The 111,949-nt window shown below is 69.3% G+C and carries 109 protein-coding genes and 3 pseudogenes (2 of these 112 only partly in view); 75 read left to right on the top strand and 37 right to left on the bottom strand.

Annotation, left to right across the window (positions count from 1 at the left end; translation table 11 throughout):
• The 24 genes from AC3ENQ_RS03620 to map all read left to right on the top strand — a co-directional run.
• Positions 1 to 2,392, top strand: partial view of a DUF5979 domain-containing protein gene (locus tag AC3ENQ_RS03620; protein ID WP_431801822.1) — the 3' end only. Its footprint begins 8,189 nt before the window's first position; the window shows 2,392 of its 10,581 coding nt (coding positions 8,190–10,581); its start codon lies off the left edge, out of view; its stop codon occupies positions 2,390 to 2,392.
• Positions 2,393 to 2,839: 447 nt separating this feature from the next.
• Positions 2,840 to 3,148: a 30S ribosomal protein S10 gene (gene rpsJ, locus AC3ENQ_RS03625; protein WP_005050520.1), complete on the top strand. Its 309-nt coding sequence runs from the start codon at positions 2,840 to 2,842 to the stop codon at positions 3,146 to 3,148.
• A gap of 8 nt (positions 3,149 to 3,156) precedes the next feature.
• Positions 3,157 to 3,816 carry a 50S ribosomal protein L3 gene (gene rplC, locus AC3ENQ_RS03630; protein ID WP_431801828.1) on the top strand — a complete coding sequence of 220 codons (660 nt, stop codon included), beginning with the start codon at positions 3,157 to 3,159 and terminating at the stop codon, positions 3,814 to 3,816.
• A gap of 2 nt (positions 3,817 to 3,818) precedes the next feature.
• Positions 3,819 to 4,481, top strand: coding sequence for a 50S ribosomal protein L4 (gene rplD, locus AC3ENQ_RS03635; protein WP_431801830.1), 663 nt, complete (start codon positions 3,819 to 3,821; stop codon positions 4,479 to 4,481).
• On the top strand, positions 4,478 to 4,789 hold the full coding sequence (gene rplW / locus AC3ENQ_RS03640) for a 50S ribosomal protein L23 (RefSeq protein WP_431801832.1): 312 nt from the start codon (positions 4,478 to 4,480) through the stop codon (positions 4,787 to 4,789). Before rplD ends, rplW begins: the two co-directional genes overlap by 4 nt.
• Before the next feature lie 25 nt (positions 4,790 to 4,814).
• Positions 4,815 to 5,654, top strand: coding sequence for a 50S ribosomal protein L2 (gene rplB, locus AC3ENQ_RS03645; protein ID WP_431801834.1), 840 nt, complete (start codon positions 4,815 to 4,817; stop codon positions 5,652 to 5,654).
• A gap of 12 nt (positions 5,655 to 5,666) precedes the next feature.
• Positions 5,667 to 5,948, top strand: coding sequence for a 30S ribosomal protein S19 (gene rpsS / locus AC3ENQ_RS03650; RefSeq protein WP_288784074.1), 282 nt, complete (start codon positions 5,667 to 5,669; stop codon positions 5,946 to 5,948).
• A 38-nt stretch (positions 5,949 to 5,986) separates the two neighbouring features.
• Positions 5,987 to 6,388, top strand: coding sequence for a 50S ribosomal protein L22 (rplV, locus tag AC3ENQ_RS03655; protein ID WP_431801836.1), 402 nt, complete (start codon positions 5,987 to 5,989; stop codon positions 6,386 to 6,388).
• The gene (gene rpsC, locus AC3ENQ_RS03660; protein ID WP_431801838.1) at positions 6,388 to 7,146 is read left to right on the top strand and encodes a 30S ribosomal protein S3; all 759 of its coding nucleotides are present in this window, start codon (positions 6,388 to 6,390) and stop codon (positions 7,144 to 7,146) included. Before rplV ends, rpsC begins: the two co-directional genes overlap by 1 nt.
• On the top strand, positions 7,146 to 7,565 hold the full coding sequence (gene rplP / locus AC3ENQ_RS03665; RefSeq protein ID WP_018171451.1) for a 50S ribosomal protein L16: 420 nt from the start codon (positions 7,146 to 7,148) through the stop codon (positions 7,563 to 7,565). Before rpsC ends, rplP begins: the two co-directional genes overlap by 1 nt.
• Positions 7,565 to 7,879 (top strand): 50S ribosomal protein L29, encoded by a 315-nt coding sequence (gene rpmC, locus AC3ENQ_RS03670; RefSeq protein ID WP_431801841.1) that lies wholly within the window; start codon positions 7,565 to 7,567, stop codon positions 7,877 to 7,879. The genes rplP and rpmC overlap by 1 nt, the downstream gene beginning before the upstream one ends.
• Positions 7,879 to 8,259, top strand: coding sequence for a 30S ribosomal protein S17 (gene rpsQ / locus AC3ENQ_RS03675; RefSeq protein WP_431801842.1), 381 nt, complete (start codon positions 7,879 to 7,881; stop codon positions 8,257 to 8,259). Before rpmC ends, rpsQ begins: the two co-directional genes overlap by 1 nt.
• 34 nt (positions 8,260 to 8,293) lie before the next feature.
• Complete coding sequence (rplN, locus tag AC3ENQ_RS03680) at positions 8,294 to 8,662, top strand: 50S ribosomal protein L14 (RefSeq protein ID WP_431801844.1); 369 nt, start codon at positions 8,294 to 8,296, stop codon at positions 8,660 to 8,662.
• A gap of 5 nt (positions 8,663 to 8,667) precedes the next feature.
• Positions 8,668 to 9,027 carry a 50S ribosomal protein L24 gene (gene rplX, locus AC3ENQ_RS03685; RefSeq protein ID WP_431801846.1) on the top strand — a complete coding sequence of 120 codons (360 nt, stop codon included), beginning with the start codon at positions 8,668 to 8,670 and terminating at the stop codon, positions 9,025 to 9,027.
• Entirely contained in the window at positions 9,027 to 9,614 is a 588-nt protein-coding gene (gene rplE, locus AC3ENQ_RS03690) for a 50S ribosomal protein L5 (RefSeq protein WP_431801848.1), read from the top strand. The genes rplX and rplE overlap by 1 nt, the downstream gene beginning before the upstream one ends.
• Positions 9,615 to 9,680: 66 nt before the next feature.
• A complete protein-coding gene (gene rpsH / locus AC3ENQ_RS03695) occupies positions 9,681 to 10,079 on the top strand; it encodes a 30S ribosomal protein S8 (protein ID WP_292855999.1) in 399 nt (132 codons plus the stop codon).
• Positions 10,080 to 10,085: 6 nt separating this feature from the next.
• Positions 10,086 to 10,622 (top strand): 50S ribosomal protein L6, encoded by a 537-nt coding sequence (gene rplF / locus AC3ENQ_RS03700; RefSeq protein ID WP_431801850.1) that lies wholly within the window; start codon positions 10,086 to 10,088, stop codon positions 10,620 to 10,622.
• Positions 10,623 to 10,624: 2 nt separating this feature from the next.
• Entirely contained in the window at positions 10,625 to 10,984 is a 360-nt protein-coding gene (gene rplR / locus AC3ENQ_RS03705) for a 50S ribosomal protein L18 (protein WP_431801852.1), read from the top strand.
• Between the two features lie 32 nt (positions 10,985 to 11,016).
• The gene (rpsE, locus tag AC3ENQ_RS03710; protein WP_431801854.1) at positions 11,017 to 11,667 is read left to right on the top strand and encodes a 30S ribosomal protein S5; all 651 of its coding nucleotides are present in this window, start codon (positions 11,017 to 11,019) and stop codon (positions 11,665 to 11,667) included.
• Positions 11,667 to 11,852 (top strand): 50S ribosomal protein L30, encoded by a 186-nt coding sequence (gene rpmD, locus AC3ENQ_RS03715; RefSeq protein WP_023954062.1) that lies wholly within the window; start codon positions 11,667 to 11,669, stop codon positions 11,850 to 11,852. Before rpsE ends, rpmD begins: the two co-directional genes overlap by 1 nt.
• Positions 11,852 to 12,493 carry a 50S ribosomal protein L15 gene (gene rplO, locus AC3ENQ_RS03720; RefSeq protein WP_431801856.1) on the top strand — a complete coding sequence of 214 codons (642 nt, stop codon included), beginning with the start codon at positions 11,852 to 11,854 and terminating at the stop codon, positions 12,491 to 12,493. Before rpmD ends, rplO begins: the two co-directional genes overlap by 1 nt.
• Positions 12,494 to 12,625: 132 nt before the next feature.
• The gene (gene secY / locus AC3ENQ_RS03725) at positions 12,626 to 13,954 is read left to right on the top strand and encodes a preprotein translocase subunit SecY (RefSeq protein ID WP_431801858.1); all 1,329 of its coding nucleotides are present in this window, start codon (positions 12,626 to 12,628) and stop codon (positions 13,952 to 13,954) included.
• Complete coding sequence (locus AC3ENQ_RS03730; RefSeq protein ID WP_431801860.1) at positions 13,951 to 14,544, top strand: adenylate kinase; 594 nt, start codon at positions 13,951 to 13,953, stop codon at positions 14,542 to 14,544. The genes secY and AC3ENQ_RS03730 overlap by 4 nt, the downstream gene beginning before the upstream one ends.
• 56 nt (positions 14,545 to 14,600) lie before the next feature.
• Positions 14,601 to 15,398: a type I methionyl aminopeptidase gene (gene map / locus AC3ENQ_RS03735; protein WP_431802576.1), complete on the top strand. Its 798-nt coding sequence runs from the start codon at positions 14,601 to 14,603 to the stop codon at positions 15,396 to 15,398.
• A 111-nt stretch (positions 15,399 to 15,509) separates the two neighbouring features.
• Here the strand turns inward: map and AC3ENQ_RS03740 are convergent, their stop codons facing one another.
• Entirely contained in the window at positions 15,510 to 16,505 is a 996-nt protein-coding gene (locus tag AC3ENQ_RS03740) for a hypothetical protein (protein ID WP_431801862.1), read from the bottom strand.
• Between the two features lie 299 nt (positions 16,506 to 16,804).
• Between AC3ENQ_RS03740 and AC3ENQ_RS03745 the strand changes: the two genes are divergently transcribed.
• From AC3ENQ_RS03745 to AC3ENQ_RS03790, 10 genes and pseudogenes are all read left to right on the top strand, one after another.
• The gene (locus AC3ENQ_RS03745) at positions 16,805 to 17,491 is read left to right on the top strand and encodes a DsbA family protein (protein WP_431801864.1); all 687 of its coding nucleotides are present in this window, start codon (positions 16,805 to 16,807) and stop codon (positions 17,489 to 17,491) included.
• A gap of 188 nt (positions 17,492 to 17,679) precedes the next feature.
• A pseudogene (locus AC3ENQ_RS03750) lies at positions 17,680 to 17,769 on the top strand (hypothetical protein); the annotation flags it as partial.
• A gap of 42 nt (positions 17,770 to 17,811) precedes the next feature.
• On the top strand, positions 17,812 to 17,958 hold the full coding sequence (locus AC3ENQ_RS03755) for an LPXTG cell wall anchor domain-containing protein (RefSeq protein ID WP_431802578.1): 147 nt from the start codon (positions 17,812 to 17,814) through the stop codon (positions 17,956 to 17,958).
• Positions 17,959 to 18,150: 192 nt separating this feature from the next.
• Complete coding sequence (infA, locus tag AC3ENQ_RS03760; protein ID WP_005050493.1) at positions 18,151 to 18,372, top strand: translation initiation factor IF-1; 222 nt, start codon at positions 18,151 to 18,153, stop codon at positions 18,370 to 18,372.
• Between the two features lie 72 nt (positions 18,373 to 18,444).
• Positions 18,445 to 18,561, top strand: coding sequence for a 50S ribosomal protein L36 (gene rpmJ / locus AC3ENQ_RS03765; RefSeq protein WP_005050492.1), 117 nt, complete (start codon positions 18,445 to 18,447; stop codon positions 18,559 to 18,561).
• 151 nt (positions 18,562 to 18,712) lie between these two features.
• The gene (rpsM, locus tag AC3ENQ_RS03770; RefSeq protein ID WP_431801866.1) at positions 18,713 to 19,087 is read left to right on the top strand and encodes a 30S ribosomal protein S13; all 375 of its coding nucleotides are present in this window, start codon (positions 18,713 to 18,715) and stop codon (positions 19,085 to 19,087) included.
• 30 nt (positions 19,088 to 19,117) lie between these two features.
• Positions 19,118 to 19,516 (top strand): 30S ribosomal protein S11, encoded by a 399-nt coding sequence (rpsK, locus tag AC3ENQ_RS03775; protein WP_215486809.1) that lies wholly within the window; start codon positions 19,118 to 19,120, stop codon positions 19,514 to 19,516.
• A gap of 186 nt (positions 19,517 to 19,702) precedes the next feature.
• Entirely contained in the window at positions 19,703 to 20,692 is a 990-nt protein-coding gene (locus AC3ENQ_RS03780; RefSeq protein ID WP_431801869.1) for a DNA-directed RNA polymerase subunit alpha, read from the top strand.
• 46 nt (positions 20,693 to 20,738) lie between these two features.
• Entirely contained in the window at positions 20,739 to 21,302 is a 564-nt protein-coding gene (gene rplQ / locus AC3ENQ_RS03785; RefSeq protein WP_431801872.1) for a 50S ribosomal protein L17, read from the top strand.
• A 97-nt stretch (positions 21,303 to 21,399) separates the two neighbouring features.
• Positions 21,400 to 22,488, top strand: a complete 1,089-nt coding sequence (locus AC3ENQ_RS03790; RefSeq protein WP_431801874.1) for a GNAT family N-acetyltransferase — start codon at positions 21,400 to 21,402, stop codon at positions 22,486 to 22,488.
• 15 nt (positions 22,489 to 22,503) lie between these two features.
• Here the strand turns inward: AC3ENQ_RS03790 and AC3ENQ_RS03795 are convergent, their stop codons facing one another.
• Positions 22,504 to 24,480, bottom strand: coding sequence for an acyltransferase family protein (locus AC3ENQ_RS03795; protein WP_431801876.1), 1,977 nt, complete (start codon positions 24,478 to 24,480; stop codon positions 22,504 to 22,506).
• Positions 24,481 to 24,588: 108 nt separating this feature from the next.
• On the opposite strand from AC3ENQ_RS03795, the gene truA reads away from it, so the two are divergent.
• Positions 24,589 to 25,425 carry a tRNA pseudouridine(38-40) synthase TruA gene (gene truA, locus AC3ENQ_RS03800; protein ID WP_431801878.1) on the top strand — a complete coding sequence of 279 codons (837 nt, stop codon included), beginning with the start codon at positions 24,589 to 24,591 and terminating at the stop codon, positions 25,423 to 25,425.
• Between the two features lie 88 nt (positions 25,426 to 25,513).
• Positions 25,514 to 26,197 (top strand): endonuclease/exonuclease/phosphatase family protein, encoded by a 684-nt coding sequence (locus tag AC3ENQ_RS03805; protein WP_431801880.1) that lies wholly within the window; start codon positions 25,514 to 25,516, stop codon positions 26,195 to 26,197.
• 66 nt (positions 26,198 to 26,263) lie between these two features.
• Here the strand turns inward: AC3ENQ_RS03805 and AC3ENQ_RS03810 are convergent, their stop codons facing one another.
• Complete coding sequence (locus AC3ENQ_RS03810) at positions 26,264 to 27,022, bottom strand: response regulator transcription factor (protein ID WP_431801882.1); 759 nt, start codon at positions 27,020 to 27,022, stop codon at positions 26,264 to 26,266.
• Positions 27,023 to 27,215: 193 nt separating this feature from the next.
• On the opposite strand from AC3ENQ_RS03810, the gene AC3ENQ_RS03815 reads away from it, so the two are divergent.
• The gene (locus AC3ENQ_RS03815) at positions 27,216 to 27,809 is read left to right on the top strand and encodes a hypothetical protein (protein WP_431801884.1); all 594 of its coding nucleotides are present in this window, start codon (positions 27,216 to 27,218) and stop codon (positions 27,807 to 27,809) included.
• Between the two features lie 22 nt (positions 27,810 to 27,831).
• Here the strand turns inward: AC3ENQ_RS03815 and AC3ENQ_RS03820 are convergent, their stop codons facing one another.
• Both AC3ENQ_RS03820 and AC3ENQ_RS03825 read right to left on the bottom strand, forming a co-directional pair.
• Complete coding sequence (locus AC3ENQ_RS03820; RefSeq protein ID WP_431801888.1) at positions 27,832 to 28,917, bottom strand: diguanylate cyclase domain-containing protein; 1,086 nt, start codon at positions 28,915 to 28,917, stop codon at positions 27,832 to 27,834.
• A complete protein-coding gene (locus tag AC3ENQ_RS03825; protein WP_431801890.1) occupies positions 28,914 to 30,554 on the bottom strand; it encodes a sensor histidine kinase in 1,641 nt (546 codons plus the stop codon). The genes AC3ENQ_RS03820 and AC3ENQ_RS03825 overlap by 4 nt, the downstream gene beginning before the upstream one ends.
• Before the next feature lie 98 nt (positions 30,555 to 30,652).
• On the opposite strand from AC3ENQ_RS03825, the gene AC3ENQ_RS03830 reads away from it, so the two are divergent.
• Entirely contained in the window at positions 30,653 to 32,083 is a 1,431-nt protein-coding gene (locus AC3ENQ_RS03830) for a glycosyltransferase family 2 protein (RefSeq protein ID WP_431801892.1), read from the top strand.
• Between the two features lie 205 nt (positions 32,084 to 32,288).
• Here AC3ENQ_RS03830 and AC3ENQ_RS03835 read toward each other — a convergent pair whose 3' ends face one another.
• The 5 genes from AC3ENQ_RS03835 to AC3ENQ_RS03855 form a co-directional block, all read right to left on the bottom strand.
• On the bottom strand, positions 32,289 to 33,263 hold the full coding sequence (locus AC3ENQ_RS03835; RefSeq protein ID WP_431801894.1) for a hypothetical protein: 975 nt from the start codon (positions 33,261 to 33,263) through the stop codon (positions 32,289 to 32,291).
• A gap of 252 nt (positions 33,264 to 33,515) precedes the next feature.
• Positions 33,516 to 34,388 carry a response regulator gene (locus tag AC3ENQ_RS03840; RefSeq protein ID WP_431802580.1) on the bottom strand — a complete coding sequence of 291 codons (873 nt, stop codon included), beginning with the start codon at positions 34,386 to 34,388 and terminating at the stop codon, positions 33,516 to 33,518.
• Positions 34,389 to 34,481: 93 nt separating this feature from the next.
• Entirely contained in the window at positions 34,482 to 35,519 is a 1,038-nt protein-coding gene (locus AC3ENQ_RS03845; RefSeq protein ID WP_431801896.1) for a glycoside hydrolase family 6 protein, read from the bottom strand.
• Positions 35,520 to 35,564: 45 nt separating this feature from the next.
• Entirely contained in the window at positions 35,565 to 36,806 is a 1,242-nt protein-coding gene (locus tag AC3ENQ_RS03850; protein WP_431801898.1) for a CAP domain-containing protein, read from the bottom strand.
• A 104-nt stretch (positions 36,807 to 36,910) separates the two neighbouring features.
• Positions 36,911 to 37,555, bottom strand: a complete 645-nt coding sequence (locus AC3ENQ_RS03855) for a peptidase M23 (protein ID WP_431801900.1) — start codon at positions 37,553 to 37,555, stop codon at positions 36,911 to 36,913.
• Between the two features lie 421 nt (positions 37,556 to 37,976).
• Between AC3ENQ_RS03855 and AC3ENQ_RS03860 the strand changes: the two genes are divergently transcribed.
• Positions 37,977 to 38,102 carry a hypothetical protein gene (locus AC3ENQ_RS03860; protein ID WP_431801902.1) on the top strand — a complete coding sequence of 42 codons (126 nt, stop codon included), beginning with the start codon at positions 37,977 to 37,979 and terminating at the stop codon, positions 38,100 to 38,102.
• An 89-nt stretch (positions 38,103 to 38,191) separates the two neighbouring features.
• On the opposite strand, the gene AC3ENQ_RS03865 is transcribed toward AC3ENQ_RS03860, so the two are convergent.
• The 7 genes from AC3ENQ_RS03865 to AC3ENQ_RS03895 all read right to left on the bottom strand — a co-directional run bounded on the left by AC3ENQ_RS03865 (position 38,192) and on the right by AC3ENQ_RS03895 (position 47,954).
• Positions 38,192 to 40,123: a KAP family P-loop NTPase fold protein gene (locus tag AC3ENQ_RS03865; RefSeq protein ID WP_431801904.1), complete on the bottom strand. Its 1,932-nt coding sequence runs from the start codon at positions 40,121 to 40,123 to the stop codon at positions 38,192 to 38,194.
• Between the two features lie 444 nt (positions 40,124 to 40,567).
• Positions 40,568 to 41,872 carry a UDP-glucose dehydrogenase family protein gene (locus AC3ENQ_RS03870; protein ID WP_431801906.1) on the bottom strand — a complete coding sequence of 435 codons (1,305 nt, stop codon included), beginning with the start codon at positions 41,870 to 41,872 and terminating at the stop codon, positions 40,568 to 40,570.
• Positions 41,869 to 42,489 carry a 4'-phosphopantetheinyl transferase family protein gene (locus AC3ENQ_RS03875; protein ID WP_431801907.1) on the bottom strand — a complete coding sequence of 207 codons (621 nt, stop codon included), beginning with the start codon at positions 42,487 to 42,489 and terminating at the stop codon, positions 41,869 to 41,871. Before AC3ENQ_RS03875 ends, AC3ENQ_RS03870 begins: the two co-directional genes overlap by 4 nt.
• Positions 42,490 to 42,500: 11 nt before the next feature.
• A complete protein-coding gene (locus AC3ENQ_RS03880) occupies positions 42,501 to 42,752 on the bottom strand; it encodes an acyl carrier protein (protein ID WP_431801909.1) in 252 nt (83 codons plus the stop codon).
• Complete coding sequence (locus tag AC3ENQ_RS03885; protein WP_431801911.1) at positions 42,749 to 44,515, bottom strand: acyl-CoA dehydrogenase family protein; 1,767 nt, start codon at positions 44,513 to 44,515, stop codon at positions 42,749 to 42,751. The genes AC3ENQ_RS03880 and AC3ENQ_RS03885 overlap by 4 nt, the downstream gene beginning before the upstream one ends.
• Entirely contained in the window at positions 44,503 to 46,227 is a 1,725-nt protein-coding gene (locus AC3ENQ_RS03890; protein ID WP_431801913.1) for an acyl-CoA dehydrogenase family protein, read from the bottom strand. Before AC3ENQ_RS03890 ends, AC3ENQ_RS03885 begins: the two co-directional genes overlap by 13 nt.
• Complete coding sequence (locus tag AC3ENQ_RS03895) at positions 46,224 to 47,954, bottom strand: fatty acyl-AMP ligase (protein ID WP_431801915.1); 1,731 nt, start codon at positions 47,952 to 47,954, stop codon at positions 46,224 to 46,226. Before AC3ENQ_RS03895 ends, AC3ENQ_RS03890 begins: the two co-directional genes overlap by 4 nt.
• A gap of 368 nt (positions 47,955 to 48,322) precedes the next feature.
• Here AC3ENQ_RS03895 and AC3ENQ_RS03900 point away from each other — a divergent pair, with 368 nt between their 5' ends.
• From AC3ENQ_RS03900 to AC3ENQ_RS03915, 4 genes are all read left to right on the top strand, one after another.
• Positions 48,323 to 48,742, top strand: coding sequence for an acyltransferase (locus tag AC3ENQ_RS03900; protein WP_431801917.1), 420 nt, complete (start codon positions 48,323 to 48,325; stop codon positions 48,740 to 48,742).
• Between the two features lie 215 nt (positions 48,743 to 48,957).
• Positions 48,958 to 49,941, top strand: coding sequence for a glycosyltransferase family protein (locus AC3ENQ_RS03905; RefSeq protein WP_431802582.1), 984 nt, complete (start codon positions 48,958 to 48,960; stop codon positions 49,939 to 49,941).
• A 256-nt stretch (positions 49,942 to 50,197) separates the two neighbouring features.
• Positions 50,198 to 51,727 carry a sugar transferase gene (locus AC3ENQ_RS03910; protein WP_431801919.1) on the top strand — a complete coding sequence of 510 codons (1,530 nt, stop codon included), beginning with the start codon at positions 50,198 to 50,200 and terminating at the stop codon, positions 51,725 to 51,727.
• Positions 51,728 to 51,776: 49 nt separating this feature from the next.
• Positions 51,777 to 52,985, top strand: a complete 1,209-nt coding sequence (locus AC3ENQ_RS03915) for a glycosyltransferase (RefSeq protein WP_431801920.1) — start codon at positions 51,777 to 51,779, stop codon at positions 52,983 to 52,985.
• On the opposite strand, the gene AC3ENQ_RS03920 is transcribed toward AC3ENQ_RS03915, so the two are convergent.
• From AC3ENQ_RS03920 to AC3ENQ_RS03945, 6 genes are read right to left on the bottom strand one after another with little or no spacing between them, the layout of a single operon-like run.
• Entirely contained in the window at positions 52,913 to 53,905 is a 993-nt protein-coding gene (locus tag AC3ENQ_RS03920) for a glycosyltransferase family 2 protein (protein ID WP_431801922.1), read from the bottom strand. The two genes, AC3ENQ_RS03915 and AC3ENQ_RS03920, sit on opposite strands and share 73 nt — an antisense overlap.
• A gap of 17 nt (positions 53,906 to 53,922) precedes the next feature.
• Entirely contained in the window at positions 53,923 to 54,858 is a 936-nt protein-coding gene (locus tag AC3ENQ_RS03925; RefSeq protein WP_431801924.1) for a glycosyltransferase, read from the bottom strand.
• Positions 54,855 to 55,730, bottom strand: a complete 876-nt coding sequence (locus tag AC3ENQ_RS03930) for an SGNH/GDSL hydrolase family protein (RefSeq protein WP_431801926.1) — start codon at positions 55,728 to 55,730, stop codon at positions 54,855 to 54,857. The genes AC3ENQ_RS03925 and AC3ENQ_RS03930 overlap by 4 nt, the downstream gene beginning before the upstream one ends.
• A complete protein-coding gene (locus AC3ENQ_RS03935; protein ID WP_431801928.1) occupies positions 55,727 to 56,578 on the bottom strand; it encodes a glycosyltransferase family 2 protein in 852 nt (283 codons plus the stop codon). The genes AC3ENQ_RS03930 and AC3ENQ_RS03935 overlap by 4 nt, the downstream gene beginning before the upstream one ends.
• Entirely contained in the window at positions 56,575 to 58,152 is a 1,578-nt protein-coding gene (locus AC3ENQ_RS03940) for an O-antigen ligase family protein (RefSeq protein WP_431801930.1), read from the bottom strand. Before AC3ENQ_RS03940 ends, AC3ENQ_RS03935 begins: the two co-directional genes overlap by 4 nt.
• A 30-nt stretch (positions 58,153 to 58,182) precedes the next feature.
• Positions 58,183 to 59,073: a hypothetical protein gene (locus AC3ENQ_RS03945; RefSeq protein WP_431801932.1), complete on the bottom strand. Its 891-nt coding sequence runs from the start codon at positions 59,071 to 59,073 to the stop codon at positions 58,183 to 58,185.
• Positions 59,074 to 59,319: 246 nt separating this feature from the next.
• Between AC3ENQ_RS03945 and AC3ENQ_RS03950 the strand changes: the two genes are divergently transcribed.
• The 4 genes from AC3ENQ_RS03950 (at position 59,320) to AC3ENQ_RS03965 (ending at position 64,858) form a co-directional block, all read left to right on the top strand.
• Positions 59,320 to 60,543, top strand: a complete 1,224-nt coding sequence (locus AC3ENQ_RS03950) for a glycosyltransferase family 4 protein (RefSeq protein WP_431801933.1) — start codon at positions 59,320 to 59,322, stop codon at positions 60,541 to 60,543.
• Positions 60,540 to 62,801: a glycosyltransferase gene (locus tag AC3ENQ_RS03955; RefSeq protein WP_431801935.1), complete on the top strand. Its 2,262-nt coding sequence runs from the start codon at positions 60,540 to 60,542 to the stop codon at positions 62,799 to 62,801. Before AC3ENQ_RS03950 ends, AC3ENQ_RS03955 begins: the two co-directional genes overlap by 4 nt.
• Positions 62,801 to 63,325: an acyltransferase gene (locus tag AC3ENQ_RS03960; protein WP_431801937.1), complete on the top strand. Its 525-nt coding sequence runs from the start codon at positions 62,801 to 62,803 to the stop codon at positions 63,323 to 63,325. Before AC3ENQ_RS03955 ends, AC3ENQ_RS03960 begins: the two co-directional genes overlap by 1 nt.
• An 84-nt stretch (positions 63,326 to 63,409) precedes the next feature.
• Positions 63,410 to 64,858 carry a S8 family serine peptidase gene (locus AC3ENQ_RS03965; protein ID WP_431801939.1) on the top strand — a complete coding sequence of 483 codons (1,449 nt, stop codon included), beginning with the start codon at positions 63,410 to 63,412 and terminating at the stop codon, positions 64,856 to 64,858.
• 1 nt (position 64,859) lies between these two features.
• Here AC3ENQ_RS03965 and AC3ENQ_RS03970 read toward each other — a convergent pair whose 3' ends face one another.
• Positions 64,860 to 66,482 carry a lipopolysaccharide biosynthesis protein gene (locus AC3ENQ_RS03970; RefSeq protein WP_431801941.1) on the bottom strand — a complete coding sequence of 541 codons (1,623 nt, stop codon included), beginning with the start codon at positions 66,480 to 66,482 and terminating at the stop codon, positions 64,860 to 64,862.
• Positions 66,391 to 67,674, bottom strand: a complete 1,284-nt coding sequence (locus AC3ENQ_RS03975; RefSeq protein WP_431801943.1) for a hypothetical protein — start codon at positions 67,672 to 67,674, stop codon at positions 66,391 to 66,393. The genes AC3ENQ_RS03970 and AC3ENQ_RS03975 overlap by 92 nt, the downstream gene beginning before the upstream one ends.
• 649 nt (positions 67,675 to 68,323) lie before the next feature.
• On the opposite strand from AC3ENQ_RS03975, the gene rplM reads away from it, so the two are divergent.
• From rplM to glmM, 3 genes are read left to right on the top strand one after another with little or no spacing between them, the layout of a single operon-like run.
• Positions 68,324 to 68,770, top strand: coding sequence for a 50S ribosomal protein L13 (gene rplM / locus AC3ENQ_RS03980; protein WP_431801945.1), 447 nt, complete (start codon positions 68,324 to 68,326; stop codon positions 68,768 to 68,770).
• A 26-nt stretch (positions 68,771 to 68,796) separates the two neighbouring features.
• On the top strand, positions 68,797 to 69,273 hold the full coding sequence (gene rpsI, locus AC3ENQ_RS03985) for a 30S ribosomal protein S9 (protein WP_431801947.1): 477 nt from the start codon (positions 68,797 to 68,799) through the stop codon (positions 69,271 to 69,273).
• Positions 69,274 to 69,279: 6 nt separating this feature from the next.
• Positions 69,280 to 70,623 carry a phosphoglucosamine mutase gene (gene glmM, locus AC3ENQ_RS03990; RefSeq protein ID WP_431801949.1) on the top strand — a complete coding sequence of 448 codons (1,344 nt, stop codon included), beginning with the start codon at positions 69,280 to 69,282 and terminating at the stop codon, positions 70,621 to 70,623.
• A 173-nt stretch (positions 70,624 to 70,796) separates the two neighbouring features.
• Here glmM and AC3ENQ_RS03995 read toward each other — a convergent pair whose 3' ends face one another.
• On the bottom strand, positions 70,797 to 71,738 hold the full coding sequence (locus AC3ENQ_RS03995; RefSeq protein ID WP_431801951.1) for a Ppx/GppA phosphatase family protein: 942 nt from the start codon (positions 71,736 to 71,738) through the stop codon (positions 70,797 to 70,799).
• 233 nt (positions 71,739 to 71,971) lie between these two features.
• Here AC3ENQ_RS03995 and coaA point away from each other — a divergent pair, with 233 nt between their 5' ends.
• The 12 genes and pseudogenes from coaA (at position 71,972) to AC3ENQ_RS04055 (ending at position 82,206) form a co-directional block, all read left to right on the top strand.
• Positions 71,972 to 72,928 carry a type I pantothenate kinase gene (gene coaA / locus AC3ENQ_RS04000; RefSeq protein ID WP_431801953.1) on the top strand — a complete coding sequence of 319 codons (957 nt, stop codon included), beginning with the start codon at positions 71,972 to 71,974 and terminating at the stop codon, positions 72,926 to 72,928.
• 59 nt (positions 72,929 to 72,987) lie between these two features.
• Positions 72,988 to 74,838, top strand: a complete 1,851-nt coding sequence (gene glmS / locus AC3ENQ_RS04005; protein WP_431801954.1) for a glutamine--fructose-6-phosphate transaminase (isomerizing) — start codon at positions 72,988 to 72,990, stop codon at positions 74,836 to 74,838.
• 52 nt (positions 74,839 to 74,890) lie between these two features.
• Positions 74,891 to 75,250, top strand: coding sequence for an ArsR/SmtB family transcription factor (locus AC3ENQ_RS04010; RefSeq protein WP_431801956.1), 360 nt, complete (start codon positions 74,891 to 74,893; stop codon positions 75,248 to 75,250).
• Positions 75,247 to 75,738, top strand: coding sequence for an SRPBCC domain-containing protein (locus AC3ENQ_RS04015; protein ID WP_431801958.1), 492 nt, complete (start codon positions 75,247 to 75,249; stop codon positions 75,736 to 75,738). The genes AC3ENQ_RS04010 and AC3ENQ_RS04015 overlap by 4 nt, the downstream gene beginning before the upstream one ends.
• Positions 75,739 to 75,959: 221 nt before the next feature.
• Positions 75,960 to 76,313, top strand: a pseudogene (locus AC3ENQ_RS04020) (holo-ACP synthase); the annotation flags it as partial.
• Between the two features lie 158 nt (positions 76,314 to 76,471).
• Positions 76,472 to 77,587, top strand: coding sequence for an alanine racemase (alr, locus tag AC3ENQ_RS04025; RefSeq protein WP_431802584.1), 1,116 nt, complete (start codon positions 76,472 to 76,474; stop codon positions 77,585 to 77,587).
• Between the two features lie 130 nt (positions 77,588 to 77,717).
• On the top strand, positions 77,718 to 78,218 hold the full coding sequence (gene tsaE / locus AC3ENQ_RS04030; protein ID WP_431801960.1) for a tRNA (adenosine(37)-N6)-threonylcarbamoyltransferase complex ATPase subunit type 1 TsaE: 501 nt from the start codon (positions 77,718 to 77,720) through the stop codon (positions 78,216 to 78,218).
• Positions 78,219 to 78,364: 146 nt separating this feature from the next.
• Positions 78,365 to 79,195, top strand: coding sequence for an aldo/keto reductase (locus AC3ENQ_RS04035; protein ID WP_431801962.1), 831 nt, complete (start codon positions 78,365 to 78,367; stop codon positions 79,193 to 79,195).
• 99 nt (positions 79,196 to 79,294) lie between these two features.
• Positions 79,295 to 79,975, top strand: coding sequence for a tRNA (adenosine(37)-N6)-threonylcarbamoyltransferase complex dimerization subunit type 1 TsaB (gene tsaB / locus AC3ENQ_RS04040; protein ID WP_431801964.1), 681 nt, complete (start codon positions 79,295 to 79,297; stop codon positions 79,973 to 79,975).
• Complete coding sequence (gene rimI, locus AC3ENQ_RS04045) at positions 79,972 to 80,472, top strand: ribosomal protein S18-alanine N-acetyltransferase (protein WP_431801966.1); 501 nt, start codon at positions 79,972 to 79,974, stop codon at positions 80,470 to 80,472. The genes tsaB and rimI overlap by 4 nt, the downstream gene beginning before the upstream one ends.
• Before the next feature lie 139 nt (positions 80,473 to 80,611).
• Positions 80,612 to 81,727 carry a tRNA (adenosine(37)-N6)-threonylcarbamoyltransferase complex transferase subunit TsaD gene (gene tsaD, locus AC3ENQ_RS04050; protein ID WP_431801967.1) on the top strand — a complete coding sequence of 372 codons (1,116 nt, stop codon included), beginning with the start codon at positions 80,612 to 80,614 and terminating at the stop codon, positions 81,725 to 81,727.
• Positions 81,724 to 82,206 carry a hypothetical protein gene (locus tag AC3ENQ_RS04055; protein ID WP_431801969.1) on the top strand — a complete coding sequence of 161 codons (483 nt, stop codon included), beginning with the start codon at positions 81,724 to 81,726 and terminating at the stop codon, positions 82,204 to 82,206. Before tsaD ends, AC3ENQ_RS04055 begins: the two co-directional genes overlap by 4 nt.
• Positions 82,207 to 82,423: 217 nt before the next feature.
• Here AC3ENQ_RS04055 and AC3ENQ_RS04060 read toward each other — a convergent pair whose 3' ends face one another.
• Positions 82,424 to 83,629 (bottom strand): class I SAM-dependent methyltransferase, encoded by a 1,206-nt coding sequence (locus tag AC3ENQ_RS04060; protein ID WP_431801971.1) that lies wholly within the window; start codon positions 83,627 to 83,629, stop codon positions 82,424 to 82,426.
• A 251-nt stretch (positions 83,630 to 83,880) separates the two neighbouring features.
• Between AC3ENQ_RS04060 and groES the strand changes: the two genes are divergently transcribed.
• The 3 genes from groES (at position 83,881) to AC3ENQ_RS04075 (ending at position 86,736) form a co-directional block, all read left to right on the top strand.
• Positions 83,881 to 84,177, top strand: a complete 297-nt coding sequence (gene groES / locus AC3ENQ_RS04065) for a co-chaperone GroES (RefSeq protein WP_431801972.1) — start codon at positions 83,881 to 83,883, stop codon at positions 84,175 to 84,177.
• 188 nt (positions 84,178 to 84,365) lie between these two features.
• Positions 84,366 to 85,298 (top strand): EamA family transporter RarD, encoded by a 933-nt coding sequence (rarD, locus tag AC3ENQ_RS04070; RefSeq protein WP_431801974.1) that lies wholly within the window; start codon positions 84,366 to 84,368, stop codon positions 85,296 to 85,298.
• Between the two features lie 169 nt (positions 85,299 to 85,467).
• The gene (locus AC3ENQ_RS04075; RefSeq protein ID WP_431801976.1) at positions 85,468 to 86,736 is read left to right on the top strand and encodes an ABC transporter substrate-binding protein; all 1,269 of its coding nucleotides are present in this window, start codon (positions 85,468 to 85,470) and stop codon (positions 86,734 to 86,736) included.
• A 196-nt stretch (positions 86,737 to 86,932) separates the two neighbouring features.
• Here the strand turns inward: AC3ENQ_RS04075 and AC3ENQ_RS04080 are convergent, their stop codons facing one another.
• The 4 genes from AC3ENQ_RS04080 to AC3ENQ_RS04095 form a co-directional block, all read right to left on the bottom strand.
• A complete protein-coding gene (locus AC3ENQ_RS04080) occupies positions 86,933 to 87,736 on the bottom strand; it encodes an ABC transporter ATP-binding protein (RefSeq protein WP_431802586.1) in 804 nt (267 codons plus the stop codon).
• A gap of 20 nt (positions 87,737 to 87,756) precedes the next feature.
• A complete protein-coding gene (locus AC3ENQ_RS04085) occupies positions 87,757 to 88,632 on the bottom strand; it encodes an ABC transporter ATP-binding protein (protein ID WP_431802588.1) in 876 nt (291 codons plus the stop codon).
• Positions 88,633 to 88,747: 115 nt separating this feature from the next.
• Positions 88,748 to 89,737: a branched-chain amino acid ABC transporter permease gene (locus tag AC3ENQ_RS04090; RefSeq protein ID WP_431802590.1), complete on the bottom strand. Its 990-nt coding sequence runs from the start codon at positions 89,735 to 89,737 to the stop codon at positions 88,748 to 88,750.
• 5 nt (positions 89,738 to 89,742) lie between these two features.
• Positions 89,743 to 91,140, bottom strand: coding sequence for an ABC transporter permease subunit (locus AC3ENQ_RS04095; protein WP_431801978.1), 1,398 nt, complete (start codon positions 91,138 to 91,140; stop codon positions 89,743 to 89,745).
• 289 nt (positions 91,141 to 91,429) lie between these two features.
• On the opposite strand from AC3ENQ_RS04095, the gene guaB reads away from it, so the two are divergent.
• The 6 genes from guaB (at position 91,430) to guaA (ending at position 98,279) form a co-directional block, all read left to right on the top strand.
• A complete protein-coding gene (gene guaB / locus AC3ENQ_RS04100) occupies positions 91,430 to 92,932 on the top strand; it encodes an IMP dehydrogenase (protein WP_431801979.1) in 1,503 nt (500 codons plus the stop codon).
• Positions 92,933 to 93,162: 230 nt separating this feature from the next.
• A complete protein-coding gene (locus AC3ENQ_RS04105) occupies positions 93,163 to 94,014 on the top strand; it encodes an endonuclease domain-containing protein (RefSeq protein WP_431801980.1) in 852 nt (283 codons plus the stop codon).
• A gap of 121 nt (positions 94,015 to 94,135) precedes the next feature.
• Positions 94,136 to 95,254 (top strand): GuaB3 family IMP dehydrogenase-related protein, encoded by a 1,119-nt coding sequence (locus AC3ENQ_RS04110; RefSeq protein ID WP_431802592.1) that lies wholly within the window; start codon positions 94,136 to 94,138, stop codon positions 95,252 to 95,254.
• A 101-nt stretch (positions 95,255 to 95,355) separates the two neighbouring features.
• A complete protein-coding gene (locus AC3ENQ_RS04115) occupies positions 95,356 to 96,165 on the top strand; it encodes an SURF1 family protein (protein WP_431802594.1) in 810 nt (269 codons plus the stop codon).
• Positions 96,166 to 96,192: 27 nt separating this feature from the next.
• Positions 96,193 to 96,699, top strand: a complete 507-nt coding sequence (locus AC3ENQ_RS04120) for a DUF3817 domain-containing protein (protein ID WP_431801982.1) — start codon at positions 96,193 to 96,195, stop codon at positions 96,697 to 96,699.
• Positions 96,696 to 98,279 (top strand): glutamine-hydrolyzing GMP synthase, encoded by a 1,584-nt coding sequence (guaA, locus tag AC3ENQ_RS04125; RefSeq protein WP_431801984.1) that lies wholly within the window; start codon positions 96,696 to 96,698, stop codon positions 98,277 to 98,279. Before AC3ENQ_RS04120 ends, guaA begins: the two co-directional genes overlap by 4 nt.
• A gap of 67 nt (positions 98,280 to 98,346) precedes the next feature.
• Here guaA and AC3ENQ_RS04130 read toward each other — a convergent pair whose 3' ends face one another.
• The 6 genes and pseudogenes from AC3ENQ_RS04130 to AC3ENQ_RS04155 form a co-directional block, all read right to left on the bottom strand.
• On the bottom strand, positions 98,347 to 101,382 hold the full coding sequence (locus AC3ENQ_RS04130) for an alpha-mannosidase (RefSeq protein WP_431801985.1): 3,036 nt from the start codon (positions 101,380 to 101,382) through the stop codon (positions 98,347 to 98,349).
• 22 nt (positions 101,383 to 101,404) lie between these two features.
• Positions 101,405 to 102,298 (bottom strand): annotated as a pseudogene (locus tag AC3ENQ_RS04135) (carbohydrate ABC transporter permease).
• A gap of 1 nt (position 102,299) precedes the next feature.
• Positions 102,300 to 103,232 carry a carbohydrate ABC transporter permease gene (locus tag AC3ENQ_RS04140; RefSeq protein ID WP_431801987.1) on the bottom strand — a complete coding sequence of 311 codons (933 nt, stop codon included), beginning with the start codon at positions 103,230 to 103,232 and terminating at the stop codon, positions 102,300 to 102,302.
• Positions 103,233 to 103,239: 7 nt separating this feature from the next.
• Positions 103,240 to 104,391, bottom strand: coding sequence for an extracellular solute-binding protein (locus tag AC3ENQ_RS04145; protein WP_431802596.1), 1,152 nt, complete (start codon positions 104,389 to 104,391; stop codon positions 103,240 to 103,242).
• Positions 104,392 to 104,610: 219 nt separating this feature from the next.
• Positions 104,611 to 105,831, bottom strand: a complete 1,221-nt coding sequence (locus AC3ENQ_RS04150; RefSeq protein WP_431801988.1) for an ROK family transcriptional regulator — start codon at positions 105,829 to 105,831, stop codon at positions 104,611 to 104,613.
• Between the two features lie 93 nt (positions 105,832 to 105,924).
• Positions 105,925 to 106,827, bottom strand: a complete 903-nt coding sequence (locus AC3ENQ_RS04155) for a Bax inhibitor-1/YccA family protein (protein ID WP_431801989.1) — start codon at positions 106,825 to 106,827, stop codon at positions 105,925 to 105,927.
• A 170-nt stretch (positions 106,828 to 106,997) separates the two neighbouring features.
• On the opposite strand from AC3ENQ_RS04155, the gene AC3ENQ_RS04160 reads away from it, so the two are divergent.
• The 4 genes from AC3ENQ_RS04160 to AC3ENQ_RS04175 form a co-directional block, all read left to right on the top strand.
• Entirely contained in the window at positions 106,998 to 108,005 is a 1,008-nt protein-coding gene (locus AC3ENQ_RS04160) for a glycerophosphodiester phosphodiesterase family protein (RefSeq protein ID WP_431801990.1), read from the top strand.
• A gap of 132 nt (positions 108,006 to 108,137) precedes the next feature.
• A complete protein-coding gene (locus AC3ENQ_RS04165; RefSeq protein ID WP_431801991.1) occupies positions 108,138 to 109,070 on the top strand; it encodes an ABC transporter ATP-binding protein in 933 nt (310 codons plus the stop codon).
• Complete coding sequence (locus AC3ENQ_RS04170; RefSeq protein WP_431801993.1) at positions 109,067 to 110,155, top strand: ABC transporter permease; 1,089 nt, start codon at positions 109,067 to 109,069, stop codon at positions 110,153 to 110,155. The genes AC3ENQ_RS04165 and AC3ENQ_RS04170 overlap by 4 nt, the downstream gene beginning before the upstream one ends.
• Positions 110,156 to 110,356: 201 nt before the next feature.
• Positions 110,357 to 111,949 carry the 5' portion of a S8 family serine peptidase gene (locus AC3ENQ_RS04175; protein WP_488185846.1) on the top strand. The gene runs 1,485 nt beyond the window's last position, so 1,593 of the gene's 3,078 nt are visible here — the first part of the coding sequence; its start codon is at positions 110,357 to 110,359; its stop codon lies beyond the right edge, outside the window.

Consider the following 111,949-nt stretch of genomic DNA (forward strand, 5'->3'; position numbering starts at 1 on the left):
GGTCGCGAAGACCGTGACGAGCGTCACGCAGGATGCCGGAAGCGGCATCTGGACGATCACGTACGACGTCGTCGCATCCCTCGCGGCGAACGCCGAGAACCAGAAGGCGAAGTACGACCTGACCGACACGCTGGAGTTCGGTGACGGGATCACCGTGACCTCGGCATCCTTCTCCGGCCACAAGTCGGGAACGTTCACCGACGGGAGCGCAACGCTCGCGACGGGGGAGACGATCGCTCCGGCCACGAGCCACACCTACACGGTCACCGTGAAGGCGACGGTCTCGGCGGGGGCGATCGAAGAGGGCACGCTGAGCTGCCTGCGCGGCGAGGGCGGTCCCGAAGCCGGCGGCTTCCTGAACACGGCGCTGCTCACCTCCGGTGGGCGTGAGGCGAAGGCGTTCGATTGCGCCGAGCCGCAGGTGCCGACCGTCGTGAAGTCCGCGGCGACGACCACCGACAACCCCGACGGCTCGCAGCGTGTGAGCTACCTCGTGACGGTGACGGCACCCGCTCCGGTCGACGGCGACCCCGTGTCGAACCTCGGCTACAGCCTGACCGAAGACCCGCAGCCGCTGGCGTCGGGCCTGGAGCGCGTCGGTGACTGGCACGCCGAAGCGGTGAGCCCGTCCGATCTGACGATCGACGAGCCCACGTTCGACGGGACCGGCGAGTGGAAGCTCGTCAGCGGCGCTGAATTCACCGCGGACGAGCGAGAGGCCGGAACCGTCACCCACACCTACCGGGTGTGGGCCGACATCGAGGTCACCGAGCTGCCGAGCGAGTTCGAATCGTGCGGCGAGGGCGACACCGGCATCGCCGTCTGGAACCGTGTGGCGCTGACCATCGGCGACTACACGACCGATGACCGGGCGTGCGGATCGGTCGATTGGGACGAGGTGACGATCGAGAAGGATGCCGATCTCCCGGGCGACCAGACGACCGTCCAGCCGGGCGACACATTCGACTACGTCCTGACCGTGCGCAACAACGGCACGCGCGCCGCGACCGGCGTGCACGTCACCGACTCCGACATCAACGACCGCCTGGAGATCCAGGGGCTGACGGTGTCGGGCGGCGTGACCTGGACCGCACCCGGCTACACGGGCAACGACGTCGATCTCACCATCGCGTCGCTCGCCGTCGGCCAGTCGGTGGAGGTCCGGATCACGGTGGAGTTCCTGCCGGCGCCGACCACGGTGGAAGACATCGTCGGTGATGCCGCGGCGCCCACGCCCGCGGCGCCGATCGACGAGCTCACGAACACGGCCTGCGTCGATTCCGACCAGGACGGCACGCTCGACTGCGACGACAACACGATCACGACGCGCGATATCACCGCGACGGTGTACACGCGCTGCGTGGCCGATGCGCCGCTCCTGGGCTGGACGGTGCAGAAGTCGGCGTCGCTCGCCTCGCTGCCGATCGACTTCCTCTGGACGCCGAACAGCGGCACTCCGACGACGACGCCGGCGGACGTGTCGCTGCAGGCGCCGCCGTCGGTGACGACCTGGACGAACGAGATCCGCTGGCCGGGTTCGGCGTTCACGCCGTCGGGCATCTCGATCGACGACCCGGGATGGCGGCCGCTGCGCGCAGCCGACTACGCGCCCGGCGGAGGGTTCTTCCTGCCGGGGACGTCGACGGTGATGACGCCCGCGCAGCAGGCGGAGTACGTGTTCAACGGGTTGATCCTCGACCCGAGCGAACTCGACTTCGCGTGGCGCGGTGAGTCCACCGTGACGCTGTCGGTCAACCCGGAGCTCCAGTTCGAGGTGGCCTACCCGCCCGCGACGCCCGAGTGCATCGTGCCCCGCCACACCAAGGTGGAGATCGAGAAGACCGCGTCGACGCAGAAGGCGATGCCGGGCGATCCGTTCAGCTACACGATCGACGTCCGCAACGTCAGCGACGACAGCGCCGCCGACGGAGTCGTCGTGACCGACGCGATCCCCGCGACGATCAAGGTGACGAACGTCACCTGGGCCGGCAAGGGCGACGACAGCGTGTTCCCGAACTGGAAGACCTGTGCGGTGACGGGCCAGAGCTCCTCGGGCTACGGAGGCACCCTGACCTGTGAGCTGTTCGGTCCGCTGCAGGTGGCGGGGCGTGACGGTGACACCGCACCGCAGATCACCTTGGCCTCCGAGGTGAGCAAGACCGCACCGACAGGAGCGATCACCAACGTCGCGATCGTCGATTACCACACATTCGGAGACCCGACGGATGCGGGCCGGGACAGCGATGACGCCGTCATCCTCGTCTCGCTCCTGCCGGCGACCGGTGGCACGACGCCCATCTGGATCCTCTGGGGCGCCCTGGCGGCGATCGTGACGGGGACCGGTGCGGTGCTGGTGATCCGTCGCCGCCGACGCGAAGCGGGCACGCTGTAAGGCGCGCCTCAGGCGCGGGAGGGGCGGGGTTCCCCCAAGACCCGCCCCTCCCGCCCCCACGTCCGGGTGCGTGTGCGTTCGATCGCGTGCACAGGGCCTACACCCGCGCGACACGCCCGGGTTTGCGACACGCCCGGGCGACGCGTAGACTAGTCAGGTTCCACATTCCTGCGTGCGCAGATCCGACAAGGTCGCGCGTGGCGGGATCACTGCCAGGGCAGTGCATAGGCCGGCCGGAGTCCGAGAGGATCCGGCGAGAGCCTAGGCCGCGGGCAGCAGAACGACACAATCCGACGTCACCCGGTAACGGGGTCCGTGCGCGTGCGCGCGGGGTCGGGACTGACATCAGAACAGTGGTGCGCCTCGAGAGAGTAGTGCCCGGCGCCACAAGCGCCCCGTGCGTCCAATGCCCGCGAGGTATGACGCGAGAAAGAGAGTGAGCAGACAATGGCGGGACAGAAGATCCGCATTCGCCTGAAGTCGTACGACCACGAGGTCATCGACACGTCGGCACGCAAGATCGTCGACACCGTGACCCGTGCGGGCGCGACCGTCGTCGGCCCCGTGCCGCTTCCGACCGAGAAGAACGTCGTGTGCGTCATCCGGTCGCCCCACAAGTACAAGGACAGCCGCGAGCACTTCGAGATGCGCACCCACAAGCGTCTGATCGACATCATCGACCCGACCCCCAAGGCGGTCGACTCCCTGATGCGTCTCGACCTGCCGGCCGACGTCAACATCGAGATCAAGCTCTGAGGTTCGACATGGCTGACATCAACACCAAGGTTTCCAAGGGCCTGCTCGGCACCAAGCTCGGCATGACCCAGGTCTGGGACGAGAACGGCAAGCTCGTTCCCGTCACCGTCATCGAGGTCGCCCCCAACGTGGTGACCCAGGTTCGCACCCCCGAGCGCGACGGTTACAACGCCGTGCAGATCGGCTACGGCCAGATCGACCCGCGCAAGGTCAACAAGCCCCTCACGGCCCACTTCGAGGCCGCGGGCGTCACCCCTCGCCGCCACCTCACCGAGGTGCGCACGGCGGATGCCTCCGACTACTCACTCGGTCAGGAGCTCACCGTCGACGCCACCTTCGAGGCCGGCCAGCTGGTCGACGTCGTCGGCACCAGCAAGGGCAAGGGCACCGCGGGTGTCATGAAGCGCCACAACTTCAAGGGTGTCTCCGCTTCGCACGGTGCGCACCGCAACCACCGCAAGCCCGGTTCGATCGGCGCCTCGTCGACCCCGAGCCGCGTCTTCAAGGGCATGCGCATGGCCGGCCGTATGGGTGGCGAGCGCGTGACCGTCCTCAACCTCACGGTGCACGCCGTCGACGCCGAGAAGGGTCTGCTGCTCGTCAAGGGCGCCGTCCCCGGCGCGCGCGGCCGCATCGTCTACGTCCGCAACGCAGTGAAGGGTGCCTGATCATGGCTGACTCGACTCTCGCGCTCGACGTCGTGAACTCTGACGGCAAGAAGGCCGGCTCCGTCGAGCTGCCCGCCGCCGTGTTCGACGTCAAGACGAACATCCCCCTCATCCACCAGGTCGTCGTCGCGCAGCTCGCGGCGGCTCGCCAGGGCACCCACTCGACCAAGCGTCGCGGTGAGGTCTCCGGTGCCGGCCGCAAGCCCTTCAAGCAGAAGGGCACGGGTAACGCCCGCCAGGGCTCGATCCGCGCGCCGCACATGACCGGTGGTGGCATCGTCCACGGCCCGAAGCCGCGCGACTACTCGCAGCGCACCCCCAAGAAGATGATCGCCGCCGCGCTCCTCGGAGCGCTCAGCGACCGCGCCCGGGGTGGCCGCCTGCACATCGTCGACTCCTTCGGCATCGAGGGCGCCCCGTCGACGAAGGCCGCCGCGGCGGTCCTCGCGCAGCTCGCGCCCACCAAGAACGTCCTGGTCGTCATCGAGCGCGATGACGAGCTGACGGTCAAGAGCGTCCGCAACCTCGCGTACGTCCACGTCCTGACGTTCGACCAGCTCAACGCCTACGACGTGCTCGTCTCCGACGACATCGTCTTCACCAAGGCCGCCTACGACGCGTTCGTCACGTCGAAGGCCGGCGCGACCGAGGAGGTCTCGGCATGACCACCGCGAACGTCTCCCTGAACAAGGACCCGCGCGACATCATCCTGAAGCCCGTCGTCTCTGAGAAGAGCTACGGCCTGATCGACGAGGGCAAGTACACCTTCCTCGTGGACCCGCGCGCCTCGAAGACCGAGATCAAGCTCGCCATCGAGAAGATCTTCGGCGTCAAGGTCGCCTCGGTCAACACGCTCAACCGCGTCGGCAAGGCCCGTCGCACCCGCTTCGGCACCGGCAAGCGCAAGGACACCAAGCGCGCCATCGTCACGCTGAAGTCGGGCACCATCGACATCTTCACGGCCGTCGGCTGACAGCTGGGATAGAGGACAACACACCATGGCTATTCGCAAGTACAAGCCCACGACCCCGGGTCGCCGCGGTTCGTCGGTGGCCGACTTCGCCGAGATCACCCGGTCGACGCCCGAGAAGTCGCTGCTGCGCCCGCTGTCCAAGACCGGCGGTCGCAACAACCAGGGCCGCATCACGACCCGTCACATCGGTGGTGGCCACAAGCGCCAGTACCGCGTCATCGACTTCCGTCGCAATGACAAGGACGGCGTGAACGCCAAGGTCGCTCACATCGAGTACGACCCCAACCGCACCGCGCGCATCGCGCTCCTGCACTACTTCGACGGCGAGAAGCGCTACATCCTCGCGCCGAACAAGCTCCAGCAGGGCGACATCGTCGAGTCGGGTCCCTCGGCCGACATCAAGCCGGGCAACAACCTGCCGCTGAAGAACATCCCCACCGGTACCGTCATCCACGCCATCGAGCTCCGCCCCGGCGGCGGCGCGAAGATGGCCCGCTCGGCCGGCGCCGCGGTGCGCCTGGTCGCCAAGGACGGCCCGTACGCGCAGCTCCGTCTGCCCTCGGGTGAGATCCGCAACGTCGATGCGCGCTGCCGCGCGACCATCGGCGAGGTCGGCAACGCCGAGCAGTCGAACATCAACTGGGGCAAGGCCGGCCGCAAGCGTTGGAAGGGCGTCCGCCCGACCGTCCGCGGTGTCGCCATGAACCCGGTCGACCACCCGCACGGTGGTGGTGAGGGTAAGACCTCTGGTGGTCGTCACCCCGTCACTCCTTGGGGCCAGGCTGAGGGTCGCACCCGCCACGCCAACAAGGAAAGCGACAAGTACATCGTCCGTCGTCGCAACGCCGGCAAGAAGCGCAAGTAGGAGTAGAGGAAGATGCCTCGCAGCCTGAAGAAGGGCCCCTTCGTCGACGAGCACCTGCTCCGCAAGGTCGCCTCGCAGAACGAAGCCGGTACCAAGAACGTCATCAAGACCTGGTCGCGCCGTTCGATGATCATCCCGGCCATGCTGGGTCACACCATCGCCGTGCACGACGGACGCAAGCACATCCCCGTGTTCGTGTCCGAGACCATGGTCGGCCACAAGCTGGGCGAGTTCGCGCCCACCCGCACCTTCCGCGGCCACGAGAAGGACGACAAGAAGGGCCGCCGCCGCTGACGCGGTGGTGTTCCAGAGAGGACTAGAGGAGGAGAGACATGGTGGATTCCATCGCACGCGTCAAGCACATTCGCGTGACCCCTCAGAAGGCTCGTCGTGTCGTCGCGCTCATCAAGGGCAAGCAGGCTCAGGAGGCTCTTGCCATCCTGAAGTTCGCCCCGCAGAGCGCCAGCGAGCCGATCTACAAGCTCGTCGAGTCGGCGGTCGCCAACGCCCGTGTGAAGGCTGACCGCGACGGCGAGTACCTGGACGAGCAGGACCTGTACGTGCGCAACGCGTACGTCGACGAGGGCACGACGCTCAAGCGTTTCCAGCCCCGCGCCCAGGGCCGCGCGTTCCAGATCAAGAAGCGCACGAGCCACATCACCGTCGAGCTCGCGACCCCCGAGGTCGAGGGCGCTGCGGCATCCGGCACCAAGACCAAGAAGGCGAGCAAGTAATGGGACAGAAGGTCAACCCGTACGGCTTCCGCCTCGGCATCACCACCGACCACGTGTCGCGTTGGTTCTCCGACTCGACGAAGCCCGGACAGCGCTACGCCGACTACGTGGCCGAGGACATCAAGATCCGCAACCTGCTGAAGACGCAGCTCGACCGTGCCGGTGTCTCCAGCATCGAGATCGAGCGCACGCGTGACCGCGTCCGCGTCGACATCCACACCGCCCGCCCGGGCATCGTGATCGGTCGCCGCGGCGCTGAGGCCGAACGCATCCGCGCCGACCTCGAGAAGCTCACCGGCAAGCAGATCCAGCTGAACATCCTCGAGGTGAAGAACCCCGAGGCCGACGCTCAGCTCGTCGCGCAGGGCATCGCCGAGCAGCTCTCCGCACGCGTGGCGTTCCGCCGCGCGATGCGCAAGGGTCTGCAGGGCGCGCAGCGCGCCGGCGCCAAGGGCATCCGCATCCAGGTCTCCGGCCGCCTCGGCGGCGCAGAGATGAGCCGGTCGGAGTTCTACCGCGAAGGCCGTGTGCCCCTGCACACGCTCCGCGCGAACATCGACTACGGCTTCTACGAGGCGAAGACCACCTTCGGCCGCATCGGCGTGAAGGTCTGGATCTACAAGGGCGACCTCACCAACAAGGAGCTCGCGCGCGAGCAGGCCAACGCGCCCAAGCAGTCCCGCGGTCGCGACGACCGTGGCGACCGCCGTCGCGGCCCCCGCAGCGAGGCACCCGTCGCAGAAGGAGCATCGGCATAATGCTTATTCCCCGCAAGGTCAAGTACCGCAAGCAGCACCACCCCGGCCGTTCCGGCCAGGCGACCGGCGGCACGAAGGTCTCCTTCGGCGAGTTCGGCATCCAGGCGCTGACCCCCGCGTACGTGACGAACCGTCAGATCGAATCCGCTCGTATCGCGATGACCCGTCACATCAAGCGTGGTGGAAAGGTCTGGATCAACATCTACCCCGACCGTCCGCTCACGAAGAAGCCGGCCGAAACCCGCATGGGTTCCGGTAAGGGTTCCCCCGAGTGGTGGGTCGCCAACGTCAAGCCCGGCCGCGTCCTCTTCGAGGTCGCCGGTGTCAACGAGGAACTCGCCCGCGAGGCCCTCACCCGGGCAATCCACAAGCTGCCTCTCAAGGCACGCATCATCAAGCGCGAGGAGGGCGACGCGTAATGGCCGTCGGTACCAAGACGCTCGCACCCAGCGAGCTCGACACGTTCGAGGACCAGCGCCTCGTCGAGGAGCTGCGCAAGGCCAAGGAGGAGCTGTTCAACCTGCGCTTCCAGTCGGCCACCGGCCAGCTCGACAGCCACGGCCGCATCCGTGCGGTCAAGCGCGACATCGCGCGGCTCTACACCGTGATCCGTGAGCGCGAGCTCGGCATCCGTGCCACGCCCGCCCCCGTCGAGGTCGCGACCAAGGCGAAGAAGACGAAGGCCAAGAAGGCGGATGCCGCCGACGAGGCTGCGAAGGAAGAGGCCGAGTGATGGCTGAGACCACTGAGAAGAAGGCCCCGGCCAAGAAGCCGGCCGCGAAGAAGGCCCCCGAGGCCGTCGTCGAGGCACCCGTCGAGGCGGGTCACGAGCACTCCGCGCACGACGTGCGCGAAGAGGGCGCCCGTGGCTACCGCAAGTCGCGTCGCGGCTACGTCGTCAGCGACAAGATGGACAAGACCATCGTCGTCGAGGTCGAAGACCGCGTGAAGCACCCCCTCTACGGCAAGGTCATCCGCCGCACCTCGAAGGTGAAGGCCCACGACGAGCAGAACACCGCCGGCATCGGCGACCTGGTCGTCATCGACGAGACCCGTCCGCTCAGCGCCACCAAGCGCTGGCGCCTGGTCGAGATCCTCGAGAAGGCCAAGTAAGGCCTCGGCCTTCTTGGAACCCAAGGAGTAGGAAATGATTCAGACTGAGTCTCGCCTCAAGGTCGCCGACAACACCGGCGCCAAGGAGCTGCTCACGATCCGCGTGCTCGGTGGCTCGAACCGCCGTTACGCCGGTCTCGGCGACATCATCGTCGCGACCGTCAAGGACGCGATCCCCGGCGGCAACGTCAAGAAGGGCGACGTCGTCAAGGCGGTCGTCGTCCGCACCGTCAAGCAGACCCGTCGTCCCGACGGCTCGTACATCAAGTTCGACGAGAACGCCGCCGTCATCCTGAAGAGCGACGGGGAGCCCCGCGGCACCCGCATCTTCGGCCCGGTCGGTCGTGAGCTTCGCGACAAGAAGTTCATGAAGATCGTCTCGCTCGCACCGGAGGTGATCTGACCCTCATGGCCAAGATCAAGAAGGGTGACCTCGTTCAGGTCATCACTGGCAAGAAGCAGGACAAGGGCGGCGACCGCGGCAAGCAGGGCAAGGTTCTCGACGTTCTCGTCGACCAGAACCGCGTCATCGTCGAGGGCGTCAACTACGTCACCAAGCACACCCGCGTGGGCCAGTCCCAGCGCGGAACCAAGACGGGCGGCATCGAGACGATGGAAGCCCCGATCCACATCTCCAACGTCGCCCTCGTCGACCCCTCGAGCAAGAAGCCGACCAAGGTCGGTCACCGCGTCGAGGAGCAGACGAAGGACGGCGTGAAGCGCACCGTCCGCGTGCGCTACGCGAAGAAGAGCGGTAAGGACCTCTGATGAGCACCACCACTGCCGTGGAGGCTGGCAAGATCCAGCCCCGCCTGAAGCAGAAGTACCAGAGCGAGATCAAGAAGGCTCTGCAGGACGAGTTCGGCTACGAGAACGTCATGCAGATCCCCGGCCTCGTCAAGGTCGTCGTCAACACCGGTGTCGGTGAGGCTGCGCGCGACTCCAAGGTGATCGATGGTGCGGTCGACGACCTCACCAAGATCACCGGCCAGAAGCCGGTCGTCACCAAGGCCCGCAAGTCCATCGCGCAGTTCAAGCTGCGCGAGGGTCAGGCCATCGGCGCGCACGTCACCCTTCGCGGTGACCGCGCGTGGGAGTTCCTCGACCGTCTCGTGACGCTCGCCCTTCCCCGCATCCGTGACTTCCGCGGCCTCTCGCCCAAGCAGTTCGACGGCCACGGCAACTACACGTTCGGTCTCCAGGAGCAGTCCGTGTTCCACGAGATCAACCAGGACAAGATCGACCGCGTGCGCGGCTTCGACATCACGATCGTCACCACGGCGAAGACGGATGCCGAGGGCCGTTCGCTCCTGCGCCAGATCGGGTTCCCGTTCCAGGTGGACGAGACCAAGTAAGACCCCATCAAGAAGGTCGGCTGTCGTGTAACGGCATCCGAAACCGCTGAACAAAGGAAACAAGAAATGACGATGACAGACCCGGTCGCAGACATGCTGACCCGTCTGCGCAACGCGAATTCGGCGCACCACGACACCGTGTCGCTGCCGAGCTCGAAGCTCAAGACCAACATCGCCGAGATCCTCAAGCAGGAGGGCTACATCTCCTCCTGGGAGGTCTCGGACGCCCGCGTCGGCCAGACGCTCACCCTGACGCTGAAGTACGGCCCGAACCGCGAGCGGTCGATCGCCGGCATCAAGCGCGTCTCGAAGCCGGGTCTGCGTGTCTACGCGCGCTCGACCGAGATCCCCACCGTCCTCGGTGGCCTCGGCGTCGCGATCCTGTCCACCTCCTCCGGTCTTCTCACCGACCGTCAGGCCGAGCAGAAGGGCGTGGGTGGGGAAGTCCTCGCCTACGTGTGGTGATCTGACATGTCGCGTATCGGACGTCTCCCCATCACCATCCCCTCGGGCGTCACCGTGTCGGTCGACGGCCAGGACGTCGCCGTGAAGGGCCCCAAGGGCGAGCTTGCGCTCACCGTGGCCAAGCCCATCGAGGTGAAGGTCGAAGAGGGCCAGGTGCTCGTCTCCCGTCCCGACGACGAGCGCGAGTCGCGGTCGCTTCACGGCCTGACCCGCACGCTCATCAACAACAACATCATCGGCGTCACCGAGGGCTACACCAAGGGCCTCGAGGTCGTCGGCACCGGCTACCGCGTCGTGCAGAAGGGTGCGGCCGTCGAGTTCGCGCTCGGCTTCTCGCACCCGGTGCTCGTCGAGCCCCCGGCCGGCATCACGCTGACCGTCGAGGGCAACAACAAGGTCACCGTCGCCGGCATCTCGAAGCAGGCCGTCGGTGAGGCTGCGGCCAACATCCGCAAGATCCGCAAGCCCGAGCCGTACAAGGGCAAGGGTGTGCGCTACGCGGGCGAGGTCGTTCGCCGCAAGGCCGGAAAGGCTGGTAAGTAATCATGGCTGTGAAGTCGAAGTCCGACGCGCGTTCGCGCCGTCACGCCCGCCTTCGCAAGAAGATCGTCGGCACCGAGGCGCGTCCGCGCCTGGTCGTCACGCGCTCCGCCCGCCACGTCTTCGTCCAGCTGGTCGACGACGCGAAGGGTCACACCGTGGCCTCCGCCTCGACGCTCGAGAACGACCTGCGCACCTTCGACGGTGACAAGACCGCCAAGGCCCGCAAGGTCGGCGAGCTCGTCGCTGAGCGTGCGAAGGCCGCCGGCGTCTCCGACGTCGTGTTCGACCGCGGTGGCAACCGCTACGCGGGCCGAGTCGCTGCGATCGCCGAAGGCGCTCGCGAGGGAGGTCTGAACCTGTGAGCGACGCAACTACTCAGAATGTGGAGAACGAAGTGACCGCAGAGGCCACTGAGCAGACGGCGCCTGCCGAGCAGCGCGAGCGTGAGCCGCGTCGCGGCGGCCGCGAGCGCAGCCAGACCCGCGGCGACCGGGGTGCCCGTGACGCGGACAAGAGCCAGTTCCTGGAGCGCGTCGTCACGATCAACCGCGTGTCGAAGGTCGTCAAGGGCGGCCGCCGCTTCAGCTTCACGGCGCTCGTCGTCGTGGGCGACGGCAACGGTCTCGTCGGCGTCGGCTACGGCAAGGCGCGTGAGGTCCCCCTCGCCATCTCGAAGGGTGTCGAAGAGGCCAAGCGCAACTTCTTCCGCGTGCCGCGTGCCGGGTCCACCATCCCCCACCCCGTCCAGGGTGAGGCCGCGGCCGGTGTGGTGCTCCTGCGCCCCGCCGCCGCCGGTACCGGTGTTATCGCCGGTGGTCCCGTGCGCGCCGTGCTCGAGTGCGCCGGCATCCACGACGTGCTCTCCAAGTCGCTCGGCTCGTCGAACACGATCAACATCGTGCACGCGACGGTCGAGGCGCTCAAGCAGCTCGAAGAGCCCCGTGCGGTGGCCGCTCGTCGTGGTCTCGACTTCGACCAGGTGGCGCCCGCCCGTCTGATCCGCGCCGAGGCCGAGGCCGTCGCCGCTGCAAAGGGAGGTGCCTGATGGCTGCGCGCCTCAAGGTGACCCAGGTCAAGTCCAAGGTGAGCGAGAAGCAGAACCAGCGTGACACGCTGCGTTCGCTGGGTCTGAAGCGGATCGGCGATTCCGTCGTCCGTCCCGACGACGCGCAGACGCGCGGTTACGTCAAGACCGTCGCCCACCTCGTGAAGGTTGAGGAGATCGACTGATGGCCGAGAAGGCTGAGAAGGCGACCGAAGAGGTCGTCGAGAAGAAGGCGCCCGCCAAGAAGCCGGCTGCCAAGAAATCCGAGACGGCTGCCAAGGCTTCGGCTTCGGCATCCGCCGACAAGGCTGAGAAGGCCGAGAAGGCTCCTGCGAAGAAGCCTGCCGCGAAGAAGGCTCCCGCGAAGAAGGATGCCGAGGCCGCGCGCCCCGGCGTGCTGAAGGTCCACCACCTGCGTCCCGTCCCCGGCGCCAACACCGCGAAGACCCGTGTCGGTCGCGGTGAGGGCTCGAAGGGTAAGACGGCTGGCCGTGGTACCAAGGGAACCAAGGCCCGCTACCAGGTCAAGGTCGGCTTCGAGGGTGGGCAGATGCCCCTCCACATGCGTACGCCGAAGCTGCGCGGGTTCAAGAACCCGTTCCGCGTCGAGTACCAGGTGGTCAACCTCGACAAGCTCGCAGAGCTCTACCCGACCGGTGGCGACGTCACCGTCAGCGACCTCGTCGCCAAGGGTGCGGTCCGCAAGAACGAGAAGGTCAAGGTGCTCGGCACCGGCGACATCTCGGTCAAGCTGACCGTCGACGTCGACAAGGTCTCGGGTTCGGCCGAGCAGAAGATCGTCGCCGCCGGCGGCTCGATCAAGTAAGCAGTCCGCGACAGGGGTCGACCCGGCGTCTCGACGAGCTCGAGAACCGGTGTCGGCCCCTGTTGCCGTACTCTGGTAGACGGTGTGTCTGCTCCGGCCGCCGCACCTGTCAGCCCACTGGAGGAAATCCCCTTGTTCAGCGCCATCGCGCGGGTCTTCCGCACACCGGATCTTCGGCGGAAGATCGGCTTCACCCTGGCCATCATCGCGATCTACCGCTTCGGCGCGCACGTGCCCGCGCCGTTCGTGAGCTACCCGAACGTGCAGGACTGCCTGCGTCAGACCGGATCGGGCAGCGAGGGCCTCCTCTCGCTCGTCAACCTGTTCTCCGGCGGCGCGCTCCTGCAGCTGTCGATCTTCGCGCTGGGCGTCATGCCCTACATCACTGCGACGATCATCGTGCAGCTGTTGCGCGTCGTCATCCCGCACTTCGAGGCCCTGTACAAGGAGGGCCAGGCCGGACAGGCGAAGCTCACGCAGTACACCCGCTACCTCACGATCGCGCTGGCGCTCCTGCAGTCGACTACCCTCGTGACGGTCGCCCGCTCGGGCCAGCTCTTCGGCAACACGGGCATCGCCTCCTGCAACAACCTGCTGACCAACGACGCCTGGTGGGCGCAGCTGCTCACCGTCATCACGCTGACTGCCGGCACCGGCCTCATCATGTGGTTCGCCGAGCTCGTCACCGAGCGCGGCATCGGCAACGGCATGTCCATCCTCATCTTCACCTCCATCGCCGCGACCTTCCCGGCCGCGATGTGGGCGATCGCGCAGGCCCGCAGCTTCGAGGTCTTCCTCCTCGTCATCGCGGTCGGCATCGTCGTCGTCGCCCTCGTCGTCTTCGTCGAGCAGTCGCAGCGACGCATCCCCGTGCAGTACGCCAAGCGCATGGTCGGGCGGCGCACGCTCGGCGGCACCAACACGTACATCCCGATCAAGGTCAACATGGCCGGCGTCGTGCCCGTCATCTTCGCCTCGTCGCTGCTGTACATCCCGGCGCTCATCGCGCAGTTCAACCAGACGCCGGATGCCGACGGCAACATCCCCGGCTGGGTCACGTGGATCAACAACTACCTGACCAAGGGCGACCACCCGCTGTACATGCTCCTGTACTTCCTCCTCATCGTCGGGTTCACCTACTTCTACGTCGCGATCACCTTCAACCCGGTCGAGGTCGCCGACAACATGAAGAAGTACGGCGGGTTCATCCCCGGCATCCGTGCAGGCCGTCCCACGGCGGAGTACCTCGACTACGTGCTCACCCGCATCACCCTGCCGGGCGCGATCTACCTCGGTCTCATCGCGCTCCTGCCCCTCGTGGCGCTCGCGACGGTCGGGGCGAATCAGAACTTCCCGTTCGGCGGTGCGTCGATCCTCATCATCGTCGGTGTGGGTCTCGAGACCGTGAAGCAGATCGACGCGCAACTCCAGCAGCGTCACTACGAAGGGCTCCTGCGATGACCACTCCGCGTCTCCTCATCATCGGCCCGCAGGGCTCGGGCAAGGGCACCCAGGGCGAGCGGATCGCGAAGGCCTACGGCATCCCCGCCGTTTCCACCGGCGACGTCTTCCGCGCGAACGTCAAGGAGGGCACGCCCCTCGGGCTGCAGGTCAAGGCGATCATCGACGCCGGAGACCTCGTGCCCGACGCGCTGACCGGCGAGATCGTGCGCGACCGGCTCGCCCAGGACGACGCGGCCGCTGGGTTCCTGCTCGACGGATACCCGCGCAACATCGGTCAGGTCGGCGACCTCGACGCCTTCCTCGACGAGCGCGACGAGCCGCTCACGGCGGTCGTCGAGCTCTCGGTGCCGCGCGAAGAGTCCATCACCCGCATCGCCAAGCGCGCGAGCGAGCAGGGGCGCGCCGACGACAACGACGAGTCGATCGCGAAGCGCCTGGCGATCTACGAGTCCGAGACCGCGCCGGTCCTCGACGTGTACCGCGAGCGCGGCATCGTCGATGCGATCGACGGCGTCGGCACGCTCGACGAGGTCTTCGAGCGCATCATCGTCGCCCTCACCGCGCGCGGGATCGTTCCGGCCACCTGAGACGCTCCGCCGTGTTCCGTCGTTCGCTCTACAAGACACCTGCGCAGCTGCGCGGCATGCTCGAGCCCGGACGCATCACGGCCGACGCGCTCGCGGCGGTCCGCGCCCTCGTCGCGCCGGGTGTCACGACCGCCGAGCTGGATGCCGCGGCATCCGCCCTCATCACGGGGCGCGGCGCGGAGTCGAACTTCCAGCTCGTGCGCGGCTACCGTCACACGACGTGCATCTCGGTGAACGACGAGGTGGTGCACGGCATCCCCTCCGCGCGTCCGCTCGAACCGGGCGACATCGTCTCGATCGACTGCGGCGCGCAGTACCAGGGCTGGAACGGCGACTCGGCGATCACGATCGTGGTGCCGGATGCCGAGCGCCCTGACCTCGTCGCGGCGCGCACGCGGCTGTCGGAGGTGACGCGCGGCTCGCTCTGGGCCGGCATCGCGGCGCTGGCCTCGGCGTCGCGCGTGGGCGAGATCGGCGACGCTGTGCAGGGCTACATCGAGCGCGCGGGCGCGGCCGACGGGGTAGAGTACGGCATCCTGCGCGACTACGTCGGGCACGGCATCGGACGCAAGATGCACGAGGCTCCGACGGTGTTCAACTACCGCGTCGCCGACCTCGGTGCCGAGGTGCGGCCCGGGCTCTGCCTCGCGATCGAGCCGATGGTGACGTCGGGGTCGGAGGACACGCTCGTCGAGGACGACGACTGGACCGTCACGACCGTCGACGGCTCGGACGGCGCGCACTGGGAACACAGCGTCGCGGTGCACGAGGACGGCATCTGGGTGCTGACGGCGCTCGACGGCGGCGCCGCGGACCTCGCCCCCTTCGGCGTGGTACCCGCGCCCCTCGCGTAGAGCCTCGTGGCTGGGCCCCGGGTGTGCCCCCGCCCGCCGCGGCCCCGTGAGACGGCACGTTTCTGCTGATACGCCACGTCTTACGCGCCGTCTCAACAGGGTGATCCCGTCTCACGCGGTGACCGCGACGCGCGACAGCGCGCGCGGGTGGGAGCGGAGGGTCGCGAGCAGGGCGTGGTTCGGCGCGAAGACGGGGCGGAGTCCGGCTCCGCCGAGCGCGCGGCAGAGTGGATCGACGCGGAAGGCGTCGGCGGGTTCCCAACGACCGAACGGGTGACCGTTCCTGCGGAGCCGGTCCTCGCGTCGCTTCTCGTTCTGCAGGTGCTGGGCGGCGCGGACAGGGTCATCGAGCTCGTACTTGCCCCAACCATCCGCCTCGCACAGCGCGCGGTTGGAGCGGAACCCGAAGTCCGTGCGATCGAGGTGCCCCTCGTAGCGGAACTCGGGTTGCTGGACGGGTTCCTCGTATCCGCACCACTCAATGACCGCGCGGCTCACGCTCTCGGCCGGCGATTCGGCGAGTCCGTTCGCGCGCGCCAGCACCCAGCGCGCGCGGGTGCGGCCACGCCTCGACTGCAACTCGCTCGCGCGTTCGGCGAGGTCGTCGAGGCGCAGCGCGCCTCCCTGAGCGGGCGAGATGACGGCATCCGCCACTGTCAGGCCTTGCGCGGGCGGCAGTAGGCGCGCGAGATCGATCGCCGTGTCGAGTGCGGTCGTCGCGAGCGTGCCGTGGATCGTGGTCACCGTGCGCTCGTCGACACTGGCGTGCACGACGACGTCGCCGAACCGCGTCGTCTTCGTCGCGGACATATCGTAGACGTGGAGGTCACGCGTTTCGCCGAATAGTGGGATGCCGTGGACGACGGCGGCCGACTCGAGGCAGAGCACCGCGTCGGGTCTCGTTCGCAGGAGCGCGTGGACGCGCGTGGCGTATCGCTCCCAGGGAGCGAGAGTGCTCCACCGATGGCGCGATGCGTAGACGCCCCGGCGCACGCGGTGGAGGGTGCGGTCTTCCGCGGGACGGATGCCCGCGAGGGCGGCGTCGGACGACGTGATGAGTGGGACGGGTGCGTCGAGGACGGCGCGGTCGGAGAGGAGCAGCGGCATGGTCGAAGTGTGGGCGTCGCGCGCCCGCTCGTGGAGCGCGAACCCTCGATCTGTGGACGGTTCCCGATACTCGCGCCCTGTGGAGGAGCCGACGCGTGACCCCACCCGGCCTGCACCCGGCCCGTGAGACGGCACTTTCATGGTGACGCGGCGCGCGGCACGTGCCGCGTCGACGAGACGGTGCCGTCTCACGAGTGGGGGCGGGGCGCCGCCGCGACCGGCTCACGGAGAATGCATCGGGGGGAGTGCGCCAAGATAGAGAGGGTGCGGCGGATGCCGCGGCAAGAGAGGCACGGATCATGGCGCAGGCGACGGCGAGTAAGACCAACTGGTTCGCGATCTGGGTGAGTGTGGCCATCGTGGTCATCATCGCCCTCGTGATCGCGCTCGTGGTGTGGATGAACAGCGCCGCGAAGGACCCCGGCACCCCGCCGAGCGGCTCGGGCATCAACCAGGAGACGGGCGCTGTCGTCGTCGGCGACGGCGACCAGACCCTCGACCTCTATCTCGACTTCATGTGCCCGATCTGCAACCAGTTCGAGACGACCTACGGCGAAGAGATCCAGGACCTCGTGAACGACGGCACGATCACCCTCAACATCCACCCGATCGCGATCCTCGACCGCTACTCGCAGGGCACGAACTACTCGACCCGCTCGGCCAACGCGATGTACTGCGTCGTCGAGACCGACCCCGACGCGGCCGTGCCCTTCATGCAGGCGATGTTCACGAATCAGCCCGAAGAGAACTCCCCGGGACTCACCGATGCGCAGATCCTCGACATCGCGAAGGGCGTGGGAGTGACCGGCATCGATTCGTGCGTCGGCGACGGCACCTACTCCAAGTTCGTGGGGGCGATGACGGAGAAGACCCCGATCCAGCCGGGTTCGCAGGGCATCGGCACGCCGACGCTCGCGGTGAACGGCGAGGTCATCGCGAACAACACGATCCCCGCCGTGGGGCAGTTCAAGACGCTCTTCGACTGAGCGAACGGGTCAGCGACCCCTGTCGACCCCGCGCTTCACGGCTGGACTCACCTACACTGGTGCGTGGGGATGGTCAGACCACGGATGCCCCGACCGGGGTGAGCCGGAGGTGAGTGCGCCGGTGACCATCACGGCGGATTCCGCGCAGACGCCGCTGGAAGGTCGCGACGGGCGTGACCTCGGTTCCGATGACCGTGCCGGTCGGCAGCACCTGCGTGGTGTCCGAGGCGACTCCGTCGGCACCGACCGGGGGCGCATGGGGCACGCCGCAGATCTCTCCGGCATCCTTCACCGTGACCGCGGCGGGAACGACGATCGCGGTGACGGTCACCAACACCCTGCGCTCGGAGCTGCCCGCGACGGGCGGGTCGGTGCCGTGGTGGGCGATCGCCCTGGGCGGCGGGCTCGTGCTCGTCGGCGCGGTGTCGTTGATCGTCGCGTCGCGGCGACGCAAGACCGGCGCGTAGCCGTCCTCACCGGCAAACCGACCGCACACGTCGGTTTGCCGGTGAGGGACATATCACGTACACTGAATCTTTGGTGCCTTGCGCCTTCCTTGGCGTGTCGCCGCGAAGCATATCGCAACGGAGACAGCAAGCTCGCACCGAAACCCATCACCCACCGCAGACCGGCCGGTCTGCACAAGCGTCAGCGAGGCTATGGCTAAGAAAGACGGTGTCATCGAAATCGAGGGCGTCGTGTCCGAGGCGCTGCCCAACGCGATGTTCCGCGTCGAGCTCACCAACGGACACAAGGTTCTCGCAACGATCTCCGGAAAGATGCGGCAGAACTACATCCGCATCATCCCCGAGGACCGCGTCGTCGTGGAGCTTTCGCCCTACGACCTCACGCGCGGCCGCATCGTCTACCGCTACCGCTAGACCGGTCGAGAAGTAACGAGCGCCGGAATGCTTCGGCATCCGGCGACTCGAAGACAGCGAATCAGGAAAGTCATGAAGGTCAACCCCTCCGTCAAGCCCATCTGCGACCACTGCAAGGTCATCCGTCGTCACGGTCGCGTCATGGTCATCTGCAAGTCGAACCCGCGTCACAAGCAGCGCCAGGGCTGAATGGATGCCGCGAGCGCGCGGCGTCCCGGACAGCACCTACAACTCAATACACATCAGGCAGATCAGAACCCACGGACGTGGGGGACACCCCGGGTGGAGGCCCGGGCACCGATCCTGCTCCACACCTCCACCTACTCCCAGGAGAAACCGCATGGCACGTCTTGCCGGCGTTGACATCCCGCGCGACAAGCGCGTGGTGATCGCCCTCACGTACATCTACGGCATCGGCCGTACCCGCTCGGTCGAGATCCTTCAGGCCACCGAGATCGACGAGTCGATCCGCGTCAAGGACCTCACCGACGACCAGCTGGTCGCGCTCCGCGACTACATCGAAGGCAACTACAAGGTGGAGGGTGACCTGCGCCGCGAGGTCGCCGCCGATATCCGCCGCAAGGTCGAGATCGGCTCCTACGAGGGTCTGCGTCACCGCCGCGGCCTTCCCGTGCGCGGTCAGCGTACGAAGACCAACGCGCGTACCCGCAAGGGCCCCAAGCGCACCGTCGCCGGCAAGAAGAAGGCGCGCTAAGCGCCGCCCAGGGTTTAGGAGAACACCGCAATGGCACAGGCCAAGACCGCCGCGCGCAAGCCGCGCCGCAAGGAGAAGAAGAACATCGCGCTGGGCCACGCCCACATCAAGTCGACGTTCAACAACACGATCGTCTCGATCACCGACCCCTCGGGCGCCGTCATCAGCTGGGCATCGTCGGGCGGCGTGGGCTTCAAGGGCTCGCGCAAGTCGACCCCGTACGCGGCCGGGATGGCCGCCGAGTCGGCTGCCCGCCAGGCCGCCGAGCACGGCGTCAAGAAGGTCGACGTGTTCGTCAAGGGTCCGGGCTCCGGCCGCGAGACCGCGATCCGCTCGCTGCAGGCCGCCGGCCTCGAGGTCGGTTCGATCAACGACGTGACGCCGCAGGCCCACAACGGTTGCCGTCCGCCCAAGCGTCGCCGCGTCTGACCCTTTCGGGGCCGGGGCGTCGCTCCCGCTGATCTCCACGAACCGGCTCCGCGAGCCGGCACTCGATCACCGAGTGCGGAGAGATCTCCCGGAACGCGCGCCCCGGCATCCCTCGACTTTTACAACTCAAGACCTCATGCAATCGCACGTGTCATATAGCGGGCACGTGACGGAAAGGAACACATAGTGCTCATCGCACAGCGTCCCACTCTGACCGAGGAGAAGATCGGCGAGTTCCGCAGCCGGTTCGTGATCGAGCCGCTCGAGCCCGGCTTCGGTTACACCATCGGCAACGCGCTGCGTCGCAGCCTGCTCTCGTCGATCCCCGGTGCGGCCGTGACCAGCATCCGCATCGACGGCGTGCTGCACGAGTTCAGCACCATCCCCGGTGTGAAGGAGGATGTCACCGAGATCATCCTCAACATCAAGCAGCTCGTGGTCTCGTCGGAGCGCGACGAGCCCATCACGGCGTACCTGCGCAAGACGGGCGCCGGTGAGGTCACCGCCGCCGACATCTCCGCTCCCGCCGGTGTCGAGGTGCACAACCCTGAGCTCGTCATCGCGACGCTCAACGACTCGGCCAAGTTCGAGCTCGAGCTCACGATCGAGCGCGGCCGCGGCTACGTCTCGGCGACGCAGAACCGCAACGAGTACGCCGAGGCCGGACAGATCCCGATCGACTCGATCTACTCGCCCGTCCTGAAGGTCTCGTACCGCGTCGACGCCACCCGTGCCGGTGAGCGCACCGACTTCGACAAGCTCGTGCTGGACGTCGAGGCCAAGCCCTCGATCTCGCCCCGCGACGCCGTCGCGTCGGCCGGCCGCACCCTCACCGAGCTGTTCGGTCTCGCGCGCGAGCTGAACGTCGAGGCCGAGGGCATCGAGATCGGCCCCGCGCCGGTCGCCGAGGTGCTCACCAACGAGCTGTCGATGCCGATCGAGGACCTCGATCTGTCGGTGCGTTCGTACAACTGCCTGAAGCGCGAGGGCATCAACACGGTGTCCGAGCTCGTCGCCCTCTCGGAGACGCAGCTCATGAACATCCGCAACTTCGGTCAGAAGTCGGTCGACGAGGTGCGCGACAAGCTCGTCTCGCTCGGCCTGTCGCTGAAGGACTCGGTCCCCGGGTTCGACGGCGCGCACTTCTACGGCGGCTACGACGACGACACCATCTGATCGACGCCCGATCGATCGCTGACACTTTCCACCTGGAGTAACTGACATGCCCAAGCCCACCAAGGGTCCCCGCCTCGGAGGCGGTCCCGCCCACGAGCGCCTGCTGCTTGCGAACCTCGCCGCGGCCCTCTACACGCACGGCGCCATCACGACGACCGAGACGAAGGCCAAGCGCCTGCGTCCCCTCGCCGAGCGCCTCATCACCTTCGCCAAGCGCGGAGACCTCCACGCCCGTCGCCGGGTGCTGTCGGTCATCGGTGACAAGGAAGTCGTGCACGTCCTGTTCGCCGAGATCGCGCCGCAGCTGGCCGACCGTGAGGGCGGCTACACCCGCATCACGAAGATCGGCAACCGCAAGGGTGACAACGCGCCCATGGCCCGCATCGAGCTGGTCCTCGAGCCCGTGAACCCGAAGCCGAAGTCGGCGAAGAAGTCGGCCGCCGCGGCGCCCGTCGCCGCGGAGCCTGCGGAGGAGGTCGCCGTCGAGGAGACCCCCGCCGAGATCGAGGTCGAAGAGGCCGCCGCGGACGCCGGCGCCGAGTCGCAGGCCGAGGGCGAGGCCGCTGAGGCTGCCGCCGAGGAGGCCGTGGAGGCTCCCGCCGAGAAGTAAGCGCCCACGACGCTGTCACGAGGCCCGCACCCTGCACAGGGGGCGGGCCTCGTTTCGTGCCCGGACCGCTGGCGCGCCCTCGCGATAGTGTGGCTGGGTGAGTGAGCACACCCTGATCGAGCGGATCGACGCACTCCGGAGCGCGACCCCCACGAGTCCGCCCGCGCCTCCCGACATCACCGTGTGGCGGGCGCCGACCGAGGCTGACATCGACGGCATCCACGCGGTCGCGGCCGCGGCGGACGCGGTCGACCACCCCACCTGGATCACCCCGCGCGAGGACATCGCCGACACCTTCGACCTGCCGTTCATCGACCACTCCCGCGACTCGCTCGTGGCGGTGGATGCCGACGGCCGCATCGTCGGGTTCGCCTCCGCGTTCCTGCACCCTTCCCGCGCCGGGCAGCTCACCGTCAACCTCGGTGGGACGGTGCACCCGGACCACCGGCGCCGCGGCATCGGAACCGTGCTGCTCGCGTGGCAGCGCGCTCGCGCTCTGGAACACCTCGCCGCGGTCGTTCCGACGCTCGCGCCGGCGGAGTCGCTCGATCCCCCCGTCCAGGCGTGGACGGCCGACCTCAAGGTCTACGCCGAGGAGTCGAACGCCGATCAGCAGGCGATCGCGGCGCGCGCAGGGTTCCGGCCCGAGCGCTGGTTCACCACGATGGAGCGCGACATGACGCTTCCGGTACCCGAACTCTCCGCTCCTGAATTCGAGGCGCCCGCCGGTGTGAGCGTCGTGCCGTTCACACACGACCGCGACGACGACGCGCGCCTCGCACGCAACGACGCGTTCCGGGACCACTGGGGGAGCCTCCCCTCGCAGCCCGAGACCTGGCAGAAGTTCGTCGGCGGTCCGTTCTTCCGCCCCGACTTGTCCCGCCTCGCGGTGGATGCCGACGGGCAGATCGTCGGGTTCTGCCTGGCATCCGTCAACGAGGACGACTGGGCGGCGCTCGGGGCCAGCAACTCCTACATCGACCTCATCGGCGTCGTGCGGGCGCACCGCCGCCGGGGCATCGCGCCGCTCGTGATCGCGGGGACGCTGCGCGCGATCCGCGACGCGGGGCTCGAGCGCGCCGTGCTCGATGTCGACACGGCGAGCCCGACCGGCGCCAACACCCTGTACGAAGGCCTCGGCTTCCACGCAACATCGCAGGAGGTTGCTCTCGTCGAGCGGGTGTGACGCACGTGCGACCCGTCACCCGGCGGGGGTCAGCCCGCGTCCCGTCAGCCAGCGGATGAGTGCGACCTCGTGCGCCGCCTCGGAGCGCTGGCTCTCGACGGCATCGACCGCGTCCGCGATGGTCGCGGCGTAGACCTCTCCGCCGGCCTCGCCGGGGTGGATCTGGTCGCCCGCGAGCAGGTCGGCGTGAGGGGCGATCGCGCTCGACCAGTCCGCGACGACCGTGCGGGGGTGTGAGGCAGCGAAGCCCGCGAGCTCGGTGTTCACACCCGCGATCCAGTCGCGCGGGGCGAAGGCGTTCACGAGCACGAGCGTGCGGTCGGGGCCGATCGCGTCGCGGATCTGCTGCAGCGCTCCCGGGTCGACCGGTCCGTTCGTGCCGAGCCCCACGACCACGTAGTCGCGCAGCGCGCCGCCGGCGGCGAGGTCGGCGACGATGTCGTCGCCCGCCCACATCGAGCGTGACACGGCTGCATCGATCTGGATGCCGGGAAGCCGGTCGAGCAGCCCGCCGGCGGACGCGAGCATGACCGAGTCGCCGATCGCGGTCACCCGGTCGCCGGTGACGCTCGCGGGGGCCGGGGGCAGCGGTTCGCCGTCGGGGCCGACGGTCGGCGTGGGAGTCGGCACGGCGGTAGGCGCGGGATCCGGTGCGGCGGCATCCGGTGGAACAGGAGTAGGGGCGGCGGACGCCTCGCGGAGCGCGTCGACCCCCGCCTGCACGGATGCCTCGCTGGAGGTGACCTCCGGCGCTGCCGCGACGGCGGCGGTGGTGCCGCCGACGACGAGCGCACCGGCCGCGACGGCCGCGACCGCACCGAACCGTCGCGTGGGCGTCGAGGCGAGCCGGCCGCGAAGGGCCCGCAGCGCGCCGCCGAAGCCGAGTCGGCGCACGGGCTGCTCGATGAACCGGTACGACAGCGCGGACGCCACGAGCGTCACAAGGAGCGCCGCGACGGCGACGCGGACCGGGATCGCAGTGTCGATGAACGCGCCGGTCACGGCGCTCGAAAGGAGCACCACAACGGGCCAATGCCAGAGGTAGATGCCATACGAGCGCTCACCGACCCAGCGGAGCGGAGCGACGTCGAGGGCGCGCCCGAGCGGCGAGCCGAGCGCGCAGGCGATGACGACCGCTGTGAGGGCGGATGCCGCGAGCGGGACCGTCGGGTAGAGCGCCGCTCCTCCCTGCCACGATGCGACGGCGATGAGCGCGAGAAGGGCGACGATGCCGAGTCCGGCGACGAGGGCGGTGCGTGCGCGCGGCGTCGCTCGCGCTCCGGCATCCGACATCTGCCGCTCCGCGCGCGCCTGCCGCGCCGCCCGCTCCTGCCACGCCGCGAGCGCGAAGGCGAGCGCGACGCCGATGAGCAGTCCGAACGCGTGCGCGTCGGTGCCGTAGTAGGCGCGGGTCAGCCCCGCGCCCGCCACGAGCGACGCCCCCCAGAGCGCCGACCCGCCGGCAAGGGCGAGTGCGATCGCGACGCGGGCGACAGGGCGTCGCACGAGGAGAAGCGCGGGCAGCAGGAGGGGCCACAGCACGTAGAACTGCTCTTCGACGGCGAGGGACCAGAGGTTCCGGAAGAGCTCGGGTTCCGCCGCGCTGAAGTACGACGCGCCGCCGGCGATCGACACCCAGTTGTAGGAGAACGTCGCCGCGCCGAAGACTTGGCGGCCGACTCCGACGAGGACGTCGCCGCCGATGAGCCACGCCGCCGTGGCACTGACGGTCACGACCAGCGCGAGAGCGGGGAGGAGGCGGCGTGTGCGCCGTGTCCAGAACCCGCGCAGACCGATGCGCCCCGTCGCCGCGCGCTCGCGCAGCAGGAGCGAGGTGATGAGGAAGCCCGAGATCACGAAGAAGACGTCGACGCCGACGAAGCCGCTGTGCAGGAGCCAGGCGGGGAAGAGGTGGTAGACGACGACGAGGAGCACCGCGACGGCGCGCAGGCCGTCGAAGCCGGCGAAGCGGGGCGTGAGAGAGGAGGGCATGACGAAGAGACCGGGCGAGCGGGAGGGTGTGCGGGAACCATCCAGTCTACGGAAGTGTCGCCGGATGTGGAGTCGGAACGCGCGCCGGCGCGCGGATAGGCTGAGGGCGTGCGCCTGCGTCTCGACCTCGCCTACGACGGCACCGCGTTCCGGGGGTGGGCGCGGCAGCCGGGCCTCCGGACGGTGCAGGGGACGCTCGAGGCGGCGATCGCGCGTGTGCTCGGCGGCGACCCGCAACTCGTCGTCGCGGGGCGGACGGATGCCGGAGTACACGCCGCGGGGCAGGTCGCCCACCTCGACCTCACCGACGCGCAGCACGCGCGTCTCGCGAAGGGACGGAACCCCGCGCCCGAAGCGCTCGCCGCCCGCATCACCGGGGTGCTCGGGCCCTACCCCGACGTCGCCGTGCACCGCACCGCCGAAGCCGCGCCCGGGTTCGATGCGCGCTTCTCCGCCGTGTGGCGGCGCTACTCCTATCGCATCGCGGATCTCGAGACCCCGTACGACCCGCTCGAGCGTGCGCGGACGACGACCGTGAAGGCGCGCCTCGACGTCGCCGCGATGGATGCCGCAGCTCGTTCGCTCATCGGCCTGCACGACTTCGCGGCGTACTGCAAGGCGCGCGAGGAGGCGACGACGATCCGCACGCTGCTCGAATTCGGATGGTCGCGGGGCGCCGACGGCATCCTTCTGGCGAACGTGAAAGCCGACGCCTTCTGCCACAGCATGGTGCGCGCTCTCGTGGGCGCGTGCGCGGCCGTCGGTGAGGGGAAGATGACGGTCGCGGACGTCACGCGCATCCGCGACGGGGGCGTCCGCACGAGCGAGAGCAAGGTGCTCGCGGCGCGCGGGCTGACGCTCACCGAGGTCGGCTACCCGGCCGACGACCTGCTTGCGGCGCGCGCCGACCAGACCCGCGCGCGTCGGTCGCTCGACACCGACTGAACACCTTCTCGACGCCCGGCGAATCCATCGCAAACGTGGTGTCAAGACGGAGCGGATTCGCGGCCCGGCGCCCTATGCTGGCGACACGATGAAGGTCATCTCGTACAACCTCAACAAGCACAAGGCGTTCGGCGAGCTCGAGGAGCTCGTCGAGTCGACGGGCGCCGACATCCTGTGTCTGCAGGAGGCGGTCTCGGGGGAGCTCCCCGGCGACATCGCGGGGCTGCAGCTCGTCGACGCGACGGCGCGGAACCGGCTCGGCCTCGCGGTGTACCTGCGCCGCAATACCTTCACGGCGCTCGAGGTGCGCTCGCTGGCGCTCAAGAAGTCGCTCCACGACCGGGTGCTCAAGCCCGCCGAGGAGCGGATGCTCGCGGTGCGCCTGCGCGATATCGATCACGGGCGCGAGTTCATCGTCGCGAGTTTCCACGCGGCGCCGCTCACCGCGCTCAACTCCTTGCGGCGCAAGCAGATCTCGGCGGCCCTCGGCGAGCTCGCGAGTCTCGGCGACGACCTGCCGATCTTGATGGTGGGGGACTACAACTATCCGGTCTTCAAGGAGAATCTTGGCCAGAAGGTGCGTGAGGCGGGCTACGATCTGAGCCTCAGCGACGCGCGCACCTACACGCGGTACAAGTTCTTCCGCGGGCACTACGACTTCGCGACGAGCGTCGGCTTCGACATCGACACGATCACGACGCTCCCGCAGGGTAAGAGCGATCACCTGCCGATCCTGATCACCGCCGCGCCGAAGGCGGCGTCGCGGGTCTGAGCCGCGGGTCTGAGGGGTGCGCGGCAGACGGCATGGAGTCCAGCCGGGTGTGTCGTCGTGAAGAGGTCAGCCGCGCGAGGAATCCACGGGAAGGATGGCACGGTACCCAACCGCGCGCAACGTCTCGATGTAGCGGGGCTCGGTAGCGCTGTCGCCGAGCTTTCTCCGGAGGTTCGTCATGTGGGTCTCGATCGCTCGCTCGTCCGCTTCTGACACGCGGCCTGCCCGGCCCGGTGGCCGCAGGGCCGCCACGAGATCTGCCTTGCTCCGGACCTCAGGAGCCACCTCGACGAGGATCGCGAGCAGCTCGAACTCGGTGCGTGTGAGCACGACGGGGCGCTGCTCGATGGTGACGCTGTGGGTGGATCGGTTCACGAGCAGGCCAGAGGCGCCGACGAGAGGCGCAGACGTCGCGCTCGCCGCTTCCGACGAGGGTGGCGGATGCGCCTCGGACCGACGACGAAGCGCCGCCACGACTCTCGCCCGCAGTTCGCGGGGGCGGAAGGGCTTGGTGACGACGTCGTCCGCGCCGACGCTGAAACCGAGGATCGCGTCAGCCTCCTCGGTGAGCGCAGTGATGAGCAGAATATAGGTGTCGCTGTGTTCGCGAATGCGCCGTGCCGTTTCGAAACCGTCGATGCCGGGCATATTGACATCGAGTGTCGTGATCGTGGGACGGTGAGTGACGACGGCGTTCACCCCGTCGAGACCGTTGTCCACCGCGACGGCCGTGAATCCGGCGCTGGAGAACACCTGCACGAGCAGATCGCGGACGTCCGGGTCGTCGTCGATGACGACGGCGGTGGGGCCGGCGTTCTCGCTCATCTGGGCTCCTTTTCATGCATGCGAAGCTCATTGTGCCACGCCCGTGCGGGCCGGTCCGCGTGGCTCAACGCCCACTCAAGACCAGCTGTGCCGCCGCCGGGCGAGGATGACGCCACTGGTCTTTCCCGGGCGGGCCGTGGATAGGATGTGGGACTGCGCCCATGTGGCCGACAGTGACACGGAGGTGGGCGGGATGCGCACGCGATGGACACTCATCGGCCTCGGCGCGGTGGCGATCGCCCTGGCACTCAGCGCGTGCGACCCCGCGCCGTGGTCGGGAGGAGCGACGGACGAGCCGAGCCCGTCGTCGACATCGACCGCGATCCCGACGCCGGTCCCCAACGATTTGTCGTCGGGGTCGACGCAGCGCACGCTCACCGCCGGAGCGGTCACGGCGACCGTCGACTATTGGTCGGAGCTGTCGATGGAGAAGTGGACGGCAACGGCTCTGAAACCCGTCAAGCTCTCGCTCGTCACGAGCGTGACCCCGGCCGACGGGCAGAAGGTCTACCTGCAGAAGGCGACGATGACCGCCGTTCCGGCGAACTCTGCGGGCTCGTTCGACCCGCTCGCCCCGCAGGTCGACCAGGCGACGACCGCCCCCGGCTACCTCGTGCTCGACCCCTACAGCTATTCGCAGCAGTTCACGGTCGGCGCGGTGCCTGCGGACGCGACGTTCGTGACGCTGGAATTCACCTACGACTTCCTCGTGCAGACCACGCCGACCTCGACCGAGTACGCCAAGCAAACGGCGACCGACAGCCTCACCGTCGCGATCGCGCGCTGACGCCGCGGGCGCGATACCCGGCTCACGCCACGGCGCGCTCCCACCGGTCGCCGCCCGCCGCGGCAGCACGCTCGGCCGCCGAGCGCGCTGCGTCCAGCAGCGCGTCGAGGTCGTACCCGCACTCGGCGACACCGGCCCAACCGATGGATGCCGAGGTGACGGCCCGCACTGCGTCGTGGGGCTGGGCGACCGTCCGCAGGAGGGTGCGCACGCGTTCGCGGATGACGGTCGAGGGAAGGGCGAGGAGCACCGCGAAGGATGCCTGCCCGAGCCGTCCGATGTCGGCTTCGGTCGGGAAGGTCTCGGCGATATCGTCGCCCAGGCGTCCGACGATCGCGGTGAAGCCGGCGTCGCCCGTCGCGGCCCGCACGTCCGATGCGTCGTCGAGCTGGATGTGCACGAGCGCCCAGGAGCGCTCTCCGGCGCGCTCCGCGCGGCGGAGGCGGTCGGCGGCGACCTCCTGGAACGCGGAGCGGCGCGGCGACGTGCTGTCGTCGCGGGCGAGGAAGAGGAGCGTTACGAGCGCGCACACGACGTACGCGAGCATTCCCACCGAGTTGATCGTGCGCAGGAACAGCAACGACTCTTCGGGGTCGCCGGGGGCGACCAGCCCCGCGGCGACGCTCACGACACCCGCGATGACGACGAGGAGAGAGAAGGCCGCGAGCGGCATCGACGTGCTGCCCGCTCGTTCGGGGCGGCGCAGCAGCTCGACGATCGTCAGTCCGGCGAACACCGCGGTCAGACCGAACCCCAGTCGGAATCCCCAGATGTAGGCCTCGGTGCCGTTCAGCGCCACGAGCGCTCCGGAAGACGCGAAAGCGACGATCAGCGCGAGCCACGACAGCGAGGTCGCGCCGCGCAGTGCCCGCAAGCCCGACCAGATGAGGACCGGGGCGGCCAGAAGCACGCCGGTCGCGACGAGGATCAGGCGCGGGAAGCCCGACGCCGTCGCCACGAGCGTCCCGCCGCAGGCGAGCATCACGACGACGAACGTCAGCGACCAGAGTGCCGTCGCCCTGCTCGGACGGTAGAGGAACCCGAGTCCGATCATGCAGACCATCGCGACGGCGGCGACGATGACCTGGGCGAGCTGGATGTCGATCATGCCGGGCCTTCTCCTTCGTCGAGGGGGATGCGGATCGTCGCCGTCGTCCCCGCGCCCGGGTGACTCGTGAGCTCCAGGGTGCCTCCGTGCTCTTCGACGATCGTGCGCGAGATGCCCATGCCGAGCCCGGTGCCCGGCAACCCCGCGTCGCGCGCCGTCTCGGCGCGGAAGTAGTCGTCGAAGACGTGGGGCAGATCATGTGCGCCGATGCCGATGCCGGTGTCGGTCACGCGGATCACGGCATCCCCACCCACCGCCGCGACGGTCACCTCCACCGATCCGGACCGGGGCGTGTACTTGACGGCGTTGCTGACGAGGTTGTCGAACACCTGCCGCAAGCGGAAGGCGTCCGCGTCGATCGGCGCCTCGGGCCCTTCGCGGAGTTCGAGGGACACATCGCCCGCTGCCGCCGCGGGCAGGAACGATTCGACCGTCGCCGCCATGAGAGCCCGCGCGTCGAGGCGGCGGCGCGGGTCGAGGCCGGCCTCGCGGCCGCCCGCGCGCAGGACCTCCGAGATGAGCCGCTCCATGCGCGTGCCCGCCGCCTCGATGAGCTCGAGACGCTCGCGGCTGCGCGGGGGGAGGTCGTCTTCGAGGAGAAGATCGGTGTATCCGACGATCGCCGTGAGCGGGTTGGCGAGCTCGTGCGTGACCGTCGTGGCGAGAGTGCGGCGGGCGTTCTCCGCCTCGACGGCCTCGGTGATGTCGCGGATGACGAGAAGAGTCGTCTCCGATTCGGCCGGGCCGTGGACGAGCTCGCGAGTGGATGCCGACACGATGTGCCACCGGCCCTCGGCGTCGAACAGCCACAGTCGCTCGTCGGAGAACAGTTCGCCGCGTGCCGCGCGTGCCGCGGGGCGGTCGGCCTCGCGGAGTGCCGTGCCGCCGCGCTCGTCGTACTCCACCGAGGTGGGCGGGCGGGACGTGTCGCGCGGATCGATGCCGTAGAGCGCGAGATACGCCTCGTTGATGCCGAGCAGGCGCCCCTCGCGATCGACGCGGGCGACCGCCGAGTCGAGGCCGTTGAGCATCTGGTTGACCCGCCGCTCCTGCGCGCGCACGCGCTCGAGCGTCGCTTCGAGCCGATCGGCCTGTCGGCGCAGCAGGCGATTGAACGCGCGCGTGCGTCGGGCGCTGTTGTAGATCGTGATCGAGATGAACGTCAGCGAGAGGAGGACGACCAGGAAGCGCAGAGTGCTGGTCTCGTCGGCGGTGTGCGTCAAGGCATCCAGCACGACGACGGTTGCGACGAGGCTGAGGCCGGCCACGACCCACGGCACGCGGAAGTGGCTCGCCAGCCAGGCGAGGGGGAACACCCAGAGGAACCCGAATCTCAGTTCGCTACCCCAGGCGAGCAGGCCGATGGCGAGGATGTCGGCGAGCGGCAGCGTCGCGACCGCGCTGCGCCCCGCGCGGTGCCATGGGAGGACGAGCGTCATCATGGTGAGCGCGAGGATCATCACGATGCCGCCCGCGGTCGGTGCCGACGCGAGCACGGCGGGTGCGAGCAGGAGCACGGCGACCGCCACGACGACGACGACGACGGCGAGGGAGAGTTGCCACAGCCAGATCGAGCGCGTGCGCGCGTCGGCCCGGAAGGACACCTGGCGCACGGGCACGGTGTCGTCGGGGGCCATGGTGTAGAGCCTATCCGGGGGAGATCTTGCGGAAACCTTGCGCTCCTCTCCGACGTTCGGAGGGGGTTCGTTGCGGCGGCCCGGGGAGGGTGGAGGACATGACCCTCCCCGGTAGCGACATCGTGCTGGCATCCGACCATCACTTCCCCGACGACTTCGCGTCGGTGCTCGACGACACGTCGACGCATCGCTCGACGATCGGCTGCGTCATTCCCGCGTACAACGAGGAGGAGTCGATCGCCGGCGTCATCGAGGGTCTTCTGGGCCAGACGCGCGTGCCCGACGTCATCCACGTCGTCGTCAACAACACGACGGATGCCACGGTCAAGATCGCCTCGCGCTACGCCGGCCCTCACGAACTCGAGACCGAACTCGGGCCTCAGTTCACCGAGGTCTTCGTCCACGACATCGGGAACAACCCCGACAAGAAGGTCGGCGCGCTCAACTACGGGTACGCCCTCGTCGAGGGCTATGAGTATCTCCTCGGCGTCGACGGTGACACGGTCGCTGACCCGCGCGCGGTCGAGTACTTGGAGTCGGAGGCGGTCTCGGACACCCGCATAGGCGGGATCTCGGCCGTGTACACGATCGACGACAGGCCGATCAGGGGCGGCATCGCGAAGTTCCTGATCGCCGGGCAGCGCTCGCAGTTCGCGGCGTTCAACATGCAGAACCTGCTGCGCGGGCGGAACATGGCCGTCCTCGGCGGGCAGCTGTCGATCTTCGCGACGAAGGCGCTGCGCGACGTCATGCGCGAGAACCGTCAGTCGACGCCGTGGGTGAAAGACAGCGAGGTCGAGGATTCGCTGCTGTCGCTGCAGATCAAGAGCGCCGGCTACCTGACGAAGATCAACCCGCTCGCCCGCGCCTACGTCGGCGGCATGACGACGCTCCGCGGCCTCGACGCGCAGCAGGTGAAGTGGACCTATGGGGCCATCGAGCTGATGTGGCCGGGCCAGCGCGGCGACACGAAGGGGCAGCCCTTCCACCCGAACCTGCGTCTGCGGTGGCTCGAGAACTTCTCGATGCTGACGAACTTCTTCGTGCGCGTCGCGTTCCTGACGCTCCTCGCCGGGTCGCTGTCGATCGGCGCGTTCGTCTTCTCGGCGTGGTGGCTCCTTCCGCCGGTGGTCGCGGTGCTCCTCAACATCCGCATCGCGATGACGATGAAGGAGCGCGACGGGCGTGACATCGCGTTCGCGGCGCTCGTGGTTCCCGCCGAGTTGTACATGTGGGTGCGCATCAGCCACTTCCTGCGGTCGTGGACGCGGTTCCTCTCGCGCAAGAAGGTCGACAACTGGGCGCTGCAGGCCAAGGCCGAGAGCGGCGGCGGGCTCGGGCACTGGGTGCCGCTGGCCGTCGTGGTCGCGGTCGCGGCCGCGGTGACGGTCGTCTGGTGGATGCTGCCGGTGATGGTGCAGTCGACGATCCTGTGGGTTGGCTGGCCGATCGTCGGGGTGATCACCGTCATCCAGACCCTGTCGATGTTCCTCAAGCTCATCCGTCGCCAGCACGGATACAAGGTCTGACGCTTTCGGGGGGAAGCGTCAGTCCCGGCCGCTCCCGGCGTGGCGTATGCCCCGGGGGCGGCCGGATTCTTCGGGGTGGGTCGGCTGCGGCGCGGGCTCAGGGCCGGCTCGCGAATCACCGCCCGATGCGCGAGTCACCGCTCGATTCGCGCGCATCCGGCGGTGATTCGAGAAAGGGACGGTGATTCGCGAGCCAGCTGGGGGTTCAGCGGCGCGGGAGGATCTGGAAGGTTCGCAGGCGCCGCTCGAGGAGCGGAAGCGTCAGGTGCTCGGTCCCCCACCGCCCGAACTTTCGGTGCGTCGTCCCGCGGATCCAGTCCTCGCGCGTCTTCTCGTTGAGAATCGCCTCCTCGAGGGTGAGCGCGCCGCCGCGGATCTGCGGGTCGAGGTACTTCGAGGTCCCGTCGTATTCGCCCCAGGCATCCACCTCATCGAGTCCGAAGTCGACGAAGTACGGGCGTCCGTCCGGTCCGGCCACGGGCACTTGCAGCTGTGGCGGCGCGAATCCCAACTGGATCAGGAGCATGCGGCTCGCACTCTCGCCCGGGCTCTCGGAGCGGCCGTCGGCGAGATCGAGCACCCAGCGCGCGGTCTTGGCGCCCCGCGATCCGGGCCGGATCTTGCTCGCGATGATCAGCCGAAACTCTTCGGCGAGGGACGCGTTGTAGGTGCGCGTCCGGGGGTTCCACGCGACGGAGCGCAGTGCTGCGTCGGCGGCGGCGAGGCCGGCGACCGGGTCGAGATAACGCAGCAGGTCGGCCACCGTCCGCGCGAGCGAGGTGCAGAGGATGCCGGAGATGCGCACGGTGTCGGCATCCTTCACCCGCCATCGGTGATGGGCGACGTCGGGCGAATCGCGGAGCTGACCGTTGAACGTGGGCGCTGCCAGATGGACATGCGTGGGAGTGTGGCGCCACAGGGGCAACTGGTGGAGAACTGCGGCGGACGTGAGGACGGCGGCGGCGTCGGTGCGGGACCGTTCGGTCGCGGCGAGCACCGCGAGAAGGTGCCGGTCCTCGGCGAAGAGCCGGCTCCAGAATTCGGACGTGACGTAACGGCCGGTGGCGACGCGGACAGCTGAGCCGTCGGCGATGAGGCGATCGAGCGCGCGGGCGCGAACGCCGAGCGTCGCGAGCTGGGCGCGGTCGCGGAGCGCCGCGTAACCTTCGTCGGGTGTCATGGGGACAGGGTGCGCGTTGCGCCGCAGGCGTGGGGCGCGGATCGGGCGATCTGTGCACAGTTCGCACGTCGCGCCGATTGTGGAGGAATCGATGGGATGCGCCTCGGCTCCGCCCCTCTCGCTCGCGAATCACCGCCCAATGCGCCAGTCACCGCTCGATTCGCGCGAATCCGGAGGTGATTCGCGAAAGGAGCGGTGATTCGCGAGCCAGGGGCGGGGCGGGAGCCAGGGGTGGGTGCGGGGCGGGGCGCGTCAGAGCTCGGAGGTGAGGCGGTAGCCGACGCCGCGCACGGTCTCGATGTAGCGGGGGTTCGAGGGGTCGTCGCCGAGCTTGCGGCGGAGGTTGGTCATGTGCGCCTCGATCGCGCGCCTGTCGGCATCCCCCACGAAGTACGTCGTGACGTACGACTCGCCGCGCAGCACGAGCGCGAGGTCGGCCTTGCTGCGCACGCGGCGCTTGGACTCGAGCAGCGCCGCGAGCAGATCGAACTCGGTGCGGGTCAGGTCGAGCTCGCGATCACCGATCCGCGCGATGCGCGAGTCGGGTTCGAGCTCGAGGTCGCGGTGCGTGAGCCAGGTCTCGGGGTCGGATGCCGGCCGCACCGGCCCCGAGATGACCACGAGCTCGTCGGGGCCTCCGGCCTCTAGCGCCTGCGCCGCCGCAGCGGCGATGGCGTTCACCGTTACGGACTCGGGGGAGACGGACCGCGTCGGGAACGACGGCCCGACCTTGTCCTGCTGCGGGATCGCCCCGGTGCCCGTCCCGTACGCGCCGCCCGCGCCGCCACCCGCGCCGCCACCACTGACCCCGCGGGGCCGCCGCAGCATCGCCTCGATGCGGGCGCGCAGCTCGCGCGGGCGGAACGGCTTCGTGACGAAGTCGTCGGCGCCGGCCGAGAGGCCCATGACGACGTCGGCCTCGTCGATCTGGCCGGTGAGCATGATGATGTACGTGTCGCTGCGCGCCCGGATGCGCCGCGCCGCCTCGAACCCGTCGATGCCCGGGAGGTTCAGGTCGAGCGTCGTGATGAGGGGCTGGTAGGTCTCGACGGCGCGGACCCCGTCGATGCCGTTGCCGACCGAGATCGTCGAGAACCCCGCCGCTTCGAGCACGTCGGCGAGCATGTGCCGCACTTCGGGGTCGTCCTCGATGACAACCGCCGTCTTGGCGTTGCCGCTCTCCGTCACGTCGTCTCCCGTCCGCCCGTATGCGCCATGCTACCGACGCGCCTGATGCGTCAGCTCGATGGCGGCGGCGGGCCACCACTCTCCGGCGGCGGGTCCCCCGTTGCAGGGGCCGTCGCTCTCGCCGGGAGGTTTGATCCAGAGGTTCGTGTCGACGACGTCATCGCCGATGGTGCCGGATGCCTGCCCCACCAGCCGTCCGGGTGGGTTGCACCACTCGCCGTTCGATCCGGCGCCGTTCCGCGACGTGTCGATGAAGGCGTGCGCGGGCGCATCGAGGTTGCGGGCAACGGCATGGGCGTAGGAGACCTCGGCATCCGTCGCGTTGAAGTTCGAGACGTTGAGGCTGAACCCGCGGACCCCGCCCAGGCCGACCGCCGTGAGCAGGCGCGCCTGTTCGGCGGCGGGGTGCCAGTTCGAGTGTCCGCCGTCGAGGTAGATCCAGGTGTTCTCGCGCTGTAGCGCGGCGACGGCGGCGCGCAGCTGGGCGACCCGGTCGTCGAGATTGCCGCACTCGGTGGCGAGCGAGAGGCTGTCGGGCTCGAGGATCACGACCGCGCGCACCTCGGATGCCTGGACGAGCGCGCCGGCGATCTCGTCGATCCAGGTGGGATAGTCGGTGGGCGAGAGTCCGCCGGCGGAGTGGTTTCCACAGTCGCGTTCGGGCAGCCCGTAGACGACGAGGGCGAGGGTCGCGTCCTGGGTGCGCGCCTCTCCGGCGAGGGCCGTGACGCGCGCCGCGACGGCGCCGATCGGGTCGCGTTCGGGCGTCAGCCAGTACGCGGTGGGCTGGGCGGCGAGGAAGTCCGCGGCATCCTTCGCCTCGCCCGCGTCCGCGGTCGTGTCGGTGCCGGATGCCTGTGCCGCCGCCTGCGCCGCCGCCGATTCGGCGGCGACCACGAACCGGGTGCCCGGGCCGGGTGGTGTCGGTCCGAGCGCGCCGAACCACCCCGTCGCCGCGCCGACGCCCACCGTCGCCGCCACCGCGACGACGACCACCGCCGCGGTGGCGAAGAGCCAGGCGGCGCGTCGCCTTCGAGCGGGGCGGGTGGTGCGGCGGGTGCGCGTCACGCGAACGACTCTAGTTGCGGTGGTGTTGCGGTGGCGCCGATCGAGTTACGGCCAGAGGCGCACGGCCTCCATTCGCAGGGCGCGACCGGTGGTGCCGATCGTGATGTGCTCGCCGGGAGCGCTCGAGCGGCGTACTCCCTGCCAGCCGACGCTCTGCACGTGGGCTTCGGCCCAGATGGCGGCGCCCGGGCTCCACAGCTCGAGGGCCTCCATGCGGAGGGCGCGACCGGTGGTGCCGAGGGTGATCGATGTGCCGGTGCCGGAGGTGCAGGAGATGCTCATCCATCCGACGGTCTGGACATGGGCGCGTGCGCATATGACCAGATCCGTCCGCTGTGTGAGGGTGAGGGCTTCGAGGCGAAGACCGCGACCGGTGGTGCCGTACCCGTCCATCCATCCGATGCTCTGCACGTGTGCCTTCACCGCGAACGCGTCGGCAGGGTTGGCGGGAGTGGTCGGCGTGGGTGCGGGCTTCGGCGCCCCCGTCGGTGTTGCAACGGGTAGCGCGGTCGGCGTCACCGATGCCGACGCGGTGGATGCCGGCGAGACGCCGAAGGCGTTGGTCGAGGTCACGGTGAATGTGTACGCCGTACCCGGGGTCAGCCCGGCGACCTGGATCGATCGTGCGCTTCCCGAGGCTGTCGCTGTGATGCCGCCCGGGTTCGCCGTGACGGTGAAGCCGGTCAGCGTCTGCGTGCCGGTGTAGGTGAGCGTGCTCCAGCTGACGGTGGCGGATTCCTGCCCGGCGGCGGCCTTCACGCCTTGGGGTGCCGCGGCGGTGCCCGGCGTGCGGGTGTACGCGCCGAAGTTCTGTGTGTAATAGGGGCGACCGGCCGCGCTGCAGCCGATGCCGATGCCGATGTGCGTGTAGGCGGCGTTCAGGATGTTGGCGCGGTGACCGGAGCTGTTCATCCACGCGGTGGTCACGTTCGCGACCGTCTGTCCCGTCGCGACGTTCTCCGCGGCGCGCGACCAGCCGGGCGGGATCTCCGTCGAATAGTTCGGGTTGTGCGACATGGATGCCGCTTTCGCCTGCTTCTGCGACCACTTCGTTGCAACCGCGGACAGGGGAGGATTCTCGGTCAGGGGCGCTACGCCGGCCGCCGTGCGGGCGGCGTTGACGTCGGTGAGAATGCGCGCCTGCGCCTGAGCGAGGGTCAGCGACGTGCAGGAGGAGCCTGCGGGGGCGGCGGCTGCCGCGGACGAACTGATGCCGGACAGCAGCAGGACGCACGCGGTGATCGCCGTCCCGGCGACGCCGAAGCGCCGCCTGAAGCGGGTGGACATGTTGTGATCCTCCGGGGGGAAGGAATTGTGGGTGTGTCCTGATTACCAGGTTTCACACCCGCCACGCCAGACGCAGGCGCCATGTGATGCAGCCGTCTCCCGCCTCAGCCGGACGAGCCGACGTCCTCGCCGGTCAGCGACTCGAGCATCACGACCGCGTCTTCCCAGTAGCGGGCGTAATGGTCGGGGTTGCGATTGATCTGAGTCAGGTGGGCAACGGTGGTCGGCGCCCGTTGGTCGCGGTCGGGAACCCGGGCCGTCATCGCGCGATAGAAAAGGGTCGCCGCGGCGTAGGGGTCGAGCCGCTGGTCGCGGGTGCCCCAGGCATCCTGCTGCTGGAAGAGTCCGATGGATGTCGTGCGGGAGCCGTCGGGATTGGTGACGCCGCTCGTCTCCCAGTCGCCGTAGTCGATATTGCGCAGCGACGACTCGCCCATCGCGGTCATGACGGCGATGGCCTGGTCCCGCGGGGACAGCCCGAGGTCGCGGCCCGCGGCGATGATGAGGGCGGCGTTGGCGCGCTGCTGGTCGTCCCACTTCTCGATCGCGGGCGGGGCGGTGGTCGTTGCTATGTAGGCGTTGACGGCGATGAGTGTGACGGCGAGGATCGGCATGACCGCGATCGCGAGCGCGGCGGCGACGATGCGGCGTCGGCGCTGTCGCTGGCTCGGGCGGTGACGGGTGCGGGTGCGGGTGCCTGCGCGGGTGTGGGAGCGCGCGCGGGCGGAAGTGGATGCCGCGCGCGCCATGGAGGGAGTCTCGCATGGGCGCCTGGGAGTGGGCAGGGGATCGCTACCTCACGCGGGGAGTGTGTGTCGGCGTCGCGCACCGGGCCGTGGGGAGCGTTCTCTGTCGATCCATGTGGTGGGATGAACCACGCCGGCGCGTCGACTCCGGTGCCGCCGATGCGGACGCTCCACCCGTCGTCGTGAACGCGACGGGGCTCTACAGCGGGCGCTCCCACCGTCGCGTTCGGCGAGGGCGAGCTTCTGTGCTCGGTTGAACCCTCGCGACCTGCACAATCCTGATCGCCTCGCCCCGCTCGACCGGTGGCCGCCTGGATGAACACGGCGGGTGTGCGGAAGCCTTCTTCGCGAGCGAGTCTTTGCCGAGTTCGGCGTGCGATTGGCGGGCGATCTCGGCGGCAACAGGGGTGAACGCAGCCTCGACGTGGCGCTTCAGAGCGCCGAACGTGTGATGCACGGCGACGAGCTCGCCGGGCGTGAGCGGTTCGGGCGCATGCTCACCGCCGACATTCGCACGTGCCGCGAGGGCCTCGGCGATGCCGGCGAGTGAGTCGTTGTCCATTCTTCGTGAATAGAACAGAACTGCTACACTAGATGACTGTCCACGTCGATATGCGGGAACAAAAGAGGCAGTCCGGGTCACTTCGTCTGCGAGAGGTCATAGGCGAGAAGAAGCGATTTGACCATCTCATCGACGCCGGCCGCCGAAGAGATCTCCACCACGATCGGGTATCCGGTGGGCTTGTAGCGCACTCTCACCTTCCCCGATGATTCGCGGGCACTCTCGCTGAGCAAGTTGTAGTGGTCGTTCCATCTGCCGGCGGGGGCGGGTTGCGCGTCGGTGGAGATGCGTTGCGGGTCGCGCCGACCGTAGTTGGCGCGGACGTGTTTCGGGTGGTAGCTGAGGCTGGCGATCCGCGGGCGCGCTGCCGGGCCGAGGCTGGCAACGGCCACGGCGTCGTCTGCGGCATAAAGGACGATGTAGCGCAACGCAGGTTGAATCAGCCAGGCCAGCGGCTTGCCTTGCTCCGCGAGAGTCGCTTGCACCGTGGCCACGGTGCGTCGAACGATCTCCCCAACCGTCTTTCCGGCGGCGGTCTCGACCATGGCGTACATCTCATCGAGATCGCAGACGCGCAAAGCGTTCACCGATGACCCTCCTGCTGAACCATGGGCGTCGACGGCGGTCGCTTGCGTGAGGCGGACTGCCTCATTGAGCAATTCGAGGTCGGGTTCGTCCGTGCCTCCGAAGAAGTCTGAGAGCGACGCGAGCAGGCGAGTGACCACCGCCATCTCAGCCGCTTCGATCTCGTTCTGCTCGACGAGTCGTTCGAGTTCGCCGTGGACGGTCGTGTCAGCCTGGCTGAGGAGATTCTTGATCGGGTCGCCTTCGCCACGTCGCGTGGCCGGCGCATAGACGCTGGTCGCGATGAGTTCGTGCACCGCGGGGAATGCCGTTTGGATGCATATCATCGCAACCATCGCCCGTTGGAGCTCGAGCGAGAGCTCGGTGCGTGCCACCAAGCAGAGCAACTCGAAGGAGTTCGACATCCGCTTGATGGCACGCGGGTTAGTCCCAACGGCTGCCCGGACAAGCGAGACCAGGGAATCGGTCTTGTCGAGGTGGAGCTTGAAGTGGGCGGAGAGCATCTGGTGCACGTCATACGACGCGACCGGCATGGCGAAGGGGACTTGGATGATCTTGTCGAAGAACTGGCGCGCCTTGCGGGCCGGCATCTCACCGTATTTTTCGGTCGTACCGCGCACGACGACGTCGAGGTCGATCGCCAGGATGAACACGCAGTTCGGTACCTCGAAGAATAGCTTGAGGCTCTCGAGAATGTCGATCGCGCGACGCGGTTGCACGCGGTCGAGGTTGTCAATGACGATCACCACACGGTCGATTCTCTTGCTCTTGCAGAACTCATCGACGGTGGCGGCGAATTGCTCTCGCATCTTCTTCAGGTGCCCGACGACGTCGGAAGGACGATTTGCCTGGGCTTCGCGATAGGCGGACACTCCCGCTTTCGTCGCCCCCACGGCGGCGTCGGCCGCCGCTGACCATCCGGTGATCGTGCCAAGGAAGAGTGCTCCCTTGGCAACAGCATGTGCTCCGAACGCGACGAATGACTTGAGCAGTGCCTTGCCCTGCTCGGAGTCGCCGGCCAGAGGAACGATGATTTCTCGCGCGAGGGAGAAGATCAGCTCGTCACCGAGGTCGAACTGTGAGTAGAGCCAGGTGTCGAAGGTGATGACTTCGGTGCGCAGCGGCGGCGTTGATGTGCTCACAGACCCAGCGTCCTCGGCGGAACCACCCGCAGTCTCGTCGGGGTGTTCGAGGCGATGCTGGATGAAGTTCAGCGCGGTGGTCTTGCCGCTGCCCCAGTCTCCCTGCACCGCGATCGTCATCGGCGTGTGGCAGTCGCGGACGAAGGTGGCCAAGCCGTCGTAGTAGTGGCTTATGCCGAGTCGATCGAGGTCGCCGATCTCGGATTCGCTGCCCGGCCGTGCGGGGTCGAGGGCGATGTCGGTGTAGCCGATGAGGTTTCTGCCTGTGGTAACGGACGTCACAGGGGAACACTATCGATCAGGAGTTTGGAGCCGAGCAGCGCTACCTGCTTAGCGCGCGTCAGGAGATGATGAACCCCGGCGCCGGGCGTAGGGTGCGGTCAGCGACGCGGTGATGCGCACGGCGTCGACCCAGGCGGTCGCCTTAGCTGGGACAGGGCTGGTCGTCATGGCCGGCGTGCCCTAGGCGAAGAGGATGACGGGTGCCGCCCACGCGGATCCCTTCAGGACGATGCGGCAGCCGATGGGCGTGATGGCCGGCATGGAACTCCCCGAAGCGCGGCGCGCGTCTCGCGCGCGCGTGCGCGTGCGATGACGAGACTCCGGGCGGTCTCGTCGAGCCCGATCATGGGAGGCCGGCGAGCGGCGATGTGGCGCGGATGTCGGAACTCAGCCGATCTCGCATCGATCTTGTGCGGCGTCGACGCCCGCGCCGGCTATGACTGGTCACGGGCGCCCCATCCCGTAGTAGTCCCACCCGCCGTTGCGCCAGGCGGCCGCGTCGAGGCCGTTGCGCCCGTCGACGATGACGCGCCCGGGGGTGAGGGCCGAGGCGTGGTCTGGGCTGAGCTCGCGGCGGTATTCGTCCCACTCGGTGACGAGGACGACGGCATCCGCGTCACGGATAGCTTCGTCTCGAGATGCCTCGTAGGTGAGTTGCGGGTGGAGGCGCCGGGCGTTGTCGATGGCTTCGGGGTCGGTGACGACGACGTTCGCGCCGAGGCCGTGCAGGCGTACGGCGACATCGAGCGCGGGGGAGTCGCGGATGTCGTCGCTGTGCGGTTTGAACGCGGCTCCGAGGACGGCGATCTTCTTCTCGAACACCGATCCGCCGAGGCCTTCGATGACGAGTTGGACGGCGCGGTCGCGGCGGCGGAGGTTGATCTCGTCGACTTCGCGGAGGAACGCGACCGATTCGCCGCGACCGAGTTCCTCGGCGCGGGCCGAGAAAGCGCGGATGTCTTTGGGGAGGCACCCGCCGCCGAAGCCGATGCCGGCGCCGAGGAATCGGCGTCCGATGCGGACGTCGTGTCCGATCGCGTCGGCGAGTTGGGTGACGTCGGCGCCGGTGACTTCGGCGATCTCGGCCATCGCGTTGATGAAGCTGATCTTGGTGGCCAGGAACGCGTTCGCGGCGACCTTGACGAGCTCGGCGGTGGCGAGGTCGGTGACGAGGTACGGGGTGCCCTTCGCCACCGCCGGCGCGTACACCTCGCGGAGGATGTCGGCGGAGGTGTCATCGCCTGGCCCCACCCCGACGACGAGCCGGTCGGGGTCGACCGTGTCCTTCACGGCGAACCCTTCGCGCAGGAACTCCGGGTTCCACACGAGGGTCGCGCCGGTCGCCGCGACTCGGGGCGAAAGCTCGGCGGCGGTCCCCACGGGCACGGTGGACTTCCCCGCGACAACGTCGCCGGGAGACAAGTACGGCAGGAGCCCGCCGACCGCGGCGTTGACATAGGTGAGGTCGGCGGCGTACCCGTCCTTCTGCTGCGGCGTGCCGACACCGACGAAATGCACCTTCGCTCCGGATGCCTGGGACATGTCCGTCGTGAACGTCAGCCGACCAGACGCGAGACCTTCGGCGAGGATCTCGGGCAGGCCCGGCTCGTAGAAAGGGGCCTCGCCCCGCGAGAGCGCGTCGATCTTGCGCGCGTCGACGTCGATGCCGACGACCTCATGCCCGATCGAGGCCATCGCCGCCGCGTGCACAGCACCCAGATACCCGCAACCGATGACCGAGAGCTTCATGGCCGGCTTCCTCCTTCTGCCCAGACGACCGTGAGCGCGACGTCCGCGCACACCGATTCGGTGCTGACCCAAGCCGATCGGCGGTGGGCGGGAAGATCTGCGGAATCCACCGCACGCAGATCGAGCGAGAGGCCCCGTCCGCGCGACTTCACGTAGGCCTCCTTCACTGTCCACAGTCGCGTCAGCCACCGCCTGCGCTCCAACGGACGCATCGACGCCGCACGGGCGAGCTCTCCCGGTGTGCACATGCGGCGCTGCAGCGAGGGACTGTCGAAGACGGCATCCGTCCGTTCGATGTCGATCCCGACCTCGACACCCGACGCGACCGCGACCGCGACGTGCGCTCCGCAGTGCGTGATGGAGACGCTCCGCGACGAGTCCCGCAGCCGCGGTGGCCCGGTCTGGCCCTTGTGCTGGAACCCGTGCCACGCGTCGCCGAGCTCGTTGACGACGATGTCGCGGATCAGGGAGCGACTCTTCAGGTACTGCTCCCGCCGCGCGGCCGACATGTCGCGGCAGGCCGTAATGTCGTCACCGAGCAATTCGTCCGCGTCCTGGACCGACCACGCGCGCCGCCCGGAAAGCGAGCTCTGGCGCACGATGATGTGTCCGGGCACCGTGAGGCCCGTCACTTCGCCGCGAGGTCGGCGATGCCACCGGCGAGCTCACGAATCGTCGGATAGTCCCACACGATGGTCGGATCGACCTCGAGCCCGTACTCGTCTTCGATGTCGCCGCAGAGCGTCAACGCGTAGACGGAGTCAAGGCCGAGCTCGCTGAGCGGGGTGTCCACGGTGAAGGTGTCCGCCGCGACCTTCCCGTAGGCGACGACGCGCGAAGCCAGCCACCTCTCGATGTCCTCTGTGGCGATCGTGGTCATTTCGGGTCCTCCTGTGTCTCGGTTCGGTCGGTGTGAGGCCGGGGGGACGGCGCCGCGGCATCCTGAGCCAGCCGTACCGGATCGACGCCCATCGACGATGACGCGGCGACGCAACGCTCTCCGTGCGCGACCAGTCTGTCGATGATGGCATCGGGCAGCGGGTCGGGAGCGTTCTCCCGTCGGGAGAGTAGGCGCCGGAGGCATCCCTCCACGATCACAGGATCGGCGAGCGGCCCTCCTGTCGACCGGCACGCCGCCCACGTTCCTACGACGGCGCCGGCGGCGAGGCATTGGGTGATCGCGACGGCGATGTCGAAGACTTCGGGCGCCGCGTCGACGGTGAATGCGTCGGGAGGAAGCACCGACGTCAGAGCGCGCTGCGCGTCGAGATGTCGGGCGGCAGCCTCCACGAGAGGCACGAGAGCAGGTGCCTCGATGGAGAGAAGAGCGAGGATGTCGGGATCGGTCAGCGCCGCGCCGAGCGGGTCGGATGACCCGGCACCGAGACCCAGCGCGGCGAAATCGAGCGGTCCGAGTGCCTCGGTGTCGAACAGATCTCGACGCGTCTGCGCCGTCGACGACGACCGTCGCGACCACGCCGCGAGATGCGACACCATCGTCGACAGGCAGGCCATGCTCCCCGCATGTCCGATGGGCACGACCGCGATGTCGCGCAGGATCTTCTCGACGATGCCGAACGGATCCACGCGCGCGTAGAACGTCGAGCCGGCCAGGACCGAGAGGTTCTGCATCGCATCGTTGAGAAGCTGCGGCGTGAGGTACTTCGACGCGGCGGTGAGGAAGAAGCTCTCCCGCGGAGTGAGGTGGAGCCCACGCACCACCGCTCGGCTCAGCGCGTCGGCCGCGAGCGTGTCGGCCAGCGCATCGGCGAACAGCGATCGTGCATGCGGGATGTCGAGCACGCGGCCACCGTAGAGCGTACGCTCGCGTGCGTACCGGATCGATTCGTCCAGCGCCGCCTCGACGGACCCGACGGCGAGCGCCGGAATCACAGCGCGGGTGACTTGGAACGCCTTCAGCGTCGTTTCGAGCGCCGTCCCCTCGGCGCCGATCACGTGCGTGCTCGGGATGGGGAGCGCGTCGAACTGCGCCGCCCCGATCATGCACCCCCGCATCCCCGCCGTACGCACGCGGGCGGCTGTGTCCGCGTGCGGAAGCGATGCCGGCGTCTTGTTCCACATCAGGAGCGAGAACTGACGGGCCGCGGGCCCGTCGATGCGCGTGCGAGCCATGATGACCACCGACTGCGCGCGGTCGACGTTGTTGATCACGGATTTGGTGCCCGACACGGTCCAGCCGCCGGGAGCGGGGATGGCGCGGCACTCATTGTGCAGCAAGTCGTTACCGTGCGATATCTCATGGAACCCCACGGCGATGCGCTCGCCGCGCAACAGCCGCGCCGCCGTCGCCGCCTTCTGATCGTCGCTGCCCGCGACCCACACGGTGACGGCGGCCATCAAGGTGGTGAGACCGTATCCCAGCCCGACGGACGGATCGCGTCGGAAGACGGGTCGTAGGCGCGTGACGAGATCGTCCGTGGCGATCCAGCGTCCGCCCCATCGCGCGGGGGTGAACTCCGCGCCCGCGCCCCAGTCGGTGAGCACGGTCTCGGCGAACGCGTTGAGGCGTCGCGCGTCGTCGTCTTCGAGGATCGACGCGTAATCGAAGGGCCCCGGAACGTGTGGGTCTCCGAGGAGGAGCTCGAGGTCGGGTGTGGTCGCCCCGGGGGTCACGCCGACCACCCCCGCAGGAGGGAGACGACACCCGTCTCGTGCGCGGCGACGGCGGCGTCGAGAAGGGTATCGGTGGCGCCGCGCGAGAGCGGCTGCGCGCCGAGGCGCTGGGCGATCCGCTGGAGCACGCCGGAGAGCCATGCGCCGTCGGCGAAGTGATCCGCGACGACGTCGCGTCGGGCGAGATAGACCGCCATCGCGCACGCCCCGCCGAAGACGACAGCGAGTCGCTCGGCGACCCGGAACGCCCGCGGGTGAGGTTGCCCCTGGCGGGGGAGTGCCGCGGCATCCTCCACCATTGATCGGTAGGCGTCAGCGATCGTCTGCGCCGCCGCCGCCACCTCCGCTCCGCCCCGGCCCGTCACCGCCGCGACGAGCTCCGGCACCGCCCGGAGGAGTGAGGATCCGCGCCGGGTCACCAGCCGAAGCGACTGGGCCGGCAGTCCGCTCGTCCGCCAGGAGAGCGCGAGCGGAGCGAGGAGCGCCGCGAGGTCCGGGGGGTCCGCCGGCCGCAGCTGCCCCGGGAGCTCGTTGATGAGCACGTTGAGGTTGACGATCGAATTGCCGTCGAAGATGCCCACGACCCGGTTGTCGCGCGCCGCCTTCTGGAACGCGCCTGCTCCGGCGAACCCCACGAGCTGCGAGCGTGCCCCGAGGAAGGATGTCAGGTTCCGGAACATCGCGTCGACCGTGTCGGGGGCGAGAAACTTCACGAGGGCACTGACGATCGCCATCTCGTCGGGAGCGCTGTGGATGGTGCGGGCACCGACGAGCATCACGCACTCCGCGATGAGGGTGTCGGCAGCCGCCTCGGCGAGCGTGCGCCGCGCGGCGGGAAGGCCGATGAGGAGGCTGCCGTAGAGGCGGCGCGATCGGGCGAACGACAGCGCGATCGACAGCCCCTGGTCGGCAGCGCCGAGGGACAGCGCGGTCGTGAGCGGCCGCGTGAGCTGCAGGCTCTTCAGGACGAGCTCGAGCCCGTGGCCTTCCTGTCCCACGAGCCGTTCGGGTGCGGTCCTCGTCGCCGAGAAGCGGATGCCGCTGATGTCGGCTCCGCGAATGCCGTGTGTGGCGACCTTCGGCTCGTAGGAGAGCGTCCCGGGATCGACCTCGGCCTTGTCGAGGAAGACGAGAGACAGCGACCGCGGGCCGCCGGCATCGCTCGTGCGGGCCAGCACGGTCACGGCGCGACCCCGCGTCGCGTTGTTGATAGGCCACTTCGTGCCGTCGAGGAGGATCTCACGCGCCTCGACGCGGGCGGTCGTCGACGACTGCGACAGGTCGGACCCGCGTCCCTTCTCGGTCAGACCCCACGAGATGGGCTCTCCGCGCAGCGCGATGTCCGCAGTGGTCTCGGCGATCTCTCCGCCCGCCACCCACGAGCACACCGAGCCGAGGAAGGTCTTGCCGTGGGCGACGGCCGCGGTGACGTCCCGCCCGGCGAGGTGGCGGATCATGAGGACGGGGTCGAGGGTGTCGACGAGCCGGCCCCCGTGCTTCTCCGGGACGTACCATCGCTGCAGCCCCCATGCGTCGATCGCGGCGATCTCTTCGGTCGGGAAGGCGGATGCCTCGTCGAGGTCGATCGCGCGGACGGCATCCACCACACCACCGGCGAGGTCTCGCCGACCGAGGAACGCGTCGAAGGCGCGCGCCGCAGACAGTGGCGCGGTGTCGCGGCGCAGTGCGGGCGCGGCGTCGCGCGTCGCCGTGCCACTCATGCGTCGACCGTTCTCGGCACCTCGATGCCATCGGCATGCAGGACGGGCATGCGGTTCGCGGTCAGCAACGACCGCGTGAGCGAGCGCTGGACCTTGCCGCTCGTCGTTCGTGGGAGCGAGCCCTTCCGAATGAGCACGACGCCCGCGCCAGGCAGCCCGAACTCGTCGCGCACGCGGCGTCGGATCAGCGCGACGATCTCGGCAGCGTCGTCGGTGTCGCCGAGATCCGCTTCCACGACGATCGCCGCCTCTTGCGCGGTGTCGGGCAGTTCGAACGCCGCGGCGACGGCTCCTCGTGGGAACGCCGACGCGGCGAGTTGCTCGAGGTCCTGCGGGTAGATGTTGCGACCACGGATGATGATCAGATCCTTGAGTCGACCGGTGATCACAACCTCACCGTCGATCATCGTGCCGAGATCGCCCGTGCGGAAGAACGGGCGGTCGTCGCCCATCATCGTCGCTCCAAACTCTTCGAGCGTCGCGTCCGGGCGGTTCCAGTAGCCCTGCGCGACGCTGGCGCCGCGCACCCAGATCTCGCCGACCGCACCGATGCCGACCGGCACGCGCCGATCGGGATCGACCATCACGATCTCGGTGTCTCGTGCCGGCGCGCCGCAGAGGACGAGATCGACCGGCCTCTCCTCCTCGGTGGGAGGGCGCACCTCGCCGAGTTCGAGGCCGACGGCGGAGACGGTGACCGCAGTCGGCGGCGTGGCGGATCGGTGAGCGCTCACGAGGAGCGTGGTCTCGGCCATGCCGAAAGCGGGCACAAACGCTTCGCCTCTGAAACCTGCCGCGGAGAAGCGTTCGGTGAACTGGTCGAGCGTCGTGATCCGTACGGGCTCGGCGCCCGTGATCACCGTTTCGAGCGCGGAGAGATCGAGGTCGGTGATCTGTTCATCCGTCGCGAGCCGGGTACACAGAGCGAACGCGAAATCCGGGCCGACCGTATGCGTCGCGCGGTTGCGGCTCAACAGCGTCAACCACAGCAGAGGGCGCCGCAGGAACTGCGAGGGCGATGTCAGGATCAATTGCGCGCCGTGGTAGAGCGGCTGCAGGATCAGGCCGATGAGTCCCATGTCGTGGTAGTGCGGCAACCAGCCCACGCAGACGCTCGTGGCCGACATCTGCGAGACGTCGTGCATCGCGAGTTGGTTGGCGAGCAGGTTACCGTACGAGATCATCACGCCCTTGGGTGATCCCGTCGACCCTGACGTGTACTGGAGGATCGCGAGGTCGCTCTCGGCCCTCTCCGGCGGCTCCCACGCGTCGGGGTCACCGTCGGCGGGCCCGTCGACGATGATCAAGGGGATGCCCAGGGGGCCGCCGTCGTCCTCGACGCCGAGCGCGCGGAGCGCGCCGGCGTTGGCGAGGACCGCCGACGCCCCGCTGTCGTGGATGATCGCATCGAGACGAGTGAGCGCCGCCTCGGGACTGCGGGTCGCGGTGATCGGTGTGGGGGCCGCCGTGACACCGGCGTAGAGGCATGCGACGAGGGCGCGGATGAAAGGCAACCCGGGTTCGAAGGCGAGCACGGCGATGTCGCCGGGGCGAAGGCCCTCCGCGCGCCACGCCGCGGCTCGTGCGCGAGCGTCGGCGTCGAGGTCTGAGTACGAGAGTTGCTCGGCATCATCGGGCGACGTGTGGAACGTCACGCCCCGCCCCGCTGCCGATGCTGCAGCCCCGCGTAGCCGGGCGATGATCGCCGGCCCCTTGTCTGTGCTCACTGCCGTCCCCCTTCGCGGCACCGAATTCCCGGGCGGCGCAGCCACCCAAGCGGAAGTGCGTCCCCTTCGCCTTCCGTGGAATCAGGGTGGCGGATGCAGACGTCCAACCTGTTACGCGGGCGTAAACTCTGCCGCACTCGCGTGAGTTGGCCGGATCGGCGTAATAGCCTGCCCGAGAGGCAGCGGGGATACGGGTTGCCGGGGGTGTCGGGAATCGGGGGCTCGTGCACGTACTGGATGTCTTCATCGGTTTGCAGCGAGCGCGAGACTCTGTCTTTAGCAGGCTCGCCGCTTCGGCCTTCCACAGCTTCGGAGGGGGCTCGCGCATCCTGCTACCCACCCGCATCGCCGGCGCGGAGAAGATCGCGGTGGGCGAGAACGTGCTGATCGCCGCGGGCAGTTGGCTCATGGTTCCCTCTCGTGAATCGCCCGGACCGGTACTCGTGATCCACGATCGAGTGCGGATGCGCGGAACCTCGATCTCCGCCGTCCACAGCGTCGTGATCGAGGAAGCGGTGGGAATCGCGTCCGGGGTGTACATCTCCGATCACTCTCATTCCTTCTCGCGCACCGACGTCCCGATCCGCGATCAGGGGATGACGGCGCCGCGCGCGGTGCGCATCGGACGGGGCAGCTGGATCGGGCAGAACGCGGTCATTCTCCCGGGTGTGACGATCGGAGAGCAGTCGGTCATCGGGGCGAACTCGGTCGTCGCCGGTGACGTTCCCCCGCGCTCGGTCGCCGTGGGCGCTCCAGCCAGGGTCGTGCGAGAGCTGCCGGTCTCGTGAGCGCGGCGGACTCGCGTGCGGGCGATCGCACGGTCGCGCCCCCGACGCCGGGCGACGCCGACGACGTTGTCTTCACGTTCTCGTTCGAGACATACACCGATGCCGTACGTCGCGGGATGATGCGTCCTCCGGATCGCATCGCCGCCAGTCTCATAGCGAGCCCTCAGGTGCGGCGGTTGCTCATCGCCAACCCCTTTCGATGGGCGCCGCGCGTGATGGCCGGCCCGCTTCTCGATCGCGACGCCCGCTTTCCGTCGCTGACGGACCGCTGGCTCCTGTCGCCGATGCGACTGCGCCGTGTCGACCGTCCGGAGGTCGCGGCCGTCGAGTGCGACTACGCCGCGTACGACGGCGCCCTCGCCCGCGCGGTGGCGCGGCGTGGGCTGCGTGACCCGCTGGTGCTCACGACGAATCCTCTCGTGGCGGGGTACGCCGCGCTCGACTGGGCGCGAAGCGCGACCTATTTCGCGCGCGATGACTGGCTGAGCTCGCCTGGACGCGAAGAGTATTGGGATGCGTTCCGTGTGGCGTATGCGCGCATCGCAGTCTCGGGTCGTGCGGTCACCGCCGTGTCGCAGCAGATCATCGATCGCATCGCTCCGACGGGACCGCACGAGGTCGTGCCGAACGGTGTCGAGCCTGCAGAATGGTCAGGCGCACGGCCCGAGGCGCCGCGGTGGTTTGCGGACATCCCCGGTCCGCGCGCGGTCTACGTCGGCACGCTCGATTCGCGACTGGATGTTCCCGGAATCGTGGCCCTGGCGCGAGCGCGGCCGCAGTTGCAGATCGTCTTGCTCGGCCCCCTGCCGGATCGCTCGTATGTGGCGGATGCCGCGGCGCTCGCGAACGTGCACGTGCACCTGAGCGTCGGGCGCGCCGAGCTGGTCGCGACGCTCCGCAACGCGGAGCTCTGCCTGGTCGCGCATCGGCGGACGCCGCTGACGGAGGCTATGAGCCCCCTGAAGCTGTACGAGTACCTGGCGGCGGGGTGCCCGGTGCTATCGATCGATCTGCCTCCGGTGCGCGGGATCGACGATCGTGTCTATCTCGTCGACTCGGTGGCCGACTTCGTCGATGTCATCGACGAAGCACTCGAGCGCGGTCGAGCGACTGAGGACGAGCGGATGAGATTCGTCGATCAGAACTCCTGGGCCGCGCGGCACGAGACGATCTTCGCCATCGCTCGGCGCGCGGCGTAGTCGGCGTCTGCGGCGTCCGAGACACTGCCCTTCCCGCGCGTCCGAGTGGCTGTTCGGCCGCAGTGTTAACGGAGTGTCACGCGGCGCCGAAACTTGTGTAACGAACGTCTTGAAGGGGTGGAGCGAGCTCGCCGGAGCGGGCATGCTTGGACCCCAAGCACCACGCGATCTGTTAGTGATCGTGGAGCGAGCAGCTGGCTCTACGCGAGAGTGTCGGAGGCGTCCGGGGGGACGCTGAGAAGGCCTGGGGGGGCCGATGGCCGCGGAATCGACTATTGCAGCACCTGTTCGTTCGCTTGCCCTGCCGGCGGCGACGCTCACTCCGATCATCTCGGCGGGTGCCGAGATCGCGAGACAGCCGCGTCGCCTCGGCTGGCGGCGGCGCCTCGTCATCGGTCTCGTGGCGACGGACCTGGCCACCGTCGTGCTGGCCGTCGCGCTGGCCCAATTCTTGAGATTCGGCGAACCGGGAGGGTCGCGCACCGACCTCGCGTACCTTCTCCTCGGCGGCGGTGTTGTCCTTATCTGGATGGTCGCGCTGTCGGCGTTCCGCACCCGCGTGCATCGCAACATCGGCACTGGCATGGTCGAGTATCAACGGGTGCTGCAGGCGACGTTCGGTACTTTCGGTGTTCTTGCGATCGTCGCGTTCCTGCTGCAGGTCGACATCGCGCGCGGCTATCTCGCAGTGGCGCTGCCGGTGGGTCTCGTGATGCTCGTGGTCTCACGCGGCGTCTGGCGCACCTGCCTCCATTCGCTGCGTCGTCGTGGTCGGTGCATGACGGGGACGGTCATTGTGGGCTCGGAAGAGGACGTCCTTCGGGTCGTTCGCGACCTGCGGCGGAACTATCGGGTGGGGTACCGCGCGATCGCGGTGAGCATGCCCTCGCTTCCTCTGTCGAGCCCCGATCGCGGATCGGCCCCCGTCGATGGCTACGACCTCGCGTTCATCGAGCTCGCCAAGGTAGCGGAGGTCTCCAAGCGCAGTCGAGCGCGCGCGGTGATGGTGGCGGGCAGCCTGCCGGGTGGCAACGAGGCGATCCGGCGTCTGGGCTGGGAGTTCGAGAACTCCAATGTGGAGCTGATCCTGATGTCGCGTCTCACGGACGTCGCCGGCCCCCGCATTCATATGCGACCGATCAACGGGCTGCCAATGGTGCATGTCGATCTGCCGCGGTACTCGGGCACGGCGCACATCGCCAAGCGCGCGTTCGATGTTGCGCTCGGCACACTCGCCCTGGTGATCCTGTCGCCGCTCCTCATCGCGATCGCGGTCGCGATCCGCGCGAGTGACGGCGGGCCGGTGATCTTCCGTCAGGGGCGGGTCGGCGCGAACGGTTCGCGATTCGAGATGCTGAAGTTCCGGTCGATGGTGGTGGATGCCGAGGCGCGCCTGGCGGCGCTCCGCGACGCCGATCAGGGCAACGGCGTGCTGTTCAAGATGGCCGATGACCCGAGGATCACGCGTGCAGGGCGGTTCCTCCGCAAGTACTCGCTCGACGAGCTGCCGCAGTTGTGGAATGTCGTCCGCGGTGACATGAGCCTCGTCGGTCCGCGACCTCCGCTGCCGAGCGAGGTGGAGCAGTACGAGTCCCACGTCAGTCGGCGCTTGCTCACACGGCCCGGGGTCACGGGGCTCTGGCAGGTGAGCGGCCGCTCGAATCTGACGTGGGAGGAGAGCGTCAAGATCGACCTCTACTACGTCGAGAACTGGTCCCTCTCGGGCGACATCGTGATCCTCGCCAAGACAGTGCGGGCCGTCGTGAAGGGCGACGGAGCGTATTGAGGAACGCGCGCCGGGGGTGCGTACGTGCAGCACACGGATGGGGGCGGACATGACAGGTCTGATCGTGCAGGAGTGGATCGAACGGTCGGGTGGGGCTGAGCAGGTCCTCGACGCCCTGCGCATCGCGTTGCCCGACTCTCGGTTGTTCGCGCTGTGGTGCGACGACGATGAAAGGTTCGCCCCCGACACGGTGGCGGAGTCGTGGATGGCGAGGACGACGCTGCGTCGTCACAAAGCGCTCGCGTTGCCGCTCATGTCGTCGACCTGGAAGCGGGCGCGGGTGGATTTCGAGCCGGACTGGGTGCTCACGAGCACGTATGTCTTCGCCCACCACTGCCGATTCGGCGCCGTGGACGGCTCCACGCCCAAGTTCTCGTATGTGCACACGCCGGCCCGCTACCTGTGGGAGCCGTCGTTGGACGGTCGCGGAGCGGGGGCGCTGATGTCGGCCCCGCGTTCGGTGCTGCGCGCGGTCGACCGCGCAGCGGCGCGCGACGCGGGCGATCTCGCGGCGAACAGCGAGTTCGTCCGCCGGCGGATCATCCGCGCCTGGGAGCGGGACGCGCGGGTGATCTACCCTCCCGTGGATGCCGCGGGGATCGTCGAGGGCGGCGAGTGGCGCGACAGGCTCACGGAGCAGGAGCAGGACATTCTGGAGTCGTTGCCCGAGCGCGGCTTCCTCATGGCGGCCTCTCGTCTCGTGCCCTACAAGAGGCACGACGCGGTGATCGGAATGGGACGACGCATCGGTGTACCGGTCGTGCTGGCGGGCACCGGCCCCGAAGCGGCCAGGCTCCAGGCCCTCGCCGCGGAGTCGACGGTCCCGGTGCACATGCTCGGGTTCGTCTCGGATGCGATGATGCGAGCACTCTTCCAACGGGCGCTGGTGTTCGTGTTCCCTCCCGTGGAGGACTTCGGGATCATCCCGGTCGAGGCGATGGCGGCAGGATGCCCCGTGATCGTCAACCGGATCGGCGGCGCGGCCGAGTCGGTGCTCGACGGCGTGACGGGCTTCCACGTCGACATCGACGACCCTGTCGCTGTGGCGTCGGCGGTGGATCGTGCGGGGTCGCTCGATGCGGGCGACGCGCGTCGTCGGGCGCTCAGCTTCGATACGGCACGTTTCCTCGAGGACGTGAGTCGATGGATCCTCGGACCGGCTGAAGCGGGCCGGGCGGCCGCTGCTCAGGCCGGCGCGACGCTCACGTCGTCCGCCCGCGACGAGTCGCCGAAGATCGCGGCGCGGGCGGCGGGGTAGCCCGGTGCCCAGTCGCGGCGACCTCGCCAGACCGCGCCCCAGGGTCGGTGCCCCCGCAGCGTAGCCATCTCCAACGCCGCGCGTGCGGCGACACCGGTGTGCAGAAGTGCTCGCCCGACGGCGGCGCGGCGCGGCGACCAGGTCTTGTTGAGGTAGGTCACCTTGCCCGCCATGACCATCGCCCCCTTGGTCGTGCTCGTGGACGATCCGCCGACGGTGTGGACGATCGTCGCCGGCGGGTACACGATGCAGGTCATGCCATGGGCGCGCGCGCGCATGCTGAGTTCGGCATCCTCTCCGTAGAGGAAGAAGTCTTCGTCCATTCCGCCGATGGCCCGGAAATCGTTCAGGGCCATGAGAAGAAGGCATCCCGTGATGATCGGCACTTCGCGGATCGTGTCGCGTGGCCAGGTCCCGAGGGACTCCGGGTCGAAGAGGCGCGATTGCCGGAACAGTGTCGACAGCAGCAGGGCGAACGCGGTCAGCGACCACAGGCTCGGCGCGCCCCAGCACGATGACGGCTCGACGCCGCCGTCGGGCCGCACGGTGCGGCCTCCGAAGACCCCATACTGCGGGTTGGCGCGTGCGAAGCGCACGAGGGCGGGAAGGCTCCCCTCGAGCATGGTCGTGTCGGGATTGAGCAGCAGCACATAGTCGCCTCGCGCCCGCTCCACGCCGACGTTGACCGCTCGGGCGAACCCGAGATTCTCGCCCGCGTCGACGATGTCGATGACAGAGGGGTCGGGGAGTGTGCTGCGCAGATCCTCGAGACCTTCGACCGACCCGTCTTCGCTGCCGTTGTCGACGACGATGATCTGCGCTGACACGTCGCCCCGCTCGCGCAGGACCGACTTCACGGCGTCGACGGTCTGGTCGCGCGTGTTGTAGTTCACCATCACGATGCTGACATCGGTCGACATGGTCGGTGCGCGCTCCTTCAGAGAGTGACGGCGGCGAGGTCGGTGCTGCGCACGGCGCGGTGCCGGCGGGCGAGTTCGAGCGTCTCGCGCGAAAGTTCCTCGGGGTCGCAGACGATCGCGAGGCCGCGTTCGGCGAGGAAGTCGGCGAGGTCCCGCTGATGCGCATCGACGTGTTCGCCGTGCTCAACGGATCGAGGAGAGAGGATGGGGATCTTCCCGGCCTGCAGCGCAGCGAGTGCTGTTCCGGTGCCGGCGTGGCCGATGACGACGTCGGCGGCCACGAGCGCGTCGGCCAGGTCTGCGGACGGCACCGACTTCACGGTCTCGAACAGGAGGCCGGTCGGGTCGGTCGAGCCGATCTGCCACAGCACGTCGGCGTCTGAGGGAATGGCGGCCGCGGCGGCGTCGACCAGACGGCGGAACCCGAAGTCGCCGTTCCCGCCGACGGTCACGACGACGCGACAGATCTCACTGTCGGCGGCGGGTGCGTCTTCGGCGCGGAATCCGTCGAAGACCGACAGTGCATACGCCCAGCGGTCGTTCACGGCGTGCGGGTACTGCACGAACCGCCGCACCCACGGCACGCGCTCCATGATCTTGCCGGTCGTGGAGATGCCCGTCACGCGCGTCGCGCTCTCGATGTAGGTGAACGGGATGCGCCGGGGGGATGCCGGCAGCAGCGCGGACAGGGCGATCTGGGCACCGGTGCTGATGACGGCATGGATGTCGTGATCGCGGAGGATCCTAGAGGCGACGTGGGTGTCACGAAGCACGCCGGCATAGTCCCGCGGTGGTCGCGTGGGCACGTGGTAGACCCGTTCTCCGTCGAGAAGCGATCGGCTCTGCGCCGTGTCGTTGGTCAACCAGACGACGTCGTCGTCGACGATGCGCCCGGAGAGCATCTTCAATTGCGTGAGGTGGCCTCCGGAGATCGCCACGAGCAGAGTGGTCATGGTGCTGCCTCCTCGAGTGCGGTCCAGGCCATCTGAGCGATCGCCTTCTGACCGAGCGCGGACGGGTGGAAGTAGTCCACGGACGAGATCTCGTCGCGTTCGAACGGGTACGTGTAGAGCGCCCCGCCGTCGGTCGTGCACGAGAGCTCCGAAGTGCACACGTCGGCGATGACGCTGTTGAGCTCCTGATTGCGCATCGTCACGGCCGCGCGACGCTCCTCGGCGGCGGGGCTCATGTCGTTGGCATCGCCGAGGAGGTTGCGGCACGAGGGGCTCGAGTTCCACACGTCGCGCGCCTTCGGATCTTCGTGGCCGATCTCCCACAGCCGATGCAGGTCGGGGATGGAGAGCGCGAGGATCCGTGCATCGGGTGCGCCGTCGTGCACCCGGGCCACCAGCTCGCTGTACTCCGCACGGAATGTGTCGACCGGCGTCATCGAGTCGAGATCACCCTTGCACACGTCGTTGCCGCCGAGGAGCACGAGCACGAGGTCGGGCTGGGACCCGATGACTTCATCGACGCGGACGTCGAGCGCGTCTGCGACCGTCCCGCCGTCTTTGGCACGGTTGTTGACCTTCGGAGCGTCGCCGGTCACGGAGGCGACGCGCAGCGCGACGGAGGCGACCGACGGGTCGTCGCCCGACGCCCAAGACGCCGCGCCGCAGCGGCCCACCTCGCCGCAGGCGTTTACCCCGAGCGAGACGGAGTCGCCGAGCACGCCGATCACGTCGATGTCGTCGGCGCCGGCGCTCGGCATGCCCGACAGGTCGACGGAGGAGCGCGGCGCCGGTGCGGACGTGCACCCGCCGAGCGCTGCGGCGAGCACGATCGCGGTGGCGATCGTGACTCGCGGCGACGTGCGGAGGGTCATGCCGTTACCCGTGACGTCTCGTCGCGGTTCCACGCCTGGCGGTCCCCGCGTGCCATCGTGCGGGCGGCGATGATGTTCGGCGCCGTCCAGGTCACGCAGTAGACGAGGAAGGCCGGCCAAAGCCAGGGACGAGCGCCCACACGAAGCAGCAGTGACCCGCGACCCGCAGCGCGCGCGGGTGGTGCGGTGTGAAGCTCGGCGGCAAGCTCGCGGTTGCCGCGCGCGATGCGGACGGAACGGCGCAGGTGAGCGCGGATGCTTCTCGCGCTGCGGACGGTGAAGGCGTGGTCTTCGAGGGTCAGGCGTTCATCGGGAGAGAAGAGCTGCTGCACGAAGCGGTCATCGGCGATGACATCCGGCCAGTGCCCGAAGCGGGCGCGACCGTCCTGCGAGAGCGCGTAGACACCCGACCCGATGTGTCCCCGCAGCCGGTAGTCGGTGAGCTCCCACACCCGATAGTGCTGGCGCACAGCCCACGATGCCCGGCTCGTGTCGACGATCAGTCGCGGTGAGGCGACATCGACGCCGTCGCCGAGCAGCGCATCGCACAGCGCGAGCAGAGTGTCGACGTCGATCGACACATCGGCGTCGAGGTAGACGCGGGGAAACGCGACGGCGGTCGCGTCCCCGGCTTCGAGAGCGGCGATCTTCGATGCGGTCTCGATCTCCACGACCGTGACCCCGTTGTGCTGACGCGCCCGCGAAGCGGTGTCGTCACGGCATCCGTTCGCCACGACGACGACCTCGAGAAGTGCGCTGCGGACGTCGCCGGAGAGCACGTCGAGAAGGCGGTCGATGACGGCCCCCTCATCGTGTGCGGGGATGACGACCGATCCGCGGAGGGTCATGACGCTCCCGCTGTCGTCGGCGCCACGGTCGCCGTAGCTTCAACCGTGCGCGTGCTGGCCGTACGCCGGGGCGTCTCCGTGAGCACCCACCCGCCGACCGCGAGCAGCATCATGTGCATGAGGAACGACTGGAAGAAGCCGAACGCGTCGAAGAAGAACAGCGAGGCCGAATAGCCGGCGATCGCGACGGCGACCGCGACCGCGAGCATCGCGTGGCGCCGCTCGGCCGCGCGGCGGAGGGCGAAGAAGAGCAGCATGACGACCGGCGCCAGCATGAACACCGCGAACCCGGCGACTCCCAGTGCGCCGGCCTCCATCAGGACGCCGAGCACTTGGTTGTCGAGGATGAACGAGTTCGCATCGTCGCCGGTGACGATGCGACTGCCGAACCCCAGGCCGAAGAACGGATTCTGGGCGACTTCCGCCATGGCGGGTTCGAGGTCGGCGAGTCGGCCAGCGCCGCGCATGCCTGCCGAGGTGTACTGCGAGGCCACGAGCTCGTCGACGTTCAGGAACGACAAGAGCATCGAGTCGAGCTGCGCCGGCACGACCGCGCCTGCGAGGACGAGCAGGGGCACCGCCGCAACGAGAGAGGTGAGAGCGACGCGCGGGACGAAGATGAGCCCGAGCAGGAACATCACGCCGAGAACGACGACGGCGGTGCGTGAGATGGCTGCCACGATTCCGCCGAAGACGAGGATCGTGCCGACGGTGTAGACGATGCGCCGATTCATCGGGTTGCGCGGGTAGAGCGCGTATTTGGCGAGGTAGATCAGGATCGGGATGAACATGCACAGCAGCACCGCGAGGGCGATGGGATGCTGCGCCGAACCGTAGGCACGGTTGACGCCGGCCCGCGTCGCCTCGCCCCCGTCGCGCAGCATCATGAGCGGCAGGAACTCCGACAGACGCCAGAACACGTTCACCCGTGTCACGCGCTCGATGACGGCGAAGAACGCGACGATCATCGCGCACCACGACAGGAGCGTGAGGAAGGTGATCGTCGTGCGCTCGGAGGTGAGCAGTTGGCGCACCGTGAACCACACGCTCACGAGCGTGCCGAGCTGGACGAAGGCGGAAAGCGACGTGGTGGCGAGACCCGCCTCGACCAGTCGTGTCCCGTTCGCGATGAACGAAACGACCAGCGTCGCGACGAAGATGCCGAGGGGCCACCCGAAGGCCACCGGCCTCCAACGGCGCCGCGGGTTGACGAGGAAAGCGCCGGCCAGGCAGATGATCGCGATGAAGATCATGACGCGGTAGGGCTCGAGCGCGAAGCCGATGTTGATCGGCAACGCGTAGCGCCGCGCCGGGATGAACATGATGCTGACCGCGAGCAGGAAGAGGAGAGCGGGCCAGGTGAAGAGGATGCGGCGGCTGAGGAACACCGCCGAGAGCCCCAGGAGCAGTGCACCCGGAATGAGCGGAGGCAGGAAGATGACCGCGACGAGGACGAGGGCGGCGAGGAGGAGAGCGGCGGCGATGATCCAGCCGCGTCGTGGCGGCGCGGGTTGTCCGCCGTTCTTCGTCGTCGCGCGCTCGTCCCGACGCGGGACGGTGGCGTCGATGGTCATGTCCGTGGCCTGGTCGGCTCGACCGGGGCTTCAGTTCTCGTCGTGGGTACCGGCGGTGACGAGTTCTCCGCGCTCGCGCCGCGTCGACCGGGTGCGCTCGCCACCGGGCTCTTCGTCGGTCGCGGCGTCGTCCGTCGGTACGTCCTCGACGGCGTCGATCGACGTGCCGGTGGTGTCGGTTTCGCCTGCCGCACCGGCGGTGTCGTCGGCAGCCCGTCGCTTGCGGGCGCCCGAACGGATCCCCGCGACGACGAATGCCAGGACGACGAAGGCGAGGAAGACGCCGAAAAAGGTCACGACGACCGGGATGGCGGGGTTCGAGCCGTCGCCTTCGACCGCCTTGCCCTCGGCGAGCGGCTCGACCGAGGTTCGCTGGTTCTCCGCGATCTGCTGCGAGTCCTGTTGCTCGACGAGGTAGGACTGGAACGCGGTCGCGGCGGCGCGAGAGATCTCCTCCGCGCGTTCGGGCGTTGCGGCGATGCCGACGGCCTCGAGCACCGGGAGCTCGTAACGACCCGGGAACCGCTCGTCACCGGCGGGCTGCGTGGTCCGGCGGAGCGCGGTGATCGACTCGGTGTCCTCGTCGAGAGGCCCGACGGACGCCTCGACCTCGCTGCGGATCTCGTCGCCGGTGATCATGTAGGCGTAGAGCAGTGCCGACTGGGCGAGGTCGGCGTTCACCGGTGGTGTGCCGCCTTCGGGGACGGTCTCCGCCTGGGTCTCCGATTGATACATCGACTGGGTCGGACTGGTGACGAGCATCGTCGTCGCGGCCGAGTAGGTCTTCGCAGTGCGAGAGACCACCTGCCCGTCTTGGATCTGGAAGCCGGCGAAGAACGCAGCCGCCGCGGCGACGACGGCGCCGAAGAGGAGCAGCCACTTGTAGGCCCAGAGAGTCTGAAGGTACTTCGGTGTTTCCATGGTGCAGTTCCCCTTGCTGCTCGATCCGCGATGAATCACGCGGACTCTGCCCACACACCGTCGGGCGGATGAACGGCGCTCCATCCCCCGATGAAGAACCGTCTGAACATCGTCGCGTCGCAGTATTAACGGCGCATCCTTCGAATGTTGCGCTCGTGTAAAGAGTCGGCGACATTCGCGGCATCCGGTTGTGTCGTCTCACGCGCGACCCGCACAGTGGTGACCAGAGTCAACAGGGAGCAGCCCATGACCGTCATTCCTTCTGGGGAGGGGGGTGAGAGTCTGACTATCGCGTACAGCTTCCCGCACGTCTTGGGGGCACCCGGCATCGGGTGGACGGCGTGGAACCAGATCACGGAGCTCATCGCCGGCGGGCACCGCGTGCACGTCATCGCGGCGAGCACGGCGCGCCCCGTCCCGGGGGCGGCGTCGGTGACGACGACGCTCACCGTGCGCGGTCGCCGCATTCCTCATCGTGTCTTCGGTCGAGATCGTGCGCTCGCTCTGCACGACGCGCGTACCGCGCGGTGGCTCACGCGTCGCGCCGTGCGCGAGTCCGTCGATGTCGTCCACGCGTGGCCGCTCGCCGCCGAGCGGACGTTCGCGGCGGCGCACCGTGCCGGGCTGGCCGCCGTGCGCGAAGTGCCCAACACGCATACGGCCCACGCGTACGATGTTGTGGCTCGCGAGTACGCCGCGCTCGGGATGGAGATGCCCGAAAGCGACAGTCACACGGCGAACGGCCGTCGGCTGCGCCGGGAAGAGCGCGAGTGGGCGAGCGCGACCGGGCTACTCGTGCCGTCCGAAGCCGTCGCCGACACGTTCCGTGCGCGGGGGTTCGACGATGCCCGGCTGCTGCGCCACCGCTACGGGTCAAATGCCGCACCGCACCGGCGGGAAGATGCGGAGCGACCTTTCACCGTCGTCTTCCTGGGTCGCGTCCAGCCGCGCAAGGGACTTCATCACGCGCTGCGGGCCTGGCAGGCGTCATCGGCCAGTAGGCACGGGCGCCTGCTCGTCTACGGGCGCATGGATGGGCGCTACCGTGACGCACTGGGGTCGCTTCTCGATCTGCCGGGGGTCGAGGTGCGCGGAAGCACCGACGACTCGATGCAGGTTCTCGCCGAGGCCGACGCGTTGGTGCTGCCCTCAGTGGAAGAGGGTAGTGCGCTCGTGACCTACGAGGCACAGGTCGCCGGGTGCATCCCACTGGTGTCGACCGCCGCGGGCGCGGTCATCAGCGAGGGTCGTACCGGTTTGTCACACGAGGCGGGCGACGTCGCCACGCTCACCGCGCACCTCGACCTCCTCGCGGGCGACCCGGCTTTGCGTGCTCGAATGCGGGCGGCTGTGCTGGATGCCGCGAGCGAGCTCACCTGGGCGGCCGCCGCGCGCGAACTCGTCCACGCGTACCGGCTCGCGATCGCCCGTTCGGGTGCGGCGGCGGCTCGGTGTGAGGATGGGCCGTGATCCGCGGTGAGGACGTGACATTGATCGTCTGCACGCGCGAGAGGCCTGAGATGCTGCGCGATGCGCTCGCCTCGTTCTTGGAGCATTCTCCCGAAGGGCTGGAGATTCTGGTCGTCGATTCTGCATCGACGACGTCGAAGACGCTGGAGGTCGCCGACGAGGCGGGTGTCCGGGCGGTGCGCACCGACATCAAGGGCCTCTCGATCGCTCGCAACGTCGGGCTCGCGACGGCTCGCCGGCCGATCGTGGTCTACAGCGACGATGATTGTCGTGCGCTCCCGGGCTGGCTCGATGCGGCCCTGGCGCACTTCGACGACGAGCGGGTCGCCGCGGTGACGGGTGCCATGCTCCACGAGGCGTCGGACACCGCAGCGCGACAGGTGCGTTCGCCCAAGCGCTACACGAAAACCCTCGAGGGGCTCGACGCCGGTCACGGAGCGGTCATGGCGTTTCGTCGCGATGTGGTCGAGGGGCTCGGCGGCTTCGATCCGGTGATGGGGGCGGGACGATACCTGGCCGGGGCGGAGGACCTTGACATCTTCTGCCGCATTCTCGACGACGGAAGGGCGATCGTCTACGACGCCGAGTTCGCGATCGACCATGCCCACACGCGTGAAGACGACGCGTACACGGTCCTGCACCGCGGTTACGGCCTGGGGCTGGGAGCGTTGGCCGACAAGTGGCTGCGACTTCGGCCCACGGTGGGTCTGATGATGTCGGCCGTCATCGTGAAGCGGACCGTCGTACGGGCGGTGCGCAACCGGAGCAACGTGCGTCGTCGCGACGCCGACCTCGCTCTGCTGGGGGGTTTCTGGTCGGGACTCTTCGCCACTGCGGGAATGCGCCGCGCAGGGCGGGTCTTCGTCGACGCTCGGCCGCCGCAGCCCATCACGCTCGACTCGCCCCCGCCTTCCGCCGAGATCGTGGACGATCCCATCAGGGGAGGTCTCGCGGCGTCGGCGAAGGCGGAGCTGATCAGCTCGCTCGACGAGAAGTACCTCGTCAACGACGTGGTCTTCGCAGCGATGTGCGCTGCGGGGACGATGATCGTCGACGGGGCGTCGCTGCGCGGTGCGGACGGCGGGCTGGATCGAACAGCGATCCGTCGTCTGTTCGAGGGCGCGAGCTGGTTCGCGCCCGCGCTCCGTCAGCGGCTCGTGTCGACGCCGCTGGGGGTGACGACGCCGGCGTGGGTGCCGGTGTCACATCTCGACATGAGCCGTCATGTGCGTTTCGCGGACGGCATCGTCGCCGACGATCCCGAACTGGTCGATGCGCTGACGGGACGTTCCTCGCCTCCCCTCGACCGTTCGCGACCGCTCTGGGACGCGGAGTTCGTGGAGCTCGACTCGGGGCGTGTCGCGATCGTCTTCCGGTACCACCACGTCGTCGGCGATGCGTTGTTCGGCTTGCGGATCGGCGACGTGCTCGCCGGCCCCACTCCCCTGGGGGAGCCGCTGGTTCCCGGGCCCGAGGAGCTCCGCGTGCTGGGAGTGCCGCCGCGCGGAGGCATCCATGTGCTGTGGCTCGCCTTCGCGTCGTGGCGGGCGCTGCACCCCTCGCTCCCGGAGATGGGGGCGGCGTACTGGCGGAAGTCCTTCCGCATGCGGCTCCGGCGGTGGGCGGGACGCGCGATCCGGCCGGTGAAGAACGCCCGTATCCGTCGATCCGACGCGGTCGCGCGTGCGATGACGGGGCGCTCGTCGCAGTATGCGGTGGTCGACTTCGCCGCCGCGACAAAACGCGCGTTCCGCCTCGGTGGCACGGTGAACGATCTCACCGTCGCGGCGACACTGCACGGGGTGGCGGCGCAGCGCGTCGGGCCGACGACGGTGTCGCTGCTCGTGCCGATCTCGCGACGGCGAGCCGGCGACACGACGACCCGCAACGACATCAGCGTCGTCAAGGTCACGGTCCCCGCCGACGCTTCGCTGGAAGAAATGGTGCCGCTCGTGAGGGTGCAGGTGCAGGAGGCGGTGGATGCCGGGGGGTCGATCGTGGTGGGCGAGGCGGATTGGGTCGGATACGCGACGTACGTGACGTGGGGGCGCGATCAGCGCTTCGTCGGCACAGCCTCCGTCGAAACAGTGACGGGATGGCCCGCGGGTGACCCGAAGGATGAGGTCGCGGTGCTTGCGTGCTCGTATCGCCGAGACCTCGTGGTGAGCGTGACGGTGGGCGAGGGTCTGGATCGGCGCCTGCTGATGTCGTCGATCGTCGACGCGTTCGCGGGGCAGCCGATTCTGAGGGATGCCTGATGGGCGCTGTCGGTGTGCTCCGGAGCATCCTCGATCCGAGGACCGTGCTGCACGGCATCCGGCTGGCGCACTTCTCGTTCTATTCGTTTGTGGGACAGGTTCCGCGGCTGACACGGGGTGCGAACGTCTCGATGGCGCCGAACGTGTCGTTCCGCAATGCGGATCGCATCAGTATCGGCGCGGGCACGCATATCGGCGAGTTCAGCGTGATCTGGGCGGGCAACTCCACCGGTCGAGTGATCATCGGCGACCACTGCCTGTTCGCGCCGCATGTGACGCTGACGGCGTCGAACTACGGCATCGTCCGGTCGGCAACGCCGATCATGGATCAGCCGAAGGTCGAGCGCGACATCGTTATCGGTGACGGGGCATGGCTGGGGGCGAATGTTGTCGTGCTGGCGGGAGTGACCGTGGGCGAGGGGGCGGTGATCGCCGCGGGGGCGGTGGTCACGAAGGACGTACCGGCGTTCGCGATCGCGGGCGGTGTGCCTGCGCGGGTGATCGGGGAGAGACCCGAGCAGTAGTCATGCGGTGTGCGCGGGGGCGCGCAACGCGGAAGTGTCCGTCGGGGGTCGACGGCGAAGTACACCATCTCTGAGGGGACGTTTATGGGTGTGAAGGTTCGGCGACGTCAGATCGCCGGTATGGTCGCGTGCACTGCGGTGGTCGCGATGTTTTTGGGGGCAGGTGCCGCGTCGGCGGCCACGCAACCGCAGCAGCTGATCGCTCCGGTGCGCACGGTGGAGGCTGACCTTCCTCCCTCGTCGGTGCTGCAAGCGGGGGCATGGGGCGGGCCCGCCGTCGCGATCATCGACTCGGGCGTGAGCCTGCACGATGATCTCAACGTCGCCGGTCAGGTCAACTGCACCGCGTCGGGCGACGGGCAGGATCCGAACGGCCACGGCACGGCGGTCGCCGGGCAGATGGCCGCGATCAACGACGACAACGGGATCGTGGGCATCGCGCCCGGGGCGCCGATCTACTCGATCCGCGTGTTCGACGCCAAGCTCAACGGCAGCGTCTCGAACATCTCGTGCGCGTTGCAGTGGGTGCTCGACAATCACGCCCGGTACGACATCAAGGTCGTGAACATGAGCATGCAGTACGAGCAGGCCGATGACGGCAACTGCGGCATCTCCAACAACGACGTGGTGCACCAAAAGATCTGCGCGATCGTCGCGCGGGGCGTGACGGTCGTCGCGGCCGCGGGCAACTCGCGCACCGACATGGCCGGCTTCGCGCCGGGAACATACGACGAGGTGCTGTCGGCGACGAACTTCGCCGACTTCGACGGTGCTCCCGGCGGGCGCGGGTCGCCGACATGCTCGGAGTCGGGGATGCCTGCGGACGACAGCTACAACCCGCGCAGTAACTACGCGGTCTCCGCGGCCGACATCGCCCACACGGTGGCGGCGCCAGGCACCTGTCCGGTCACGACGAAGAAGGGCAATCGCTATGGTCTGGTGGCTTCGGGCACGAGCCTGTCGGCGGCGGTGACGAGCGGAGTCGTGTTGCAGTGCTACCGGGTGGGAACGTGCGCGGGCAAGACGCCGGCGGAGGTGATCGCGATCATCCGCGATCAGGCCGAGTCGGCGGCGCAGTTGCGTGGCAAGACGTTTGCTGGTGACCCGACGCGGCCCGTCGCAGGACGGTTCTATGGCTACGGGGTGTCGACGGTACCCACGACTCCAACTCCCACGCCCACGCCGACTCTCACGCCCACGCCGACTCCGACTCCGACTCTCACGCCGACGCCGTTACCCACCCCGGACACCGTGCCGCCGTCGGTCTCCTTCGTGAACCTCGTCGACGGTCAGAAGGTCTCGGGAAGCATGGTCGTGCGGGTGGTCGCGACCGACGACGTCGGAGTGAAGGGTGTGACGCTGTGGTCGGGAACGGCGAAGCTCGCGACGATGAAGCTCTCGGGCTCCGAGTGGACGGCGACGCTCAACTCGCGCTCGTTCGCCAACGGCGTCTATCCGATCGAGGCTCGGGCGACGGACGCGGCCGGTAACACCGGTCGCAGCACGATCGTGAACGTGACGGTCGCCAACTGAGTCAGTCGACGTCGCTGCCGACGCGGGGCCCGGGGACGATCTCCGGGCCCTTCGTCGGTGGTTTGCGCATCTGACGCACGAAGCCGAAGATCGTCTGGAAGTCGCGGCGGTAGGCGGGGATGAGCAGCAGCGGCAGGATCGTGGCCGCGCCGGCGGCGCCGCCGATGAGCAACTCGAGGATGTCGGGCAGTCCGCTCCAGAACCGGGTCGCGGCAAAGGCGGCCCCGAACGCGAGGAGCGCGAAGACGAACGGTCGCAACACCGGGTAGATGATGTCGCTCGGGCGCACGAACGTGCCCCGGATGGCGAACGCGAAACCGGGGATCAGCAGTAGTGCCGAGAGCACGCCGTAGACGAGCGCAAGGCCGTAGATGCCGTTCCACTGGACGCCGATGAAGAAGCCGACCACGACGAGCGGGCGGGCGACGAGGTCGTAGACGAGCTGCTGGTGCGACCGGCCCATGGTGATGAACAGCCAGCCACGGACCTTCCCGATTCCCTGGGCGATACCCGCGATCGACAGGATGCTGAAGATCACGGCGGCCTGGTCCCACCCCTTGCCGAGGAGGAGGGCGAACAGCGGCTGAGCGACGGTCGCGAGGATCGCGTAGGTGGGGAGAGTCAGGTATCCGATGACTAGGAGTGCGCCGCGGATGTATCGGCGGTACCGATCTGCGTCGTCTTGCAGTTTACTCAGCACCGGCAGGGCGACACGGCCGATGGGTCCGTTGAGTTGCTGAAGCGGCATGAGGAACATCGCATAGGCGCGGGAGTACTGACCCAGGGTGGCGGCGCCGAGCTGCTGGCCGACGATGACGGTGTCCGCGTTGCGCTCGATGTAATTGAGGAGTTCGGCGCCGAAGATGCTCCCGCCCCGCCCGACGAGGGGCAGGACCTCGCGGTCGATGCGGGGCCACCCCGGCCGGGGGTGTACAGCGGCCCAGAGCATGACGAATCGGACGACGAGGCCGGTGCCGACCATCGCGATGAGCGCCCAGTATCCCCAACCGAGCAGGCCCGCGACGATCGCGACGACGACGCTGACCACCATCGATACGACATCGACGCGGGCGAGGAGACCGAAGCGGAGCTCTCGTGTCGCGCGGGCCTGGAGGGGCATGGTGAGACCGTTGACGATGAGGCTCGGCGCGATGACGAGGGTGATCAGCACGAGGCGGGGTTCGTCGTACATCGCCGCGATGAGCGGGGCGCAGGCGGCGAGGATGCCGCCGAGGGCGATGCCGAGCGCCAAGGCCAGCCAGAACAGACTCCGCCAGGCGCGTTCGCTGATCTCACGCGCTTGGATGATCGCCCCGGTGAGGCCGAAGTCGCGGACGAGATCGAGGATGCCGGAGATCGCGGTGACCATCGCCACGAGGCCGAAGTCATCGGGGGTGAGCAGGCGCCCGAGCAGCATGATCGCCGCCATCTGAATGATGGTCTTCGACCACATGCCGCCCATAGTGACGGCGATGCCCCGCGAGGCGCGGTGCGCGAGGCTGGGAGGTGAAGTCTGGTGTTCCGTGGTCACGTCATTTCCAGATCGCGGCGAGGTACGCATCCGTGGGTGTGGGCGTGAGCCGGTCGAACTCCGCCGCCGCCCAACGCGACATTGCGGGATCATAGATCCACCCGTCGCCGGTGGTCGTGTTCCGTTCGAGCGCCCCAGAGCTCGACACGCGGGTGTTCGTGACTTGTCCCCATTCTGAGCGGTAGAGCGAGCCGAACAGGTACGAGTCGGTCGCGAAGAGCTGGCCCGGCTCACCGACGCCGTTGATCGCCTGGTCCATCGTCGGTGTCTGAGCGCCGTCGGGAACGGGGTAGCGGGCACGGATCGCGGTGGCCTGCGAGGTGATGATGCTGTGGTCGATGGTGAGGAAGGGCGTGCCGGTGTTCGGGTCGTCGTCGCGTGCGCCGCCGATCTGGAGGGCGCAGTTGAGGGATCCGAAGAACGTGGTGTCGCGGATGGTGAGCCCGCGGTACCAGCCGGTGCCGTACATCTGGAGGGTGTCGACGTGGTCGGTCGCGCCGTCGGGCCGGAAGACGGGGGCGGAGTAGCACCCCTCCCAGATGCAGTCGATGATGGTGCTTCCTCGGCCTGCCGCATAGCCGAGGGGATCAGAGATGTCGGCTTTGGCGTCGGACATGACGATCTCATAGGCACCGCACTCGCGCACCTCGGATTCGTAGGACGCGGCCATGCGCAGGCCCTTGGCCATCTTGGATTGTGCCCAGGCTGTGCGCGAGCAGTTGGTGAGGAGGATGTCGTCGCCGTCGATGCGCGCGAAGGTGACGCCTGTGACGTCGCGCAGGCGTGCCGGTCCGTCGATGGTCACCGTTCCCCAGCCGTCGCGAGGGGAGACGAGGATGTTGCGTGTCGCGTTCGTCGGCCCGACCTTTTCCAGGACGGCGGGCGAGCCCGACGACGAGCCGCGGCCAGAGAGCGTTCCGGGCTTGATCCGGATGTGCACGCCGGAATCGGCTTGCGCCGCGTTGACGGCGGCGATTGCGCGCTGAATCTGGGTCCAATCGCAGGCGACGTCAACGGTACGCACCGAGCGATCGCCGATCCAGCGCGTGTGTGCGGGCCAGTGCGTGCCGTTGGGCCCGTAGGACGCGACGCGCGCCCTCGTCGTCGATGCCGCGGTGCCCGTCGAGACTGGGGCTGGGGTTCGTGGCTCGGTGGTCGGCGGCGGGGCGCCCCTGGTTGGGGTGGGGGAACAGAACGTGAGGATGCTGGCGGGTGCGACCACGGCGGCGAGGGAAAGGAAATTGCGACGAGTGGTGACCGCGGAGGTGATGCGTTTGTCGGTCATGGCTGCTCCCTTCGGGGCCTGCCCTTTCAGGATGCCGCGCACGAGTGGCTCTCATGCCCTTTTCCGGCTGAATGCAACACACTGTTCACAGGGTGGCAATAACCGGCCGCAGGGCGGCGTCAGCCGGAAATCGCGGCGTGGCGCGTCGCAAACCTCTTCGGAGATCGCGGCGATGTCGCGTCGCTCCTCGTTTCTTGACGCGGCCGGTGTCTGATTCGGGATAGTGTGAAGATATCGCGCTACCCGAGCGTGATGTCCGAGCGTCGTCCCCGATCACCCCCCTGGTCACCCGGCGCTCGATGACCCCCGGTCGTGTCCCCACACGCCGGCTCGGTGCCCGCCGACCCCCCGCGTGCGGGCACCTGCCGAGGGGCCGAACCCGATTCGGCCCCTCGGTCTTCTTCCTCCGCCGCGACGCTGCGGACGGTGGCGCGGATGCCGGACGGTTTGGCCGAGGCATCCGACTGCGGTAGGCTTGCTCTTTGGTGTGCGGCTCTGCTGATCCGGCACCACGAACGTGAGCCCTCCACTGGCGTGTTCGCGTGATATCGATACACCGCCGACGGCGGCACTCGATCACCGATACCGCGAACCACCCCGGAGTGGGATTCACGAACCTCTCCGTTCGATTCAAGAAAGCAGCACTACTGTGACGCGCACCTACACCCCCAAGGCCGGTGAAGTGACCCGTGAGTGGGTCGTCATCGACGCGACCGACGTCGTCCTCGGACGCCTCGCCTCGCACGCCGCCCGCATCCTCCGCGGCAAGAACAAGCCCACCTTCGCGAACCACATCGACACCGGTGACTTCGTGATCGTCATCAACGCCGAGAAGGTGGCCCTCACGGGCCAGAAGCTCCAGAAGAAGATGGCCTACCGCCACTCGGGCTACCCGGGCGGCCTCACGGCGACCTCCTACGCCGAGCTCCTCGAGAAGAACCCGGTCCGCGCCGTCGAGAAGGCGATCCGCGGCATGCTCCCCAAGAACAGCCTGGGTCGCCAGCAGCTGTCGAAGCTGAAGGTCTACGTCGGTGCCGAGCACCCGCACGCTGCCCAGCAGCCCACCCCCTACACCTTCGACCAGGTCGCCCAGTAAGCGCCGCCGACCACAAGGAAACGAACATGGCTGACCCCATCGACCAGGCTCCCGAGTCCTACACCACCGAGAGCGCGCCCGTCGAAGCCGCCGCGACGCCCCGCGCCGTGCTGTCCGTCCCCGGCTCCGCCGTCGGTCGCCGTAAGCAGGCCATCGCCCGCGTGCGTCTCGTCCCCGGCACCGGCACCATCACCGTCAACGGTCGTGAGTTCGAGGACTACTTCCCGAACAAGCTGCACCAGCAGCTCATCACCGACCCCTTCACCCTCCTCGAGCTCACCGGCGCGTACGACGTGATCGTCCGCATCTCCGGCGGTGGCCCCTCGGGCCAGGCCGGCGCGCTGCGCCTCGGCATCGCCCGTGCGCTCAACGAGATCGACGCCGAGAACAACCGCCCGGCGCTCAAGAAGGCCGGCTTCCTCTCGCGTGACGCGCGCGTCATCGAGCGCAAGAAGGCCGGTCTCAAGAAGGCCCGCAAGGCTCCGCAGTACTCGAAGCGCTAAAGCTTCATGGCGCTGTTCGGAACGGACGGTGTGCGGGGCCTCGCAAACGGCCCCCTCACCGCCGATCTGGCGCTCTCCCTGGCCCAGGCGACTGCCGTCGTCCTGGGCCAGGGGCGTATCGCCGAAGCACGCAAAGCCGCCGGCAAGCGGCTCACCGCCGTCGTTGCGCGCGATCCGCGTGTCTCGGGCGAGTTCCTCACCGCCGCCGTCGCGGCAGGTCTGGCATCCTCCGGCGTCGACGTGATGGATGCCGGTGTCATTCCCACGCCCGCTGCGGCGTTCCTGATCTCCGACATCGACGCCGACTTCGGCGTCATGATCTCGGCATCCCACAACCCCGCCCCCGACAACGGCATCAAGATCTTCGCGCGCGGCGGGGTGAAGCTGCCCGACGTCGTCGAGGAGCGCATCGAAGCGGCCCTCGCCTGGCCGAAGCTGCAGCCGACCGGCGCCGAGGTGGGACGCATCCGCCGGTTCTCGGATGCCGAAGACCGCTACGCGATCCACCTGCTCGCCTCCCTCCCGCATCGCCTCGACGGCCTGCACGTCGTGCTCGACTGTGCCCACGGTGCCGCGTCGGGCGTCTCCCCGCAGACGTTCAGCGATGCGGGCGCCAAGGTCACGGTCATCGGGGCCGATCCCGACGGCATCAACATCAACGACGGCGTGGGCTCGACCCACCTCGACAAGCTCGCCGCGGAGGTCGTGCGCACCGGTGCCGACGTCGGCATCGCGCACGACGGCGACGCCGATCGCTGCCTCGCGGTCGACGCGAACGGCGCCGTCGTTGACGGTGACCAGATCATGGCGATCCTCGCGGTCGCGATGAAGGAGCGCGGAGCGCTCCGCAGCGACACGCTGGTCGCGACCGTGATGAGCAACCTGGGGCTGCACCGCGCGATGGCCGCGCAGGGCATCGCGATCGAGACGACGTCGGTCGGCGACCGCTACGTGCTGGAGCGCATGAACGAGGGCCGGTTCTCGCTCGGCGGCGAGCAGAGCGGCCACGTGATCATGAGCGAGTTCGCGACCACGGGTGACGGTGTGCTCACGGGCCTGCACCTGGTCGCCGAGATGGCCCGCACCGGCAAGACGCTCGCCGAACTGGCATCCGTCATGACCGTCTTCCCGCAGGTGCTCGTCAACGTCCGCGGTGTGGAACGCTCGCGCGCCGGCGACCCCGACGTGGTCGCGGCCGTGGAGGTGGCCTCCGCCGCGCTGGGCGACACCGGGCGCGTGCTGCTGCGCCCCTCGGGCACCGAGCAGATGGTGCGCGTCATGGTCGAGGCCGAATCGTCCGAGACCGCCGAGCGCATCGCCGGCGAACTCGCCGACGTCGTGCGCGGCTGACCGCGGGAGGGGCTGCGCGGCGGGGGGCGGTTGCGCGACCTGCGGCGCGGCTTCCGCTCGCGAATCACCGCCGCTTTCGCGAATCACCGGTGGTTGCGCGCTAATCCGGCGGTGACTCGCGCATCGAGCGGTGATTCGCGAGCCTGAGGGCGGGCGGCGGCGGCGCGAGCGGGTCAGGCGGGTTCGGACCAGCTCAGCGACTCGATGTAGCGCAGCAGCACGCCTTCGCGCAGCGCCCAGGGGCTCACCTCGAGCTCGTCGATGTCGAGCGCCGTCATCGCGGTGTGCAAGACGACGGCGGCCGCGACGATCTGGAAGGTTCGGTCCGCCGTGATGCCCGGCAGTTCCTGACGGGCGGATGCCGGAAGGCGCGCGAGCCGGGGAATCCACGAGCCGAGCGCGGCGCGGGGGAGGAGCATCCGCTCGCTTCCCGACCACCCGGGCACGGGGTACCCCGCGAGTTTCGCGAGCGACCGGATCGCCTTCGACGATCCGACGACATGGTTCGGTCGCGGTTGATCGGCCATGAGGGCGACGACGGGAGCCAGGGTCGCGCGCGCATGCTCGCGGAGCACCTCTACGGCATCCTCGCCCGGCGGATCGTCCGGCAGGAACTCGATCGTGGTGCGTCCCGCCCCGAGCGGCACGGATGCCGCGACGTCGGGCAGCTCGTCGGAACCCGCCGCGATCTCGAGCGACCCGCCGCCGATGTCGAAGAGGAGGATCTGCCCCGCCGACCAGCCGAACCAGCGCCGGACCGCGAGGAACGTGAATCGCGCCTCCGTCTCGCCGCCGAGCACCTGGAGGTCCTGGCCGAGGGCTTCCTCGATGCGGGCGATGACCTCGGGCCCGTTCGTCGCCTCGCGGACGGCGCTCGTCGCCGTCGCGAGGAGCTCGACGACGTTCTCGGACTGGGCGACCTCGCGCGCTTCGCGCACGGCATCCACGAGCGCGCGGATGCCGGCCTCGCTGATCGCCCCATCGGGCTCGAGGTAGCGCATGAGGCGCAGCACGGTGCGCTGGCTCGTCGTCGCGAGCGGGCGACCGCCCGGGTGGACATCGGCGACGAGCAGGTGCACGGTGTTGGAACCGATGTCGAGGACCCCGAGGCGCATGGAGCCAGGCTATCTAGCGGCCTCGGCATCCATGCGCGCGCTTCTCCCTGCTGCTCCCTCCTCTCATCCGTCCGGCTCGCGAATCACCGCCGCTTTCGCGAATCACCACCGGATGCACGCGAATCCACCGGTGACTCGCGATTCTGACGGTGATTCGCGGGCCAGAGGCGGGCCAGGGGCGAGTCAGGGGTGCGGGGGAGAGGGCGGGGCGGGAGACGGATAGACTCGGCGCGATGTCCACCGATGAACAGGCCGAGCCGGCAACCGACATCGCCTCGCTGTACCGCGAGGTCGATCGCGCGGAGTGGGCCGCCCTCGCCCCGGGTGTGCCGAACCCGCTCACCGAGACCGAGGTCGTGCAGCTGCGCGGCATCGGAGACCGCCTCGACCTCACCGAGGTGCGCGAGGTCTACGTGCCGCTCAGCCGGCTGCTGTCGGCGTACGCCGAGAACACGAAGCGGCTCGGCGCCGAGGTCTCGGCGTTCCTGCGCGAACCCGACACGACCACGCCGTTCGTCGTCGGCGTCGCGGGATCGGTCGCCGTCGGCAAGTCGACGGTCGCGCGCCTGCTACGCGAGCTCATGAGCCGCTGGCCGGGCACGCCCCGCGTCGAACTCGTCACGACCGACGGCTTCCTCTACCCGAACGCCGAACTCGAGCGCCGCGGCCTCATGGGGCGCAAGGGCTTCCCCGAGTCGTACGACCGTCGCGCGCTCGTCCGCTTCCTCACCGACGTCAAGTCCGGTGCCGACGAGGTGCGCGCCCCGTTCTACTCGCACGTGCGCTACGACATCGTCCCCGACGCGCACGTCACCGTCCGCCGCCCCGACGTCGTCATCGTCGAGGGCCTCAACGTGCTCTCCCCGCCCCCCACACCCAACGACCTCGCGGTGAGCGACTTCTTCGACTTCTCGATATACGTGGATGCCGATGAGAACGACATCCAGCAGTGGTTCGTCTCGCGCTTCCTCGCCCTCCGCGAAGGCGCGTTCACCAACCCGAGCTCGTTCTTCAACGTGTTCGCGTCGCTCTCCGACGACGAGGCGATCGCAATGGCGACGGGAATCTGGAACGAGATCAACCTCCCGAACCTCCGCGAGAACGTCGAGCCGACCAAGCATCGCGCCACCCTCGTGCTGAAGAAGGCCGCCGACCACGCGGTGGAGACGGTGCTCCTGCGGAAGCTCTGACCGGTGCGCGCGCGGTTTGTCAGGATGCCGCGCAAATCCGCGACATTACCCTTGAGCACATGTGTGGAATCGTCGGATACGTGGGCCCGCGTGACAGCCAGGCCATCCTCCTCTCGGGGCTCGCCCGGCTCGAGTACCGGGGCTACGACTCCGCCGGCATCGCGGTGATCGACGCCGAGGGCGACCTCGACATGCGCAAGCGCGCCGGCAAGCTCCAGGTGCTGCGCGACGATCTGTCGGCCCACCCGATGCCCGACGGCACCACGGGCATCGGCCACACCCGCTGGGCGACGCACGGCGGACCGACGGATGCCAACGCGCACCCGCACCTCGCCGACGAAGACAAGCTCGCCGTCATCCACAACGGCATCATCGAGAACTTCGCCGAGCTCAAGGCCGAGCTCCTCTCCCTCGGCTACACCTTCCGCTCCGAGACCGACACCGAGGTCGCCGCCGTCCTCCTGGGGCACGAGTACCAGGCATCCCGCGATCTCGTCGCGGCCTTCCGCTCGGTCGTGTCGCGCCTCGAGGGGGCCTTCACGCTCCTCGCGATGCACCAGGACGAGCCGGGTCTCGTCGTGGGCGCGCGCCGCAACTCGCCCCTCGTGATCGGGCTCGGCGAGGGCGAGAACTTCCTCGGATCCGACGTCGCGGCCTTCGTCGAGCACACCCGCAGCGCCCTCGCGATCGGGCAGGACGAGATCGTCGCGATCACCCCCGCCGGTGTCACGGTCACCGACTTCGCCGGCGCCCCGGTCGAGGTCGAGCCTTTCGAGGTCGTGTGGGACGCGTCGGCGGCCGAGAAGGGCGGCTGGTCGTCGTTCATGGCGAAGGAGGTCTCCGAAGAGCCCGAGGCCGTCGCCAACACGATCCGCGGCCGGGTGCAGGACGGCCAGGTCGTGATCCCGGAGCTCGACGGATTCGACGACCTGCTCACCGGCATCCGCCGCATCATCGTCATCGCCTGCGGAACCGCCGCCTACGCCGGGCAGACCGGCGCGTACGCGATCGAGCAGTGGACCCGCGTGCCGGTGTCGGTCGAGCTCGCGCACGAGTTCCGCTACCGCGACCCCGTGCTCGATGACGGCACGCTCGTCGTGTCGATCTCGCAGTCCGGCGAGACGATGGACACGCTCATGGCGGTCAAGTACGCGCGCGAGCGGGGCGCGAAGACGCTGTCGATCTGCAACACGCAGGGCGCGACGATCCCCCGCGAATCGGATGCCGTCATCTACACGCACGCCGGCCCCGAGGTCGCCGTCGCCTCGACGAAGGCGTTCGTCGCGCAGATCACGGCGCTCTACCTGCTGGCGCTGCACGTCGGGCGTGTCCGCGGGGTGCTGGATGCCGTGGAGGCGGCCGACCACGTCCGTGAGCTCGAGGCGGTGCCGGCGAAGATCCAGCGGATCCTCGATGAGGAGCAGACCCACATCGAGCAGTTCTCGCGGTGGATGGCCGACACCCAGTCGGTGCTCTTCCTCGGACGTCACGTCGGGTATCCGATCGCGCTCGAGGGGGCGCTGAAGCTCAAGGAGATCTCCTACATCCACGCCGAGGGCTTCGCCGCCGGCGAGCTCAAGCACGGCCCGATCGCGCTCATCGAGCCGGGGCAACCGGTGTTCGTGCTCGTGCCCTCGCCGCGCGCGTCGGCCGAGCTGCACAAGAAGGTCGTCTCGAACATCCAGGAGATCCGCGCGCGCGGCGCCCGCGTCATCGCCGTCGCCGAAGAGGGGGATGCCGCGGTCATGCCGTTCGCCGACGAGCTGCTGCGCATCCCGCTCGCCGGCCCCTTCTTCGAGCCGCTGCTCGCCGTCGTGCCGCTGCACATCTTCGCGATGGGCCTCGCGACGGCGAAGGGCCTCGACGTCGACCAGCCCCGCAACCTCGCGAAGTCCGTCACGGTCGAGTGATCGCGCGAGGCCGGGCCTTGACCACATAAGTCGTGGCTTATATAGTCTCGTTATGCATGAGTTCGAGGTCCTGGCGGATGCCGTGAGGCGCAAGCTCCTCGCGGTGCTCGCGGTCGGCGAGCAGCCCGCGGGAACGCTCGTCGACATCGCGCGGAGCGAGTTCGGGATCTCGCAGCCCGCGGTGTCGCAGCATCTGCGCGTGCTGCGCGACAACGGGTTCGCGACCGCCCGCGCCGAGGGCGCGCGCCGCGTCTACGCGCTCGACCCGGCGGGGCTCGACGCCGCCGAGGCGGAGCTCTCGCGGTTGCGCGACCCGCTCGGCCAGCGCCTCGACGCTCTGCACACCGAGATCGCGCGCGGCCGGCGGGCGGCGCGCACGGGCGAAACGGCGACCACCGAGGAGGCATCATGAACGCGACCATCGAGAAGTCCGGCGACCGCTACCGGCTCGTCTACGACGAGGTCTACGCCACCGACGCGGACGACCTCTGGCAGGCGATCACCGATCGCGCGCGGCTCGCGCGCTGGATGGCCGACTATTCCGGCGACCTCCGCCTCGGCGGGTCGTGGGAGGTCGCGAGCGACGACGATCCGGGCACGTCATGGGGCCGTGGCACGGTGACGGCCTGCGACGCGCCGCGCTCTTTCACGACGACCTGGCACGCGACCGGCGAGGACGAGACCGAACTCGTCGTGCGCCTCGAACCGGCCGAGGGCGGCACGCGGCTCGTGCTCGAACACTCCGGCATCCAGTCGATCTTCTACGGTGCCGGCTGGCAGACGTACCTCGAGCGACTCGCCGACGACCTCGCCGGCCGCGCCGTCGGGGGAGAGGATGCCTGGCAGGCGCGCTTCACCGAGCTGTCCCCCGCCTGGTCCGAGCGCTTCACCGCACTCTGACCCACCGCCCCTCCCGCTCTCTTTCTCTGCCTGCCCGCCCGCCCCCCGCTCTGGCCGCGAGAGTGCATCTCCGCCTCGACACTGCGGTCAGTGGCCGCTGTCTCGCCCCGCAGATGCAGTCTCGCGGTCGAGGATGGGTGGGGCCGAGGAGGGGGGGGCACGGGGGTGGGGTGGGTAGGCTGGCGGAGGCGGACGAGGAGCTCGATCAAGAGGGGGATGCCGTGATCATCGGAATCGGCGTCGACCTCGTCGACATCCCGCGTTTCGAGCGCGCGCTCGCGCGCACCCCGCGCCTCGCCGAGCGGCTGTTCGCCCCCGCCGAGCGCACTTTCAAACCCCACTCGCTCGCCGCACGCTACGCCGCGAAAGAGGCGCTCATCAAGGCGCTCGGCGGCTCGGACGGCGTCCACTGGACCGACATCGAAGTCGCCTCCGAGCCGAGCGGGCGCCCCGTCTTCGCGCTGAGCGGCGAGACCGCGGCAACCGTCGACGGGCGCGGCATACGGGCGTTACACCTCTCGCTCAGTCACGACGCGGGACTTGCGACGGCGTACGTCGTCGCGGAAGGGCCAGCGGGTGCGGCGGCCGCGGGCGAAGGGCCCGGCAGCGGCGCCGCGGCCGCAGGCGAAGGGCCCGGCGGCGCCGCGGGCGCAGGCGAAGGGCCCGGCGGCGCCGCGACGGAAGGGGCCACCGCCGCAGGCGAGCGGCCGGCGGGAGCCGCCACGTGAGCCGGATGCCGGAGGGCGTCCTCCGCGAAGCCGCCATCGACACCTCGGCCATCACCGCGAACGTGCGGCAACTTCGCCGACTCACCGACTCCGAGATCATCGCCGTCGTCAAGGCCGAGGGCTACGGCCACGGCGCCGTGCGCTCCGCCGCGGCGGCGCTCGCGGGAGGCGCGTCCCGCGTCGGGGTCGCCGACATCGCCGAAGCCCTCCACCTGCGCCGCGGCGGCATCGACGCGCCGATCCTCGCGTGGCTGCACGCGCCCGGCGCCTCGTTCGCCGAGGCGGCGGCGCAGCGGCTCGAGCTCGGCATCTCGAGCTTCGACCAGCTGCAGGCTGCGGCATCCGTCGCCGCGCCGGGGCGCCCCGTCGTCGTACACCTGAAGGTCGATACGGGGCTCGGACGCAACGGCATCGCGCCCGCCGACTACGGCATCGTGTTCGCCGAGGCCGCGCGGCTCGAGCGCATCGGCAAGATCGAGGTCGTCGGCCTCTTCAGCCACCTCTCCAACACGAGCGCCGACGACGACCGCGTCGCGCTCTCGCGCTTCACCGTCGCGACGGCGGCCGCCGCGGCGCAGGGCCTCGCCCCGCGGGTGCGCCACATCGCGGCATCCCACGCCGCCCTCTCCCTCCCCGAGTCGCGCCTCGGCTGCGTGCGCCTGGGCATCTCGATCTACGGGCTCTCACCGTTCCAGGACCGCACGTCGGCCGACATGGGCCTGCGCCCCGCGATGACCCTGCACGCGCCCGTCGCGGCCGTCCGACGCGTGCCGGCGGGGCAGGGCGTGTCGTACGGCTACACGCATCGGACGGCTGCCGAATCGACACTCGCGCTCATCCCGATCGGCTACGCCGACGGGGTTCCGCGGAACGCGTCGGGCGCCGGCGCCGTTCGCATCGGCGCGCGCACCTACCCGGTCGCGGGGCGCATCGCGATGGACCAGTTCGTCCTCGACGTCGGCGATGACCCGGTGTCTGTCGGCGACGAGGCGGTGCTCTTCGGCGACCCGACGATCGGCGACCCGCCGGTGGAGGCGTGGGCGGACGCCGCCGGCACCATCAACTACGAGATCGTCACGCGCATCGGCCCGCGCGTGCCGCGGCGGGAGGTGCGCGGATGAGTGACCTTCTCCGGGCGGTGCGTTCGGTTCGCAGGACATTCAGGTCGGCTGCGGCCGCCGACCCGCGGAATTCTAGGGCGCGCCGTGGTCGGCTGTGCGATTTCTCCTGCGAACCGAACGGCGCGCGGCGGTGAGCGGCCTCGACGCCTTTCTCGGCGACCGCGAGATCACGTCGCCCGCCGAGATGGAAGCCCTCGGTCGCCAGTTCGGCGAGGCGCTGCGGGCGGGCGACCTGGTCGTCCTGACGGGGGCGCTCGGCGCCGGCAAGACGACGCTGACGCGGGGGATCGCCGAGGCGCTCGACGTCCGCGGCCGCATCCAGAGCCCGACGTTCGTCATCGCCCGCACCCACCCGTCGCTCGGCGACGGGCCGGCCCTCGTGCACGTGGATGCCTACCGCCTCGGCACCGACGGCGAGCTCGACGACCTCGACATCGACTTCGCCCACTCGATCGTCGTCGCCGAGTGGGCGGCGCCGTTCGCCGCCGCCGTCGCCGACCACTGGTGGGAAGTCGAGATCGACAGAGAGTGGAACGGCCGCGGCGTCGACAGCGCCTGCGGCACGTTCGGACACGGCGAAGATCTCGACGCCGAGACGCCGCGGCTCGTGCGGGTGAGCCGCCGTCCCTGAGGCGCCGACCCTGAGCCGCCGACCCTGAGCCGCCGTCCCTGAGCCGCCGTCCCTGAGCCGCCGTCCCTGAGGCGCCGACCCGAAACGCCCCACGTTCCGAGGGTCGCGCCGGCCCACGGCATCCGCCGACGTGACAGGCTGGAGACATGACGGTTCCGCAGATCACTCTCAACGACGGCCACACCATCCCGCAGCTCGGCTACGGCGTCTTCAAGGTCGACCCCGAGGAGACCGAGCGTCTCGTCTCGCTCGCCCTCGAGACCGGCTACCGGCACATCGACACCGCCGCGGTCTACGGCAACGAGGAGGGCGTGGGCCGCGCGATCGCGTCGAGCGGCATCCCGCGCGACGAGCTCTTCATCACGACGAAGCTCTGGAACAGCGAGCAGGGATCCGCGCGTGCGCGCGCCGCCATCGAGACGAGCCTCGAGAAGCTCGGCCTCGACCGCGTCGACCTGTACCTCATCCACTGGCCGCGCCCCGACCTCGACCTCTACGTCGAGACCTGGCGGCAGCTCGAGACCTTCCGCGACGAGGGCCTCGCGACCTCCATCGGCGTCTCCAACTTCCACCGCCCGCACCTCGAGCGGCTTCTCGCCGAGACCGAGACGGTCCCCGCGGTCGACCAGGTCGAGCTCCACCCCGCGTTCGCGCAAACGGAGCTCCGCACGTATCTCGATGACCACGGCATCCGCACCGAGGCGTGGGGTCCGCTCGGTCAGGGAAAGTACGACCTCTTCGGCGAGCCGGCGGTCTCAGACGCCGCGGCGGCGCACGGCGTCACGCCCGCGCAGGTCGTGATCCGCTGGCACCTCGACCACGGCACGATCCTCTTCCCGAAGTCGTCGACGCCCGAGCGCATCGCGCAGAACTTCGACGTCTTCGGCTTCGACCTCACCGCCGACGAGGTCGCCGCGATCGACGCGCTCGACCGCGGCCAGCGCGTGGGCTCCGACCCCGACACCGCGACCTTCTGACGCGCGGGGCAGGGCGTCGGCCGAGGGCGCGTGTATGACCGCGTGCCCGGCCGGCGCCCGCCCAGCCCGCACCCGGAACGGCCCGGTACCCTGGAGGGTGTGATCCTCGGCATCGACACCTCGCTCGGCACGGCCGTCGCCGTCGTCGAGAGCGACGGGGTCGTGCGGGCCGAGGCATCCAGCGACAACCCTCTCGCCCACGCCGAGGTCATCGGTACGCTCCTGCAGAACGTGCTGGCGGATGCCGCGCACGGCGCGATCGGGCAGACGGGCGCCCCCGAGCCCGTGAGGTTGACACATGTCGCTTCCGGCATGGGTCCCGGACCGTTCACCGGACTGCGGGTCGGCATCGCCGCGGCGCGCGCCTTCGCCCTCGGGCGCGGGCTTCCCGTCGTCGCGGTGCCGAGCCACGACGCGGCGGCGCTCGCCGTCTTCCTCGGGGAGGCGCTCGCCGACCCGTTCGCCGACGTGCCTCGCTTCGCGATCGTGACCGATGCGCGCCGCCGCGAGTTCGCCTACTCGGTCTACGACGGCATCGACGACGACGGCATCCCGGTGCGTGTGGCCGGCCCCGCTCTGACGCCGCGTGACACGATCGACGACGTCCTCGAAGGGCTGGGCGCGGCGCGCCGCGACACCCACGCGATCTCCGCCGCGATGCTCGCCACCCTCGCCGGCCGCGCCGTCGCCGCCGGCCGTGTCCTGTCCGGGTCCGAGCCGCTCTACCTCCGCGCGCCCGACGTGACGCTCCCGGGCGCCGGCAAGCGGGTGAGCGCATGAGCACGCTCCGCTCCGCCACCGCCGCCGACCTCGACGCCATCATGGCGATCGAGCGGGCGTCGTTCGCGTCGGATGCCTGGAGCGACGCCGTGATGGCCGCCGAGCTCGCCTCGCCGCACAACCACTACCTCGTCGCCGAGCGTGCCGGGCGCATCGAAGGCTACGCCGGCCTGCGCGCCCCGGCAGGAGCGAACGACGGCGACATCCAGACCATCGCGCTGGCGGCATCCGCGCGCGGCCGCGGCACGGGACGCGCGATCCTCGAGGCGCTGATCGAACTGGCATCCGTGCGGGGGGTCCGGAACGTCTTCCTCGACGTCCGCGACGACAACACGGTCGCGCAGCGGCTGTACGCGTCGGAGGGATTCCGCGAGATCGGCCGCCGCGCCAACTACTACCCCTCCGACGGTGTCGATGCGATCGTCATGCAGCTCGACGTGCGCGCGTGGTCCGCCGCGCGCGCCGTCGACCCGGCCGATGCGGGGGCGTGCACATGAGCGGAACGGGCAGGGCGATCATGCGCGAAAAGCAGGGCGGACCGCGCATGGGGTCGCCCGTGGGACGTGTAACGGCCGTTTCGCCCTGCTTTTGTGACGTGTTCGTCAGTTGTGACGTGTGCGTCGAGAGAGGCCCGTCATGATGGACGCCGAACCCCTCGTCCTCGGGATCGAGACGAGCTGCGACGAGACCGGCATCGGGATCGTCCGCGGCCGGACGCTCCTGTCGAACACGATCGCAAGCTCGATGGACGAGCACGCGCGCTACGGCGGCGTCGTCCCCGAGGTCGCCGCCCGCGCGCACCTCGAGGCGCTGCAGCCCGCGATCGGGGCCGCCGTCGCCGAGGCCGGCATCACCCTCGACGACCTCGACGCCGTCGCCGTGACGAGCGGACCGGGCCTCGCCGGAGCCCTCATGGTCGGCGTCGGCGCCGCGAAGGCGCTCGCCGTCAGCCTCGGCAAGCCGCTCTACGCCGTCAACCACCTCGTCGGCCACATCGCCGCCGACATCCTCACCGGCGACGAGGTCGAGTACCCGACGATCGCACTGCTCGTGAGCGGTGGGCACACGTCGCTGCTGCTCGTGCGCGACCTCGTCTCCGACGTCGAACTGCTCGGCGAGACCCTCGACGACGCCGCCGGCGAGGCCTTCGACAAGATCGCCCGCATCCTCGGGCTCCCCTACCCCGGCGGCCCCGAGATCGACCGCGCCGCGGCGACCGGCGACCCGAACGCGATCCGCTTCCCGCGTGGCCTCTCCCGCGCCTCCGACATGGCCGAGCACCGGTACGACTTCTCGTTCTCGGGGCTCAAGACCGCCGTCGCGCGCTGGGTCGAGCAAGCCGCGGAGACCGGCGCGCCGGTCGACACCGCCGATGTCGCGGCGTCGTTCCGCGAGGCCGTCGTCGACGTGCTCGTCACGAAGGCGCTGGATGCCTGCGACCGCTACGGCATCCCGCGGCTGCTCCTCGGCGGCGGCGTCATCGCGAACCGGCGCCTGCGCGAGGTCGCCCTCGAGCGCGCCGCGGCCGCGGGCGTCGCGGTGCGGATCCCGCCGCTCAGCCTCTGCACCGACAACGGCGCCATGATCGCCGCGCTCGCCGCGCAACTCATCGCGAGCGGGCATCGCCCGTCGACACTCGAGTTCGGCGCCGACTCGACGCTCCCCGTGACCGAGATCCAGGTCGCCGAAGCGGACGACGACGCAGCGGGGCCCGCGCTCGCCGACGCACGTCTCGCCGGACGGATGCCGTGACCGACCCGACCGGCCGCGCGCCGGCATCCGGAGAGCCGGCATCGGAGGCGGGTGCCACGCCCTCCGACACCCCGTCGACGGACGCGCCGTCGCCGGATGTCGTGAACGCGGCGTCCTCCACCCTCCCCGGCGAGCACCGCGGCGGATTCCAGCGCGAGCTCACCGAGCCGGTGCCGATCACCGCGACGAGCCACCTCGAACCCGAGCCCGACGTCCGGTGGGCGCCCGTTCCCGAGGTGCTGCCCCACAGCGCCGGGTGGGCGCTGACCTTCGGCATCCTGGGCCTGATCGTGTCGTTCCTCGTCGGGTGGGGGTTCCTCATCGGGCTCGTGGGCGCCGGGCTCGCGGTCGCCGCGCTGCGGCGGCCGTGGGAGTCGCGCCCCGTCGCAATCTGGGCCCTGTGCCTGAGCCTTCTGTCGGTGATCTACAGCGCCGGATGGCTGAGGTGGGCCTCGACGCAGGGCCCGCTCTTCGGCTGACGCGCGCCGGCGCGGGATCCGCCCTCTGCGGGTGCGGCCGTGACATAACTCAGGCAGATCGGTCGATCTGAGCCCCGGACGCTCGCCGGTGTGCCGTTCTGCCTGAGTTGTGCGATGCGGGCGACGGCAAGCGGCCGGGGCTCGACGCCCCGTGCGCGCGCCCGGGCCCCAGCCGCGGCCGCGCCGCGCCCCGCCGCGCCTGCGCCCCGCGGCCGAGTCAGACCCGATCGGTGAGGAGCGTCAGCCGCGCGGCACCGACCCGCGTGATGATGAGGGTCGCCGAGGCGTCGCCGCGCAGCTTCAGCCGCGTGCGCAGGGTGGCGGGGTCGACGTCGACGCCGCGCTTCTTGATCTCGAGCGTCCCGATCCCGCGCTCGCGCAACGCGCGCCCGAGCGCTTTGACGTCGTTCGGCAGGCTCTCGCGCACCCGGAAGCTCTGCACGAAGGGCGCGAACTCGCCCGTCGCCGCGGCGTCGGACGTGAGGTACGCGATCTTCGGGTCGAGCATGCCGGCGTTGAGCCCGCGGGCGACCTCGCCGATGAGGCGCGCGCGGATGACGGCACCTTCGGGCTCGTGCACGTACGCGCCGAGGTCGCGGACCGCAGCGTCGTCGGCGTCGCCGGATGCCGTGAGCTCGGCCGCCGACACGCCGCGCACGACGAGCGCGCTGCGCCGGACGCCGGGGCGTGCGAGCGGGCCCGTCCAGACGACGAGTTCGATCGTCGAACCGTCCACCGAGATCCACTGCGCCTCGACGGGATGGGAGTCGGAGCCCGCGGGAAGCAGGCTGCGGTCGAAGGCCGGCCCGAGCTTGATGCCCGCCGGCATCCGCTCAGCCAGTCCGAACACCCAGTCGAGGCTCGGCGTCCAGGCATCCGCGCCGACGCGGGTGGTCTCGGTGTGGCCGGCCGTGCGGCGCGCGGGATCGAGCCAGACCGCGTCGATGCCGTCGAGGTCGACCTCTTCGGCGCGCGTGTGGCGCACGGTTGCGCCGAACGGGGCGAGGTTGTACGCGGCGATCGCCGCGGTGATCTCGTCGGCGTCGACCGCGAGCACGTCGAGACCGATCCCCGCGAAGGCGAGGGAGTCGCCGCCGATTCCCGAGCCCAGGTCGGCGACGCGCGTCACCCCGGCGTCGCGGAACCGGCCCGCGTGGCGGGCGCCGATCTCGAGCCGCGTCGCCTGCTCGAGCCCGGCCCGGGTGAACAGCATCCGGTCGGCGAAGGGTCCGAACTTCGCGCGGGCGCGGGTGCGGAGCCGCGCCTGCCCGACCGCTGCGGACACGAGATCGGGTGCGAGGCCTGCCGCGCGCAGCCGCGACACCGCCGCCGCGACATCGTCCGTCGAGTCGAGCGGGCCGAGCTCATCGACCAGGCGCAGTCCCTCGGGGGTGAGCAGGGCGGTGAGCTCGGCGAGGTCCATCCGCCCAGCCTAGGCGCGGGTGCGCTCCGCGCCGCGAGGGAGCTTCGCCTGTCGTACGTCGCGAGCGGGCAGCGGACGCCGCGCACCCGGATCGTGTCACGTCGCGACGCGTCGCCACTCCGCATGGCTGGCACTCGCGTTGCACGAGTGCCAGCCGCGCTCTAGACTTGCCATTAGCACTCCGCCCCTGCGGGTGCTAATCAGTCTTTTCCGTGACCACGGCAGTACGCCGCACCAGAAAGAGGTGAACCGTGTCGGTTTCCATCAAGCCGCTCGAGGACCGCATCGTCATCAAGCAGGTCGAGGCCGAGCAGAAGACCGCCAGCGGTCTCGTCATCCCCGACACCGCCAAGGAGAAGCCGCAGGAGGGTGAAGTCATCGCCGTCGGCCCCGGCCGCGTCGACGACAACGGCAACCGCGTGCCGCTCGACGTCGCCGTCGGCGACCGCGTCCTCTACTCGAAGTACGGCGGCACCGAGGTCAAGTTCGGCGCCGACGAGTACCTCGTGCTCTCGGCTCGCGACGTCCTGGCGGTCGTCGTCCGCTGACGTCCCGTCTCAGAAGGCCCCCGGCTCGTTCCGGGGGCTTTCTGCATTCCCCGGCATCCTTCACCCTTCCCCCGTTCGGCGGGGAGGAGGTGCGAGAAAGGGGAGGTGGCAGGAACTGCGCGCACGTCGGCAGGATGCCGCGGACTCGACGCGCCGGACGGTGTCAGGAGCGTCCTAGGGTTGGACCCATGACACCCGAGGAGTCGGCCCGCGAAGAGACGCTGGGCGGCGTGTACGCGTTCGCCGCGTACTTCCTCTGGGGCTTCATGCCTCTCTACTTCATCCTGCTGGCCCCGACCGGCCCCTGGGAGGTCGTCGCCTGGCGCATCCTGTTCTCGCTGATCTTCTGCGCGCTCCTGCTCACCGTCACGCGCACCTGGCGAAAGCTCGTCGCGATCCTCCGCGACAAGCGGCTCGTGTTCTGGACGATCATCGCCGGCCTGCTGATCTACGTGAACTGGCAGGTGTTCCTCATCGGCATCCTCACCGGCCACGTCATCGAGGGGAGCCTCGGGTACTTCATCAACCCGATCGTGACGGTGCTGCTCGGAGTGCTCGTCCTCGGTGAGCGCCTGCGCCGCGCGCAGTGGGTCGCCATGGCGATCGCGGCGGTCGCCATCATCGTCATCATCGTCGCGTACGGCGCGTTCCCCTGGATCGCCCTCACCCTCGCGGCATCCTTCGGCACATACGGGCTCGTGAAGAAGCAGATCGGCCCGCGGGTGGATGCCATCAGCGGACTCACCCTCGAATCCCTCTGGCTCGCGCCCATCGCGATCGGCCAGCTCGTGGTCGTCGCAGAGACGTCTGGAATCACCTTCGGGAACGCCGGCGCCGGACACGCCGTGCTCCTCACCCTCGCCGGCGCGGTCACCGCGATCCCGCTGCTGCTGTTCGCCGCGGGCGCCCGGCGCGCTCCGCTGACGGTGATCGGGATGCTGCAGTTCGTCGCCCCGATCATGCAGTTCCTCACCGGGTGGTGGCTGCTCGGCGAGCCGATGCCGCTCGAGCGGTGGATCGGCTTCGGCCTCGTGTGGGTCGCGCTCGTGATCCTGACGATCGACTCGCTCCGGCACTCGCGCCGTGGCCGGGGGACGCGCCAGCCCGCCCAGATCGTCTGACCTCCGCGCCGGCGCGCACCCCTCACCGTCGCGCTCGTTATCGCACCGTGATCGTCCTGTTTCACACCGTTAACGCATCGCAACATTGGCGAGATCACCCTCGGGCTAGGTTTGACCCACTGGGGAGGCGCCCGTAGTCCCCCCGTGTTCACTCACAGCAAGGAGCAACATGAGCGTCTTCACGCGTTCAGGTGCTGGCAAGCTCGTCGGCGCGATCGCCGTCACCGCCGCCAGCGCCCTCCTCCTCGCCGGCTGCGCCGGCGGCGGAGGTTCGGCCGAACCCTCCGAGAGCAGCGCTCCCGCAGAGGACCTGACCCTCAAGATCGGCAGCGTGCTGCCCCAGACCGGCAGCCTGGCCTTCCTCGGCCCGCCCGAAGAGGCCGGCGTCCTGCTCGCCGTCAACGAGGTCAACGAGGCCGCCAAGGGTGGACTCACGATCGACTTCACGCCCGGCGACTCGGGCGACGCCGACAACAAGGCCTTCGAGACGACGGTTCCGAAGCTGCAGAACGCGGGCGTCTCCGCGATGATCGGTGCCGCCGCCTCCGGCGTCACCAAGCTCTTCCTCGACTCCAACGTCGCGGCGGGCATCATCACGTTCTCACCGGCCAACACGTCGCCCGACTTCACCGACTGGGACGACGACGGCCTCTACTGGCGCACGGCCCCGAGTGACCTGCTCCAGGGTGAGGTGCTCGGCAACCTGATCGCCGAGGACGGCCACAAGAACATCGGCATCATCTACCAGAACGACGCCTACGGCACGGGCCTGTTCGGCGTGGTCAAGGAGGTCTTCGAGAGCTCCGGCGGAAAGGTCGTCGCCGAGGCGTCCTACAACGACGGCGACAGCTCGTTCGACGCCCAGGTCGCCACGATCGCGGCGGCCCAGCCCGACGCCGTCGTCCTGATCACCTTCGACCAGTTCGCCACCATCGCGCCGCTGCTGGTGAACGCGGGTCAGTCGGCGGAGAACTTCTACCTCGTCGACGGAAACCTCAAGCAGTGGGGCACCGACGTGTCCGTCTCGCTCGAGGGCGCGAAGGGCACGACGCCCGGACCGGTGCTCGAGGACGACTTCAAGGACCGCCTCAACGCGGCGTGGACCGCGGACGGCAACACCGAGCTCGAGGACTACTCGTACTCGGCCGAGTCGTACGACGCGGTCATCCTGCTCGCGCTGGCGTCGCTCACCGCCGGCTCGACCGAAGGCCCCGAGATCGCCAGCAAGCTGCAGGAAGTCTCCGGCGGCTCGGGCGAGGGTGAGAAGTGCACCTCGTACGCCGAGTGCGCCGACATCATCCTCGGCGGCGGCGTGGCCGACTACGACGGCTACTCCGGCCCGATCACGTTCGACGAGAACGGCGACCCGACCGAGGCGTCGATCGGTATCTTCCAGTACGGTGCCGACAACACGCACACCCGCATCGAGACCCGCTGACGCGCGTCTTGTGCACGAAGGGCCCCGGAGAGATCCGGGGCCCTTCCCCTTTGCCCGCTCGCGCCTGCCGCGCACGCCCGACACGCAGAATCGTCCCGCGCGCGCTTTCCGCTCGCGCCGCACACGCAGAACCGGACACGCAGAACCGGACACGCAGAAGGGGGGATGCCTCGGCATCCCCCCTTCTGTCTTCCCGTCAGGACGTCGTCGTGTCGGGGTCGAGCTCTTCCTTGCCCATGTCCTGGATGCCGATGTCCTCGGCGCCCAGGGTGCCCAGGTACAGGCCGATGACCTGCGGGTCGTTGAGCAGCTCGCGGCCGGTGCCCTCGTAGGCGTCGCGGCCCTGGTCGAGGACGTAGCCGCGGTCGCAGATCTGCAGGCAGCGGCGCGCGTTCTGCTCGACCATGATGGTCGTCACGCCCGCCTTGTTGATGTCGGAGACGCGGATGAACGCGTCGTCCTGGCGGACGGGGGACAGGCCGGCGGAGGGCTCGTCGAGAAGCAGCACCGACGGGTCCATCATGAGCGCGCGGCTCATCGCGACCATCTGGCGCTCGCCGCCCGAGAGCGACCCCGCGCGCTGCTTGAGGCGCTTGCCGAGCTCCGCGAAGATCCCGGTGACGAACTCCAGCCGCTCGGCGTAGATCTTGGGGTTCTGGTAGAGCCCCATCTGCAGGTTCTCCTCGATCGACAGCGACGGGAACACGTTGTTGGTCTGCGGGACGAACGCGACGCCGCGGTGCACGAGCTTGTCGGCCTTGAGGCCCACGATCGACTCGCCGCCCAGCGTGATGTCGCCCCCGCGCACCTTGACGAGGCCGAAGATCGACTTGAGCAGCGTCGACTTGCCCGCGCCGTTCGGACCGATGATCCCGATCAGCTCGCCCTTGCGGGCGACGAGGTTCGCACCGTTGATGATGTTGATGCCGGGCAGGTACCCCGCCGTGAGGTCCCTGACCTCGACGACGATGTCGTCGGAGGTCGCGGTCTCCGCCGGCATCCCTGCGCTCTGCGCGACGCTCATTTGTTCTCCTCCTCGGCCTCGGCGACGCCGGCGGCCTCTTCCTCGCGGATGTCCTCGAGCAGCTCCTGCGCCGACTCGTCGAGCTCGCCCGGAACGCGGCCGGTCACGACGCCGAGGTCGACGTCCTGGTGGGTGCCGAGGTAGGCGTCGATGACCGCCTGGTCCTCCATGACGGTGTCGGGCGGCCCTTCGGCGACGACCTTGCCCTCGGCCATGACGACGACCCAGTCGGCGATGTGGCGCACCATGTGCATGTCGTGCTCGACGAACAGGACCGTCACGCCGAGGTCCTTGAGGTCGAGGATGTGGTCGAGCAGCGACTGCGTGAGGGCCGGGTTGACGCCGGCCATCGGCTCGTCGAGCATGACGAGGTTGGGGTCGCTCATGAGCGCGCGGGCCATCTCGAGGAGCTTCCGCTGCCCGCCCGAGAGCGAGGCGGCGAAGTCGGATGCCTTGCTGTCGAGCTTGAACCTCTTCAGCAGGCCGTGCGCCTTCTCCTCGTTCTCCTTCTCCTGGCCGCGCCAGATCGTCGGGAAGAACGCGGGCCAGAACTTCTCGCCCTTCTGCTTCGGGGCGCCCAGCTTCATGTTCTCGAGCACGGTCAGAAGCGACAGCGCCTTCGTCAGCTGGAACGTGCGCACCTGACCCATCCGCGCCACTTTGAAGGCGGGGATGCCGGCGAGGTTCTTGCCGTCGTACGACCACGACCCGGAGTTCGGCTTGTCGAACCCGCAGAGCAGGTTGAACAGCGTCGTCTTGCCGGCGCCGTTCGGGCCGATGAGCGCCGTGATGGCGTTCCGCGGGATCTCGAGGTGCTCGACGTCGACGGCGGTGAGGCCGCCGAAGCGCCGCGTGACGCCGTCGATGACCATGATCGGGTCGGTCTTGGCGACACCCGGGGCGGCGGGACCCTTCGCGAGTCCCGTCGCCTTGGGGCGCTTCACCGAGCCGGTGACGGGGGCGGGCTCAGCGGCCGCCGCGCTCTGCTCACTTGACAAAGGTCATCTCCCTCTTGTCGCCGAGAATGCCCTGCGGGCGGTAGATCACGAGGAGCATGAGCGACACGCCCACGAGGATGTAGCGCAGGGTTCCGGCCTGGATGTCGGTCATCGGCAGCCATCCCGCCCTCGCCATCTCCGGGAGGAGGTTGCCGAGAAGGGCCATCACCATCCAGAAGATCACCGAGCCGAGGGTCGGCCCGAGGATGGTCGAGGCGCCGCCGAGGAGCAGGATCGTCCAGAGGAAGAACGTCAGCGCCGTCGTGTAGCTCGAGGGGATCACCGCCGAGGGCAGCACGTAGACGATGCCGCCGAGGGCGCCGATGACACCACCGAGGATGAGCGCCTGCATCTTGTAGGCGAAGACGTTCTTGCCGAGCGAGCGCACGGCATCCTCGTCTTCACGGATGCCCTTCAGCACGCGGCCCCAGGGGCTCCGCATGAGCGCCCACACGACGAAGATCGACACCGCGAGCAGGATCAGGCCGAACACGACGACCCACAGCTGCTGCGCCGTGAACTGCCACGGGCCCCAGCCGTACCGCTCGCCGCGCGGGAGCACGGGGAACGGGTTCGCCGACTGGAAGTCGCCGTTGTAGTTGCCGAGGCCGTCGGCCGAGTTCGTCCATCTGTCGAAGACCTGCGTGGTGAACAGCAGTCGCACGATCTCGGCCGCCGCGATCGTCACGATCGCGAGGTAGTCGGCCCGCAGACGCAGGGTCGGAATGCCGAGGATGAAGGCGAAGATCGCCGCCAGCACGAGGCCGACCATCATCGCCAGCCACCACGGGAGGCCGAACGTGAGGATCGAGATCGCGTAGCCGTAGGCACCGAGGGCCATGAAGCCCGCCATGCCGAAGTTGAGCAGGCCCGCGTAGCCGAAGTGCACGGCGAGGCCGGTGGCCGCCAGCGCATAGGCGATGGTGACCGGGCTCAGCAGGTAGCTGAGCGTGTTCGAGAGGATGGCGCCCCAATCCATGGCGGTCACCCGAGCCTTTCTTTACGACCGAGCAGACCTTGAGGTCTGATCAGGAGGATCAGGATCAGCACGACGAGCGCTCCCGCGTACTTGAGGTCCGAGGGGATCCACAGCGTGGAGGTCTCGACGACGATGCCGACGATGAGCGAGCCGAGCAGCGCCCCGAACGCCGTGCCGAGGCCGCCGAGCGTGATCGCCGCGAAGATCAGCAGCAGCATCTGGGTGCCCATGTCCCACCGGACGCCCGGGCGGAAGTACGCCCACAGGATGCCGGAGACCGCCGCCAGCACGCCGGCGAGGACCCAGACGATCCGGATGACGCGGTCGACGTTGATGCCCGACGCCGACGCGAGCTGCGGGTTGTCGGAGATCGCCCGCGTCGCCTTGCCGATCCGGGTGCGCAGGAGGAAGAACGCGACCGCGAGGATGATGACGATGCTCACGCCCATGCTGATCAGGTCGATGTACGAGAGCTGGATCGGGCCGATCTGGATCGGGGCGGGGCTCGCGCCGGGCAACTGGTAGGTCTTGCCGCCGATGAAGAACTGGTAGGTGTAGCGCAACGCGAGCGAGAGTCCGATGCTGACGATCATTAGCTGGACGACCCCCAACCCCCGCCTTCGCAGAGGGCGCCACAGCGCGGCATCCATCACGAGTCCGAGCACACCGCCCGCGCCGATCGCGATGATGATCGCCGCCCACAGCGGGAGCATCCACGCCGACGTCGCGACGAGGGTGACGAGCGCCCCCCACGTCACCATCTCGCCGTGCGCGAAGTTCGACAGGCCGGTCGTGCCGTAGATGAGCGCCGCGCCCATCGCCGCGAGGGCGAGCAGGAGTCCGAAGTTCAGGCCGTTGACGAGGCGCACCGCGAGCTGGTCGGCGAACGACTGCGTCACGCGTTCGCCTTCGCCGAGGAAGAGGTTCACGATCTTCGTCTTGGTGAGACCGAACTCCACCTCGAACGACCCGGTCGTGCCCTGCACGGGCTGCAGGCCCTCGGGCAGCTGCGCCGGGTCGACGATGACGCCGTCGGGGAGGGTGTCCTCGTCGATCGTCAGCGTGTACGTGTCCTTGTCGGGCACGTAAAGGCGCCACTTGCCTTCGGTGTCGGTGACGGTCTCGGCATCGAAGCCGCCGCCCTCGACGGAGACGGTCACATCGGCGACCGGCTTGTCGTCGAAGGTGATCACGCCGCCGAAGTAGTAGTCGGTGGGCTCCTGGTCGCCGCCGGGGGTGTCGGGTGCGGCCGCGGGAACGGCGGGGGCCTCCGGGGCGGCGGGTTCTGCGGCGGACGCGGCCCCCGGACTGCTCAGCAGCAGCGTGGCGGCGGCGAGGAACGCCGCCAGGGCCAGCACGATCCACCTCAGTGGAGTCCGCGCAGTGACGGTCGTGGGTCTCAAGAGATCCTCCAGTCCGGCGCACCGGTCGGGTGATGCGGTCGGGGATGCGGGTCGCATCGGCATTGATCAACGACGGTACGAGCGTAATGTGTCGGGCGTGTTTCCGCCTTCCGGTCGGATGTTTCCGGCGGGTCGGAACGGCGGCTTCGGCATCCTGACACGCGTGCGCACGCGTGAGGGAATGTTCTCTCGCGCGCGCGACTTAGAATTGAGTACCGGTTCTCGATGCCGGTTTCGTCGCGGCACAGCCGGGCCGCGGTGCCCGGATCACGGTAGGCAGGGAGAGCACGTGGAGCACAACGACCCGTTCGGATTCGTCGGACTGACCTATGACGACGTGCTGCTGCTGCCGGGCCACACCGACGTCATCCCGTCGGAGGCCGACACCTCTTCCCGGGTCACGCGCCGCATCACCGTCGCGACGCCGCTCCTGTCTGCCGCGATGGACACCGTCAGCGAAGCGCGCATGGCGATCGCCATGGCGCGCGAGGGCGGTCTCGGCATCCTGCACCGGAACCTCTCCATCGCAGACCAGGCCGCCATGGTCGACCAGGTCAAGCGCAGCGAGTCGGGCATGATCACCGACCCGATCACCACGACCCCCGACGCGACGATCGAAGATGTCAACGCGCTCTGCGCCCAATACCGCATCTCGGGGCTGCCCGTCGTCGACGACGAGGGGCGCCTGCTCGGCATCATCACCAACCGCGACATGCGCTTCGTCTCGGGCTTCGAGCGCCAGACAACCAAGGTCCGCGACGTCATGACCTCCGAGGGGCTCGTGACCGGCAAGGTCGGCATCGCCGCCGGCGAGGTCATTTCGCTGTTCGCCCGCCACCGCGTCGAGAAGCTGCCGCTCATCGACGACGACGGCAAGCTTGCGGGCCTCATCACCATCAAGGACTTCGACAAGAGCGAGAAGTACCCCCTCGCCACCAAGGACGAGCACGGGCGCCTGCGCGTGGGAGCTGCGATCGGCTTCTTCGGCGACGCGTGGGAGCGCGCCGAGGCCCTCCGCGACGCGGGCGTCGACGTCATCGTCGTCGACACGGCCAACGGGCAGTCGCAGGGCGTCATCGACATGGTGCGGCGCCTCAAGGCCGACGAGTCGTTCGCCCACATCGACGTCATCGGCGGCAACGTCGCCACCCGCGAGGGCGCGCAGGCGCTCGTCGATGCGGGCGTGGATGCCGTCAAGGTCGGCGTCGGCCCGGGCTCCATCTGCACGACGCGCATCGTCGCGGGCGTGGGTGTGCCGCAGATCACGGCGATCTGGGAGGCGTACCAGGCCGCGCGCGAGGCCGGCATCCCGGTCATCGCCGACGGCGGCCTGCAGTACTCGGGCGACATCGCGAAGGCCCTCGTCGCGGGCGCCGACACGGTCATGCTCGGCTCGCTCCTCGCCGGCACCGACGAGTCGCCGGGCGAGATCGTCTTCCAGGGCGGCAAGCAGTTTAAGCTCTACCGCGGCATGGGGTCGCTCGGTGCCATGCAGACGCGCGGCAAGAAGACGTCGTACTCGAAGGACCGCTACTTCCAGGCCGACATCCCCTCCGACGACAAGCTGATTCCCGAAGGCATCGAGGGCCAGGTCGCGTACCGCGGCCCCGTCTCGGCCGTCGCCTACCAGCTCGTCGGGGGCCTGCGTCAGTCGATGTTCTACGTCGGCGCACGCACGATCGACGAGCTCAAGGCGCGCGGCAAGTTCGTCCGCATCACGGCGGCGGGCCTCAAGGAGTCGCACCCCCACGACGTCCAGATCGTCGTCGAGGCGCCCAACTACAAGAAGTAGGCCGCCGCGCTACAAGACGCAGGCCGCCGCGCGGCGCGTGGGTTGCGGCATCCTGCCCACGTGGTCCGCAGAAAGTCACGTGCTCCGCAGGCGGAACCGGTTGCGGATGCGGAGTACGCGACGATCTGCGGAGTTCATCCGCTCCTCCCCAGCGGCTGATCTGCGCGATCCATCCACATGTCGCCCGATCGACGGCATCCAGCGCGTGCAGAGGGGCGAGGATGCCTGGCATGCCACCTTCGCTCGCCGACCGGATTCTGGGCGTCGCGCTGCACCGCGACCAGTTGCACGCCGAGGGGTACACCGACCGCCAGCTCCGCGCACTCGTCCGCGCGGGCGAGGTCGACGTGCTGCGACGCTCGTGGTTCGTCTCGCGCGCGGCCGATGACGCGGTGCGCGAGGCCGCGCGGCTCGGCGGGCGCCTGACGTGCACGAGCCTCGCCCGTCGCCGCGGGTGGTGGATGCCAGAGGGAATCGGTGACGAGCCGCACCTGCACTTCGTGCCGGGGAGCACCGGTCCGCGCCCCCGAGACACGTGGCCCGGCGTCGCGCACTGGACGCAGCCGCTCGTCCCGCTCGGCCGCTCGCTCGTCGCCGGCGTGGAAGATGCGCTCGCGCACATCGCCCTCTGCCAGAGCCCGGATGCCGCGCTGGCGCTGTGGGAATCGGCATCCCGCGTGGAGAAACTCTCGCCCGAGGCGCTGCGAGGGGTGCGCTGGGCGTCTCGGGCCGCGCGTGACCTCGCCGGGCGGGTGAACGGCCTCGCCGACTCGGGGCTCGAAGTGCTCGTCTGCGCGCCGCTCCGACGCCTCGGCGTGCAGGTGCGGCAGCAGGTCGTGCTCGCCGGAAAACCCGTCGATGTGCTCGTCGGGCGTTGGCTCGTCATCCAGATCGACGGGTGGGCGCACCACTCGAGCTCGGCTCAGAGATCGAAGGACATCGCGCACGATGCCGAGCTGCGACTTCGGGGCTACACCGTTCTGCGGTTCTCGTACGCACAGGTGGTCTACCACCGGGATGCCGTGGAGCGCACGATCCGCCGGGCGCTCGCCGCCGGGCTGCACACGAACTCCGCAGTATGACGCGTACTCCGCAGGCGGGACCGGTTGCGGGTGCGGAGTACATGACGATCTGCGGAGTACGTGCGCCGAAGCCCGCGCCCGAAGCCCGCACCGCAGCGCGGGTAGGCTGGAGGGCGTGAGCATGGAGATCGAGCTCGGCCGCGCCAAGCGCGCCCGCCGCGCGTATGCGTTCGACGACATCGCGGTCGTGCCCTCGCGGCGCACCCGCAACCCCGAAGATGTATCGACGGCCTGGTCGATCGACGCCTACGGCTTCGACATCCCGGTGCTCGGCGCCCCCATGGACTCGGTCATGTCGCCGCGCACGGCGATCATGCTCGGGCAGCTCGGCGGCCTCGGGGTCCTCGACCTCGAGGGCGTCTGGACGCGCTACGACGACCCCGAGCCCCTCCTCGCCGAGATCGCCGCGATGCCCGCGGCCGAAGCCACCCGCCGCATGCAGGAGCTCTACGCCGAGCCGATCAAGCCCGAGCTCGTCCGCGACCGCCTCGCCGAGATCCGCGCGGGGGGCGTCACGGTCGCCGGGGCCCTCACCCCGCAGCGCACGCAGGAGCTCTACGAGACGGTCGTCGCGGCCGGCGTCGACCTCTTCGTCATCCGCGGCACGACGGTCTCGGCCGAGCATGTGTCGTCGGATGCCGAGCCGCTCAACCTCAAGAAGTTCATCTACGACCTCGACGTCCCCGTCATCGTCGGCGGCGCCTCGACCTACACGGCGGCGCTCCACCTCATGCGCACGGGCGCGGCGGGCGTCCTCGTCGGCTTCGGCGGGGGAGCGGCCTCCACGACCCGCGCGGTGCTCGGTGTCCACGCGCCGATGGCGACCGCCGTCGCCGACGTCGCCGGCGCGCGCCGCGACTACCTCGACGAATCGGGCGGCCGCTACGTCCACGTCATCGCCGACGGCGGCGTGGGCACGTCCGGCGACATCGTCAAGGCGCTCGCCATGGGTGCGGATGCCGTCATGCTCGGCGTCGCGCTCGCGCGCTCGACCGACGCGCCCGGCCACAGCTACCACTGGGGTCCGGAGTCGCACCACGCGAAACTACCGCGGGGCAAGCGCGTCGCCGTGGAACAGGTCGGCACGATGGAGCAGGTCCTGTACGGGCCGGCCCCTGTCGCCGACGGCACCACCAACCTCATCGGCGCGCTGAAGAAGTCGATGGCCACGACCGGATACTCGGACCTCAAGGAGTTCCAGCGCGTCGAGGTCGTCGTCGCGCCGTACTCCACGAAGTGATGACGTCAGACCCCCAGGCATCCCCTCGCACGCCCGAGCCCGGCGCCCGCACGTCCGCGCCCGAGCCGCCGGAGGTGTTCCCGCCGACGCTGCGCGAAGTGATGCTCCGGCCCTGGTGGATCGGGATGCTCTTGTTCGCCCTCGTCGTCGCCGGCGTCTTCGCCTGGCTCGGCCAGTGGCAGCTGGGCCGCGCGATCGACACGAATCCGCCGCCCCCCGGCATCACCGAGGACGTGCGCCCCATCGCCGACGTCGTCGCCCCGGGGACGTACCTGCCCGAGCCGCTCGTCGGGCAGAAGGTCGACGTCGCCGGCACGTTCGTCGCCGGTGACTTCCTCGTGGTCTCCTCGCGCTTCAACGGCGGCGACGAGGGTTACTGGGTCACGGGCCAGCTGCGGGTGGACCCGGCCACGCCCGCCGGCGAGGAGGGGCAGATCCCCGACCCGACCTCGCTCGCCGTCGCGATCGGGTGGACGCCGACCCGCGCCGTCGCGGAAGCCGCGGCATCCTCCCTCAACAGCGACCCCGGAAGCGATGATCTTGCCGCCGTCGAGCTCACCGGCCGGCTCATCTCCGACGAGGGCCCGGCGCTGCCTCCGAAGGGCGCGCCGGCGACCGAGATGACCCGCATGTCACCGGCTGCCCTCTTGAGCTGGTGGCACGACACCGACGGGCTCAACGTGTATCGGCCCTACCTGGTGGCGGACGGCGGCGACACGCTGCGGGACGGCCTCGTGCCGATCGATTCGCCGGCGCCCGAAGAGGGCTCGAACGTCAACTGGCTCAACGTCTTCTACGCCGTCGAGTGGGCGATCTTCGCCGGCTTCGCCTTCTACATGTGGTACCGCCTGGCGAGGGATGCCTGGGAGAAGGAGCTCGAGGAGCTCGAGGAGCGGGGTCCGGCGGCCTGACCTCGCCCGGCGACTAGACTGGAGGCCATGCCCCAGCCCAAGCTCGCCACCTTCCCGGCGATCCGCGGCGCGCTGCGCTTCTACCAGATCGCCTCGGTCATCACGGGCGTCATGCTCCTGCTCCTGTGCGCCGAGATGATCATCAAGTACGCCTTCGGCTACGAGCTGTTCCTCGGCGGCTCCGGCGGATTCCTGTGGTTCGCCCCCGTCGTCGAAACCGCGACCGGGCACGAGTCGACCGGCGACGGGGTGAACCTGTCCCTCGGCATCCTCATCGCGCACGGCTGGTTCTACGTCGTCTACCTCTTCGCGTGCTTCCGCGTGTGGAGCCTCATGCGCTGGGGCTTCGGCCGCTTCATCATGCTCGCCCTCGGCGGCATCGTCCCGCTCCTGTCGTTCTTCATGGAGGCCCGCGTCGCCCGCGACGTGAAGGCGTACCTCGCGAAGCGCGAGGCCGACGAGGCGTCCGCGGCGGCATCCGCATCCACAACTCCCGCCCACCCCGCCACCCCCGCCACGGAAGGCAGCCGTTGACCACCCAGACCGAGACCGATCAGCGTCCCGTCCTCGTCGTCGACTTCGGCGCACAGTATGCGCAACTGATCGCGCGGCGCGTGCGCGAGGCCGGCGTCTACAGCGAGATCGTCCCGCACACCGCGACCGCCGACGAGGTCGCCGCGAAGAACCCCGTCGCGCTGATCCTCTCCGGCGGACCGTCCTCGGTCTACGAGGACGGCGCGCCGAGCCTCGACCCCGGCATCCTGCAGCTCGGAGTGCCGACGCTCGGCATCTGCTACGGGTTCCAGGTCATGGCCCAGCAGCTCGGCGGCACGGTCGCGAACACGGGCCTGCGCGAGTACGGCGCGACGGATGCCGTCGTCGCAGGCTCCGGGGGCGTGCTCCTCGCCGGGCAGCCGCAGGACCAGAACGTCTGGATGAGCCACGGCGACCAGGTCTCGGCCCCACCCGAGGGCTTCGAGGTCCTCGCCTCGACCGCCGCGACCCCCGTCGCCGCCTTCGGCAGCGCCGAGAGGTGCTTCTACGGCGTGCAGTGGCACCCCGAGGTGAAGCACTCCGACTACGGCCAGGCCGTCATCGAGAACTTCCTGCACAAGGCGGCGGGCCTTCCCGCCGACTGGAACAGCGGCAACGTCATCGCCGAGCAGGTCGCGCGCATCCGCGAGCAGGTCGGTTCGGGGCGCGTGCTCTCGGCCCTGTCGGGCGGCGTCGACTCCGCCGTCTCGACGGCGCTCGTGCACGAGGCCGTCGGCGACCAGCTCGTCGCGGTGTTCGTCGACCACGGGCTCCTCCGCAAGGGCGAGCGCGAGCAGGTCGAGAACGACTACGTCGCCTCGACGGGCGTCCGACTCATCACGGTCGACGCACGCGAGACGTTCCTGAACGCGCTCGCGGGCGTCAGCGACCCCGAGCAGAAGCGCAAGATCATCGGCCGCGAGTTCATCCGCGCGTTCGAGAAGGTGCAGGCGGACCTCGTCGCCGAGGCCGCCGCCGAGGGCGAGCCGATCCGCTTCCTCGTGCAGGGGACGCTCTACCCCGATGTCGTCGAGTCGGGCGGCGGCACCGGCACCGCGAACATCAAGAGCCACCACAATGTCGGCGGGCTTCCCGAAGACCTCCAGTTCGAGCTCGTCGAGCCGCTCCGCACCCTCTTCAAGGACGAGGTCCGCGCGATCGGTCGCGAGCTCGGGCTACCTGAAGAGATCGTCTCCCGTCAACCCTTTCCGGGCCCCGGCCTCGGCATCCGGATCGTGGGTGAGGTCACCGCTGACCGCCTCGCGATTCTGCAGGATGCCGACGCCATCGCCCGCGAGGAGCTGACCAAGGCCGGCCTCGACGGCGAGATCTGGCAGTGCCCCGTCGTGCTCCTCGCCGACGTGCGCTCGGTGGGCGTGCAGGGCGACGGCCGCACCTACGGGCATCCGATCGTCCTGCGTCCCGTCTCCAGCGAAGATGCGATGACCGCCGACTGGACGCGCCTGCCCTACGACGTGCTCTCGAAGATCTCGAACCGCATCACCAACGAGGTCCGCGACGTGAACCGGGTCGTGCTCGATGTCACCTCCAAGCCCCCGGGGACCATCGAGTGGGAGTGATCTGACCGGATGCCGGGGCCGCGCGCCCCAGCATCCGTCGTTTCCCCCTGTGACTACCCCCCGTGACTCAGCGCGCGATGCGCAGCGTCACGATCTCGAACGGGCGCAGCGCCAGATCGAGGTACGAGAGAGCGTCGTCTACGCCGCTGACCGCGCGGCGCTCCGTCTCCCGTTCGAGCAGATCGGTCTCGACGACGCCGCTGGCCTCGAAGTCGAGCGTGAGTCGGCCCGCGGTGCGCGCGCCGAGGGCTTCGTAGAGCCGCACCACGACGTCGCCGCTGCCGTCCTCGGCGAGTTTGACCGCCTCGACCACGATGCCCTCGCTGTCGACGCGCAGCAGGGGGGCGAGCTCCTCCGCGCCGCCGACGACGGTCCGTTCGGGAAGGTTGATCCGGTATCCCTCAGCGACCGCCGTCCCGACGTCCGCGCCGACGACGAACCCGACGCGCAGGCGGTGACGGCCCTCGTCCTGCGTGGGATCGGGGAAGAGTGCCGACCGGATGAGTGAGAGTCGCACGGTGCTCACCGTGCCCCGGCCGTCCGCGCGCGCGGCGCGGGTGATGTCGTGGCCATAGGTCGAATCGTTGACCACCGCGACGCCGAAGCCCGGCTCGGCGACCCGCACCCAGCGGTGCGCGACCGTCTCGAAGCGGGCGGCATCCCACGAGGTGTTGGTATGGGTGGGGCGCTCGATGTGACCGAACTGGATCTCGGAGGTCGCGGTGTCGGTGTGCACGTCGATCGGGAAGGCGAACTTGAGGAGCTTCTGCGTCTCGTGCCAGTCGATGTCGAGATCGAACGCGACGACGCGCGCGTCGGCGCCGAGGGAGATGCGTTCGGTGAGGTGCGACGACCCGAACGTCCGCTCGACGACGATGGTGTCGTCCTCGACGCGCACCGATGAGGCGTCGACCAGATCGGCGACGTTCTCGCGGTAGTGCACGTCGATGTCCCAGGCATCCCACTGCGTGGGCGTGTCGCGGTGCAGCTGCAGGAGACCCGCAACACTCCCGGGCGCGACGGCCTCGCGTCCCGTGGCCACCTCGACGGCGGAGGTCACCAGCCCGCGACCGTCGACATGCACGCGCAGGATGCCGTTGTCGAGCGTCCACCCGTCGCCGTCCTGCACCGGCGCGGCGAGCGCCGGTGCATCCGTCTTCGCTGACCCGCCGCCGAGGGCCGGCACGCCGCCGCGCGCGTGGGGGGCGGCGTTGACCGTGATGGTCGTCGTCCCCTCGCCGGCGAGGCCGGCGAGGCTCGTCGCGATGATGTCCTCGAGCTCGCGCGCGACGGCCGCGTAATTGCGCTCCGCATCGTGATAGACCCAGGCGATCGACGAGCCGGGCAGGATGTCGTGGAACTGCTGGAGCAGTACGGTCTCCCACGCGCGCCGCAAGCGCTCGGCAGGATAGGTCGCACCCGTGCGCACCGTGGCGGTGGTCGCCCACAGCTCCGCTTCGCGCAGAAGGTGCTCGCTGCGCCGGTTGCCCTGCTTGGTGGCCAGTTGGCTCGTGTAGGTGCCGCGATGGAACTCCAGGTACAGCTCTCCGGTCCAGACCTCGGGGTGCGGGTACTCGGCCTCGGCTGTCTCGAAGAATGCGCGCGGGGTGCTGTGCACGACCTTCGGCGAACCCTCGAGAGAATGGGTGCGCGTGATCGCCTGCGCCATTTCCCGCGTCGGGCCGCCACCTCCGTCGCCGTAGCCGTAGGGGAGGAGCGAGACGTTGGCGCGACCCTTGTCGGCGAAGTTGTGCTCGGCGTGGGCGAGCTCCTTCGCCGAGACGACGGAGTTGTAGGTGTCGACCGGGGGGAAGTGCGTGAACAGGCGGGTGCCGTCGATGCCCTCCCACTGGAAGGTGTGGTGCGGCATGCGATTGGTTTCGTTCCACGAGGTCTTCTGCGTGAGGAACCACCGCGCTCCCGCAGCGGCCGCGATCTGCGGCAGCGCCCCCGTGTAGCCGAACGAGTCGGGAAGCCACACCTCCGGGGTGTCGATGCCGAACTCGCAGAGGAAGAAGCTCTTGCCCGCCACGAACTGTCGGGCGAGCGCCTCACCCCCGGGCATGTTGGTGTCGGATTCGACCCACATGCTCCCGACCGGCACGAAGCGGCCCTCGGCGACGCGCTCGGCGATCCGCGCGAACAGGTCGGGGTAGACCTCTTTGATCCAGGCGTACTGCTGGGCGGAGGATGCCGCGAAGACGACGTCGGGATCTTCGTCCATGAGCGAGAGGACGTTCGAGAAGGTGCGAGCGACCTTCCGTACCGTCTCGCGCACCGGCCACAGCCAGGCCGAGTCGATGTGGGCGTGACCGACCGCGTGGAGGGTGTGTGCGCTTCCGACGGCGGGCCGGGCGAGGAGGGGAGCGAGGATCTCGCGGCCGCGCGCGGCCGTGCCGGCCACGTCGTCGGGATCGACGGCGTCGATCATCCGCTCGAGGCCGACGAGGATCTCGGCGCGACGGGGCGACTGCGGGTCGATCTGGTCGGCGAGTCCTCGCAGCGCGCGCACGTCGGCGAGGAGGGCGGCGACCTCGAGGTCGCGCAGGCGGAGGTCGACGTGGCGCAGGCGGTAGATCGGCCCGGGCCCCGCGGTCGCCTTGTCGCCGAGCGACGTCGGCGCGAAGCTGAACAAGCTCCCGACGTCGGGGTTCGACGCCGCCTCGAGGTAGACGTCGACGGTGCCTTCGGCGGCGACCGCCTCGCTGACCGCGGTGTTCAGCGGTGCGACGCCGCGTACGGGGTGCCCCTCGGCATCCCACACCATTCCCTCGCACTGGAACCCGGGCTGCCCGCTCGTGAAGCCGAGATCGACGACCATCTCCGCCCGCGTCGTCGGAGGGAGGGCACCCTCGCGGCGCCACTCCTCGGGGACGGCGCCCCGCACGCGGAACCATGTCGTGCCCCACGGCCGGCCCCACGCGTCCCCGGCCGAGATCGGCGCGTAGACGCCCGCGGCGGCCTCCGCGAACGGAACCGGCTCGTCGGGGGCCTCCCAGAACTCGAGATCGAGGGGGACAGCGGCGCGATAGACGGCGGGAGTGAGCCGCTCGCGCACGAAACGGTCGATGCGAAGCGCGGCGAGAGAGGAGCGGTCGTGCATGGTGGAGCCTTTCGGGGGAGAGTCAGCCCTTGACCGATCCGGCGAGTGCGAACGCACCGCCGGACAGGCGCTGGACGACGACGTAGAGGACGATCATGGGGGTCGCATAGAGCACGGATTACGCGGCGAGCTGTCCGTAGGCGATGGCCCCGCACTGTCCGAAGAAGTTGAAGATCGACACGGCGGCCGGGAACTTCGACGAGGTGAACAAGAGGACGAAGGGGACGAAGAAGTTCCCCCATGCGGTGGTGAACACGAAGATGAACACGACGCCGATGCCCGGGCGCATGAGGGGCAGGACCACTCTCGTCAGCGCCTGCATCGAGGACGCGCCGTCGACCCAGGCTGCCTCTTCGAGGGAAACCGGTACCGAGTCCATGAAGTTCTTCAGCATCCAGATGGCCATCGGCAGCGACGTCGCCGCCATGAAGAGGACGACCCCCCACACCGAGTCGAGGAGTTCCATGGACACGAACAGGGCGTAGACCGGCACCATCATCGCAGTGATGGGCAGGCCCGTCCCGAAGAGGATCGCGTACATGAACGACTTCTGGAACCGCAGTCGGTAGCGCGAGAGCGGGTAAGCGGCGAGGACGCCCACGATGACGGTGATCGCCGCGGTCCCGAACGAGATCAGGATCGAGTTCAGCAGAGGCTGCCAGGTCAGCTCCCACGTCATGACCTTCGTGTAGTTGTCGACCGTCCACGTCTCGGGCAGCTTCATCGACGTCGTCGCATTCGGATCGAAGGAGGCGAACACGATCCACAGGAGCGGCACGAGGAAGGTCAGACCGATCGCCGCGAGGATGAGCGACGAGAGAAGGGCCTGCGTCCGCTTGCGCGGCGAGGCGACGCTGATCGGCTTCGGCGACGCGGCGCGACGCGTCGTGACGGCTTCGGTCTGGGTGGCGGTCATCTCAGTCCACCTCCGGCTTCAAGAGCTTGATGTACGCGATGGAGAACACCGCGCCGATGAGCAGCGTCACGACGGCGATCGCGGTGCCGTATCCGACCTGTGCGAACTTGAAGGCCTCTTGGTAGGCGAGCACGGGGAGTGTGGAGGATTGGATGCCGGGGCCTCCGCCGGTCATCACCCAGATCAGGGTGAACACGCCGAGGGTCTGCAGGGTCGTCAGCAGCAGGTTCGTCGAGATCGAGCGCCGGATGAACGGGAGCGTGACTCGGATGAAGCGCTGCCACGCGTTCGCTCCGTCGATCTCCGCGGCTTCGGTGAGGTCAGGGGGAACCTCGGCCAGCGCGGCGTTGTAGACCATCATCGAGAAGGCGGTGCCGCGCCAGATGTTGGCGAGGATGACCGACAGCATGGGCAGGTAGTACAGCCACGCCGTCCCTTCCAGGCCGATCCACCCCAGCATGACGTTGAGTGTGCCGTCCTTCGAGAAGAACGCGTACAGCGCGAATGCGGCGACGATCTCGGGGAGCACCCAGGCGAGAACGACGAGGCCGCCGACGAGGGAGCGGAGCGGCTTCACCGCGGAGCGCAGGAGAACGGCCAGCAGCATTCCGAGGAGGTTCTGGCCGATCACGGCGGATGCTAGGACGAACACGACCGTCAGCCACAGCGACATCCAGAAGTCCGGTGAGGACAACAGCGCCGCGTAGTTGTCGAGGCCGATGAACTGGGGGTTCGCGGCGCGGGGTCCGGTGAGGGCCCGGTCGGTGAGCGAGCCGTAGAGCGCGTAGATGATCGGGCCCGCCATGAAGGCGAGCAGGAGCACGATCGCGGGAAGGAGCGGGAGGACGCGAGAGAGGGTGCGGCTGCCACGGCGTGGCCGGGAGGAGTGCTCCCGGCCACGCGTGACCGTGCCGCGCGGGGCGACGGCGGTCATGGGTGGATCAGCCCGCCTGCGTGTTCTCCTCGCCGACGATGCCGACGAGCGCCTGGTCGTACTGCGCCTGGGCATCCTTCGGCGAAGCCTGGCCGGTGAAGACCGACTCGGTGGCCACGGGGATGTTCGACGAGATCTGCGAGTAGTCCGGCGTCGCGGGACGGAAATGCGTGTACTGCACGAGCGAGGAGAAGAACTCGAACGACGGGTTGAAGTCGAGGTACTCCTGGTTCGAGGCGACGTCGGAGCGGACCGCGATCTGGCCGGCCTCCTGGTGGTACATGAGGGCGTTCTCGGGCGTCAGTGCCTGCGCGATGAAGTCGAACGCCGTCTGCGGGTCGGACGCGTTCGCGCCGAGCGCCAGCGTCCAGCCGCCCGACATCGACGTGAATCCGTCACCGCTGCCGTCCTGCGTGGGCATGGCGGCGAGACCCATCGTGTCCTCCCACTCGGGCCACGCGTTGTCGCCCGAGATCCAGTTGCTGGGCAGCCACGAGCCGTCGAGAGCGATCGCGATCTTGCCCTGCGGCAGCAGTTCGTTGCTGACCTTCGAGCCCCAGGCGGCATCGAGCGCGTCGGCCGGGTCGGGGCCGAGGCCCTCGTCGGCGAGCGTCTGATAGAACGACAGTGCGTCGAGGAATCCCGTCGATCCGGTCACCCACTTGTTGCTCGAGGTGTCCATCAACTCATCGCCGGTGCCGTAGAGGAGCATCTCGAAGCCCTGCATCGACGTCGCCTCCCCGAGCGCCTTCGACGCGTAGACGTTGAGCGGGATGACGTCGGGGTTGCTCTGCTTGATCGTGCGCGCCGCCTCGAGGACGTCGTCCCAGCTCTTCGGCGCCCAGTCGGCGGGAAGCCCGGCGGCGGTGAACAGATCCTTGTTGTAGTACAGCCCGCGTGTGTCGGTGCCCAGGGAGACGCCGTACGTCTTGCCGTCGTCGCCGAGGCCGGCCTGTTTGGCGCCGTCGTCGTACAGGTCCCAGCCGTCCCACTTCGCGACGTAGTCGTCGATCGGCTGCAGGTAGCCTGCCGCGGCGTCCGAGCGGATCTGGAAGATGTCTTCGTAGATCACGTCCGGTGCGGTGTCGGGCGACCCGTTCATCAGCGCGAGCTTCGTGAAGTACTGGTCCTGCTCCGCCTCGATCGGGACCAGCTCGATGGTGGTGCCCGAGTTCGCCGCCTCGAACTCCTTCTTCTCCGGTCAATCCGATCGCCAGAGCGGAGATGCCCACCACCCCGAGTGTCGTCATCGATCTCTTCATGCCTAGCTCCTTTGCTGTGACTGTGCGCGGTGCGCCGCACCGACTCTTTTTCTAAAGCAAATGGATTAAAAGGTCAAGATGTTGGCGGGTCACAACGTGACAACGATCGGCGCCGCTCAGCGCGGGTCGATCATGAGGTCGGTGGGACGGGCCGTGAACGCGCTGTCGAGGATCAGGCACGCGGCCCCGAGAGAGGTGACGTCGGTGCCGAGCGCGCTCTCGAACAATGCGATCGGGCGCGTCGTCGTCGACGCGGAGTTCTCCCTCAGCGCTCGCTCGAGCGGCGCCGCGACAGCGGGCGCGATGCGCGCCCACATCGGGCCGCCGATGACCACCGCGTCGGCATCGAGCAGATTGTTGACCAGGACGATCGCGCGCGCGATGGATGCGGCGGTGCGCTCGAACAACGCCGCCGCCGCCGTATCGCCGCGACGTGCGCGCTCGGCGAGCAGACCCAGTCGAAGGCGCAGCTCGGAGGGGGCCGGCAGATCGGCGACCGCGATCCCCTCGCTCTCGGCGACGAGACGCTCGGGTGCGACGGCCACGCCGAGGCATCCGTGTTGTCCGCAGGCGCACCGGGGGCCGTCCGCTTCGACCACGAGGTGCGCGATGTCGCCCGCGTTCCCGGTGCGCCCGTGCACCGGGGTGCCGTCGACCGCGAGTCCCGCTCCGACGCCCGCGCCGTAGTAGAAGTACAGGGCCTCGTTGAGCTGCTGTTCGGCATCCGTCCACAGCTCGCCGACCATCGCCGCGACGACGTCCTTCTCCACCACGACGGCGAGGCCCGTCGCCGCGGCGACGTCGTCGCGCAGCGCGACACCGTGCCAGGCGGGAAGAAGCGGCGGTTCGAGGATCGCGCCGCGCCGCGCGTCGATCGGGCCGGGGACGGCGACGCCGACCCCGAGGATGAGGTCGCGGCGGACCAGGGCGGCATCGAGCAGCGCGTTGATGCGCTCCGCGAGGCCCGCGACCAGTGTCGCGGCGTCGAGGCCCGTCTGCGGGGGATGCTCCCGGTGGGCGACGACCGTCCCGCTGAGGTCGAGGAGCACGATCGTGTCGACGGCGGGGTCGAGGTGGACGCCGACGGCGTATCGCGCCTGAGGGCGCAGCAGCAGCGGGATGCGGGGCTTGCCCTTGCCGGCGATGATCGGCGCGCCCTCGTAGATCAGGCCCTCGGAGACGAGCTTACGTGCGACGTTGCTGAGGGTCTGCGCCGACAGTCCGGTGCGCTCGGCGAGCTCGCTGCGGCTGAGGCCGTCCGGAGATCGGCGAATCAGGTCGAGGACCAGGGTCTGGTTGTATGTGCCGACGGCAGGCAGGTTGGAACCGCGTCTCATGGTGATCCGACCGTACCCCCAACCCGCGCCCGCGCAACGCGAAGGCCCGCCCGGCGTGAGCCGGACGGGCCTTCCTGCGAGACGCGCGAGGCGTCAGTTGTCTCCGCGCAAAATGGCGATGAGGCGGAGCATCTCGACGTAGAGCCAGACGACCGTGACCATGAGGCCGAAGGCGCCGAGCCAGCCGTAGACGCGCGGGGCGCCGTTGCGGGCACCCTGCTGGATGGAGTCGAAGTCCATCACGAGCGAGTACGCCGCGAGCAGCACCACGAAGATGCCGATGATGACGCCGAGCGGGATGCCCGCGACCTTCACCGAGTACATGCCGAACGGGCCGGCGCTGCCGGCGGGGAAGGCGCCCATCCACATCATGATGACGTTGACCAGCGAGAAGACGAGATAGCCGACCATCGCGATCATCCAGATTTTGGTCATGCGCTTCGTGGCGCGCAGCTTGCCGCTCGCGAACAGCGCGAGGGTGACGCCGACGACCGAGAGGGTCGCGAGGGTCGCCTGGACGACGATGCCGGGCCAGATGAAGTCGAAGAACGCCGAGATGCCGCCGACGAAGAGGCCCTCGAAGGCCGCGTAGGCGAAGATCAGGCCGGGGCGGATCTTCTTGCGGGCTGTGAAGGTCACGATCATGGCGAGGACGAAACCGCCGAGCGCGCCGATGATCCACGGGGCCATCGTCGGGACGGGGTAGTCGGCCGTCACGGTCGACATGGTCCAGATCCAGCCGACGACGGCGGTGACGACGAGGATGCCGAAGAGGGCGAGCGTCTTCAGGACGGTGTCTTCGACGGTCATGCGGCCGGTGTCGACCGAGCCGGCGGTCGGGGCGGCGTAGGCGCCCTCGAGCTGCGCCTGCATGGCGGCGTCGACGGTCTGGCCCGAAGCGACGCCGAACTGGGTCTGCGCAGCCGGCGGGGTCAGCCCGGGCCGCTGTTCTTGGAACGCGGGGTTGCTGAAAGCGGGGTTGCTGTTCGAGGCCATTGTGGTCTCTCTCCAATGCGAGGGGTGCCGCGGGCGGGATCCTGCGGATTTCCAGCGTATCGGACGGGCGAAGTCTGCGGCAGGGTGAGCGCTGTGCGTCCGCTGTGAAAAGGTGATGCGACCCGACTCAACTTTGCGGTCGCGGCGGCCGACCTCGCTACCCTGGACGCATGCCGCGTCGTCGTCCGCTCGTGATCGGTCACCGCGGCGCGCCGGGATACCGCCCCGAGCACACCCGCTCCTCGTACGACCTCGCGCTGGCGCTCGGCGTGGATGCCGTCGAGCCCGACGTCGTGTTCACGTCCGACGGCGTCCTCGTCGTGCGCCACGAGAACGAGATCGGGTCGACGACCGACGTCGAAGGCCACCCGGAGTTCGCCGAGCGTCGAACGACCAAGACGATCGACGGCGCGGAGCTCACCGGCTGGTTCACCGAGGACTTCACGTGGGCGGAGCTCCAGACCCTGCGCTGCCGCGAGCGCCTGCCGAAGCTCCGCCCGGCGAGCGCGAGCTTCGACGGCGAGCAGCCGCCGCTCCGGCTCGTGGACGTCCTCGACATCGTGCGCCAGGCATCCCTCGATCAGGGCCGGGAGATCGGCGTCGTCCTCGAGATCAAGCACGCGACCTACTTCTCGCTCCTCGGCTACGACGTCGCGGCGGTGATCGCCGCGACCCTCCGGAGCGCCGGCTGGGCCGACGGGTCGCTGCCGCTGTTCATCGAGGCGTTCGAGTCGACCGTCCTCGCCGATGTGCGCGCCCACGGCATCCGGGGCACATACATCTACCTGCTCGAGGCGGCCGGGAAGCCCTACGACCTCGTCGCCGCGCGCGGTCACACCGCCCCCACGTATCGCGAGCAGGCTGCGCCCGCCGGACTCGACGCCCTCGCCGGGCGGGTCGACGGGATCAGCGTCGACAAGCGGATGATCCTCGACCCCGACCGCCTCGGACGCACCGCGGGGCCGTCGCGCATCGTCGCCGACGCGCACGCGCGGGGCCTACGTGTCTTCACCTGGACGTGCCGCCCCGAGAACAACTTCCTCATCGGACAGTTCCGGCGTGGGCGCGACAAGGCGGCATTCGGCGCCTACGAGGGGGAGTGGCAGGTGATCGCGGATGCCGGGGTCGACGGGGTCTTCGTCGACCACCCCGACCTCGGGCTCGAGTTCTTCCGCTGACGCGCGCTGCGCGCCGCGCGCCCTCGCGCGTTCTCCGGAGATCGCGCGTTCTGCGGACGTTTCGGCGCCGGAATCTCCGAAGAACGCCCGATCTCCGAAGAACCGCGACCCCCGCCGCATAGGGTGAGCACCATGGATTCCCCCGGCATCGTCGCCTCGGGTGTGCGCCGCTCCTTCGGTGCCGTGCACGCCGTCCGCGACGTCACCCTCACCGCCCGCGCCGGCGCCGTCACCGGCCTCGTCGGCCCGAACGGCTCGGGCAAGACGACGCTGCTGCTCATGCTCGCTTCCCTCCTCGCCCCGGATGCCGGAACGATCCGCATCGGCGGCATCGACCCGCTCGAGAACGCCGCCGGGGTCCGCCGCATCATCGGATGGATGCCGGATTCCCTCGGCGCCTGGCCCTCGCTCACCGCCCGCGAGACCCTCGTCATGACCGGGCGGCTTTACGACCTCGATGCCGACGCCGCCGCCCGCGGCGCCGAGCGCCTCATCGACGAGCTGGGGCTCCGTGCCCTCGCCGACACCCCGGCGAAGGTCTTCTCGCGCGGCCAGAAGCAGCGCTTGGGCCTCGCCCGCGCCCTCGTCCACGACCCGCGCGTCCTGCTCCTCGACGAGCCGGCGTCGGGGCTCGACCCGCAAGCGCGGGTAGAACTGCGCATGCTGTTGCGCCGCCTCGCCGCCGAGGGCCGGACGATCCTCCTCTCGAGCCACATCCTCTCCGAACTCGACGAGGTGGTGGACGAGGCCGTCTTCCTCGTCGACGGGGCCACGGTGGGCGCAGACCGGGTCGCCGCGGCGGCGACGCGGCGCCGCACCTGGCGCATCCGCCTCGCCGACCGCGACCCGCGCAGCGCCGTCGTCCCCGTGGCTCAGGTGCTGGGGCTCGACGCCGCGCTCATCCCGATCGACCGCCGCGATCTGCTCGTGTCCTTCGGTTCCGACGCCGACGCCGCCGCGGCCCTCGCGGCGCTGGTGGGGGCCGGGCTTCCGATTGCGGAGTACGCCGCGACGACGGGCATGCTCGAACACACCTTCCTCGATCTCGAAGGGGGTCGCTCGTGAACCTCTCCCGCCTCTGGGCGATCACCCGTCTCGAACTCCTCCAGCGCGTGCGCACGGTGTCGTGGTACGTGCTGCTCGGCGTGTTCGCGTTCCTGCTCGTCGGGGTCACGGCGCTCGCCTTCATCGTCTTCGGCGGGTGGGGTCCGGGCGGGCCGGGGGTCTACTCGATCGTCGTCTGCTTCACGCTGCTTCTCGTGCTGCTCGTCTCGCCGACGCTCAGCGGCAACAGCATCAACGGCGACCGCGATGCGTCGACGCTCGCGGCGCTGCAGGTGAGCCTCGCCACCACCGGCGAGATCCTCTGGGGCAAGTTCCTCGCCGCCTGGATCACGGGACTCGCGTTCGTCGTCGTGGCGACGCCCTTCCTCGTCGTCGCCACGCTCACGGGAGGGGTGAACCCCCTCGTGGTGGTCGTCTCGCTCGCGATCCTCGTGGCGGAGATCGCGGTCGTCTCGGCGATCGGCGTCGCACTGTCCGGCATCCTCGCCCGCCCGCTCTTCTCGGTCGCGGTCACCTACCTCGTCGTCGCGGCACTCACGTTCGGCAGCTCCATCGCGTTCGGTCTCGTCGGTGCGTCGATCACGAGCGAGGGGGTGTCGAAGTCGCGGTCCGTCGCCTACAACTCCGACGGCACGATGACGTGCCGTGACGGGTCCGACGAGTGCTGGGGCGACGCGGAGAACATGGTCTGCGAGGACTGGGAGACGACCACCTATCGCGTGCCGCGGTTCGATCGCGTCTGGTGGATGCTCTCGACCAACCCGTTCGTCATCCTCGCCGACGCCTCGCCGACCACCTTCGACGACCGCGGAAACCCCGACGATCTGTTCGGGTGGATCAAAGCGGGGGTGCGCAGCGCGCAGATCACGCCCCCGCTCGAGATGACGTACGACGACTGCGACCCCGCCGGGTACGGCGGCTACGAACCCGGACCGACCCCCGAAGAGGTCATCGCGCAGACCGTGCCGAGCTGGTTCGTCGGGCTCGCCGTGCAGATCGCGATCGCCGGTCTCCTCCTCTGGTGGGCGTGGGCGCGCACGCGCACACCGGCGCGGACGCTCCCGCCCGGCACGCGCATCGCCTGACGGCAGCAGGATGAGCGCAGGCGGATGCCGGAGATTTTCCGGCATCCGCGCGATGCGCGTGAGGATCCTCTCATGCAAGGGCGTCCGCTCTTCCCGGATCCAGCACGAATGCATAGCCTCCTTTCAGCCGTGCCTGACCCGGGCGTCGGCGTGCCCCCCTGCACGAAAGGTGGTTCCCTGTTGCATCGACGAATCCTGGCGGTGGTCGGCGCGGTCGCGCTCACCCTGCCCGCAACGGCCGCGATCGCGGCCACGCCGGAAGACGATCCGTCGTCGCGTTTCGCGCCCGCGCCCAGTGACGGCGCGATCGATTCGGGCTTCACTCCGGCCGCGATCGGCGCCGACGGACGCGTCACGGTCATCGTCGAGCTCGAGGGCGACCCCGTCGCCGTCGTCGAGGCCCAGACCGACGGCGACCTGAGCGCCGCCCAGCGCGACGAGATCAAGTCGGAGCTCGAGAAGGCCCAGGAGCCCGTCGTCTCCGAGCTCGAGAGCAAGGGCGGCGAGGTGCAGACGCAGATGCAGTCGGCCTACAACGGTGTCCAGGCATCCGTTCCCGCCGACCAGCTCGACGCCGTCGCGAGCCTCCCCGGCGTCGTCGCGATCCACCCGACCCGCACATATTCCATCGACAACGCGGTCTCGGTGCCCTTCCTCGGGGTCCCCCAGGTCTGGCAGAACACCGGCTACGCCGGCCAGAACGTCAAGGTCGCGATCATCGACACGGGCATCGACTACACCCACGCCACCTTCGGCGGCCCGGGCACGACCGAGGCGTTCGAAGCCGCCGCGGCTTCGTCCGACCAGCCGGCCGATCCGGCGCTGTTCGGACCCGACTCGCCGCGCGTGAAGGGCGGGTGGGACTTCGTCGGCGACGACTACAACGCCGACTCGTCGAGCGCCACCTACCAGCCCATCCCGAAGCCCGACAGCAACCCCCTCGACTGCCAGGGCCACGGCTCGCACGTCGCGGGCACGACCGGTGGTTCCGGCGTGCTGCCCGACGGCACCACCTACCCCGGTCCGTACGACGCCTCGACGCCCGACACGCAGTTCCGCATCGGCCCCGGCGTCGCGCCGCAGGTCGACCTGTACGCGCTGCGCGTGTTCGGCTGCGGCGGCTCGACCGACCAGACCGTCCCCGCGATCGACTGGGCCGTGGAGAACGGCATGGACGTCATCAACATGTCGCTCGGCTCGTCGTTCGGCCGCGGTGACGACCCGAGCGCCGTCGCCTCCGCCAACGCGGTGGGCGCGGGCGTCGTCGTCGTCGCGTCGGCCGGCAACTCCGGCGGCAACCCCTACATCACCGGCTCGCCGGGAAGCGGCGACGGCGTGATCTCGGTCTCGGCCGTCGACAGCACCGAGTCGTTCCCGGGTGCGACCGTCACCGTCGGCGGCACCGCCGTCGAGGCGATCAACGCCAACGGCGCCGACCTCTCGTCGGTCGGCGAGCTCTCGGTCGTCCGCCTCACCGGCGCGAACGCGCTGGGCTGCTCGACCGAGGCGTTCACGGCCGCGGGCATCGTCCCGGGCGGCAACCAGCTCGCCGTCGTCTCGCGCGGCACGTGCGCCCGCGTGGCGAAGGCCGTCTTCGGTGAGAAGGCGGGCGCTGCGGCAGTGCTCATGGTGAACTCCACCGACGACCTGCCCCCGTACGAGGGCCAGATCACCGAGAACCCCGACACCGGCGAGCAGTTCGTCGGCACGATCCCGTTCCTCGGGGTGCGTTCGTCGTCGGGTCCGGCGTTCACGACCGGTGCGACCGCCACGATCGCGGGCGGCACCATCGTC

Source organism: Microbacterium sp. bgisy203 (genome assembly GCF_057706945.1).

Bases quoted from the DNA above. Each gene is read 5' to 3' on its own strand.
- infA (WP_005050493.1), top strand. From the start codon at position 18,151: ATGGCTAAGAAAGACGGTGTCATCGAAATCGAGGGCGTCGTGTCCGAG.
- rimI (WP_431801966.1), top strand. From the start codon at position 79,972: ATGAGCACGCTCCGCTCCGCCACCGCCGCCGACCTCGACGCCATCATG.
- rplE (WP_431801848.1), top strand. From the start codon at position 9,027: ATGAGCACCACCACTGCCGTGGAGGCTGGCAAGATCCAGCCCCGCCTG.
- AC3ENQ_RS04085 (WP_431802588.1), bottom strand. From the start codon at position 88,632: ATGGTCATCGACGGCGTCACGCGGCGCTTCGGCGGCCTCACCGCCGTC.
- AC3ENQ_RS04140 (WP_431801987.1), bottom strand. From the start codon at position 103,232: ATGACCGCCGTCGCCCCGCGCGGCACGGTCACGCGTGGCCGGGAGCAC.
- rarD (WP_431801974.1), top strand. From the start codon at position 84,366: ATGACACCCGAGGAGTCGGCCCGCGAAGAGACGCTGGGCGGCGTGTAC.
- rplF (WP_431801850.1), top strand. From the start codon at position 10,086: ATGTCGCGTATCGGACGTCTCCCCATCACCATCCCCTCGGGCGTCACC.
- rplV (WP_431801836.1), top strand. From the start codon at position 5,987: ATGGTGGATTCCATCGCACGCGTCAAGCACATTCGCGTGACCCCTCAG.
- AC3ENQ_RS04150 (WP_431801988.1), bottom strand. From the start codon at position 105,831: ATGAGACGCGGTTCCAACCTGCCTGCCGTCGGCACATACAACCAGACC.
- AC3ENQ_RS03930 (WP_431801926.1), bottom strand. From the start codon at position 55,730: ATGACCCTCCGCACGTCGCCGCGAGTCACGATCGCCACCGCGATCGTG.
- AC3ENQ_RS03805 (WP_431801880.1), top strand. From the start codon at position 25,514: ATGAAGGTCATCTCGTACAACCTCAACAAGCACAAGGCGTTCGGCGAG.
- AC3ENQ_RS04010 (WP_431801956.1), top strand. From the start codon at position 74,891: ATGCATGAGTTCGAGGTCCTGGCGGATGCCGTGAGGCGCAAGCTCCTC.
- rpmD (WP_023954062.1), top strand. From the start codon at position 11,667: ATGGCTGCGCGCCTCAAGGTGACCCAGGTCAAGTCCAAGGTGAGCGAG.
- AC3ENQ_RS03975 (WP_431801943.1), bottom strand. From the start codon at position 67,674: ATGACCGACAAACGCATCACCTCCGCGGTCACCACTCGTCGCAATTTC.
- AC3ENQ_RS04060 (WP_431801971.1), bottom strand. From the start codon at position 83,629: ATGGACCTCGCCGAGCTCACCGCCCTGCTCACCCCCGAGGGACTGCGC.
- glmS (WP_431801954.1), top strand. From the start codon at position 72,988: ATGTGTGGAATCGTCGGATACGTGGGCCCGCGTGACAGCCAGGCCATC.
- rplO (WP_431801856.1), top strand. From the start codon at position 11,852: ATGGCCGAGAAGGCTGAGAAGGCGACCGAAGAGGTCGTCGAGAAGAAG.
- alr (WP_431802584.1), top strand. From the start codon at position 76,472: ATGCCGGAGGGCGTCCTCCGCGAAGCCGCCATCGACACCTCGGCCATC.
- AC3ENQ_RS03880 (WP_431801909.1), bottom strand. From the start codon at position 42,752: ATGACCACGATCGCCACAGAGGACATCGAGAGGTGGCTGGCTTCGCGC.
- AC3ENQ_RS04120 (WP_431801982.1), top strand. From the start codon at position 96,193: ATGCCCCAGCCCAAGCTCGCCACCTTCCCGGCGATCCGCGGCGCGCTG.
- AC3ENQ_RS03810 (WP_431801882.1), bottom strand. From the start codon at position 27,022: ATGAGCGAGAACGCCGGCCCCACCGCCGTCGTCATCGACGACGACCCG.
- AC3ENQ_RS03825 (WP_431801890.1), bottom strand. From the start codon at position 30,554: ATGGCCCCCGACGACACCGTGCCCGTGCGCCAGGTGTCCTTCCGGGCC.
- rpmJ (WP_005050492.1), top strand. From the start codon at position 18,445: ATGAAGGTCAACCCCTCCGTCAAGCCCATCTGCGACCACTGCAAGGTC.
- map (WP_431802576.1), top strand. From the start codon at position 14,601: ATGCTCGAGCCCGGACGCATCACGGCCGACGCGCTCGCGGCGGTCCGC.
- AC3ENQ_RS04015 (WP_431801958.1), top strand. From the start codon at position 75,247: ATGAACGCGACCATCGAGAAGTCCGGCGACCGCTACCGGCTCGTCTAC.
- AC3ENQ_RS03840 (WP_431802580.1), bottom strand. From the start codon at position 34,388: ATGCTCGCCGACGTGCTCGAAGCGGCGGGGTTCTCGACGATCTCGGTC.
- AC3ENQ_RS03945 (WP_431801932.1), bottom strand. From the start codon at position 59,073: ATGGAAACACCGAAGTACCTTCAGACTCTCTGGGCCTACAAGTGGCTG.
- rplN (WP_431801844.1), top strand. From the start codon at position 8,294: ATGATTCAGACTGAGTCTCGCCTCAAGGTCGCCGACAACACCGGCGCC.
- rpsS (WP_288784074.1), top strand. From the start codon at position 5,667: ATGCCTCGCAGCCTGAAGAAGGGCCCCTTCGTCGACGAGCACCTGCTC.
- rplD (WP_431801830.1), top strand. From the start codon at position 3,819: ATGGCTGACTCGACTCTCGCGCTCGACGTCGTGAACTCTGACGGCAAG.
- AC3ENQ_RS03835 (WP_431801894.1), bottom strand. From the start codon at position 33,263: ATGACACCCGACGAAGGTTACGCGGCGCTCCGCGACCGCGCCCAGCTC.
- rplR (WP_431801852.1), top strand. From the start codon at position 10,625: ATGGCTGTGAAGTCGAAGTCCGACGCGCGTTCGCGCCGTCACGCCCGC.
- AC3ENQ_RS04075 (WP_431801976.1), top strand. From the start codon at position 85,468: ATGAGCGTCTTCACGCGTTCAGGTGCTGGCAAGCTCGTCGGCGCGATC.
- rpsM (WP_431801866.1), top strand. From the start codon at position 18,713: ATGGCACGTCTTGCCGGCGTTGACATCCCGCGCGACAAGCGCGTGGTG.
- rplX (WP_431801846.1), top strand. From the start codon at position 8,668: ATGGCCAAGATCAAGAAGGGTGACCTCGTTCAGGTCATCACTGGCAAG.
- AC3ENQ_RS04080 (WP_431802586.1), bottom strand. From the start codon at position 87,736: ATGCCGGCGGAGACCGCGACCTCCGACGACATCGTCGTCGAGGTCAGG.
- AC3ENQ_RS03795 (WP_431801876.1), bottom strand. From the start codon at position 24,480: ATGCCCTCCTCTCTCACGCCCCGCTTCGCCGGCTTCGACGGCCTGCGC.
- AC3ENQ_RS03995 (WP_431801951.1), bottom strand. From the start codon at position 71,738: ATGCGCCTCGGGGTCCTCGACATCGGTTCCAACACCGTGCACCTGCTC.
- AC3ENQ_RS03890 (WP_431801913.1), bottom strand. From the start codon at position 46,227: ATGAGTGGCACGGCGACGCGCGACGCCGCGCCCGCACTGCGCCGCGAC.
- AC3ENQ_RS03740 (WP_431801862.1), bottom strand. From the start codon at position 16,505: ATGCCGCTGCTCCTCTCCGACCGCGCCGTCCTCGACGCACCCGTCCCA.
- rpsH (WP_292855999.1), top strand. From the start codon at position 9,681: ATGACGATGACAGACCCGGTCGCAGACATGCTGACCCGTCTGCGCAAC.
- AC3ENQ_RS03820 (WP_431801888.1), bottom strand. From the start codon at position 28,917: ATGATCGACATCCAGCTCGCCCAGGTCATCGTCGCCGCCGTCGCGATG.
- AC3ENQ_RS03950 (WP_431801933.1), top strand. From the start codon at position 59,320: ATGACCGTCATTCCTTCTGGGGAGGGGGGTGAGAGTCTGACTATCGCG.
- AC3ENQ_RS04115 (WP_431802594.1), top strand. From the start codon at position 95,356: ATGCTCCGGCCCTGGTGGATCGGGATGCTCTTGTTCGCCCTCGTCGTC.
- AC3ENQ_RS03905 (WP_431802582.1), top strand. From the start codon at position 48,958: ATGGCCGGCCCGCTTCTCGATCGCGACGCCCGCTTTCCGTCGCTGACG.
- rpsK (WP_215486809.1), top strand. From the start codon at position 19,118: ATGGCACAGGCCAAGACCGCCGCGCGCAAGCCGCGCCGCAAGGAGAAG.
- AC3ENQ_RS04130 (WP_431801985.1), bottom strand. From the start codon at position 101,382: ATGCACGACCGCTCCTCTCTCGCCGCGCTTCGCATCGACCGTTTCGTG.
- AC3ENQ_RS03730 (WP_431801860.1), top strand. From the start codon at position 13,951: ATGACCACTCCGCGTCTCCTCATCATCGGCCCGCAGGGCTCGGGCAAG.
- rpsI (WP_431801947.1), top strand. From the start codon at position 68,797: ATGGCTGACCCCATCGACCAGGCTCCCGAGTCCTACACCACCGAGAGC.
- AC3ENQ_RS04105 (WP_431801980.1), top strand. From the start codon at position 93,163: ATGCCACCTTCGCTCGCCGACCGGATTCTGGGCGTCGCGCTGCACCGC.
- AC3ENQ_RS03940 (WP_431801930.1), bottom strand. From the start codon at position 58,152: ATGACCATCGACGCCACCGTCCCGCGTCGGGACGAGCGCGCGACGACG.
- rpmC (WP_431801841.1), top strand. From the start codon at position 7,565: ATGGCCGTCGGTACCAAGACGCTCGCACCCAGCGAGCTCGACACGTTC.
- rpsQ (WP_431801842.1), top strand. From the start codon at position 7,879: ATGGCTGAGACCACTGAGAAGAAGGCCCCGGCCAAGAAGCCGGCCGCG.
- AC3ENQ_RS03925 (WP_431801924.1), bottom strand. From the start codon at position 54,858: ATGACCACTCTGCTCGTGGCGATCTCCGGAGGCCACCTCACGCAATTG.
- AC3ENQ_RS03910 (WP_431801919.1), top strand. From the start codon at position 50,198: ATGGCCGCGGAATCGACTATTGCAGCACCTGTTCGTTCGCTTGCCCTG.
- AC3ENQ_RS04035 (WP_431801962.1), top strand. From the start codon at position 78,365: ATGACGGTTCCGCAGATCACTCTCAACGACGGCCACACCATCCCGCAG.
- AC3ENQ_RS04110 (WP_431802592.1), top strand. From the start codon at position 94,136: ATGGAGATCGAGCTCGGCCGCGCCAAGCGCGCCCGCCGCGCGTATGCG.
- AC3ENQ_RS03920 (WP_431801922.1), bottom strand. From the start codon at position 53,905: ATGTCGACCGATGTCAGCATCGTGATGGTGAACTACAACACGCGCGAC.
- AC3ENQ_RS03850 (WP_431801898.1), bottom strand. From the start codon at position 36,806: ATGTCCACCCGCTTCAGGCGGCGCTTCGGCGTCGCCGGGACGGCGATC.
- AC3ENQ_RS03745 (WP_431801864.1), top strand. From the start codon at position 16,805: ATGGCGCAGGCGACGGCGAGTAAGACCAACTGGTTCGCGATCTGGGTG.
- AC3ENQ_RS03970 (WP_431801941.1), bottom strand. From the start codon at position 66,482: ATGATCCCGCAATGTCGCGTTGGGCGGCGGCGGAGTTCGACCGGCTCA.
- AC3ENQ_RS03935 (WP_431801928.1), bottom strand. From the start codon at position 56,578: ATGACCCTCCGCGGATCGGTCGTCATCCCCGCACACGATGAGGGGGCC.
- coaA (WP_431801953.1), top strand. From the start codon at position 71,972: ATGTCCACCGATGAACAGGCCGAGCCGGCAACCGACATCGCCTCGCTG.
- AC3ENQ_RS04090 (WP_431802590.1), bottom strand. From the start codon at position 89,737: ATGGATTGGGGCGCCATCCTCTCGAACACGCTCAGCTACCTGCTGAGC.
- glmM (WP_431801949.1), top strand. From the start codon at position 69,280: ATGGCGCTGTTCGGAACGGACGGTGTGCGGGGCCTCGCAAACGGCCCC.
- rplW (WP_431801832.1), top strand. From the start codon at position 4,478: ATGACCACCGCGAACGTCTCCCTGAACAAGGACCCGCGCGACATCATC.
- AC3ENQ_RS03960 (WP_431801937.1), top strand. From the start codon at position 62,801: ATGGGCGCTGTCGGTGTGCTCCGGAGCATCCTCGATCCGAGGACCGTG.
- AC3ENQ_RS03830 (WP_431801892.1), top strand. From the start codon at position 30,653: ATGACCCTCCCCGGTAGCGACATCGTGCTGGCATCCGACCATCACTTC.
- rplP (WP_018171451.1), top strand. From the start codon at position 7,146: ATGCTTATTCCCCGCAAGGTCAAGTACCGCAAGCAGCACCACCCCGGC.
- rpsJ (WP_005050520.1), top strand. From the start codon at position 2,840: ATGGCGGGACAGAAGATCCGCATTCGCCTGAAGTCGTACGACCACGAG.
- AC3ENQ_RS04165 (WP_431801991.1), top strand. From the start codon at position 108,138: ATGGATTCCCCCGGCATCGTCGCCTCGGGTGTGCGCCGCTCCTTCGGT.
- tsaD (WP_431801967.1), top strand. From the start codon at position 80,612: ATGATGGACGCCGAACCCCTCGTCCTCGGGATCGAGACGAGCTGCGAC.
- rplB (WP_431801834.1), top strand. From the start codon at position 4,815: ATGGCTATTCGCAAGTACAAGCCCACGACCCCGGGTCGCCGCGGTTCG.
- rplC (WP_431801828.1), top strand. From the start codon at position 3,157: ATGGCTGACATCAACACCAAGGTTTCCAAGGGCCTGCTCGGCACCAAG.
- AC3ENQ_RS03915 (WP_431801920.1), top strand. From the start codon at position 51,777: ATGACAGGTCTGATCGTGCAGGAGTGGATCGAACGGTCGGGTGGGGCT.
- AC3ENQ_RS04160 (WP_431801990.1), top strand. From the start codon at position 106,998: ATGCCGCGTCGTCGTCCGCTCGTGATCGGTCACCGCGGCGCGCCGGGA.
- AC3ENQ_RS03855 (WP_431801900.1), bottom strand. From the start codon at position 37,555: ATGGCGCGCGCGGCATCCACTTCCGCCCGCGCGCGCTCCCACACCCGC.
- AC3ENQ_RS03965 (WP_431801939.1), top strand. From the start codon at position 63,410: ATGGGTGTGAAGGTTCGGCGACGTCAGATCGCCGGTATGGTCGCGTGC.
- AC3ENQ_RS04155 (WP_431801989.1), bottom strand. From the start codon at position 106,827: ATGGCCTCGAACAGCAACCCCGCTTTCAGCAACCCCGCGTTCCAAGAA.
- AC3ENQ_RS03815 (WP_431801884.1), top strand. From the start codon at position 27,216: ATGCGCACGCGATGGACACTCATCGGCCTCGGCGCGGTGGCGATCGCC.
- rplQ (WP_431801872.1), top strand. From the start codon at position 20,739: ATGCCCAAGCCCACCAAGGGTCCCCGCCTCGGAGGCGGTCCCGCCCAC.
- AC3ENQ_RS03870 (WP_431801906.1), bottom strand. From the start codon at position 41,872: ATGAAGCTCTCGGTCATCGGTTGCGGGTATCTGGGTGCTGTGCACGCG.
- rpsC (WP_431801838.1), top strand. From the start codon at position 6,388: ATGGGACAGAAGGTCAACCCGTACGGCTTCCGCCTCGGCATCACCACC.